The sequence below is a fragment of the Actinophytocola glycyrrhizae genome (assembly GCF_042653545.1).
Lineage (GTDB): Bacteria > Actinomycetota > Actinomycetes > Mycobacteriales > Pseudonocardiaceae > Actinophytocola > Actinophytocola glycyrrhizae.
In genome coordinates, this window is record NZ_JBHSIS010000002.1 from 628,947 (window position 1) to 740,106 (window position 111,160).

Below are 111,160 nucleotides of genomic sequence, written 5' to 3' on the forward strand. Positions count from 1 at the left end.
AACGACAAGATCGGCAGGAACAAGCGGATCGAGTCGACGGAGAAGCAGGCCGCGAAGGCACGCCAGACCGACCGCATGATCGAGCGCCTCGACGTGGTCGAGGAGCCGCGCAAGGAGTGGGAGCTGCGGATGGAGATCGCCGCCGCACCCCGGTCCGGCACGGTCGTCGCCGCGCTGCGCGACGCGGTGGTGCGGCGCGGTTCATTCACCCTCGGCCCGGTGCACCTGCAGATCGACTGGGCGGACAAGGTCGCGATCACCGGCGCCAACGGCGCGGGCAAGTCGACACTGCTCGCTGCGCTGCTGGGCCGCGTCCCGCTGGACGAGGGTACGGCGGCGCTCGGTTCCGGGGTGCGGATCGGCGAGGTCGACCAGGCCCGCGCCCTGTTCACCGACGACCGGACGCTGCTGTCCGCGTTCGAGGCGCAGCTGCCGGACACCACACCGCAGGAACTGCGCACACTGCTCGCGAAGTTCGGCCTCACCGCCGCGCACGTGATGCGACCGGCGGACAGCCTGTCACCGGGTGAGCGGACCCGTGCCGCGCTGGCGCTGCTGCAGGCCCGCGGCGTGAACCTGCTGGTGCTGGACGAACCGACGAACCACCTGGACCTGCCCGCGATCGAACAGCTGGAGTCGGCGCTGGCGAACTACCCGGGCACGCTGCTGCTGGTGACCCACGACCGCCGGATGCTGGAAGCCGTCCACACGAACCGTCACATTCACGTCGCGGAAGGGCTCGTGACCGAGGAGTGACCCCCGGCGCGCGCCCGGGACCCGCTCCACCGCCGCCCGACCCACTCCTCCCCGCGCGCACCGGCATTGCCCCGTTCGGCGGCTCCCTTGGCAAGATATTTTCCGCTTAACCTAGGGGTTGGAAAACTATTCATGTCGGGGAGATGCCAATGCGTCGTGTAGTGATATCCGCCCTCGTACTCACGCTGGCCGGGACCTTCGGGCTGGTCGGCGGGGCCGCCGCCGCACCCAGCGGAACACCACCGGTACCGGCGAGCGCGCCGTCGGCACAGGGTGTCGAGAAGATCCTGCCGTTCCAGCACCAGTGGCAGCAGACCGGCTACTGGTGTGGACCGGCGGCCACCCGGGTCGCCATCTCGGCACGCACCAGCAACCCGCCGAGCCAGGCCGCCCTGGCCGCCCAGCTCGGCACCCACACCGGCGGCACGGACCACATCAGCCAGGTGTCCTCCGTGCTGCGGGCCAACCTCGGCGTACCGTACGAATACCGCGAGATGCCGAACGATCCGCCCACCCAGTGGCAGCGCGATCAGCTCTGGCGCGACATCATCGCCGACATCGACGCCGGGTTCGCGGTCGTCGCGAACATCGTCGCGCCGCCGGGGAACCAGCCGCCCGGCTACCCGTCCAACCAGACCGTCTACCACTACATCGCCGTGGTCGGCTACGACACGAACTACAACACGGTGCTGATCGCCGACTCGGCGCAGTTCTCGCTTGGCGTCTACTGGTTGAACTTCAGCCAGCTCGCCACCCTCATCCCACCGAAGGGCTACGCCTTCTGACCCGGTCGACACCGGCCGAGAGACAGGATGCCCCCGCCGGCCGGCGGGGGCATCCTGGTTCGCGGGCGCTGCCCGGTCAGCACATGGTCGTGGCCATCACGTCCGTCGGGCTCGCCCAGGAGGCGCAACCGTCGTAGGAATGGCCGTACCAGTTGTGGCCGAATTCGTGTGCGGCGAGCAGTGCGGCGTCGTTCACCGCGCCGGGGAACAGTTTGATCAACTGTCCCGCGCCGTAGTTGCAGCCGACCACGATCAGATTCCCGTGCACATCGGTGACCTCGATTCCCTCCGCGAGGAAACCGCAGTCGGTGATCGCGGAGTTCTGGCACCGCACCGGGGTGCCGCCGCCCTCCGTCACGTCACCCCAGTAGTTCGCGCCCTGGCGGATGGATCCTTCCCAGCCCGCACACGACGGATCGATGGTGTAGGACCAGGCCTGTGCGCCCACGTCCGCGGACCGCGCCTCGTCGGCCGGTGCCGCTCCGGCCGCGAGCGGCACACCGAAGAACACGAACCCGATGACGGCAGCCGCCACCGTCAACATTTTCCCAGCAAACCTCGACATCGCGTATTCCTTTGCATAGCAGGGGACAAGAAACACAATGCGATGGAAATTGATCCGAGGTCGAATACCCCGACCTGGATTTGAACGTACGACCAGTCGAAATGCCCCACAACCCTACGAAGGTAGGGTCGGTGCTGCGGGCCGGCTTCCCGGCCCGCATGCACCGACCCGCCGACGACGCTGGGAGCTCGCACGATGACCGGTCACCCCGAGGTAAGCCAGGTGGACGCCGTTGCCGCCGAACTGCTCGCGGAAGCACGCAAGCACGACGCCCACCGCGCGGCCCGCACCCTCGTCGGCGGTCCCGCCCAGCGCGCGACCCTCATCGCCATGGCCGAGGGCGCGAAGCTGGCCGAACACGACGCACCAGCCGCGGGCACCCTCCTCGTCGTCACCGGCCGGGTCCGGCTGCACACCCGCGACCGCGACTGGGTACTGGAAAGCAACCAGCTCGCCGCGGTCCCCCACCTGCGACACGGCCTCACGGCCCTGACCGACGCCGTGGTCCTGCTGACGGTCGCACTCCGCTGAGCTGATGGCGAGCAGGCGCGCTGACAGCGTTGGCGATGCCCTGAAAGGCGCGTTCAGGGCGCCCAGCGCCCTGAACGGTGCCATTCACGGCACCGGCCCACCCTGCTGGCGCCCGAGGAAGCTGCCGCCGGGCGCACCCCGTATGTCAGCGGAACCGCTTCACCGCCGCCAGAAACGCCTTGCCCTCGGACTCATCGAGCGCCAGAACGGGACCGGCTGCGTTCTTGGAGTCCCGGATGCCGAACACGGCCTTCCCATGCGCGACCTCCACACAGTTGTTCGCCCCGCTGACGCTCGCTTTCCGGAACCCCGTCCCCTGCCACATGGCGAGAGAGTCGATCATCACCTGACCTCCTTCATGGCTCTCTCGATGATCCCACGTGAGGCCTTCTGGTCAGCCGCCAACGCGTGCAACCGTGTCAGCACACGCGAATACGCCGCGATCTCGTCCGGCTTCTCGAAATACTGGCCGCCAGTCACCAACTCCAGGTAGACGAGTCCAGGATCGTTCTCCATCTCAGGCGGGAACTTCATCACGATGAACGAACCGCCGTCCTGTGCGGGACTCGCGCCGGCATCGAAGGGAAGTACCTGGATGTCGACGCGCGGCCGCTCCGACATTGCCAGCAGGTGCTTCAACTGATCCCGCATCGTCACCGCGTCGCCGCGCCGCCGATAGAGCACCGATTCATCGAGCACGGTCCAGAGGCGAACCGGTTCATGCGCGCGATCGAGAATCTGTTGCCGCCCAAGGCGAAGCTCCACCCCATGCCCAACCTGCTCGTCGCTCAGGTCCGGGTCGCCGTGCAGCACTGCCGTGGCGTATTCGCGCGTCTGGAGCAGCCCTGGCACGACAACCGCGTCGAAGCTGTGCAACTCCGCGGCGCCGGACTCAAGGCCGAGGAACAAGTCGAACCACTTCGGGGTCACCCCGGACAGGGCCGTCCACCAGTTCTTTGCCTTCCGGGCGGCGGAAAGCAGCTCACGCATGAAGGGAATCCGGTCGGCCTTGTCGTAGAGCCCGAGCAGCAACTCCAGGTCGGCGGCGGTGGGCAACTGCCCGGCTTCGAGGTTGCTGATGTGTTGGATGGTCCGGTCGAGCCGCTTCGCCGCGTCCTTCTGCGGAAGCTTCGCCTCGAGGCGCCACTTCTTCAGTGACAGCGCGATCGTCCGCTTGAACAACGCCGGGCTTCCGTTGCGGAGGGCTGGCGGGAGACCTGACTCGTTCACGCTGTTCACCCCATCAGGCTACGGTTGAGATTGACCTACTTGATTCAAGCACCCTTAATTGTAGGCGGACTTGGTCAACGCCGCCGCCGAATCCAACCCGGCTCGATCCGGCACCGATACCAGGTCCGGCACCCGGCTCCACCAGACCTGAACTGCGCGAACATCGCGGAAGCGAGGCTCGTCCTGATCGACTCGGCGCACCCGTCGGCGCACGGTTCATCCGATCGGGCGGACCTTGCCGCGGCCCTGCTCGCCACGCTGCCGGGTCCGGCATGGCGGATGTCGGTCCGCCCCGACGGTGAGGCGTGCTGCCAGCGGGCGTTCGAGTACTTCGTGGAGACCGTGCACATCGCCGACGACCTGCACGTCGGCGCCAACCGCAGGCCGATCGCCGGACGTGGCGGGCCCGCGATCGAACCGGAGAGCGTCGCGGGCACGTTGCGTGCCGCGATCAGGTTCCTCGCACGACCACCGAGGTGGGCGGGCGAGGCATGAGGAGAAAGCGGGAGAAACCCATGCTGGGCACGAGTCTTGTCGTGAGCTCGTAGGTGATCATCAGGGACGGCTGCCCGATCGCGATCTCGGTCGACGGGGCGGACCAGGCGCAGATCACGTGCGGGTGGGTGCCGTCGGCTGCGTTCGAGTTCGTCGTGCAGCGCGAGGCGTTGCGCGCGCTGGTCGAGGTGGGCACCGACGCGCTGGCGGAGATGGAACGGCGCGACCGGCGCGCGTAGTTCCTGGGAGTTTCCTGGGAACCCGGCGCCGTTCGCCGAGGACGGCGTCCCGGCTCCCAGGAACCCGTCACCTCGCGTCGGCAGCCTGGCGGCATGGGTGACCCGATCGAGGCACGTGGCCTCACCAAACGCTACGGCGACAAGATCGCCGTCGATGACCTCACGTTCACCGTCGAACCGGGCCGGGTGACCGGGTTCCTCGGCCCCAACGGCGCGGGCAAGTCGACCACGATGCGGCTCGTGCTCGGGCTGGACTCCCCCACCGCGGGCACCGTCACCGTCGACGGCAGGCGGTACGCGGAGCTGCCGAGCCCGGCGCACGCGGTCGGCGCGCTGCTCGACGCGCGTGCCGTCCACCCCGGCCGCACCGCGGCGAACCACCTGCTCGCGCTCGCGCGGACCGCGGGCATCGGCAGGAAGCGGGTCGACGAGGTGCTGGGCATGGTCGGCTTGGCGGACGTGGCGGGACGCCGGGCAGGCACGTTCTCGCTTGGCATGTCGCAGCGGCTGGGCATCGCGGCGGCGTTGCTCGGCGACCCGCCGGTGCTGATGTTCGACGAGCCGGTCAACGGCCTCGACCCCGAGGGCATCCGGTGGATCCGCACCCTCATGCGGGACCTCGCCACGCAGGGCCGCACGGTGCTGGTGTCGAGCCACCTCATGAGCGAGATGGCGTTGACCGCGCAGCACCTGCTGGTCATCGGCCGGGGCAGGCTCATCGCCGACACCGGCATCGAGGACTTCCTGCGCACCCACGGCTCCGAGTCGGTCCTGGTGCGCAGCGAGGAACCGGACCGGCTGGCCCGCGTGCTGCGCAGGGCGGGCGCGGCACTGGAGTCCGAACTGGACGCACTGGTGGTCTCGGATCTGACCGCACGGGAGGTCGGGAAACTGGCGTTCGCGGAAGGGATCGCGCTGTCCGAGCTGACCCCGCGGCGGGGGTCGCTGGAAGAGGTGTTCATGGCACTGACGAACGACGTCGTGGAGTACGGGGTGCCGGCATGAACCTGGTGCGTTCCGAGTGGACGAAGTTCCGCAGCCTCCGGTCGACGTGGCTGACCGCGGCCGTGACGATGGTGCTGGGTGTCGGCGTCGGCACGCTGGCGTCGAGCGCGCAGTCCCGTGCCGGGGTCGGCGCCGACTGGGACCCGACGGCGGTGAGCCTGACAAGCATCATCGTGGCGCAGCTGGCGATCGGGGTGCTCGGGGTGCTGGTGATGACGGCCGAGTACGCGACGGGCACGATCCAGCCGTCGGTGATCGCCGCGCCCCGCCGCGGCAGGCTCCTGTCGGCGAAGGCGGGGGTGCTGTCGGGCGCGGCGGTGCTGCTGGGACAGCTGATCGGCTTCGCGTCGTTCTTCGCGGGCCAGGCGATGATCGCCGCCGCCGGCGCGCCGCACGCGACGCTGGCCCAGCCCGGTGTGCTGCGCGCGGTGATCGGCAGCGGCCTGTACCTGGCCGCGATCGGCCTGCTGGGCCTGGGGCTTGGCGCGGTGCTGCGGTCGACGGCAGGTGCGATCGGCACGCTCGTGTCGGTGACGCTGGTGATCCGGCTGGTGGCGCAGATGCTCCCGGAGTCGTGGCGGGACTGGATGGCCCGCTACTGGCCGACGGCGGCGGGCGAGCAGATCGTGGCGGTGGTGCCGGTGCCCGGCACGCTCGGCCCCTGGGAGGGCTTCGCGATCCTGTGCGGCTTCGTGGCGGTGGTGTGCGCGGCCGGGTACACGGTCTTCCGCACCAGGGACACGTGATGCCCGAGCCGCGTGCGGTGGCCGTCGGGGCGGTCGCGGGTGTCGTCGCGCTGACGGGCATGGCGGGGTGGGCGCTGCTCGGCGTCACACTCCTCGGGCTGGGCGCCGCCACCGCCCCGGCGGCCGTCGCGCTCGCCGTCGGCGGATCGGCGGGTATCACGCAGGACCTCGTGTCCGGCTCGGTTTCCGTGTTGCCGCTGGGGGTTTCGCTGGTCGGCGCGTTGCTGTTCGCGACCGTGCTGACGTCCTGGCCGCGGGTCGCCGGGGCGGTGGGCGTGTTCGTCGCGGGACTGTTCGCGCTGCCGTTCCTGCCCGCCGGTCAGCTCGACGTGCGGTTCTGGCCGACCCTGTTCGGCGGCATCGGGTGGCTGGTCGTGGTCGTCGGCGTCCGGGTCGCGATCTGGTGGTTTCCCCGGGTGCGGCGGGTGGTCGCGGTGCTCATGGGTGCCGCCGGGTTCTCGGTCGTGGTCGGCGTGGTCGCGTCGGCCTGGGGTGGCGCGCGGATGCTGGGCACGATGGTGCTCGCCGCGCCCAACCTCCTGTGCGTGGCGCTCACCCGCGGGTTCGGCGTGCCGTGGCAGGTGCACGGGACCGAGCTGCCGCTGCCGACCATCGAGACCGGTGCCGTCGGTCCGCTCGCGCTGCCGGAGTGGCCGCTGGCGATGCTCGCCGCGGTGGTCGTCGTGCTGGTGGCCGTGGCCGCGGGGTGGCACACACCGTGGGTGGCGGCCGTGTGCTTCGCGGCGATGGCGGCTTTCGGTGGTGCGGCGCTGGACATCGGCGCCGGACTGTTCCGCATCGAACTCGGGGTGAGCGGCGACGTGCTCGTCGCCGCCGCTGCCGGGCTCGCGGCCGGGACCCTGGCGTGCCTGCTCGTCGCGGCGGGGCGGTCCTGGCATCGTCGACGGACATGACGCCCAACCTGCTCGTGGTGGAGGACGACCCGACGCTGCGTGAGCTGCTCGCGGCGAGCCTGCGGTTCGCCGGGTTCGCGGTGTCCACCACCGCGAGCGGCGCCGACGCGGTGCGGATCGCCGCGCACCGGCCACCCGACCTGGTGGTGCTGGACGTGTTGCTCCCGGACGTCGACGGGTTCGAGGTGCTGCGCCGCCTGCGGGACGGCGCGGCACCCGGCCGGCAGGTGCCGGTGCTGTTCCTCACCGCCCGCGACGCGGGCGAGGACAAGGTGGCCGGCCTGACGGCGGGGGGCGACGACTACGTGACGAAGCCGTTCCGGCTGGAGGAGCTCATCGCCCGCATCCGCGCGATCCTGCGCCGCGCCGGCGGTGTCGCCCGCGACATGCTCACCGTCGGTGACCTGGAGCTGGACCCGGCGGCCCGGCTCGTCACCAGGGGCGGTGAGCCGGTGTCCCTGTCCCCCACCGAGTTCACGCTCCTGCGGTTCCTGATGGAGAACGCGGACCGGGTGCTGTCCCGCGAGCAGATCCTGCACCACGTGTGGCGCTACGACTTCGGCGGCGACGCGAGCATCGTCGAGTCCTACATCAGCTACCTGCGGCGCAAGGCCGACAACCGCGAGCCGCGGCTGATCCACACCGTCCGCGGGGTCGGGTACGTGCTGCGCAGGCCGCGATGAGGCGGCTGTCGCTGCGGGCGCGGGTCCTGCTGATCGCGATGACACTGCTGGTGGCCGGCATGGTGGTGAGCGACGCGGTGGTGCTGGTCGCGCTGCGGAAACCGCTGGTGGACCGGGTGGACCTGCAGGTGACGCTCGCGGCCCGGGTCTTGTCGGCGATGCCGGAGCCCCTGCTCCGCGACCTGACCTCGGACGCGCGGGAGCTGCCGGAGACCGAGCTGGCCGGCACCCTGTACCTGGCCTACCTGGACGCCGACGGTGCGCCGACGCTGTCGCTGCGCGGCCCTTCGGTCCCGGAGCTGCCCACCTTGGACCGGGCGGCGGTGCTGGCGCGGCACGGGCAACCGTTCGAGGTGCCGGGCTGGCGCGTGCTGGCGCTCCCGGCGCGCAGCGGCGGCGGCAGCGTGGTCGTCGCGGGCGCACTGTCCCAGGTGGACGCCACGATGGACCGCGTGCGGCTGGTGTGCCTGCTGGTGGGCGCCGGTTTGCTGGTGGTGCTGGCGGCGGTCGGCTGGTTCTGGGTGCGGGCCGGTCTGCGCCCACTGCGCCGTATCGAGGAGACCGCTGCGGCGATCGCGGGCGGCGACCTGTCCCGCCGGGTCCCGCCGACGACCGCCGACACGACGGAGGTGGGCAGGCTGACCACGTCGCTGAACGGCATGCTGGCGCAGATCGAGTCGGCGGTGGCGGCGAGGGCGCGGTCGGAGGAACGCCTGCGCAGGTTCGTGGCCGACGCGAGCCACGAGCTGCGCACCCCGCTGGCGGGCATCAGCGGCTTCGCGCAGCTGTACCGCATGGGCGGCGCGGAGATAGGCGCGACGATGGACCGCATCGAACGCGAGTCGCTGCGCCTGACCGGTCTGGTGGACGATCTGCTGCTGCTGGCCCAGCTCGACGAACGCGGCCTGGAGCTGCGACGGGCCCCGATGGATCTGCGCACGCTTGCGGCGGACGCGCTGCACGACCTGCGTGCCCTCGACCCGGCCCGCACGGTCACGCTCACCGGCCTTGGCGCCGACGACGACCCCGCCCCCGCGCCGGTACTCGGCGACGAGGCCCGCCTGCGGCAAGTGGTGAGCAACCTGGTGGGCAACGCGATCGCCCACACCCCACCGGGCTCGGCGGTCCGGGTGGGCGTCGGCACGGCGAACGGCGAGTCGGTGCTGGAACTCGCCGACACGGGCCCTGGCCTGTCCCCGGAGGCGGCAGCCAGGGTGTTCGACCGCTTCTACCGCGCCGACACGTCCCGCACCCGCGACCAGGGCGGCGGTGCGGGCCTGGGCCTGGCGATCGTGTGGTCACTGGTGACCGCGCACGAGGGCCGGGTGACGGTCGAGTCGAGCGTCGGCGACGGCGCGACGTTCCGCATCACCCTGCCGTGGGGCTAACCGTTGCGCATGGAGCGGCGGATCTCCTCCAGCTTGTCGCGCCCGGCCTTCTTCCGCGCCTCGAACTGGTCCTCGACGGCCTTGCCCTCCGGGGTGGCGTCGGCCAGTTCTGCGGCGCCGATCCCGGTGCCGACCTTGTTCTCGATCCGGTCCCGCACGTAGTCGAACGTGGGCACCCCCGCCTCGGTGTAGTCACCGGGAGGCACGACGGGCAACGGCGAGTCGGGTGCCCTGCCCTCCTCGACGATCTCCGCGTCGACGGGTTCCTGGTCCGCACTCATCGTCTACTCCGTTCGCCGTAACGGTGCCGAGCCTACCCGCGAATCCCCACCGCGGTCCGCGTCAAGGCGGACCTGGTGACCGCATGTCATGGCCAGTGTCCCGCGGGACACTAGGCGATTGATTCCGTGAAGATCATGTGAAGTGGCTTGGCGTACGAACCCCGTCATCAGGCACGACCCCCACACCGATGCGGTCGCCCGAGACGGGGCTGGGCCCATTCACGGCAACAACAAGCGCCGTGAATGGGCCGTTCAGGGCACCTCAGCGCCCTGAACGCGCCTTTCAGGGCACCGCCGCCGACTTCACGGAATCAGTCATCTAGTTGGGGACCGTGATGGGTGCCGGAGCCAGTACCAGCACGTCGCCGCTGGTGCCGTCCACGCGGACCAGTGTGCCCGGCGCGAGCCGCGCGGACGCGTCCCGCGCGCCGGTCACGCACGGGATGCCCAGCTCGCGGGCCACGACAGCGGCTCGCGACAGCGGCCCACCGAGGTCGGTGACGATCGCGGCGGCCGGGCCGAACAGCGCGGCGCGCCCCGCGTCCGCGACCCGTACGACGGCGACCTCGCCCGGTTCGACGTCCGCCTTGTCGTCGGTCAGCACGCGGACCAGGCCCTCGACGACGCCAGGTGACACGCCGAAACCGTGCAGCTGCTTGCCTTCCGGCACCGGGTCGACCGCGGCCTCCGGGCGCCACGAACCGCTGACCACGGCCGGCATCCGCACCTGCCGCAGCCGTTCGCGGTCGGCGCGGCGGTGTTCGATCCGGCGCAGCGCGTCGGCCGGCGGGCTGAGCAGCTCGTCCAGTGTCAGGTAGAACGCGTCGTCGACGTCGACGAGACGGCCGGCGTGCACCTGCCGCCTGCCCCACTCGCGCACGAGCCCGCGCAGTTCGTCGGTGTAGCGGACGGTGGCGTCGATGGCCGTGTCGCGCTGCCTGCGGCCCGCGATCGCCAGCTTCTCCACCACAGTGCGCTTCGCGCGCACCGGAGTGTCCGTTGTGGACTCCGCTGCGAGCTCGGGGGTGTCCTCTTCGGACTTCTCGGCGGCTTGCGGCGTGGACGGCTGCTCCGGTTCCGGCTTCGGCTCGGCCGGAGTCGGCTCCGGTTCCGGCTTCGGGCGCCGCGCCGCGCTCAGTGCCGCCGCGAACACCAGCTCAGGACGCTGTCCGAACGGCGAACCGGCCAACTCGGTCTCGCACGGGCCCCGGTGCCCGATCCTGGCCAGCACCTCGTCGAACAACGCGCCGAACTCCGGCGACTTCTGCCGCACCGCGTCGACGTCGCCCCACTCGGCCAGCGCACGCAGGTCGTCGTCGGCACCCAGCAGCTCCGCGAGCCCGGCGACCGCCGCGTAGACCGGCTCGTTCTCGACGTCCACGCCGCGGCCGAGCACGGCGATGTCGGCCTTCGCCCGCTTCCGCAGCGGCGCGCCGGTGAAGTACGCGACGTACTGCCCGAGCTGCGTGAGCGTCCAGCCCTCCGCCAGCCGGTCCCTCAGCAGCAGCGCGCGCACCGCCAGCGCGCCGTCCGACAGCGCCGACACGTCGGCGCTGTGCTCCTGTTCCGCCGCGGCCGCGAAGTCCCGCACCGAAACCCGGTAGCGCCGGGCGACGCCCGCGAACCGGACCCACGCACCCATCCGCGCGACGACCCCGCGCCGGGCGGGCCGTTCGAGCGGGAACAGGTCGGCATCGGCGCGTGGACCGATCAGCTGGTCGGTGACCGTGCGCTCGGACCAGCCGGGCGGCGGGGCCGCCGCCAGCGCGGAGACCCCGGCGTACAGGTGGTGACCGAACACGGCGTGGCCGCGGCTCGCCCACTCCTCGGCGACCGTCGTCGGCAGACCGAGGAGGCCGGCGAGGGTACGGCCTGCCGCACGCAGACCCGAGGTGTGCACGTCGATCGACAGCGGGGTGAGTGGCCCGGGGAACAGCTCCGCGGTCTGCTGCGCCGCGAACACCGGGTAGCGCGGGTCGATCCGGTCGTCCATCTCGACCGCCATGCTCGGCAGCGCGACGGACGCGAGCGTGGTGCCGTCCTCGGGCCTGCGGCGGCGGGGCGGCACGGTCGCCGGGATCGGCAGCCGGGCCGGGTCCGGCTGGGCGCCGTCCTTGGTGAGCTTGCGACCGCGGGCGCCGCGCGCCAGGTCGGCGACCACCTCCGCCGAGGTCCAGCCGCACTCGAAACCCCAGTCCCGGGCGCTGCCCTTGCGGTCGGACGTGGACATCGCGGGGTGGACCGGGATCCCGCGGGCCGACACGCCGCGCAGCGAATCCCGCGCGGCGGCGGCCAGCAGCACGTCCGGTGCCGAGAGCGTGACCACCCCGACGCGGTCGGACGTGATGGCGTGCAACAGGAAGCGCACCAGGTCGTCGTGGTGCAGCAGCCGCCACTGGGTGTCCCTCGGCGCGGTCAGCAGCGTCGCGACGGTGCGGCACGCCTGCCAGTCGAGCAGCCGCCCGCCGAGCGGCGCGGTGCGGACCACCACGTGCTGCGCGCCGCTGTCCCGCACGACCTTGTCGGCGTCGGCCGCGTCCGGGCCGTGCGCGATCGGCACCACGAACCGGATCCCGTGCCGCGCCGCGGCGTTCGCCAGCCTGCGCAGTGCGGGAATGCCGCCGGACTCGGGCACCTCGCGGTCGACCGGCGACAGGTGCACGACCACGTCGGTGCCCGCCACCAGCGACTCGGCGGTCGCCGCGTCACCCGCTGTGAACGCCACGTCGGGCGGCAGGTCACGGTGGGCCTCGGTGCCGACCCCGAGCACGTCGTGCCCGGCACCCAGCGCGGCTCTCGCGAACGCACGACCGAGGTCCGCCGTGACACCGCTGATGAGAACGCGCATCATGGCCCCTTCCCGACGGCCGCCGTACCCCCGAACCGCCCACGCGCAAGTGAACGGTTACCGGCGGCACGGTACACGCGCAGTGACGGGGCCTCACACCGACCTCACCTCCGAAATGGTCCTGTGACCTCGTAGGTGATCCCGCCGGACGACGAGCCGGTCGTGCCGCGCTGTGACGAGAAGTAGAGGCGGTCACCCGAGGGGGTGAAGGCGGGCCCGGTGATCTCCGACCCGCTCTGCCCGGAGATCCGCAGGAACGGCGCCACGATGTCGTCCGGCGTGATGATGCAGATCTCCATGTTGGCGCCGTCCTCGGCCACGAACAGGTCGCCCGACGCGGTGCCGGTGACGTTGTCGACGCCGGTCAGCGGGGCGGAGCCGTTGGTGACGAGCGAGTCGTCGTAGGCCAGCTCGTAGGTGCCGGCCGCTAGGTTGACCTGCCAGACCCGGTTGTCACCCTTCGTGGTGAACCAGGCCGTGTCGTTGGCGTAGTGCAGGCCCTCGCCGCCGTTGAAGCGTTTCGCGCCGGAGACCTGGTCGCGGGTGCGGGTCGGCGAGCCGTCCGGGTCGGGCACGGTGGCCCACGTGAAGCTGCCGGACGTGGCCGACCCGGCGACCAGCACCTGCAGCGTGCCTGCCGACAGGTTGCCCCACGTGGTGGGGACGAACCGGTAGAAGCAGCCGTTGGACACGTCCTCGGTCAGGTAGATCGCACGGCGCACCGGGTCGGCGGCGGCCGCCTCGTGGGTGAACCGGCCCATCGCCGGGCGCTGCGTCGGCGTGCCACCCCACGGGTCGGTCTCGTAGACGAAGCCGCGGTCCACCTCCTCGCAGGAAAGCCAGGTCTGCCACGGGGTCGCACCGCCGGCGCAGTTCTGCCGGGTGCCGGACAGCACGCGGTAGGCGTCGGTGACGGTGCCGTTCGCATCGAACCGCAGTGCACTCGCGCCGCCGGCGGGGTTGACCTCGGAGTTGGAGACGTAGATCCAGCCGGTGCTGTCGGCGAACACCGCGCCGCCGTCCGGCGCCGGGTGCCAGGTGTAACCGGCGACCCGCTGCCCGGACCGCGCCACGACCCGGCTGGCGAATCCGGCGGGCAGCCGGATCCCGTTGGCGTCGGCGGCCTGTAGCGGCCCGTAGGGGCTCGGGCCGTTCTGGGCCGGCGCCGCCATCGCGGCCGGAGTGAGGGTGTTGCCGAACGCGGTGACGCCCGCGCCGACCACAGCGGCACGCAGGAAGTTCCGTCGTTTCACCGATGCCTCCGAGGAGTGGTTGCCCGCCTACGGCGGGTCATCACCAGCGTATGCGGGCAACCCTTCCCGGAGAAGTGAACTTTCGCTGACTACTCGGCTGTTTGTCCACTGTGGACTGACGCCGGGCCGAAGTCGCCGGTGGCCGGGTCGTGCAGGTAGACCCGGGCGGCGGCCACGTCGAAGTACATGCCGATCAGCCGGAGCCTGCCCTGCCCGACTGCCGCCGCCACCAAGGGGTGCGCGCACAGCCGGTCAAGCTGCGCGAGCACGTTGTGCAGAGCCAGGCGGTCCCACTCCGCGACGGGCACGCGCCCGCCGATCTTGGGCGGCGGCTGGGTGTGGAGCCGCTCTAGGCTCGGCTCCGCGTGCCGCAGCCACGAGGTGAGCGCGGGCGCGCCCGCGGGCGGTCCACTCACCAGCGCCTTCATCGCGCCGCACGACGAGTGCCCGCACACGACGATCTCCCGCACGCCCAGGGTGCCGACGGCGAACTCGACCGCGGCGGCCACGGAGCCGTCCGTGCCGACGAGGTTGCCGATGTTCCGCACGGTGAACAGGTCCCCCGGCCCGCTCGAGGTGATCACGTTCGGCACGATCCGCGCGTCGCCGCACGTGAGGAACATGGTCGACGGGGCGTGCACGTCCGCGAGCCGCCGCAGGGTGGGCTGCATCAGCCGGGCCACGTTGCGCTCGTACTCCGCGGTGCCGCGCAGCACCGACGGCGGCGCGGTCCGCTGCGCGGGCACCACCGGTTCCGCCGCCACCCGCTGCCACTCCGACCACGGCGCGAACCACCTGGGCACGGCCCGGCGCGCCGCGCCCTTGTGCACGGTCGGGTTGCCCGCCTTGCCGCGGGCGAACCACGGGTGCCCCAACTCCTCCACGATCACCGTTCCGCCGCCGCGTTCGTGCGCCTGCTGCCAACTCGACAGCGTCTCGAACGCGGCGTGGTCGAGGTAGTCGACGACCAGTTCCAGGGTCACCGTGCTGCCCGCCGGTATCGAGCCGAGCACCGACGACAGACGCGGGATCGACAGTGCCGCCAGCGCGCCCTCGACCACGATCCGCCAGCCGTCGCCGTCGCGTTCCGCGCGGATCCCCGACCACAGCAGGCGCCGCAACGTCAGCACCGCGGCGACGCCCATGCCCAGCAGCACCCCGTACATGAGGTCGATGCCGACGACGCCGAGCAGCGTCGTGAGGTAGACGAGCAGGTCGCCGTGCTGGCGGACCTCCTTGATCCGGCCGAGGTCGATGAGCTTCGCGCCGATGTAGATCAGCAGGCCGGCGAGCGCGGCGAGCGGGATCTCGCGCAGCAGGCCGGCGAGGAACACCACGAAGAGGAACACCCACAGGCCGTGCAGGACCGCGGACACACGGGTGCGGGCACCGCTCGTGACGTTGGTGGTGCTGCGGACGATCACGCCGGTCACCGGCAGCCCGCCGAGTGCACCGGAGGTGATGTTCGCCGCGCCCTGGCCGATCAGCTCGCGGTCGAGGTTGGCGCGCGGTCCGGTGTGGAGCTTGTCGACGGCGACGGCCGACAGGAGGCTTTCGACGCTCGCGACGAGCGCGATCGTGATGACGGCGACGGCGAACGCGGCCCAGTCACCGTCGGGGAAGGCCGGCACGAACGACAGGTGCAGCACGTCGGCGGGCACGTCGACGCGGTCCAGCGACAGGCCGGTGACGACGGCCAGCACGGTCGCGCACAGCACGGCGACCAGCGGCCCCGGGATCGCGCGCACCCTGACGGGCAACCTGCCCCACAGCAGGAGGATCGCGAGTGTCAGCAGCCCGACCGTGGCGGCCGCCCCTTCTGCGCTGACGAGCTGGCCCGGCAGCTCGATGAGGTTGTCGACGGGTGCGGTCTGGGTGTCACCGCCGAGGACGACGTGCACCTGCGCGAGGACGATCGTGACACCGATCCCCGCGAGCATCCCGTGCACGATGGCCGGGGAGACGGCGAGCGCGGCCCGCGCGACGCGGCTCGCCCCGAGAAGCAGCTGCACGACACCGGCGAGCACGGTGATCGCACAGGTGGTGGCCCAGCCGAACCGGTCGATGGTCTCGGCCACGATCACGGTGAGCCCGGCGGCAGGCCCACTCACCTGGAGCGGCGCCCCACCGAGCAGCCCGGCGACGACACCGCCGACGACGGCGGCGACGAGCCCGGCGACGATCGGCGCCCCGGACGCGAACGCGATACCGAGCGAAAGCGGGACGGCGACGAGGAAGACGACGAGCGAGGCAGGGACGTCGTGCTTGAGGTTCGCGGTGGCGCAGGACAGCAGCTTTCTCGGTGGCGGCGGCAGGTCCTGGCCTGAGGGCTCGATCATTCGCGACTCCGTGATCTGTCGAGATACGCGGGGAGGGATCCGTCGAGGCCCGATCGGCCTGTCGTCCGTCAGGAAACCCGAAGAGCCGGTGTGTTGTCCGCTACATGAAAGATGTCCAAATTCGCATCAGTGGCGGCTGACCTGTGCGTTCCTGCGTGCCGTCACCGGTGCGTGTGAACGGAACTCCACCCGGTCCAGTGATCGAGTCACGAACCGTCGAGGTCATCCACGACGGTCGCGTTGCCCGGGGCGGCGGGGTCGTAGGCGATGGTCGCGGCGGTGCCGACGGGCAGGTGGACGAAGGCCCGCGCCTCGGCACGGAGGACGCGGCCGGCCGCGTGCGCTTCGAAGGTGTGCGCCTGGAGGACGCGGTTCCTGATGCGAATGGCGGTGGCGCGGGAGGAGACCAGCCGCGCGGGCACCATGGTGCCCGCGGTGAGGAGGTGCTGCCTGCGAGCGTCGTCCCGCTGCCACCGGAGGAGCACGACGAGAAGCGCGACGACCGCGAGCAGTGCGACGACAAGCGGCACGACCGAGCGGAGTACCAGGGCCAGCAGGAGGAAAAGCACGACCTGCCCAGCGAACACCCCGATCACAACCCGCCGCCCGGCCCGCATGAGCAGACGGTGGCCGAGCCGGGGTGGGGAGTCAACGCCCTGCCCGAAGGTCCGCCCCGACGGCCGCACCCCAGCGCGATGGGCGCTCAACGAAGCCGCGGCGGGCGCCCCGAAGCGAGCCGCGGTCGAGCCGAGCGGCTTGCGCGTCGGCTGCCGGGCCCGCGAACGAGAACGCCCCGGGTGCCGTCCGACAACGGCACCCGGGGCGTTCCGCTATTTCAGCTGACTCAGCGGGTCACCGCGTCCAGAGCGTCCACGACACCGAAGCCGTAGAAGCCCTTGCCGGACTGTCCGCCCTGGCAGGTCGCGAGGAACTGTCCCGACCCGTCCGGGTCGTAGACACCCGCCGGGCACGGCAACCGGTCGGCACGCAGGCCGAGCGACGCCGTCACCAGCGGAGCGGGCCAGTTGCCGTGGGTGCTGCGGATCAGCGCCACGACCCCGGCCGCGTGCGGGGAGGCCATCGAGGTGCCCTGGGAGTAACCCCAGCCCCCGCCGGGGATCGTCGACAGGATCCGGCCGTTGCCGGCCGGGGTGTCGGCGACCTGACGCGAGTCACCGCCGGGGGCGGTAACGTCGGCCTCGATGACACCGTAGTTGGAGTAGAACGACTTGCGGATCTCCGGGCCGATCGCCGAGACACCGACGACACCGTTCAGTTCCGCCGGGATGTCCATGCACTCGTTGCCGACGGTCCGCTCGACCGGCGTCCCGTTGTTGGGGCTGCCGCTGTCGGTGATCCGGTGGGACAGGTCCCAGTTGCTGTTGCCGAGCGCGGCCACGTTGACCACGTTCCTGCGCACCGAGTAGTCCACGGCCCGCTGCACGGCCTGGATCACCGCCGCCTGGTCCCTGTCGGTCTTGCACCACAGGTACCACGGGTCGATGAAGTACGAGTTGTTCGTGACGTCGATGCCCTTTTCGGCCGCCCACACGAACCCGCAGATCGCGTACTCCGGGTAGATGAAGCCGTCGTCGTCGACGACCTTCACCGAGGCCAGCCGCACGTTCGGTGCCACACCGGCGACACCGACCCCGTTGCGTGCCGCGGCGATGGTGCCCGCGACGTGCGTGCCGTGTGAGCTGGTCGTCGGGGCCCACGCCGCCGGGGACGTGTCGGGCACGCCCTCGTTGGTGCAGCCCACCGACGTCGACGCGTCCACGTTCGGCGCGAGATCGGGGTGCGCAGCGTCGATGCCGGAGTCCAGCACACCGACGACCACGTCGCGGCTGCCACCGGAGATCGCGTTGGCCTGGTCCGACTTGACCGCCCGCACGCCCCACTGGTTGGCCTCGAGCGGTTCCGGCGTGACGGCACCGGCCACTGGCGCCGACTTCGCGGCGGTGGTCGCCACGGCGTCGATCTTCGCGAGCATGCCCTGCTTCTCCGCAGCACCGGCCGCACGCGCACCAGCCGCCGCCTGACCAAGCTCAGCGAGGTTCCTGGAAGCACCCGCGCCGGCGACGCCCGGCTTGCGCCGGACCTCCGACGCGAAGTCCGCGCTGGTCGACGTCGCGATCACGACCCCGATCTGCGGCCAGCTCTGCAGTACCTCGCCGCCGGCCGCACGGATCGACGCCTCGGTCCGGCCCAGCGACCCGTGCTGCGGTCCGAGCACGACGAAGTGCGCCTCGGCCGCGTCCTGCGCGACGGCTGGGGTGGCGGTCACCGCGGTGACGCCGGCAGCGGACACCGCAACCGCCGCCGCGACGAACGCTCGGAAGGTGGTTCTTCGCACTTGGGATACCTCCATCTGCGCGTCCCACCCGGTCGCCGCCGGTCTGGCGGGCCGTGGGTCGGCCGGATGCACGCAACCACCCGAAACGCCGCGGATCAAGGGCCCGTTCGGAGGTTCTTTGCCAGAACCATCAGCTTTCACCCAACTCAGTGTCCGAGGGGCACCGAGTGATCACTCAACGTCCCGAAACACCCTTCGGGTCACTCCCTTGGACGCGGTTGCATGGCCGCGGGCCCGCTTCGCGGGCCAAGCCGGGGCGCTGCACCCCCGGCTTGGCGCCCTGAAAGGGGTGTCAGCGTAATGCGTATGCGCGTGTGATGGTCTCCGTCACCTTGTTGCCTGCCTGGTCGGTTGCGGTGGCTCGCAGTGAGGCGTAGCTGTCCGGGGTGCCGCCGCCTGGGATGTGGACCACGAAGCGGTTGGCGCGTTTGCCGACCGTTGCCTTCTGCCAGGTTCGGCCTTCGTTGTACGACACCTCCACCGTCACCGACCTGATCCGGGACGGCTTCGCGCCTGGCTGGGTCGCTACCGTCAGGCCGCCCCGGATGGCGCCTGTCCTGGCGTGGTTGTGGGCGTCCAGTGGCAGGGACCAGCGGATGTCCAGAAGCGGTAACGCCACCCGCTCCTGCGTGCCAGGACCCGTTCGGAACGTCCACTCCGCCCGGGTGTGTGTCGACAGCGGTGGGGCCAGGGTCTCGGACGCCGGGCGGTGGGCGTTCGCGATCACTGTGAACGTGCCCGGGCCAGTGGGTAGGTCGAACGTGCCCAGGCCAGCCAGGTCGTCTCTTCCGGCGATCTCCTCACCGTTCGCGAAGACGACCGTGGTGCCGCTGTTGGTGGGGTCGAACATGCCTGCGTTGGCCGGGTCGTTGTCGGCGAACATCGGGACCGACATCGTCAGCTTGTCGCCCTTCCGGTACGCGTAGGGCACCGGTTTGCCGTCCTGACGGCTCACCGGCGCGGTCGTCAGCTCCGGGCCGAACGGTGCGCCGAACATGCGCACGTGCTCGCGTTCGCCCCGCTTCAGTGTCATCGGGATCGCCACCTCGTTGCCGAAGCCGACGCCGTCCTCGGTGAAGCCCGCCGAGCTGAACATGGTGAGCGCCGCGCCCGGCGAGACGTAGTCCGTGCCTCGGCGCGGCCAGTCGACCTCCACGTCGGCGCCTGCCGTGAAGCCGGCGAACGACCAGTTGGCAGGCAGGAAGCGGTACTTCTTCGCGGGCAGCGTGTCCACCAGCTCGCGATCGATGGCGCCGAGATCCTTGCGGGCGAACCGGAACGCGTGCCCGCCGGGGACACGGCCGGCGACCTCGCCCGCGAGGAAGTAGGACGCCGCCGCGTTCTTCCTGCCGGTCACCGTGACCGGCACCGGGCCGTCCGCCAGGCGCGCCACCACGTCCTGCAGGTCGGCGAAGTTGAACACCATCACGACCGGCAGCGCAAGATCCGGCGGGTTCGGGTCGCTGTACTGCGGGTTGTAGTTCGACAGCACCAGCTTCGCACCCCGCTCCGCGAGCAGCGCGATACCGTCCTGCAGTTGCTGCTCCGGCGGGTACACCGGATCGTCCGGGCCCGTCGCGGCGATCACCGCGATCTTGCCGCGCACGTCACCCGCCGCGTCGATGGCCTCGCGTTCACCGTGGCCGACGTGGACGACCTCGCCGGTGACCCTGCCGTTCAGGCGTGGGTAGGTCGAGACGTAGGTGTCCTCGACCTCGAACCCGTCGGGCCCGTCGACCGTGACCGTCGCGAACGGCTGGGTCCAGTACCCGAAGTGCACCAGGCTGACGCCGTCCATGCGCGGGCTGCCGATCGAGTACAGCTTCGCGCGCCGGGACACATTGTTGCCGCGTGCGACGCTCGCGCCGGTGCCGCCCACCTCGGACAGGAGGGCGGTGCCACCACCGTGCTGCCACCGCGCTTCCGGATCGTCGACCGCGGCCGTGATCTCCTTGCCGCGCTTGGTGTCCACGACCACGTCCGTGTCACCGGCGATCCCGGCCTGCTCCACGAACAGGGTGTCGGTGCCCGCCGTGAAGTCCATTGCGCGGCCGAGCACCCGGTAGTCGCCCGTCGGCACGGTGAACGTGGCGGTCTCGCCATCGAAGAACACCCCGCCCTGGGACCTGCCGGACCGCGTGTCCTGCACGACCAGCAACGACGTGACCGGGTTCTCGCCGCGGGGCAGCACGTCCACCGTCAGCGTGTGCGCGGTGCCGGGCAGGTGGGCGGTGAGCGGGGTGGTCAGCGTGACACCGGCCGCGGTGGCGACGAGCGCACCACTCGGCTCCCCCGCCTGCTCGGCCGGCACGCGGAGGGTCACGGTCACTGCCGCACTCCCGTGCGCAGGCACCGTCACGCGCTGAGTGTCCACACTGAACAGGTCGCTGCCGGTGCCGAGCGTGAGGTCCAGCGTCACCGGGGTGTCGCCGTCGTTGACGTAGCCGACCTTGCGGTCCACGGTGTCCGCGTCGCCCGCCCACACGGTGCCGAAGCCGAGCAGACCCTCGGCCCGCACCGGCTGGGTGACACCGCGGGCGAGGTCGAGCCGCCCGGCGCCCTGCGCGTAGGTGTCGATGCCCGGCAGGCGTTGCGCGCTGCCGACGAGCGCGTCCTTGACCTGCGCGCCGGTCCAGTCCGGGTGCTGCGCGGCGAGGACGGCGGCGGCGCCCGCCACGTGCGGGGTCGCCATGGAGGTGCCGGACATCCGCGTGTGGTGCTCGTCGACGGAGGTCCCGGGGTTCGTGCCGGTGGCACGGGCCGCGACGATGTCCGACCCCGGCGCGGCGATCTCCGGCTTCAGGCCGTGGTCACCGACCCGAGGGCCCCGGCTGGAGAACTCGGACAGCCGGTCGTCCTTGGTGACGCTGCCGACGGTGAGCGCACGGTCGGCGGCGCCGGGCGAGCCGACGGTCCCGCGGGCACCGTTGTTGCCCGCGGCCACGACGAACAGGGTGCCACTGGTGTCCGACAGCTCGTTCAGCGTCTGCGACATGAGGTCGGTCCCGTCGGTCGGGGCGCCGCCGAGGCTCATGTTGACGACGTCCGCACCCTGGTCCACGGCCCACTGCATGCCTGCGATGATGTCCGCCTCGGTGCCGCCGTACTCGCCGAGCACCTTGCCGACCAGCAGCCGCGCACCGGGCGCGACGCCCTTGCGGCGCCCGTCCGACGCGGCGCCCGACCCGGCGATCGTGCTCGCCACGTGCGTCCCGTGCCCGACGGTGTCGGTGATGCCCTCACCGGTGAAGTCCTGTGCCGCGTCGACGATCCCCGCGAGGTCGGGGTGGTCCACGTCGTAGCCGGTGTCGAGGACCGCGACCTTCGCGCCGGTGCCGGTGAACCCGGCTGCCCACGCCTGCGGGGCGCCGACCTGCGGCACGCTCTCCTCGAGCGTCGGCAGCACCCGGCCGTTGAGCCAGACCTTGCCCGCGGACCTGGCCGTGCGCATGCCGCGCCACGCCGCGCCGTCCTTGGGCGCCTCGACGACGGTCAGTCCGCGTGCGGGCAGGGTCGCGGTGCGTTCGGTGGCACCCGGCGCGGCACCCTCGACGATCAGCGGCACGGTGCGGGTCGCCGCGTCGTCGAGCCCTTGGCGAACCAGTTCCGTCACGTCGAAGAGCCGCCGGTCCAGCCGGTCCTGCGCCACGAGCGGGGCGGCGTCGGCGGGCAGCACGTACTGGTGGCCGTTCATCTCGTACTGCCAGACGGGTTGGGTCTCCCGGCCGATCGCCATGCGGATGCCCGCGACCTTCCCGTCCACGACGCGGACCTGGTCGCCGGTGAGCAGGGTGACGGTCGTCAGGTGCTCCGGCCCGGCCGCTGCGGGCGGCGGGTCCTCGGCGCCTGCCGGGCTCGCGGACACGACCGCGGCCACGACGGCGAGTCCGGCGATGGCGCCGGAGGTTCTGCGCAGGTTCATGATCTGTAACACGCGAATGGCGGCTCACGGGTTGCATCGCCCCCCGACAGGGGTACACCGCGTTCCGAGGACGTCGCCCGAAGGAGAAGCCATGCGTACCGAGACACCCGCCGACCTGCCCAAGCACGCGTGGTGGGGTGCGCTGAAACGGACGTTCCGCGAGTTCATGGACGACGGCCTGCTCGACTGGGCGGCCGCACTGACCTACTACACCGTGCTGTCGCTGTTTCCCGCGGTCGTGGTGCTCGCCAGTCTGATCGGGCTCGTCGGCAACCCCGACACCATCGTCCAGAACCTGCGGGAGTTCGCGCCGGAGCAGGCGCAGGGCGTGCTCGTGGACGTGGTGCGGCAACTGACGGCGAACTCCTCGGTCGCGGGACCGCTCGCGATCATCGGTCTGCTGAGCGCGTTGTGGGCCGCGTCGGGCTACCTGGGCGGCTTCATCCGCGCGTCGAACGCGATCTACGAGATCGAGGAGGGCAGGCCCATCTGGAAGACCGTGCCGCTGCGCATCGCGCTGACGATCACGGTGATGATCCTGCTCGCGATCACGGCGCTGGGCGTCGTGCTGACCGGCGGCATCGCGGAACGGGTCGGGCAGGCGCTCGGCCTCGGCTCGACGGGCATCGTGGTGTGGGACATCGCGAAGTGGCCGGTGCTGGCGCTGCTGGTGACCCTGGTGATCGCGCTGCTGTACTGGGCGGCGCCGAACGTGCGGCAGCCAGGGTTCCGCTGGATCACGCCGGGCAGTGCGCTGGCGGTCCTGGTGTGGGTGGCCGCGTCGGCCGGGTTCGCCCTGTACGTCGCGAACTTCGCCTCGTACAACAAGGTCTACGGTTCGCTCGCCGGTGTCGTGGTGTTCCTGGTGTGGCTGTGGCTGTCGAACCTGGCGATCCTGTTCGGCGCCGAGTTCGACGCGGAACTGACGCGCGGCAAGGAGATCGCGCAGGGCCACCCGGAGTCCGTCGAGCCGTTCCTGCCGCCACGCGACACCCAGGCCATGGACGACTAGACGACTGATTCTGGTCGGCTGTGCGGGGCGGGCGCGTTGACGGCGTGGCAATGCCCTGAAAGGCGCGTTCAGGGCGCTCAGCGCCCTGAACGGCCCATTCACGGCAGTTCGGGTGTTGTGGTGGGGTTTGCCCTCACCGGACGGCAGGTTCTCGAGGGTGGCGGAGGGGTGGGTCGGCTGCCAGGGGATGCCAGGTAGCCCCTGGGGGCGGGCTTGCACCACCCTCGGGGTTGCGTGGGGTCGAGGCCCCCGCTGCGCGGGCCGAGGCGCGTAGTGCCCGGGTTTCACAGCACCAGCCCGCCCTGCGACCGCTGCACGGGCACGGGTGACGTGCCCTGAACGACCGTCTGTGAGTAGGGGCAGGTCGTGCCGCCGCTCGGGACGCTCCCCGAGCGCTAAAATCGGACATCTATATAGTTAATTGTTGTTTGTTCTCGCCGGATTTCCGTCCATGATCGCCACGATGTGGGTGCGGGACAGCCGTTCGTACGGGGCGGGTTCGTCGCCGAAGAACACCGCCAGCGGGGTCCAGGCGCCGACCACGAACGCCGACACCAGCGCGCCGAGCGGGATCAGGAGCTGGTGCGGCGCACCGAGAAGGTCCCACCGGTCCACCGAGAGCGCGAGCCACGCCAGCCACAGCGGGGACAGCAGCACCCCGTTGCGCACCAACCACGCCAGCGGACCTGCCCTGCGGCCGTCGGTGCGCTCGACCCGCAGCAGCATGGCGCGTTTGCCCAGCGTGGTGTCGGTCAGCACCGGCGCCGCCCAGAAGTAACCCACCGCCAGCACCAGCACGACCAGGCCGCGGGACACGGTCAGGCCGAACAGCTTCACCAGGCCAAGCACGAGCACCAGCAGCACCCCGAACGCCACGATGTCGGTCAGCGACGCCAGCAGGCGGCGGCTCGCGGTCACCCTGGTGGCGTAGCGGCGGCGGTCGCGTTCCGGGTCGAGGTCGGGCAGCAGGCGGATCAGCGGGCCGGCGAGCAGCCAGCCCACTGCCGCGCCCGACGTGTTGAGGATCAGGTCGTCCACGCTGAACAGGCGGTACGCGCACGGGTAGATGAACCACAGCCCGGTCAGCTGTGTCAGTTCGAAGAACAGTGACGTGCCGAACCCGAGCGCCGTCGCCGCGAGGAACCGGGTGCCGGACAGGTACCGCAGGAAGAAGCTGAGCGGCGCCAGCAGCACCACGTTCAGCGCGGTGCTCCACAGCGCCGGGGTGAGCCACGTGCCAGCCACCCGGGCCCGGGTCTGCACGACGTCGACGAAGTACAGCGGGCGCAGCTGCGGTGTCGAGGCGTAGGTCTGCTCAGCGCAGTACTCCGCCGGGTTCGCGGGCAGCGGGACGACCGTCTGCATCAACGCGGCCAGCAGGTAGAACAGGAAGCAGTAGAAGACGAGCACCGTCCACCCGCCGGCCCGGCCGCGGCGCCGGTAGGAGACCACCGCGACCGGGAGCATCACGATCAGGGCGAGCAGCGGGAAGACCGTCAGCGCCGTGGTGACCGGCAGCAGATAGGTCTCGAACACCCGGTAGTAATACCTCACCACTCCGAGGGCGCAGGGGGCGGCACCACCGGCGGCCGGTCTTCGCAGGTGATGGTGTTCGGCAGCATCCATGGCGCGAGCCAGCCGCCGTCGTTGCCGCCCGCGTCGGTCACCGTGAACTCCGAGCCCGTCGCCGGGAAGTTGAACGAGCCGCAGTTGTTCACGCCCACCGCGCCGACGTTGCGCGCGTCGGTGTTCTCGAACGTCGCGCCGCCCATCACACGGGCGCTGAGCACCGACGTGCCCGTGCCGTCGATCCTCGTGTCGCGGAAGTGCACGCCGCGGATCGAGTACAGGTCCTTCACCGGCCAGTCGCTCACGAACATGATCGCGTTGTGGGTGTTGTCCAGGAAGTGGTTGCCGGTCACCCGGATGTCCGCGGCGATGTCGCGGTCCAGCGCGTAGAACCAGATCGCGCCGAGGCCGATGTTCCAGTTCAGCTCGTAGGTGCCGGCCCGGACGGTGGTGTTGCCGGTGACCCACACGTGCCCGGTGAACGGCTCCGCGCCGAACCGCGAGCCGACGTGGATGCCGCTGCCCTCCCGGACCGGGTCGGCGACCAGGTTGTGCGACACGGTGTTGTCGGTGCCGCCGTACAGTGCGATCCCGTTGGCCAGCACCGGGGACTGCACGGTGTTGTGGTCGAAGGTGTTGCGTGCGTTCTGCTCGTGTTCCGCCCACATGGCAAGCCCGTCGTCACCGGTGTTGCGCACGAAGTTGTCGCGCACCACCGAGTCCGTGACACCGGTGTGGAAGTTCAGCGCGTCCGCGATCTGGTCGGTGATCACGTTGTCCTCGACCACCGTGCCGGACATCGGCCCGTCGAACCACAGCCCCACCTTGGTGTGGTGGAGGTACATGCCGCGGATCGTGGAGTCGCTCATCGCGCCGCCGATGGCGTTGACCTGGTCGGTGTCGATGCGTTCGCGGACGTCACCCTCGATGGCGAACCCGGACAGGTGCACGTCGCGCGAGCCGCCGTCCGCCGCGTCCCGGCCGTAGAACCCGACGCCGGTGTGCACGGAGCCGTCGGGGGCCGGCGGGTCGAGCGCGACCTCGCGACCCTTGACGACCGTGTGCCAGTTCCCGGCGCCGACGATCGTGACGTCGTCGACGACGATGTGCCGGTTCACCTGGAACGTGCCCGGCGGCAGGTACACCGGCACGTTCAGGAACCCGGCCAGCGCGATGGCCCGCTCGATCGCGGGCGCCGCGTCGCGGCGGCCCGTCGGGTCGGCACCGAACAGCCGGACGTCGAGCGCTCCTCTCTCGACCTGCGGCCGTCCGACCAGCTCGGAGTCGAGCAGGTCGATGACCGTCCACGCGGCCCCGTCCGACGCCGTGAGCCGGATCGTGTCACCCGCTCGGTAGGTGCGGTCGAGCCGGAGGCGCTGTTCGTCGTAGAAGTGCGTGGGGCGGAACGGTTTCCTGATCACCGGCGGCGGGTCAGTCTGGGACGGCACGCAGGCGCACTCGGTGATCCACCAGTCGGGGTGCAACAGGTCGGCGCCGGGGTCGTTGGTGAACGGGTACTGGTTGTAGAGCCACGAGTACCGCGACGTCAGCGTCATCGTCGCGCGGCGCTTGCCGTTCACCGACACCGCGAGCGGTGCGGTGATGCCACCGCCACCCGGCGCGTCCGGAATGCTGTAGCGGACGGTGATCGCGTTGGCCGCGGCCGGCAGCGTGAACTCGACGTGCCGGCCGGGGGTGAGCCGGACCGCGGCGCGGCCGGACGCCTCGGCGGGCAGCGTGTAGGCGGTCCGGTCGGGCCCGATGACCGTGCCGTTCGTGGCCGCGTTCTCGGCCTCCTGTTCGAGGAACGCGACGTCCGCTCCCCTGCCCTCGACCAGGTGTGGCGCGAGCCCGGCCCGTGTGACGACCGGCTGGGCCGGTGTCACCTGTGGTGCCGCCATCGCTACCGCGTCACCCACGCCCAGCGCGACGACTGCCCCGACCACCAACCACGTCCGTGTCCATGTCACGGCGGGACCGTAACCCAGATCACATCGATCTGCTAGATAGTTGCGCGAATTCGTCGAAAAATTGCACTAGCCAGCCCAGTCGCGGTTTCGCTGGAGGTCCAGGTCCCGTGACTACGGTGCTGGGATGCTGCCCTTCTTCGATCACGACGCGGTCATGGCGCTCACCTACGCCGGTGCCGTCCACGCGTTGCGCGGCGCACTGCTGGCCGGCCTCGACGTGGACGCCGACCCGGTACGGACGGTCGTGCCGGTGCCCGCCGGTCAACTGTTGCTGATGCCCTCCTCCGGCGCCCGGTACACCGGTGTCAAGCTGGCGACGGTCGCCGCGGACAGCACCCCGCGGATCAAGGGCGTGTACGTGCTGATGGACGCCGCCACCCTCGCACCGCTCGCGCTGCTCGACGGGCCCGCGCTCACCACGCTCCGCACCCCGGCGGTGTCGGCACTGGCCGTCGACCACCTCGCGCCCGACTCACCCGCGCGGCTGGTGGTCTTCGGCAGGGGGCCGCAGGCGCACGGCCACGTGGCCGCGGTCGAGGCCGTCCGCGAGGTCACCGGCACCACACTGCTCGGTCGCGGCGACGACCCGTCCCCGGTCGGGGAAGCCGACATCGTCTGCTGCACGACAACGGCCCGCACTCCCCTGTTCGACGCCGCACTGGTCCGTCCGCACACGACGGTCGTAGCGGTCGGCTCGCACGAACCTGACGCACGCGAACTCCCCGCCGAGCTGATGACGACGGTCGTCGTCGAGTCGATCGCCACCGCCCGCCGCGAGGCCGGCGACGTCATCCTCGCCGGGACGACCGACCTCGTCCCGCTGGCGGCGGTCGTCCGGCAGGAGGCCACCGTGCCCGACGACCGGCCGCGCGTGTTCAAGAGCGTCGGGATGGCATGGGAGGACCTGACCGTGGCCGCCGCCGTCTACGAGGCCCGTGCTTCCTAGCGCTGTGCCGATGGCGGCGCGCGTCGCTGTCCGATCGTCCGGCCGGGTCCGCGCGGCCCAGCTTGAACGTGCCGAAACAGGTTCGGGCCGTCCGCGCCGAACGCGAACAGTGCCCTTGTCCACGGCGTCGTGGATCTGTTCGCGTTCGGCGTCGGTGACATCGTCGATCACACCGGCAACGCTGGTGTGACGCGCCGGAATCCGGCACCTGATTCGACGGCCCACTCACGCACCGCATTCCCGGCGCGGGACACTCATCAGAACTGCAGGCTCCACGCGTTGATCGTCCCGGTGTCCCTGGCCGCGGCGTCGCGGACGCGCAGGCGCCACGTGCCGTTCGCGACCTCGCTCGACGCGTTGACCGTGTACGTGGTCGCGAGGTTGTCGGTACTGCCACCAGACCGGTTGTGCACGTTGTACACGCTGCCATCCGGCGCCAGGACGTCCACGACCAGGTCGCCGATGTAGGTGTGCCTGATGTCGACGGCCACCCGCAGGCCCGCAGGCGCGTTGCCGGCGACACCGGTCACCGTGATCGGGCTCTCCACAGTGGACAGGTCAGGGATCGCGAAGTCCGTGGTGTTCTCGAAACGCGGACCGGGCGGCGGCGTGGTGCCCGCCGACAACGTCCACACCGCGTGTGCGATCGCGTCGGTGTTGCGGTCCAGCGCGGTCACGTTGATGTTGCTCGTCGTGTCGCACGACGCGTGGTAGCAGCGGTCGAACGCCTGTCCCGCGGTGCCGCCCCACTTCTGTGCCTGCGCCGAGGTCTTCGACACCTCCGCGCCGGTGAACAGCCCGCCGATCGGAATGCCCGCGTTCGCGAACGCGGCGTGGTCGGACCGGCCACCGACCGACGTCAACTCGGTGGGCACCCCCATCGCGGCGAACGGCTCCTGCAGGACCTGCTGCAATGCAAGGGATCCCGAGGGCTGCCCGCTCGCCGAGTACACGAAGTAGCCCGCGTTGGGCGAACCGATCATGTCGAAGTTGACGTAGGCCTTGATGCGCGAGCGTTCGGCGGAGGGCAGGTTGTTCACGTAGTAGGTCGACCCGACGAGGCCGCGCTCCTCCGCGCCCCACCAGCCGAACCGGATCCGCTTGCCCGGGTCGAGGTTCTGGCTGGCGACGGTCAGCGCCACCTCCAGCAGCGCGGCGGACCCCGACGCGTTGTCGTTGATCCCCGGCCCGGAGGTGACGCTGTCCAGGTGGCCACCGGCCATGATCACGTTGTTGGCGTCGCCGCGCGGCCACTCGGCGATCAGGTTCCACCCGGTCGCACCGCCGGACGTGAACGACTGCAGTGATGTCGTGTAGCCGGCCGCGTTGAGCCGGGACTGGACGTAGTCGATCGACGCGCGGTAGCCGGGTCTGCCGTGCGCACGGTTTCCGCCGTTGGCGGTCGCGATCGACTGGAACTGGTTCAGGTGCGCCTGCACGTTCGCGACCGGGATGTTCGGCGCGGCGAGCACGGCAGGCGGCGCGGCGGCCGCCGGGGTGGCGAACGCGACGAGCGCGCCCACGGTCAGTGAGACGAGGAATGCACGCATGACTCGCTGCCTCCAGCAGGGGTAGAAGGACAACGCCCAAAAGCGTGCGCCACGAACCGGCCGGGACACCACAGCCGAACGAGTCCGGAATTTCCCGTACTTCCCATTACCGTACGCATATCGTGATCACCGGGTGCCGGCCGAACAGGCTGATCGGGTGGCGGCCGACCACCTGCCAGCCGCGCGGCGGGTCGTGCGGGCCGAGGTAGGTGAGCCTGCCGCCGGGACGGAGCACGCGGCGCCACTCGCGCACGAACTCCGCGAACGTGCCGTGGGCCGTGACCTGCCGGTCCCACGGGGGGTTGGTCAGGACGTGGTCCACGGACCCGGTCGGATATGGGAGCCCGCGCGCGTCCGAGGTGAACCACGACAGGTGCGGGGCGTTGGTCCGCGCCGCCACCACTCCCGCGCGGTCACTGCCGGCGCGGAAGGCCCCGTCGGGCGCCTCGGCCAGCAGCGTGCCCGCGCCGCAGCACGGGTCCACCACCACGTCGCCTGGCCGGATCCCGGCCAGCCTGGCCATGGCGGCGGCCACCGGCGGGTGCAGGGTGCCCGGCACCGACGCGGTCTTCCACGGCCTTCTGTGCAGCGGTGGACGGGCTCCGCGTGGTCCGATGTGGACACCGGAGGCATCTACGGTGACGCGCCAGTCGACGGCACCGGACGGCGGTTTCCCGCCGTCCCGGCGGGACGCGTAGACCGCGCCGAGCCGCGCCGCGAGGACGGCACCGACCGCGTCCTCGACGTCGTACCTGCTGTAGCCGCGACGGCCGGCGGTCGACGCGGAGACGCTGAGCACCGGCGCCGGCGCCACCCCCAGCGGCGCCGAAGCCAGTGCCCGCGTCACCGCGACCAGATCCGGTTTGGTGGCACCGGGATCCGGGATGACGAGCACGAGGTGGAACAGGTCGTCGACCGTCCTCGGGGTGGGAAGGGCGGCCGGTGCGGTCAGAACGAGTTGGCGTGGGGTCACGGTGTGCACCGTGCAGCCCTGATCGCGGAGTTCTCCTGCGGCGACGTGCTCGAGGCCGTGGATGGTGCGTGCGAACAGGCGGGTACCCACCGCCGGGCGGCGGTGCGCGGGCATGACGACACTCCCGAAGTGCGACCTGGGGCGACGGGCAGTCACCCCACCTCGCCAGCCGCGGGGGGGTCCTCGATCCGGCTAGCGGCTGCTAGCCGAGTCGGAAGAACGTTGTCGTCATGCCGTAGACATTACCGGCCGTGATCAACCGATTTCTCGCACTCACCGCCCACCAAGGGTCGGGGCCGGTGCCGAACAGGTGGTCGGTACTCATGGCGCCAGTGTCACCCCGGGCACTTTCACCGCGCTTTCATGTCCACACCGGACGGTCCACTTCGGTCACCCGGCCGTCCTGGCCGAAGTACAGGTGGCGGTCCAGCTCCCCGGCGAACCAACGGTCGTGGGTGATCGCCACGACCGTGCCGGTGAACCCGGCCAGGCCCGCCTGTAGCGCCTCAGCGCTCGCGAGGTCGAGGTTGTCGGTCGGCTCGTCGAGCAGCAGCAGGGTCGCCCCGGCCAGCTCCAGCAACAGGATCTGCAGCCGCGCCTGCTGCCCGCCGGACAGCGTCTCGTAGGTCTGCTGCCCCTCGGCGGCGATCTCGTACCGCGCGAGCGCTGCCATCGCGTCGTTGCGCACCAGCGCGGCGTCGGTCATCACGATGTCGGCCACCCGGCGGCCGTGCAGGTCCGGCCGCACGTGGGTCTGCGCGAACAGGCCTGGCGCGACCCGCGCACCCAGCCCGAACGTGCCGGTGTGCGGCACGTGCTGGCCGGCGAGCAGGTGCAGGAACCGGGACTTGCCGGAGCCGTTGCCGCCGAGCACCCCGATCCGCTCGCCGAACCACACGTGCAGGTCGAACGGCCGGGTCAGCCCGGTCAGCGCGACCTGCTCACAGGTCAGCGCCCGTTTCCCGGTCCGCCCGCCGGACAGGCGCATCCGGACGTTCTGCTCGCGCGGCGGGCGCCTCGGCGGGCCCGCCTCCTCGAACCGGTCGAGCCGGGTGCGGGCCGCCCTGTACGCCGAGGACACGGCGTCGTTGCGCGCCGCGGTCTGCCGCAGCGTGTTGACCATGACGCGCAGCCGCCGGTGCTCGTCCTCCCAGCGCTTGCGCTTGTCGTCCATCTCCGCGACGCGCCGGTTCCGCGCGGCGGGGAAGGTGGCGTAGCCGTCGCCGTGGACCCACACGTCCCGGTTCTCGACCGCCAGGATCCGGTCGGAGGCGGCGGCGAGCAACTGCCGGTCGTGGGACACGAGCAGGATCGTCTTCGTGCTGGCGGCCAGCCGCTCCTCCAGCCACTGTTTCGCTGGCACGTCGAGGTAGTTGTCCGGCTCGTCGAGCAGCAGCAGCTCGTCCGGTCCGCGCAGCAGCGCCGCCAGCGCCAGCCGCTTCTGCTCGCCGCCGGACAGCGTGTCCAGCGGCCGGTCCGCCGCCCGGTCGTAGGGCAGCCCGAGCGCGGTGGTGGTGCAGGTGTCCCACACGACCTCGATGTCGTACGCGCCCGCGTCGACGTGCTCGGCGAGCGCGGTCGCGTACGCCAGCTGGGACGCCTCGTCGTCGGCGAGCGCGGCCTCGGCCGTGGCGAGTGCCGAGGTGGTGGCGCGGATCCGGGCGGGGGCGACGCCCAACAGCAGGTCACGAACGCGGCCGGGACCGGTGAACTGCCGCATCACGCCGATGCCACCGGAGGTCGCGACGGTGCCAGCCGATGGCCGCAGCTCGCCGGCGATCAGCCGCAACAGGGTCGTCTTCCCCGCGCCGTTGGGCCCGACGAGCCCCGCGGTGACGCCCTCGCCGACGCGGAAGGAGACGTCGTCGAACAGGACCCGGCCGTCGGTGAGGCGGTGGGTGAGGCCGGTGACGTCCACGTGTGCCAAGAAGGCCTCCTCGAACGTTGGTCGAGTACCCGACCAACGTACTAGAGTGCGGTGCGTGGACGCGAAGGGTTTGCGAGCGGGTGGACGTGGTGGCCAGTCGGGCGGCGTGGCGGGCGAGGTGTGGCTGCGGGAGGAGAGACCCCGCCGCGACACGCTGACCCGGGACCGCATCACGGCCGCGGCGGTCGAACTGCTCGACGAGTACGGCACGGCGCACCTCACGATGCGCAAGCTCGCCGAGCGCCTCGAGGTGGCGGCGCCGACGCTGTACTGGCACGTGAGGACCAAGGACGACGTGCTGGACCTGGCCGTCGACGCGATCTTCGCCGAGGTGGCGATCCCCGCCAGGACCGGGGACTGGACGGCCGACGCGCGCACGCTGGTCCTACGGTGGCGGGCCACGATGTTGCGCCACCCGTGGTCACCGACGTTGATCGGCCGCCCGATGCTGGGCCCGAACGTCCTGGCCCGCACGGAGTTCCTGCAGTCCACGCTCGCACGGAGCGGGCGCACCGGCGCGGCCCTCGCGGCCGCCACCCACGGCCTCGCCAACCTGACGGTCGGCGCCGCGCTCACCGAGTCCACCTGGCACGGGCAGCTGCCGAGGACATCGGCGTACGAGCTGATCCGCGCCAACGCCGACCGCTACCCCACGCTCGCGGCCAACCACCACCTGGACGCCCCGGACCAGGACGCGCTGTTCGACCAGGCGGTCCGCACCTTCCTCGCCGGGCTCGACCAAGACGTATGAACGTTCGACACCACGAGCAGTAGCCAGTTGATCACCCGCAGGCTCTTAACCGGGAAAAACCCGTCGTCCCACTTGTGAAACACGCGCAACCTCCGAACCGAGAAACCGGGGTACGGGGGCATGTACAACCGTGCCCGCTCGTGGGCACCCCCACGGCGGGCGCGCACATCGAAAGGGTTTACATGCGACGACGCCGATTAGTCTCGGTCGCGGCCGCTCTGCTCGTGGTTCCACTTCTGCAGGTACTGCCCGCTCCTGCGGCGGCGGGGGCGCCCACGGCACCCATCGCCGACGACACCCGCGAGCTGACCCGCAAGGACTTCACGCTCAACGGCAAGCCGGTGGACGTGCCGGCCAGCTACCAGCCGAGCGCCGACAAGCGCGTCGCGGCCACCGCTGTGACGCCGCCGGTCGGCACGGTCCGGCCGTGGCTCGCGCTGGACGACACCCAGGGCCAGCTGTACCTCAAGGAGTACACGCTGCGCGGAGTCGGCGACAAGATCGAGGTCTGGGTCGCGAACGACACGTCGTTCCCCGCGGACGACTGCCGCAACCAGATCGCGGGTACCACGGACGTCACCGACGCCCAGGTCGCCGAGCTCGTCAGCGAGTTCGACAACAACATGTACCCGAAGGAGACCGAGGTCTTCTCGACGCCGCCGGACCGCGACGGCAGCAACGCCGACCCCGCGCTGGAAGGTTTCGACTTCACCGGCGAGGGCGACAACACGGTCGCGCTGATCGACAACGTGCGCGACGACAACTACTACACGTTCCCGGAGGCGCCGACCTACATCGCCGGCTTCTTCTCCGGCCAGTTCAACGAGCTGGTCGACCGGAACGTGATGACCGTCGACGCGTTCGACTGGGCGCACCGCACCGGTGCGGAGCCCGCCGACGAGCCGACGAACGACCTGTGCACCAGCCGCCCGGCACGCCCGCGCCTGTACGAGGGCACGTTCGCGCACGAGTGGCAGCACCTGCTCATGTACTACACCGACCCCTTCGAGGGGAACTGGATCAACGAGGGCCTCTCGGACTACGCCCAGACGCTCGTCGGCTACGTCGACCCGCGCCTGACCGTGTTCGACAAGGGCGGCGACAGCCACATCTACTGCTACCAGGGTTTCGGCACCGTCCAGACGCCGTACAACACGAACCCGAGGGACTGCGGTGGTGCGGAGAACTCGCTGAACCTGTGGGGTGAGGGCAACAACCCGAGTGCGGTGCTCGCGGACTACGGCAACGCGTACGCGGTCATGCAGTTCCTCGTCGACCGGTACGGCACCGACTTCATGACCCGGCTGCACACCGACGGCGAACGCCAGGGGCTGGCCAGCCTCGACGCGGCGCTCGAAGCCGAAGGCGTGTCGGACATGTACGGCGTGCTGCACGACTACCAGTCGATGACGTTGCTGGACAAGATCGTCGGCGACTCGCGGCGGGGTGTCGTGCTCGGTGTGCCGAAGAGCAGGGTGACCACGCCGAGCCTGCGCTCGACGGTGAACCTGGCCAACCCGGCGTCCTACGCCACCCCGGGCGCGGCACCGAACGGCGCCGACTTCGTGCCGCTGCAGAGGGCGGACGGAACCGTGCTGAAGGGCAGGGACCTGAGGTCGCTGTCGTTCGACGGTGCGGCATCGCTGCCCTCGCTCCCGCTGGAGTGGACGGTCGTGTCGGACGACCCGGACAGCGCGGGTGACCCCGTGCTGTGGTCGGGCAACGGCAACAACATCAACGCCACCGCGGTGACGTCGGTGGCCGTGCCCACGGCCGACCCGACGCTGCGCTTCGAGGCGAAGTACGGCGCCGAGCTCGGCTACGACTACGGCTACGTGGTCGTCTCCACCGACGGCGGCGCGACCTACACGGCGATCCCCGGTGACAAGACGGTCCCCGGTCCCCAGGGCCCGTCGCTCAACGGCACGACGGACGGGTTCGAACCGCACTCGTTCGACCTGTCCGCGTACGCGGGGCAGACGGTGCTGGTGGGCTTCCAGTACATCAGTGACGGCGGCGTCAACGAGGGCGGCGTCCTCATCGACGACGTCACCGTCGGCGGCACCACCGTCAGCGACGGCTCCTCGGTCGACCCGTTCGACTCGCCGACCGAGATCCGGCCGTTCCCGGTGCACAACTGGAACCTGAAGCTCATCGCCTACAACGAGCGGAACCAGATCGCGCTGCAGGTCGAGTTCGACGGCAGGAACAAGGTCAAGCTCGGCTGGCTGCAGCTGCTGTTCCTGACCGCGTTCCCGAAGGTCGTCGCGGTGGTCGCGTACGACGAGCCGACCGAGCTCGTCAACCAGTACGCGCCGTACACCCTGACGGTCAACGGCGTCGTCCAGCCGGGCGGCGCGAGCTGACCAGCTGAGTGACGAACACGGCCCCCGGCGCTTCCCGCGCCGGGGGCCGTGTCGTGTGCACCGCCGCTCACGCCCCCGTTCGCCGTGTTCGCGAGCGCCCTGCCGCGGGCCAAGGCCGCGCTGATCACGGGGCCAGGCCACCGCGCGCACGCCCGGTATCGGAGCTGCTCGGCAGGCACCTCACCGACGCCGTGCGCTGACCTTCCGGTAGCTCCATCCGAGCAGCGCGAACAGCACGAGCCCGGACACGATCAGACTCGACCCGGTGCTCCAACCCGCCCACGGCAACCACGGGAACACCCGCAGCCCCCAGACGATCCCGGCCGCGACGAGCCCGAGCCCGACGAGCACGGACCCTGCCATCCGCAGCGGCGAGGACACGCTGTCCTCAGCCGCCTTCATCGCGCGGTCCCGCACCGGGTCGACATGCCGCTCCAGCGCGGGGAACTCGGTCGCGAGGATCACGAGACCGGCGAGCACCAGCAGCAGGCCGGGCCCCGGCAGGACCAGCAGCGCGACCCCGACGACGAGCACGAGCGCACCCACCACCGCGATCGTCGCGCGCTTCACCTGTTTCCCGGCAGCCATGATGGTGCCATCGTGCCTCGTCCACGCATTTTCCGCTCGCTCGTCATGCAGGCGACCGGTCCGTGGGGCACCGTGGACAGGGTGCGGATGACAGTCCTGCTATCGGTTCTGGCGGTGGTTTCGACGACGACGGCAGCGGTACCGGGCGGTGAAGCACCCGGCGCGCCCGGCGCACGGGCGGTCTACCAGCCCGCCGACAAACACGGCTTCGGCACGGCGCACAGCGGCGCGGCGAGCCCGGTGTGGTTCACCCTCGGCGGCGGCCGCGTGACCGAGGTGTTCTACCCCGACCTCAGCACCCCGGCGGCGCGAGAGCTGCAGTTCGTGGTCACCGACGGTCGCACGTTCACCGAGCCGGTGCGCGGCAACACCGAGCAGGTGGGCGACCTGACGTTCCGCCAGACCGCCGACGGCACCGGCTGGAGGGCCGTGCTCACGTACGTCACCGATCCCCGGCGCGCGACCGTGCTGGTCGACCTGGACTTCCGCGCCCGCGAGCCGCTGCGGGTGTACGCCGTGTACGACCCGGCGCTGTCCCGCGAGGGCGGCGACGACACGGGCGCGGGCGGCGACGCCCTGGTCGCGTCGGACGACGCGGCGGCGTCGGCACTGATGGCCGGCCGCGGGTTCGCGGCCACCTCGACGGGCTACCTGGGAACGAGCGACGGCTGGACCGACCTGGCCGACCACCGCATGGACTGGCGGTATCCGAAGGCGGGCCCCGGCAACGTCGTGCAGACCGGCGAGCTGCGCGTGGATGGCAAGCGGCACCGGCACGACACGCTCGCCCTGGGGTTCGGCCCGACGCGGCGGTCCGCCGTGACCACGGCCCGCGCGTCCCTGTCGACGGGCTTCGCGAAGGCGGCGGCCGAGTACGCGAAGGGGTGGCAGGACTACGTTTCCGGTCTGCGGACCCCGCCGTCGCTGTCCCGCCACGAGCGCGCGGTGTACCGCAGCTCGCTGCTGGTGCTGGCGGCGTCGGAGGACAAGCAGAACCCCGGCGCGTACATCGCGGCACCGGGTTTCCCGTGGGCGTTCGGTTTCGACCGCGAGCTGGCACCGGAGTTCGGGTCGTACGCGCTGGTGTGGCCGCGCGACCTCTACCAGATCGCGACCGGCCTGCTGGCCGCTGGTGACGAGGACGGCGCCAACCGGGCACTGGACTACATGCTGAACGTGCAGCAACAGCCGGACGGTCACCTGCCGCAGAACACGAGGGTGACGGGCGAACCGTACTGGACGAGCGTGCAGCTGGACGAGACCGCGTCGCCGATGTTGCTCGCCTGGCTGCTGAACCGCACCGACGAGTCCACACTGGACGGTCTGCGCCGGGCGGCCGAGTTCATGGTGAACTACCCCGACGCCCCGTTCACCGAGCAGGAGCGCTGGGAGAACCAGAGCGGCTACTCCCCCGCGACCATCGCGTCGGGGATCGCGGGCCTGGTGTGCCTCGCGGACCTGCTGACCCGGGCGGGGCGACGTAACCACCGCCAAGCGTTACCTGGCCATCGCCGACGAGTGGGCGTCGAAGGTCGAGGAGTGGACGCTCACGAGCACCGGCCCGCTGTCACCCGACCCGTACTACCTGCGCCTGACCAAGGACGGGAACCCGGACGCGGGCACCACCTACAACCTGGGCGACAACAACATCGGCGAGGTCGACCAGCGCACGGTGGTCGACCTGAGCTTCCTGGAACTGGTCCGCCTCGGCATCCGCCCGGCCGACGACCCCGCGGTCCGGAACACGATCAGCGTGGTGGACCGGGAACTGGGCGAACGCACCCCGGTCGGCCAACTGTGGCACCGCTTCACCGGCGACGGCTACGGCGAGCAGGCGAACGGTGGCCCGTGGAACGTGAACTGGCCGACCCCGACCCGCACCTACGGCCGTCTGTGGCCGATCCTCGCGGGCGAACGCGGCGAGTACGAACTCCTGGCGGGCGACCCCCACACCGCCCGCACCCGCCTGTCGACGATCGCCGGCACCGCGAACGCCGCCCTCATGCTCCCGGAACAGGTGTGGGACAACGCGGCCCCACTCGGCGCCCGGCCCGGCACCGGCACGACGTCGGCGACCCCACTCGTCTGGACCCACGCGCAGTACGTCCGGCTCGCGTGGTCCCTGGCGCAGGGCCACCCGGTGGAACGACCCTCGGTGGTGGCCTGCCGTTACACGAAGTCCTGCTGACTGGAGAGCATCTCCAGCAGCCGGGACATGACCTCGCCGTTGCTCACGCGCAGACCGTCGTGCTGGTGGTCGGCGGTGTGCCACACACGGGCGCCGCCGATCAGTGCCGCGGTCCGCAGTGACAGGTCGCGGTGCACGTACATGTCCGTGTCGTACACGGCGGCCACGAGCGGCACCTCGTTGGCGCGCAACCGGTCCACGTCATAAAGGCTGGTCCAGTGCGGACGTGCGGCCAGCTCGTCAGCGACTCCGCGCAGCGGGGCCATCAACGGGTCGTCGTCGAACATCCACGGGTAGACCATCTCGCCGGTGAAGTACACCGGGTCGTCGGCGTCGAACTCCGGGAACTCCGCGCGCACCCGCTGTGCCGCCCACCCGGTCGCACCGCTGCCCTGCGCGTACGTCGCCTCGTGCAGCAGGTGGTACAGCGGGTTCGCCACCGGCGACCACGACAGTTCGGTCGCCGCCAGCAGGAACGCGTCCGACAGCCCGGCACCGGCGAACGGGGCCTCCAGCAGGTAGTGCAGCCGCGCGCTGCCGTCCCCGGCTCCGAGCAGGTTCCCCAGCGACTGGAACGCCGCCGCGGTGAACCGCCGCCCGGTCGGCAGCCGGACGTCGTTCGCGCTCAGGTGCGACGCCACCCGGCGCGCCTGGGCGGCATCCGCCGGGTACGCCGCGTAGTGCGCCTGGTTCTTCGCGGCCACCACCGGGTACAGCGCCCGGTACGTGTCCGCCGCGTCCGTGCCGACGCCCGGCAGGCCACCCGTCACCAGCGCCGCGCGAAGCCCTTCCGGCGCGAACGACAGGTAGGACACCGTGCAGAACCCGCCGAAGCTCTGACCGAGCACGGTCCACGGCTCGCCGCCCGTCAACCGCACGCGGATGGCCTCGGCGTCGCGGACGATCGAGTCCGCCCGGAAACACGTCAGGTACTCCGCGCCCCGTTCCAGCGCCACCCGCCTGGTCACCGGTGTCGACCGGCCCGTGCCGCGCTGGTCGAGCAACAGCACGCGGTAGTCCCGCAGCGCGCGCAGCAGCCAGCCCTCGTCGCCCAGCGGACGCGGCGCCGGGAACCCGGGGCCGCCGCCGAGGAACAGCAGCCACGGCAGGCCGGGATCGGCCGTCACCTCCCGCGCGTACACGGTGATCCGTTCGCCGCCTGGCCGGTCGTGGTCCAGTGGCAGGTCGAACGTGTGGTCCGCGAACCTCATGGCGCGGTCCTCCGCAACGCGTCCGACGCCACCGCCGCCACGGCGTCGGCCACCGCGGACAGGGCAGGTGAGTCGAGCTTCCACTGCTGCCAGTACAGCGGCACGTCCACCGGCCGGTCGGCGAGCGTCACCAGCGTGCCCGCCAGCAGCCGGGGCTCGGCCTGCACCGACGGCACCATCCCCCACCCCAGCCCCGCCGTGACCGCCGCCGCGAACGACTCCGAGGCCGGGACGTAGTGCCGCAGCGCGCTCGCGTCCCGGCCGCTCACGGTGCGCACGAACGCGTCCTGGAGGTCATCACGCCGGTCATACACCACCACGGGCGCCCGCGCCAGGTCCTCGGCGAAGGACCCGGTGAACCACCGCGCCGCGAACTCGGGCGTCGCGGCGGGCAGGTACCGCAGACCGCCGAGCGGGCGCACCGAACAACCCTGCACGGGCGTCGCCGACGACGTCACCGCGGCCATCACCGTCCCGTCCCGCAGCAACGTCGTCGTGTGGTCCTGGTCCTCGCGGTGCAATTCGAAGCACACCGGCGGGTCGGCCACCACCCGCGTGAGCGCGGGCAGGAACCACGTCGCGAGCGAGTCGGCGTTCACCGCGATCGGCAGCCGGACCGGCTCCCCCGCCCCACTCATGCCCAGCTCGGCGCGCGCGTCCCGTTCCAGGGCGGCGAGCCGCCGCGCGAACCGCACGACGACCTGCCCGGAGTCGGTGAGCCGCACCGGCTTGGTCCGTGTCACCAGCACGCCGCCGGTGCGCTGTTCGAGCGCCTTCACCCGCTGGCTCACCGCTGAGGGTGTCACGTGCAGCACGGCGGCCGCCGCGTCGAACGTCCCCTCGTCGGCGACGGCCAGCAGTGTGCGGACCTGGTCGAGCGGCAGATCGGTCATCACGAGCGCTAATGTTACATTAGAATCTTTAGCTGTACTGTCGGGTTTCGCGCACCTAATCTCCCGTTCATGAGAGACGCGCTGCTCGCGGCGGCCGCCGGGTTCGGCACCGGCCTGTCCCTGATCGTGGCCATCGGCGCGCAGAACGCGTTCGTGCTCCGGCAGGGCATCCGCCGGGCCGGGGTGCCGGCCGTGGTCGCGATCTGCGCGCTGTCGGACGCGGCGCTGATCATGCTCGGGGTCGGCGGCGTCGGCGCGGCGGTGGCGGCGTTCCCGCAGGCGCTGACGGTGGTCGGGCTCGTCGGCGGTGCCTTCCTGCTGTGCTACGGCTTCCTGGCCGCACGCAGGGCGTTCCACCCGTCGGCGATGACCGTCGAGAGCGCACCCACGACGTCCGCGCGCCGGGTCGTGCTCACCTGCCTGGCGCTGACGTGGCTCAACCCGCACGTGTACCTGGACACCGTGCTGCTGCTGGGCAGCGTGGCCGCCCACCGGGGCGACCTGCGGTGGGCCTTCGGCATCGGCGCCACCCTCGGAAGCCTGTGCTGGTTCACGGCACTGGGTTTCGGCGCCCGCCTGCTGACCGGTTTCTTCGCGCGGCCCTCCTCATGGCGCGTACTGGACGGCCTGGTCGCCGCCACGATGCTCACCCTCGGCCTGTCGCTGGTCGTCGGCGCGAGCTGACCGGTGCGGTGTTCAGCCCTCGACGCGGCCGGAGACGCGTTCGCCGAAGTCGCTCACCTGGTCGGCGAGCCAGCCGCACGCCTGCCAGGCGTACCGGCCGGCGGCCTCGCCTGCCTGGCCGCTCACCCGCGCCGCGGTCATGGCCGCGGCGTCCGACACGTCGGAGAGCACCGCGGCGGTGTCGTCGAGCAGACCGGCGGTGCGGCCGGTGAGCCACGCGACGCCGTCACCGGCCTCGTCGCGTGCCCGGTCGATCAGCTGGGAGAACGGGAAGACGGTCATTCGGCACCTTTCGCCGTACGCGGCTGACGTCGCGGGGGTACCCGCATGCCACGGGCCCCATACTGCCGAACGAGTCCGGGATAGGGTCACCAGCCGTGGAGCCCATGCCGCCTCAGCTCAGTGACCCGACCGACGCGCTCTCCTCGGTGCCCGCCGCCGGGTCACGGCGGGCCGTGCCCGTGGTGGGGCACCTGCGGTTCTACTACGGGCCGATGGACTGCGGGAAGTCGACCCTCGCGTTGCAGGTCGACCACAACCAGGCGAGACAAGGCCGCAGGGGGCTCCTGCTCGTCCACCACGACCGCTCCGGCAAGCCGCAGATCTCCAGCCGCATCGGGATCACCCGGCAGGCGATCGAGGTGCACGGCGCGGTCGACCTTCGCGAGCTGGTCCGCGCCCGCTGGGCCGATGGCCACCGGGTGGACTACGTGATCGTCGACGAGGCCCAGTTCCTCACCCCCGACCAGGTGGACCAGCTGGCCGAGCTGGCCGACGACGTGCAGGTCGACGTGTACTGTTTCGGCATCGCCACCGACTTCCGCAGCCGCCTGTTCCCCGGCTCGCGGCGACTGTTCGAGCTCGCCGACGAGCTGGAGCCGGTCCAGGTCGACGTGCTCTGCTGGTGCGGGCTCCCCGCGCGGTTCAACGCCAGGGTCGCCGACGGCACGGTCATCCGGGCCGGAGACACAGTGCTCGTGGCCGATACGGACCGTGAATTACCGGATTCCACTCCAACAGCTACGGTGCGTTACCAAGTGCTGTGCCGCCGACACTTCCGCGTCGGCGATCTCGGCCCCGCGGTGGCGGGCCGAGGGCAGCTCAGCCTGACCTGACCGGCCATCCTGGCCAACTCGTACCCCCAAGTGGGCGACATCATTCGACTATCCGACGAGTGTCGCGTCACGAACACGTTTAAGGTCCATCTCTACGGTGGAAGCTATAGAAGCAGGGGTTGCCGAAGGTCACCCAGAGCAACTGGTAAAGGCGAGCGGGAACGTTTCGCCCCACCTGGACGTTGCTCATGGTGAGCACCACCCTGGCTGCAGCTGGGAGCTGCGAGCCGAACGAAAGGACGTCGCCATGGCCGACCGTGTACTCCGTGGAAGCCGACTTGGCGCGGTCAGCTACGAGACAGATCGTAACCACGACCTCGCACCCCGGCGGACGATCCGCTACGCATGCCCGAAGGACCACGAGTTCGAGGTGCCCTTCTCCGACGACGCCGAGGTCCCGGCGATGTGGGAGTGCCGTCTGCACGGCACCACGTCGAAGCTCATCGACGGCAACGAGCCGGAGGCGAAGAAGGTCAAGCCCCCGCGCACCCACTGGGACATGCTCCTCGAGCGCAGGACCATTCCCGAGCTCGAGGACCTGCTGACGGAGCGACTGCAGGAACTGAAGGTCCGCCGCAGCCGTTCTGCCTGAGCCCTCCCGCGGCTCCCACACCGAATGCCACATCGGCGGCCAACCCGGCGCCACGATGTGGCATTCGGCGTGTCTTAGCTGCGCACAGCGCCGTCGTAGTTCCTGACGGGCACCGAGTCGTGCGACCGCAGCCCGTTGGCGTCGGGCCGCACCGGCACCAGCCGCCCGCCCGACGTGAGCCGTGACGACGGGATCAGCCCCTTCGCCGCGCCCGTCACGAACGCCCTGCTGCGCGCCACGACGTCGGTCGACTCAAGCGGCCACGCACTTGACTGGTCTGGACCAATACGCGATGGTGGTGACACTCCGAAGTTTCCCTGCATCGAGGAGTGACCATGAAGCGGCTACTGGCGACCCTGTTCGCCGTCGGGGTGGCCCTCACCACGGCGTCGTCCCCGGCGACGGCCACCCCCGGATCGGACACCGTCACCGCGAAACGTGCGTTCGTCGTGTCCGAGGCCCAGTTCAACCAGATGTTCCCGAACAAGAACCCCTTCTACACCTACGGCGGCCTGACCTCGGCGATGGACGCGTTCCCCGCGTTCTCGTCCGCGGGCGGCGACACGATCGCAAGGCAGGAGGCGGCGGCCTTCCTCGCGAACGTGTCCCACGAGACCGGCGGCCTCGTGCACATCGTCGAGCAGAACGAGGCCAACTACCCGCACTACTGCGACTGGAGCCAGCCCTACGGCTGCCCCGCCGGACAGGCCGCGTACTACGGCCGCGGTCCGATCCAGCTGAGCTGGAACTTCAACTACAAGGCGGCCGGTGACCACCTGGGCATCAACCTGCTCGGCAACCCGTGGCTGGTCCAGAACGACGCGGCCGTCGCCTGGAAGACCGCGCTCTGGTACTGGATGACCCAGCGGGGCCCCGGCACGATGACCCCGCACGACGCCATGGTGAACCAGCGCGGCTTCGGCGAGACGATCCGCAGCATCAACGGCTCACTGGAATGCAACGGCGGCAACCCCGGCCAGGTCCAGAGCCGCGTCGACAACTACAACCGGTTCGTCGGCATCCTGGGCGTACCGGCAGGCGGCAACCTGTACTGCTGAGCGTCCGCACTCGCTCGTTCTCGAACACCTCGCGGTGCGAGTTGGGCGCGGTGACCACCGCGTCCAACTCGTCGCCCCGGCGCCAGTCCCCGCCGAGGCCGCGTGCGTCACTTCGAGAACAGCGCCTTCAGCTGGTTTCCCCGGCGGCGCAGGCCCCACTTGGTGACGCGGATCAGCGCCTCGCGGATCACGTCGCTGCTCATCTTCGACACGCCGTGCTCGCGCTCGGTGAAGGTGATCGGCACCTCTACGACGGTGAAGCCCGCCTCGATGGTGCGCCAGCCGAGGTCGATCTGGAAGCAGTAGCCGCGGGACGCGACGTTGTCGATGCGGATCTTCTGCAGCGCCTCGCGGCGGTAGGCGCGGAAGCCCGCCGTCATGTCCTTGACCCGCGCGCCGAGCGCGACGCGGGCGTAGGTGTTGGCACCCCACGACAGCATGTACCGGTGCTTCGGCCAGTTCACGACCTTGCCGCCCGGCACGTACCGGGACCCGATCGCGAGGTCGGCGTCCGTCAGCGCGTCGAGCATGCGCGGCAGGTCCTCCGGCGAGTGCGAGCCGTCGGCGTCCATCTCCACCAGCACGGCGTAGTCGCGCTCCAGGCCCCACGTGAACCCGGCGACGTAGGCGGCGCCGAGACCGTTCTTCTCGGTGCGGTGCATGACGTGCACCTGCCCGCCGGACTCGGCGGCCAGGCGGTCCGCGATCTCACCCGTGCCGTCCGGGCTGCCGTCGTCCACGATGAGGGCGTGCGCCTTCGGCAGTGCGGCACGCAGCCGGCTCACGATCCGCTCGATGTTGTCCCGCTCGTTGTACGTCGGGATCACCACGAGCACCGGCTCGAGCTGCTCCGCCATACGTCACCCTCCTCGCCGGCACGACCCGCGTGCCGGTCACTCACGTCGATTCTTCGGTCAGTTGCTTGTCCTGCCACGCCGCCGGACCACGACCGCGGCGCCGAACGCGCCGAGTCCCGCGAGCACCATGACCCACTCCGGGGCCGGGCCCAGTTGGTCAGACAGCGTAGTCGTCGACCGTAGCGGCACCGTCTCGACCAGCGCCGCTGGCGTGAACATGCCGGTCGACTGGCTCACCGACCCGTCCGGCCGGACGAACGCGCTGACCCCGCTCGTCGCCGCGACCGCCACCGCGCGGCCGTGCTCGACGGCACGCACGCGGTCCATGGCGAGCTGCTGGTAGGTCATCTCGGTGTAGCCGAACGTGGCGTTGTTCGTCGGCACGGCGAGCAGGTTCGCCCCTTCGACCGACTCCCGCACCACGCCGTCGAAAGCGACCTCGTAGCAGGTGGCGAGCCCCACCCTGGCGTCCGCCATGGCGAACACGGTCGCCTTGTCGCCCGGCACGAACTGCCCGGCGCGGTCCACCGCCGAGGTGAACAGCCGGAAGAACGACCGCCACGGCATGGTCTCGCCGAACGGCTGCAGCTTGCGCTTCGTGTACTGCTCGACCGGCCCGCGCTCGGGATCCCACAGCAGCATGGTGTTGCGTGGCAGCCCGTCGTCCCCGAGGAGCACCGAGCCGACCGCGATGGGCGCGTCGATCGCGCGGGCCGCGCGGTCGATGGCCGCCCACGCGTCCGGGTTGCGGTAGGGGTCGATGTCGGAGGAGTTCTCCGGCCAGATCACCAGGTCGGGCTGCTCGACCTTGCCGGAGCTCACCTCGTCGGCGAGCTGCTCGGTACGCGCCACGTGGTTGTCGAGCACGGCGCGGCGCTGGGCGTTGAAGTCCAGCCCCGCACGCGGCACGTTGCCCTGGATGACCGCGACCGTCGCCTCCCCGTCGGTGGCGTCGGTGCCGACCAGCGGCACCGCGCCCAACGCGGCCATGACGGGCACCAGGAACGCCAGCGCAGGCGCGACGAGCCTGCGCACCTGGCGGTCGACGAGCAGCGTGCGCACCAGCATGGTGAGCCCGAACCCGGTCATGGCGACCGCGAGCCCCATCAGCGGTGTGCCCGCCACGGAGGCGAGCGGGAGAAAGATGCCCTCCGGCTGCGTGAACGCGATCCGCGCCCACGGGAACCCGCCGAACGGGAAGACCGAGCGCAGGTACTCCCCCGTGACCCAGACCAGCGCCGCCCACACCGGCCAGGCCGGAAGGACGCTCACCGCGGCGATGCCCGCGCCCGCGAGCCCCATCAGCGCCGCCTCGACGAGGGCCAGCGGCAGCCAGGCGACCACGCCGACGAACTCGCCGGTCCACGCGAGCAGCGGAACGGTGAAGCCAAGGCCCGCACACAGCGTGTAGCCGAACCCTGCCCGCGCACGGCGGCCGTAGATGACCGCACCAAGGACCGCGAACCCGATCGGTGCCAGCCACCACAGCGTGCGCGGCGGCCCGCTGAAGTAGATCAGCAACCCCGCGCCGGTCGAGATCAGGACACGCAGGAGCACGTTTCGCCAGGCAGGCGTGCGTTCGTCCGATTTGTCGGACACTACCGGCTCTTCCGGCGATACCGCGGGTGCGACCACTCGGCAAGGGTACGGCGTCCGTTGTTCACTCCGTGTTCCAGCCGACCCGCCGCCACATCGAAGGGTGACCGGGCGAACAGGTCGTGGCGAACCACGCCGGGCATCAGCCAGGGTCAGGCCTGCTCTTCGGACCGGTACTGCGCCGCGTAGCGTTTCCGTGCCTGTTCTTCGGCCTCCTCGTTGCGGGCGTCGCGGGTGGCGCGGGCGATGCCGTGCTCGAAACCGTGCTTCGCTGCCCGCAGCTCACAGCTCTCGTCCACGTACGACAGGGAGAAGTAGACCCCGACGATGGCCACCAGCAGCACCATCGCCAACCGGAGTCCGAGCGGGCCGGGGAGCAGAAGGCATCCGACCGCGATCGGCGTCAGCACCACCGCGCCGCGGGCCGCGTGGCGCAATACCCACGTCCTGGCCGTCACGTCGTGCAGCACCCACGGCGCCAGCCGCTCCGGCAGTCGACCCCCCACCGCGTACCAGAGCCACTGGAACGGGTTTGGTCGTTGCATGCTTAGTACTCTAACATTTAGCACACTAACTACGAGGGACCATGAGTCATGCCACCGATCGATCTCGGCCCTGACCCGCTGGCCCTGGACCGGCAGGTCTGCTTCGCGTTGTCACTGGCCTCGCGGAGCGTCATCGCGATCTACCGGCCGCTGCTGGAGCCGCACGGGCTGACACATCCGCAGTACCTGGTGCTGCTCGCGCTGTGGGACCGGTCGCCCCGCACCGTCCGGGACATCGGCGAGACGCTTCGCCACGAACCCGCGACCCTCTCCCCCATGCTCAAACGGCTGGAGGCGCTCGGCTACCTCAGCCGCGCCCGCAGCGAACGGGACGAACGGGCACTGGCCGTCGACCTCACCGACAAGGGCCGGGCGCTCCGGGCGGAGGCCGAGAAGATCCCGTACAAGGTGGTGGAGGCCCTCGGCATGGAGCTGTCCGAGCTGGAGGAACTACACGCCGCCCTGTCCCGCGTCCTGACCGCGACTCAGAAGACGACTCAGAAGACACCGGGCGACACCAACCCCGTCTCGTAGGCGACCATCACGGCCTGCGCCCGGTCCCGGATGCCGAGCTTGATGAAGATGCGGCTGACGTGCGTCTTCACCGTCTGCTCGGCCAGGACCAGCCGCGCCGCGATCTCCGCGTTCGACTCACCACGCGCCACCCGCACCAGCACCTCCCGTTCCCGCGGCGTCAGCTCCGCCAGCGACGGCGGTGTGCTCACCAGCGTGGGCTGGCGCGCGAAGTGCGCGATCAGCCTGCTCGTCACCGCGGGCGCGAGCAGCGACTCCCCCGCCGCCACCACCCGCACCGCCGCCACCAGCTCGTCCGGCGTCGCGTCCTTCAGCAGGAACCCGGACGCCCCCGCGCGTAGCGCCGCGTAGACGTAGTCGTCGATGTCGAACGTCGTCAGCATGAGCACCCGGCAAGGGCTGTCCGCGAGCCGCCTGGTCGCCTCGACCCCGTCCAGCACCGGCATGCGGACATCCATCAGGACCACATCGGGTGTGGTCGCGGCACAGAGATCCAGTGCCTCCTGACCGTCCGCCGCCTGCCCGACGACCGTGATGTCGCTCTGCGCGCCCAGCAACGCCGCGAACCCGGCCCGCACCATGTCCTGGTCGTCGACCACCACGACGGTGATCGGTGCCGATGCCTCCGCCGATGCCTTCTCTGTCCCGGTCACAGCGGCAGCTCCGCCCGCAGCCGCCAGCCACCGCCCGGCTGGTCCACCTCGAACCGCCCGCCCAGCGCCACCACGCGTTCTCGCACGCCCACCAGCCCGTGCCCACCTTCCTTGTCCGATAGTGGGCCACCGCCCATCACTTGCTCGTTGGTCACCTCCACCTTCAGCGTCTCCTTCGTACGCACGACGTCGACCCACGTCCGCGCCCCGGACGCGTGCCGGACCACGTTGCTCAGTCCCTCCTGCACGATGCGGAACACCGCCAGCTGCAGAACCTGCGGCAGGTCCTCGGTGTCGGGCGCGACGGTCATGGTCACCGGTGTGCCGGCGGTCTCGATCCGTGCCACCAGCGCGGGCAGTTCCCCGAGGGTCGGCTGCGGCGTGCGGTTCGGGTCCGCGCCGTCGTCCCGCAGGGCCGACAGCAGGCCACGTAACTCGGACAGGGAGCTGCGGGCCAGCCGTGCGATCTCGCTGAACTCCGTTGCCACCGCCTCGGGCAGGTCGTCGAGCCGGTAGCGCGCCGTCTCCGCCTGCACGGTGATCATCGACATGTGGTGCGCGACCACGTCGTGCAGCTCGCGAGCGATCCTGGCACGTTCCTCCACGACCGACCGCAGCTGCCGTTCCGCGGCACTGACCTGTTTCTCCTCCGCCAAAGCCACCGCGATCCGGCGGCGGGCGTACACCACGTCGCCGACCCCGACCGCCACCGCGAGCACGATCGTCGTCACGACGGCTGACAGCCAGTCACCACGGCCGGGCCAGATCGTCAGCAGCAGACCGAGACCGGTCACCACGGTCAGCATGACGATCGAGGTGTACTTGCCGCCGAGCGTCGCCACGAGGTAGCCGACCGCCGCGAGTGTCATGGTGCTCGACACCGCCCACGGCCACGGCTCGCCGGGCGAGACCGGCACGGTCACGGTCGCGGTGACGAGCACCGCCGACAGCTCGACCACCCACATCTCGATCGGCCGCGTCCGGCAGAACAGCACCGGCACCGCGCGGGCAGCGCTGAGCAAGAACGCGGCGGTGGGTTCGACGTGGTAGTGCTGGACGAGGTCGAGCGAGCCGAGGAAGAACAACAGCGCGGTCGTCACCCAGAGGCCGATCCGGCCGAACCTGCTCGTCACGGCGGCCATTAGACCGCGTCCGCGCGCACCCGGCCGGACAGGCGGCGGAGCACGGCCACGCAGCCGGCCTGCATGCCGAGCGCGATCATCGCGTGCACGAACCAGGCGCCGGCGAGCGTCGGGCCGCCCCACGCCCCCGACAGGAGCGGGTCGGCCGTGAACGGATGACCGAGCGCACCGACCGTGTCCGGGCGCAGCGGATAGAGCCAGCCACTCCACACGAGGAACACGGCGAGCACCGCGAACGGGAACGCGACGATCGCGACGAGCGGCGACCGGCGCGGGATGCCGAACCGGGCGGCAAGGCGCGGGCTCGGGAACAGTGCGTAGGCGAGGTGGTTCATGGCAGCAACGCTATGAGCGGCGCAGGGTTGAGGCGTCACACCGCGGAGCCAACCTGCGAGTAGTACCGGAGTACTACGAGAATCACGGCATGCTGCGAATCGGGTCGACCGTACTGGGTGCCGCCGACGTGCGGCGCGCCGCCGAGTTCTGGAGCCGCGCACTGGGTTACGTGCCACGCGACGAGATCGAGGAGACCTGGGCGGTCCTGACGCCGCCCGACGGCAACGGCCAGAACGTCTCGCTCATGCTCAGCCGGACACCGGTCCAGGAGGAACTCGGCGCCGGCAGGGTGGACTGGCAGGACTACCGGCCCGGTTTCGGTCGGGTGCGTTGCCTGGTTCCGGTTCGCGTTGTGGGTTCGTCCTCGCCGGACGGGCAGGTCTCCGGGGTGGCGGAGGGGCAGGTCGGCGGCGGCTTGGGCGGGTGGGCTTACGCACCGTCAGGGTTGCGCGGGGCTGGGCCCCGCTTCGCGGGCCCGGGGCGCGTGGACGGCGTGGCGATGCCCTGAAAGGCGCGTTCAGGGCGCTGAGCGCCCTGAACGGCCCATGCACGGCACCGGTTGAGCCGTAAACGCGCCTTTCACGGCATCCGCCCGCCCCGTCGGGCGACCGCAGGGGTGTGGGGGTCGTGCCTGATGACGGGGTCGTACGCCAAAAGCCACTGCACATGATCTTCACGAAAGACGTCGTCTAGCTGTCCATGAGCAGCCGCCGCCGGACCACCTTCCCGGTCGCGTTCCTCGGCAGCGCGTTCACGAAGATCACGTCCCTCGGCACCGCGAACCGCGGCAGGTGCGCGTGCACGTACTCGCGCACCGCCGTCGGGCTGATCGCAGCACCCGGCCTCGGCACCACGTACGCAGCGAACCGCTGCCCGAACTCCCGGTCCGGCACCCCGACCACCGCCGCCTCCATGACCTGCGGCAACGTCATCAGCAGTTCCTCGACCGGCCGGGGGAAGACGTTCTCACCACCGGAGACGATCATGTCGTCGTCCCGGCCGGACACGAACAGCCGCCCGTCCGCGTCGAGGTAGCCGCGGTCGCCGGTGACCATCATGTCGTCGTAGACCGCGTTGCTCCCGCCGCCGGTGTAGCCCTCGAACAGCATGTCGTTGCCGACGCAGATCTGGCCGACGACACCGGGCGGCACCGGGCGCCCGTTCGCGTCGAGGATGCCGACCCGCGTGCCGACCGGGCAGCGGCCCGCGGTGGTCGGTGCGGCCTTCAGGTCCTCGGGGTCCGCGATGCTCGCCCACGACACCTCGGTCGACCCGTACAGGTTGTAGAGCACGTCGCCGAACTCGGCCATGAAGTCGGTGACCAGCGACGCGGGCATCGCCGACCCGCTGGACGCGACGATCCGCAGCGAGGACAGGTCGTAGTTGCGGATCACCTGGCGCGGCAGGTCGAGGATGCGCTGCAGCATGATCGGCACCGCGATCAGCGTGGTGCAGCGGTGTTCCTCGATCGCCTGCAGCGTCGCCTCCGGGTCGAACCTGCGGTGCAGCACGAGCTTCGCGTGCAGCGGCATGCCGAGCTGGACCGCCGCGAGCCCCCACGTGTGGAACAGCGGCGCCGCCACCATCATCCGTTCGCCCGCCTGGAACGGGATCCTGGACAGCACGGCCGCCGCGGTGCGGATGCCGTGCGGGTTGCGGCGGCGCGCGCCCTTGGGGTTGCTGGTGGTGCCGGAGGTCAACACGATGATCTTGCCGGGCGACGACGGCGCCTTGATCCGCTCCGGCGTCGCCTTCTCGATCAGCCCGTCGATCGTGATGTCGCCGGGCTTGTCACCCTTTCCCCACGTCAGGATGCGCGGCAGCGACGTGGGCAGGTAGTGCACGAGCGGCATGAACTCCTCGTCGACGAGGACGGCGGCAGGCCGGTGGGTCATCACCGTGTCCCGGACCTGGTTCGCCGACAGGCTCGTGTTCAGCAGCAGCACGCTCGCACCGAGCTTCCCGCACGCCACGATCGACTCGACCAGGCCGGCGTGGTTGCGGCACATCACCGCGACCCGCCGCCCCTGCCGCACCCCGTGCTTCATCAGCCCGTTCGCCAGGCGCGTGGTGCGCTGGTCCACCTCGGTGAACGTGAGCGTGCCGAGCTCGTCGGCGATCGCGTGCTCGTTCGGGAACCGCACACACGTCGCGCGGTAGCCGCCCGCGACGGTGGCACCCCACTTCGCCAGCACGTTCAGCTGCCGCAGCAACCGGTCCGGCCGTCCGGGCGTCAGCACCCCGGCCTTCGTGAGGATCCGCGCGGCGGTCAGCTGCGACTGGCTCTTCGCGGCCTGGTCGATGCCCTTGCGGGAGGCGGTGATCGGGATGCCCGCGAGGTGGTGGTGGATGAGGGTGAACGCGCGCCGCACCCGTTTCCGCAGCCAGGAACCGGTGACCGAGGTGTCGACGTTCGGCAGCGAGACCGTCAGCTGCACCTCCGTGCGCGCACGGTCGGGTGCCGCGAACCTCAGCGACACGTGCCCGCCGGGCCACCGGTCGCTGACGATCACCAGGTGCTCGCGCGGCCGGTTGACCAGGATCTCGACCTCGTGCTGGACAACCGGTCCCTGGTCGACGCTGAACCGCACCTCGTACCGGCCGCCGGCGGCGTCGCCGAGGTGCTCGCACCAGGCCACCTCCGCGACGAACTTCGGGTAGCTGTCGAGATCGGTGAGCAACGCCCACACTCGGTCGATCGGGTGGTCGAGGACTTCCGTCACCTCGACGAGATCGGTCGCCATGCTCCTCCGTCCGCGGGGCGAACGCCCAGAGCTAGTGTTACTAGCAGCGTGCTCCACTCGGAGCTAGACCCGGTTCCGTGATGTGGACGTTATACAACACGGGCCAGCAGTTCCGTGCCAACCCCGGGGTCACTCGCGAGCGGTTCGCGCTCCCCGGTCGGCTCAAACCCGTGGCGGAGGAACAACTTGCGCGCCGCGTCGTTGCCGTCCGCGACCCGCAGCACAACCCGGGACCAGCGGTTTTCGGCTGCCCACCGCAACACGTCCGTGATCAACAGGTTGCCGATCCCGAGCCCACGGGCGCCGGGACGAACCCACATCGACACGAGCATCGGCGTGTCCGGTTCCCGCACGTACGCGCCGACGAGCCCGGCGGGTACGCCGTCGGGCGACACCACCGTCCACAGCCCGCCCGCGAGACGGCGCCGCCAGTCGGCCTCGCCGAGACCTTCCTCGCCGGCCAGGGAGGAGCCGAACGCGTGCGGGGCATCGGCGAGCGCGGCCAGCCGGAGGTCGCGCAGCAACCGCCAGTCGTCGCCGGTCAGCCGGATGGTTCCCATGTCGCGACGGTAGGCCAGCCGACCGGCGGACCGCCTCCTATTTCGGCGGCACCACGATCGTCGCGGTCGCCTTCGTCGCCACCACCGGCGGGTCGAGCACGTCGGCTGCGGAGGGACCACGTTCCGGCGCCGCGCGGCAGAGCACGCGTGCCTCGAACTCGAGGTCACGGGAGCGGGTGCCGACACGGGTCAGCGTCGCGGTCACCTCGACCACGTCCCCGGCCTGGATCGGCGCGCGGAACTCGACGTCGGTGTACCCCGCGAGCAGGCTCTCGTCGCCGTCGGTGTGGATGGCGAGATCGGTCGCCACGTCACCGAACATGGCCAGCCCGTACGCGCCGTCCACCAGGTTGCCGCCGTAGTGCGCGTGCGCGTACGGCACGTACCGCCGGTGCGTCACAGAGAACCCGACCTCGACGTTCACGCTGCCACTCCCTTGCTCTCCTTCATCGCGTGCACCAGGTAGCTCGCCACCTCACCAGGCGTGGTGCCGCGGCCGAAGACCCGGTCCACGCCAAGCTGTCCGGCCATCATCGGGTCGAACCGGGGCCCGCCCGCGATCAGCACCGGCCGCCGGTCGCCCATGGCCTCGCGGAACGCCGCCGACATCTCCTGCGTGTTGAGAACGTGCGCGTCGCGCTGGGTGACGACCTGCGACACCAGCACCGCGTCCGCCTTCTCCGCGCGGGCGCGTTTCACCAGCTCCGGCACGGTCACCTGCGCGCCGAGGTTGATCACACGCAGTTCACGGTAGTACTCGAGGCCCTTCTCGCCCGCGAAGCCCTTGATGTTGAGGATCGCGTCGATGCCGACCGTGTGCGCGTCGGTGCCGATGCAGCCGCCGACCACGACCAGCTTGCGCCGCAACATCTTCCTGACCTCGCCGTTGACCTCCGAGGGCGACAGCAGCGGGTACTCGCGCTCGACCACGGTGACCGCGTCGAGGTCGATGATGTGCTTGGCCGAGCCGTAGACGACGAAGAACGTGAACTCCGCGCCGATGCCGTGCGAGTGCACGACCATCGCCGGTTCGATGCCCATCTTGCTCGCCAGCTGCATCGCGGCGCCCTCGGCCTTGGGACCGGGCGGGATGGGCAGCGTGAACGACGTCTGCACCATGCCGTCGCCCGTGGTGTCCCCGTACGGACGAATGTGCCGCTTGGTCACAGCTCCGCCTTCCCCGGATTCCGACCTTGCTCCGCTCACTTAGTCTCCCCCGTCTCCAGCAGGTCGGCTGCGGGGTTGCGGTAGCCGTCCGCCTTCTCGACCACGCCGTCGGCGCCCTTCCCCTTGTCCGGCGGGCGTTTCATCAGTCCGAAGGTGCCGTCGGCGATCGCGTCGAGCAGCCCGTCGCGGACGATCCGGTCGAGCAGGTCGACGGCCTCGCCGAGCACCTGGTGGGCCCGTTTGACGATGAGACCGCCCGGCGCGGGCCGGAAGTCCTCGCGCAGCCCGGCCGCGGCGTTCAGCACGTACCTGACGTTCTGCAGTGCCAGGTCGCGGTCGGACAGGAACGGTGTCACCACGGCCTCGGTCATCATGCCGACCAGCAGGATCGACTGGCCGGTCAGGACACCGGCGAGGTTGAAGAACCCGTCGAGCAGATAGCCGTTGAAGACGTCACCCGTCATGTGCTTGGTGGGCGGCATCCACTTGAGCGGCGCGTCGGGGAACAGCTCACGCGCCAGCAGCGCGTGCGCCAGCTCGAGGCGGAACGAGTCGGGGACCTTCGGATTGATCTCGAACGCGTGGCCGAGGCCGAGCAGCTCGTCCGGCAGGCCCGCCTCGTGCGCGAAGTGCTCGTTGAGCAGCTGCGACACGGTGACGGTGTGCGCGGCGTCGACCGCGTCCGCGGTGGTGAGGTAGTTGTCCTCGCCGGTGTTGATGACGATGCCGGCGCGGGCGTGGACCTGGCGGGAGAACCGCTGGTCGACGAAGGTACGGATCGGGTTGATGTCGCGGAACAGGATGCCGTACATCGAGTCGTTGAGCATCATGTCGAGGCGCTGGAGGCCACCGAGCACGGCGATCTCGGGCATGCACAGGCCGGACGCGTAGTTCGTGACGCGGATGTAGCGGCCGACCTCCTTGGACACGTCGTCCATCGCGGCACGCATGATCCGGAAGTTCTCCTGCGTGGCGTAGGTGCCCGCGAACCCGTGGTGCGTCGCGCCCTCCGGCACGTAGTCCAGGAGCGACTGCCCGGTGGAGCGGATCACCGCGATGATGTCCGCTCCCGCCCTGGCGGCGTTGGCGGCCTGCACGACGTCCTCGTCGATGTCGCCGGTCGCGACGATCAGGTAGATCCACGGCCGCTGCGGCGGGTTGCCGAACCTGGCGACGAGCCGGTCGCGCTGGGCGCGGTTGCGGTCGACCGTGCGCATGCCCCTGGCGACCGCGACCCGGCCCGTCTTGGCCGCCCGGTCGGCGTCGCGGCCCGCCGGGACGCGGTACTGGATCTGGCCGGCCGCGGTCGCCTCGGCCAGCTCGGTCAGCGAGCCGAGGTCGTGTTCGCGCAGTGCGTGGAAGGCGGGCAGCACGACGCCGTGTTCCAGGCCGCAGTGCTCGCGGACGGTGTCGACGACGCGGTTGACCCACGGCACGTCACCCGCTCTGTGGGTGGTGTCCGCGCCCGTGATGCCCGCGAGCCGCAGGGTCGCCCGTTCGACCGCGACCGTCGTGTGCGCCTTCGCGATACGTACGACTGGTTCCGCCGCCCGCGCGGCCAGCTTGCGCGCCGTCGCGACGACGTCGGGATCAAGGTCGAGCAAGGGCATCATCGAACCTCGTGAATCGTCGTTCCATTGTGGACAGTACGGAGGCAGTGTGGTGACGTGCGCGGGTCGCCGTCCCACACGGCGAAGGTCGCGGGTGCCCCGGCTTCGAGGCGCCCGCCCGTCATGCCGGCCGCGTGCCAGCCGCCCTCGGTGTGCGCGGTGAACGCCTGCTCCCACGTCAGGCCGGCGCCAGGGGTGCGGTGGTCGACGGCCGCACGGACCGTGGCCCACGGGTCGACCGCGGTGACCGGCGCGTCGGAGCCGAACGCCAGCCGGACACCACGCGCGGCCATCGTCGCGAACGGGTTGAGCGCCGCGGCGCGGTCGCCGAGCCGTTGGGCGTACATGCCCTCCGGCCCGCCCCAGTACGCGTCGAACAGCGGCTGCACCGACGCGATCACGCCGAACCGCGCCAGCTCGTCGATCTGCTCGCCGGTCACCATCTCCAGGTGCTCGAGCCGGTGGCGGGCCGCGGCGAGTGCCCGCTCCCCCACCACCTTCTCGGCGAGCTGGAAACCGGCGACCACCTCGGCCGCCGCCGCGTCGCCGATCACGTGGAAACCGGCCTGTCTACCTGCTGCCGTGCAGGCCACGACGTGGTCGGCGATCTGCTGGGCGCTCAGGTAGCGGGCGCCGCTCGTGTGCGGGGCGTCGGTGTAGGGCGCGCGCAGCGCCGCGGTGCGGGAGCCGAACGCGCCGTCGACGAACAGGTCGCCGGCCAGCCCCCGCACACCCGGCACAGGTTCGCCGAGCGCACCCCAGTAGCCCACCACCTGTGGTAGGTCACCTGACCTGGCAAGGAGGTCGGCGAGGTCGTCGGCACCCGAGATGTCCGGGCCGCCGCACTCGTGCACGCAGGCGATGCCCATCGAGGCGGCGTGCCGGAGGAACGCGAACTGCGCGGCCTCGCGTTGTGCCGGGGTGATCGACTCGCGGGCTGCCCGGCGCGCGTGGTGGTGCGCGTCCTGGGTCAGGGGGCCCTCGCCGGACCAGCCCGGCGCCGTGCGTGTGTCCGGCACGAGTTCGACGAGCGCGGTCGACGCCAGCGCCGAGTGCGCGTCGACCCGCGACAGGTACACGGGTGTACCGCCCGCGACCGCGTCCAGCTCGGCGCGGGTGGGTGGGCGGTTCTCCGGCCAGCGGGTCTCGTCCCAGCCGTGACCCCAGAGCAACACGTCCGTGTCGGCTCGGTCGCGCACCGCGTCGAGCAGGTCGGACAGCGACGCGGTGCCCGTCAGGTCGAGTCCCGTGTGCAGCAGGCCTGCCGAGGTGGCGTGCACGTGGGCGTCCACGAACGCCGGTGTGACGAACGCACCGCCCAGGTCGACCGTATGGGCGACCTGGCCCGGGTAGTCCGTGCCGAGCCAGGTCAGGCGACCGGCCTCGACGGCCATGGCGGTCGCACCGCCGGGCACCCGCGCGTTCGTGTACAGGGTCGTCATGTCGGTGAAGTGTGCCGTTCACGGCGCTCGAACAGCTCGCGGACGCCTGGCGTTTCGCGGAACAGATCGAGCGCGAAGGTCGCGTGGCCGGGCACGAACCCGTTGCCGATGAGCATGCGGACGTCCGCGGCCAGCCCTTCCGCGCCGAGTGCGGCCGCCGAGAACGACGTGGCCATGGAGAAGAAGACGATCGTGCCGCCGTCCGAGGTGGCCAGCACCGCGCCGTGTTCGGTACCGGGGACGTCGACGCAGACGATCGTCGTGTCGACCTGCTCGCCGACGGCCTCGGCCACGGCAAGGGGGTTCCGCGCGTCGGCGACGACGATCTCGTCGGCGAGGCCTGCCGCGCGCACCGCGTCGGCCTCGGCGTCGGTCGGCACGAGCGCCACCAGCCGCCCGGCCCCCGCCTTGCGGGCCGCGGCCAGCGACAGGCTGCCCGACTTGCCACCGCCGCCCAGGACCAATACCGATGACTTGGGACCAGCCGCACGCACGACGCGGTCGGTCAACGCGGGCGCGCCGCACACGTCGAGGACCGACAGGGCCAGCTCGTCCGGCAGATCCGGCGGCAGCACCGCCGCGATGGACCGCCCGAACAGCACCGCCGTGCCCCGGCACGGCACCTGTTCGCTCTCGCCCGACCAGTCGGCGAGACCGTCGTCGATCCGCAGCGGCGTGAGCGTCAGTGACACGAGTGTCGCGATCCGGTCACCTTTCCTGAGCCCCAGCGGCGACTCGGGACCGACCTCGCGGACGGTGCCGAGCAGCATCCCGCCGGAACCGGTCACGGGATTGTGCATCTTCCCGCGCTGCTCGATGATCCCCGCCACCGCGCGGCGCACGGCGTCGGGCGACCCGTGCGCTTCGCGCAGCTGCCGGTAGGAGGCGGCGTCCAGGTTCAGGCGCTCGACGTCGACCAGGACTTCATCCGGCCACGAGCCAGGTTCAGTGGACAGCCGCCACGCTTGCTGCGGCAGCACCCCGGCGGGCTCGAGTACCCGGTGCAGCCCATACGGAGACGACATACACGACCTCCTTCCGTAGGATTTGCGTCTGAACTACGTTATGGCAGCATATCTTTACGTCAACCTAGCGACCAGGAGGACGGATGACGGCAGTGCACGACGCGGTCAGCGCCGCCACAACGGTCTCCGACGCAGTGGACGAGACCGCGCGGCAACCGTACGAGTACGTCAGGCAAGAACTGGTGGAGCCGGACTGGCGCCGGTTCCCGGGATGGCGCCATGTCACGGAGGCACAGTGGCGCGACGCGCAGTGGCAGCGAGTGCACTGCGTGAAGAACATCAAGCAGTTACGTGCGGTGATGGGCGATCTGCTGGCGGAGTCCTTCTACGAGGACCTGGCAGCCGACCAGGAACGGCTCGCGACGATGTCGATGCTGCTCCCACCGCAGATGCTGAACACGATGGCACCGGCGACGACCAGTGCCGACATCACCAAGGACTTCCTCGCCGATCCGGTGCGCCGGTACATGATGCCGGTCGCGAGCGACCGTGACCCGATGTGGCCGAACCACCCGCACTCGTCGCGCGACTCGCTGCACGAGGCGGAGATGTGGGTCGTCGAGGGACTGACGCACCGCTACCCGACGAAGGTGCTGGCGGAGCTGTTGTCGACGTGCCCGCAGTACTGCGGGCACTGCACGCGGATGGACCTGGTCGGCAACTCGACCCCGTCGGTGGACAAGCACAAGCTGGCGCTCAAACCGGTCGACCGCCAGGACCAGATGATCGACTACCTGAAGCGCACCCCGGGCGTCCGCGACGTGGTGGTCTCCGGCGGCGACGTGGCGAACGTCCCGTGGCACCAGCTCGAGTCGTTCCTCATGCGGCTGCTGGACATCGAGACCGTCCGGGACATCCGGCTCGCGACCAAGGCACTGGCAGGCATGCCACAGCACTGGTTGCAGCCGAAGGTCGTCGAGGGCCTGGAGCGAGTCGCCCGCACCGCACACCGGCGCGGTGTCAACCTCGCGATACACACGCACGTCAACCACGCTCAGTCGGTGACCCCGCTGGTCGCGGAGGCCGCCCGCACCGCGCTCGAGGTCGGCGTGCGCGACGTCCGCAACCAGGGCGTGCTGATGCGCGGCGTCAACGCGACCCCTGACGACCTGCTGGACCTGTGCTTCGCGCTGCAGGGCGAGGCGAACATCCTGCCGTACTACTTCTACATGTGCGACATGATCCCGAACGCCGAACACTGGCGGGTCGCCGTGTGGGAGGCGCAGGCGCTGCAGCACGCGATCATGGGTTACCTGCCGGGCTACGCGACCCCACGCATCATCTGCGACGTGCCCTACGTCGGGAAGCGGTGGGTGCACCAACTGGCGGAGTACGACCGCGAACACGGCATCTCGTACTGGACGAAGAACTACCGCACGGGCATCGAACGCACCGACGACGACGCCCTGTCGCGGCGCTACCCGTACTACGACCCGATCGCCACCCTGCCGGAATCGGGTCAGAAGTGGTGGCGCGACCACGAAGGCTCGGCAGACTCGGCCGGCTCGGAGGCCTGACGTGCTGCGCCCGGCGTGCGCAGGGGCGACGCCGGGCGCACTCACGACAACACACGTCGCCGACGGCCACCGAACACGTCAGTCGAGCTGGTCGGGATCCGGCCCGGTGCGCAGCCCACGCTCCAGGGAGGACAGCGCGGCCACATCGTCGTCCGCCAGCTCGAACCCGAACACGTCGAGGTTCTCGGCGATCCGGGACGGGGTCACGGACTTGGGGATCACGACGTTCCCCAGCTGGAGATGCCAGCGCAGCACGATCTGCGCGGCGGTCCGGTCGTACTTCGCCGCCAGCGACGTCACCGTGTCCTCGGCCAGCAGGTCACCGCCCTTGGCGAGCGGGCTCCACGCCTCGGTGACCACTCCGTGAGCAGCGTCAGCCGCCCGAACGGCCTCGTTCGTCAGGTACGGGTGCAGCTCGACCTGGTTCACCGCTGGCACGGTCCCCGTCTCGTCCACGAGCCGCCGCAGGTGCGCGGGCTGGAAGTTGGACACCCCGATGGCACGGACCCGGCCATCGGCCAGCAGCTTCTCGAACGCACGCCAGGTGTCGACGTACCTGTCACGCCGCGGTGTCGGCCAGTGGATCAGGTACAGGTCCAGGTAGTCCAGGCCCAGCCGGGACAGCGACGCGTCGAATGCACGCAGCGCGGAGTCGTAACCCTGGTCGTCGTTCCACAGTTTGGTGGTGACGAACAACTCCTCCCGCGCGATGCCCGACTTGGCGAGCGCGGCGGCGACACCCTCCTCGTTGCCGTAGATCCTCGCGGTGTCGATACTGCGGTACCCGGCGTCGAGCGCGGCGGTCACGGCCGCCTCGGTCTCGTCGTTCGGCACCTGGAACACGCCGAAGCCCAGCTGGGGCATCTCGACACCGTTGTTCAGCTTCACGTTGGGAACGGTCATGGCTCTCCTTGTCAGGGAATGATCGTGGGGGCGACGCCGCCGTCGGCCCTGAGCGCGGCGCCGGTGGTCGAGGACGCGAGTTCGGAGGCCACATAGGTGATCAGGTTCGCGATCTCCTGCGGCCGGATGAGCCGGCCGAGCAGGGACGTCGGCCGCTCCTCCGCCATGAACCGGCGTTCGGCCTCCTCGAACGGCACGTCGGCGCCGACGCGGTCGCGGACGAACTCCTCGACGCCGGGGGTGAGCGTGGGGCCGGGCAGGACCGTGTTCACGGTGACGCCGGTGCCGGTCACCTCCTGCGCCATGCCGCGCGCGACCGAGATCTGCGCGGTCTTCGTCATGCCGTAGTGCACCATCTCGGTCGGGACGAACACCGCCGACTCGGAGCTCACGAAGATCACCCGGCCCCAGCGGCGGGCCGTCATCCGGGGCGCGTAGTGCCGGGCCAGGCGGACCCCGGACAGGACGTTGACCTCGAAGAACCGCTGCCACTCCGCGTCCGGGATCTCGAAGACCGGCGTGGCGGAGAAGATGCCCGCGTTGTTGACCAGGATGTCGACGTCGGGTACCTCGGCGATCAGGGCGTTCGCCCCCTCGGCCGTGCCGACGTCCGCCGCGACGCCGCTGACCTGGTCCGACCCCGTCTCCGCGCGCAGTGCCTCGACCGTCGCGTCGACCCGGTCCCTGCCGCGGCCGTTGACCACCACCGCCGCACCCGCCCGTGCGAGGGACGCCGCGGTGGCCTGTCCTATGCCCGAGGTCGAGCCCGTGACCAGGGCCCGCTTCCCGGCGAGGTCGATGTTCATGTTCCTCCAGTACTATGCAACTACCAGCGTCGACAATAGTTGCAGACGCGGGTTATTGCAGGGCGAGGAGTGTGAGTCGTTTGTCACTCGATGATGACGCCGCGCAGGCGCGCGCGCAGGGCTGGCGGACCCTCGCGGCCCTGCACGCCCGGATCGAGGACTCCCTCGAACGCGCGCTGCGCCGCGAGCACAGCCTGTCCGTGAGCGAGTACGGCGTGCTGGACGTGCTGGCCAGGCAGGACGGTTGGCACATGCGCATGACCCAGCTTTCCGATGCGGTCGTGTTGAGTCAGTCCGCGACCACGCGGCTCGTCACGCGGCTCGAGGACCGGGGCCTTCTGCAGCGGTACCTGTGCCCGACGGACCGCCGCGGCATCTACACCGAAGTGACACCCGCGGGCCACGAACTGCTGGCCGCCGCCCGCCCCACCCACGACTCGACGGTGTCGTCGGCCCTCGACGAGGCCGGGCAGGTGCCGGAACTGGCACCGCTCGTGCAGGCACTGGACCGCCTCGGCGTCGGTTGACCCGGACGTGGCGTCACGGTTCGTACCGGGATGAGCTGGAGGTGACAGCCGCGACCCGCGGGCGGCCCTGGTGACACTGACCTCGCGGGGGGGGAACGGCACCTGCGTGCCCGCCGAGCGCGGCCGGCCCGCGGCGGTTCCCCGGGGCAACAGCCGTCTTTTGGCGGCTGTGCCCGGCACGGGTGCTCGGGAACAATCCCCGCGAGGTTGACCCCGCACACCCCGAGGAGTCCCCGCGTGCAACACCGAAGAAAGACGTTCGCGGCGATGGCGGCCACGCTGCTCGCCACCACCGCGATCGGCCTCACCACGGCCGCGCCCGCCCAGGCGGCGCCTGCCGACCTCGCCGACCAGCTGGCCGCGATCCCGGGCATGACCGTCGCGGAGCAACCACCGCCCGCCGCGGGCTACCGGTTCTTCTTCCTCACCTACCGGCAGCCGGTCGACCACACCAACCCGTCCGGGCAGACGTTCGGCCAGCGGCTCCAGCTGCTGCACCGGGACGTGAGCCGCCCGATGATCCTGCACACGACCGGCTACAACATGCCCGAGTACGCGTTCCGCGCCGAGCCGACACAGCTCGTCGACGGCAACCAGATCTCGGTGGAGCAGCGCTTCTTCTCGCCGTCGCGGCCCGACCCCGCGAACTGGGACAAGCTGAACATCTGGCAGGCCGCCACCGACCACCACCGGATCACGCAGGCGCTGAAGACGATCTACTCCGCGAAGTGGCTGTCCACCGGCGCCAGCAAGGGCGGCATGACGTCGGTCTACCACCGCCGCTTCTACCCGAGGGACGTCGACGGCGTGGTCGCGTACGTGGCGCCGAACGACCGGGACAACCGCCAGGACCGCGCGTACGACGAGTTCTTCGCCTCGGTCGGCAGCACCCCGGCCTGCCGCACCGCGCTGAAGGCACTGCAGGACGAGGCGTTGTCGCGGCGCACCGACATGGTGAACCGGTACGACGCGCTCGCCGCCGAGCAGGGCCTGCACTTCGACCAGGTCTTCGGGTCGACGGACAAGGCGTTCGAGATGGCCGTGCTCGACACCGAGTGGGCGTTCTGGCAGTACGGCACCGAGGCGAACTGCGACGTGCCCGGGCGGGACGCCACCAGCGACGAGATCTTCGCGTTCATCGACGCGACCGCGGGTTTCTCGTTCTACTCGGACGAGGGCATCCTGCCGTACGCGCCGTACTTCTACCAGGCGGCGACCCAGCTCGGCTGGCCACAGCCGAAGTTCCGCCACCTCTCCGACGGCCTGCGTTACCCGGCGCTGTACCAGGCGAACTCCAGCCTTCCCGCCGACCTGAAGTCGCGGCACGACGCGTGGCCGATGGTCGACGTCGACCACTGGGTCACGAAGAAGGCGAGCCAGATGCTGTTCGTGTACGGCTCGAACGACCCGTGGGGCGCGGAACCGTTCCACCCCAGCGACAAGGACTCCCACACCTACACCGCACCGGGCGCCAACCACGGCGCGAACATCGCCCGCCTGACCCCGGCTGACGCGGCCGCGGCACGGGCGACGGTGCTGCGGTGGGCCGGGGCGGCCCCGCAGGCGGCGGGGCGGTCCTCGGCGACCGCGGTGCTCGACGCCCGCAACCCCGACCTGGAGCGACGCCCCATCTAGCCGGCCACGACGGCGGCCGGCCCCGGGTGACCAGGGGTCGGCCGCCGTCGCGCTGACCGACGCCGCCTCGGTGGACCGCGCGCCCAACACTTTGATCACGGGGAGGCGGACCAGTCCGGTCGTCGTCGTGTCGTTGCCTAGACTGTGGCTCGATGCGACCCTCGGGATGGCTTGTTCTCTTCCTCGTCCTCGTCATGGCCACCTTCGGGTTGACCGGTGACCACCGGTTCCCCGCTCCGGAACGGACGCCGGGACCACCGGAGGACGCGCCGAGCGTGATCGTCGCCATGGGGGACAGCACCATTTCCGGCGAGGGCGCGGGCGACTACGAGCGCGGCACCGACGGGGAGAAGGGCAACTGGTGCCACCGCTCCCCCCACGCCTCGATCTTCCAGGTGCGGGTGCCCGGCGTGGACAAGGCGTACAACCTCGCGTGTTCCGGTGCGCCGTCCGCGCAGGTCGGGCTCGGCGACGTCGAGCAGTACACGGAGATCTCACAGTCAAGGCAGCTCGCGCGGATCGCCACCCTCAACCAGGTCACGGCGGTGGTGGTCGCGTCCGGCGCCAACGACGACCCGTCGTTCTCACACGTGCTCGACTCGTGCGTACGGGCATGGGCCGTCCAGGGCCGGCCATGCAGCGAGGTGGTCGGCCCGGAGTGGGAACAGCGGGTCGACCGGATGGTCCCCAAGCTGACGAAAGCGTTGCGGGACATCAGGGTCGTGATGCACAACTCCGGTTACGCGAGTACCGACTACGAGCTGGTCGTCCAGTCGTACGCGGCGCCGGTCAGCCCGGACATCGACCGCGACCTGCAGGACCTGTCCGGTTGTCCGCTCCTGTCGCAGGACCTGCGGTGGGTGGAGGAGAGGGCCGTGCCCGCGCTCACCGCGGGGATACGCACGGCGGCGCGCAACGCGGACGCCCGGTTCCTCGACCTGTCACGGGCCGGGGTCGGCCGGGAGGCGTGCACGTCCGAACGCGACCCGGACCGCGAGTGGTTCCGCCGCCTCGCCGTCGACTGGTACAAGCTCGATCACGACGAGCGCGCCAACCACGCGCTGCAGGAGTCCTTCCACCCCAACGCGAACGGGCACCGGCAGTTCGGTCAGTGCCTCGCCGAGTTCCTCACCTCGACGGACCGGGCGGCAGCGTGCCTGCCCGATAAAGACGGCGAACTGCACGCGGCGACCAGCCCCGACTAGATGATTGATTCCGTGAAGTTGGTGTGAGTGGGCGCCCGGTTCGGTTTCGGTCGGGTGGGGGTTTGTCCTCGCCGGACGGGCAGGTCTCGGGGGTGGCGGAGGGGTTGTCGGGCTGCGGTTTGGGCGGGTCTGCCTGCCATCCCGTCGACCTCCCTACGGGCTATCACACCGCGCCAAGGGGGGCCGATTTCAGCGTGTTGTGATTCGGCCGTTTTGGCCCCCCTTGACACGGTGTGATCGGGCGTTGCCAGGTCGACGGGATGGCAGGGAGCCCCTATGGGGTGGGCTTACGCCACCGTCAGGGTGCGTGGGCTGGGCCCCGCTTCGCGGGTCCGTTGTGCCGGGCTTGCTGCGCGGGGGCCCGCTTCGCGGGCCCGGGACGCGTAGCGCCCTGGCTTTGGTGCCGTGAAAGGCGCGTTCACGGCATTCGGGATGCCGTCAATGGGCCGTTCACGGCGCTCAACGCCGTCAATGTGCCATTGACGGCACCGGTTGTGCCGTGAACGCGCCTTTCACGGCATCGGCCCCGCCCCGTCTCGCGCGGCCGCGTGGGTGTGGGGTCGTGCCTGATGACGGGGCCGTACGCCAAGCCACTTCACAGTGCGTGCGTGCCCGCCCGCGACCTGGAGTACCTGCCCGGTGATCCACCTGGCCTGGTGCGAGGCCAGGAACACCACCGCGTCGGCGATGTCCGACGGCTCGCCCGGCCTGCCGAGCGGTACGGCCAGCCGGACCTGTTCGACCAGCTCGCCGGTCATCCACCCGGTCTGCACCGGTCCCCGGAGCGACGGCGTTGACGCGGTCGAGGCTTTCGTGGGTGAGGGTGTCGACGCTGTTCGGGCTCTCGCAGGACGCCGCGTTGTTGACCAGCACGTCCACCGGGCCGGCCGCGTCGAACAGGCGGCTGGCGGCATCCGGTGCGGACAGGTCCGCGCTGACGGCGACGCCACCCAGCTCAGCCGCGAGTGTCTCGGCGCCACGGGGCAGCGTGTGCTCCCAGGTGACGCCCTCGGGCGCGGCGGGCGCCCCGGCGAGGTGATGGATGACGACGCGCGCGCCCTCGGCGGCGAACGCGCGGCTGATGGCCGCGCCGATCCCGCCCGCTCCCCCGGTCACCAGGACGGTGCGCCCGGTCAGTTGTGTGTCGGCCATGGTCCCGATCATGCCGGGCGACGATCATCGGTGGTTCACCCGTGGTTCGCCGCGGTGCCCTACCGTGGCGGCCACCTGAGACCTCTGGAGGTTGTCCCGTGCGGCGTCCCCTGCTCCTCCTGCTGGCCGTTCTCGGCCTCGTCGCCGGCGCGGTGCCCGCGACCGCGACTCCCACCCACGACCGGGTCCGCCCGCTCGCGCAGGCCCACGCGCACAACGACTACGAGCACGACCGGCCCCTGCTCGACGCGCTCGGCGAGGGCTTCACGAGCGTCGAGGCCGACATCTACCTCGTCGGCGGCGAGCTGCTCGTCGCGCACGACCCGGAGGACCTCGACCCGGCGCGGACGCTGGCCGCGCTGTACCTGGAACCGTTGCGGGAGCGGGTGATCCGCAACCACGGCGGCGTCTACCGGGGTCACCGCGACTTCCAGCTGCTGATCGACATCAAGACCGAGGGCGAGTCGACCTACGCCGCGCTCGACGCGTTGCTGCGCGAGCCGCGCTACGCGTTCCTGTGGACCGCCTACCGGTACGGCCATGTCCGGACCCGCGCGGTCACGGCGGTGGTGTCCGGCAACCGGCCGCGCGCCACGATGGAAGCGCAGCGGACCCGCGTCGCGTTCTACGACGGTCGTATCGCCAACCAGGCAGACCTCGGCCCCGGCGACGACGCGCGCCTGACGCCGCTGGTGTCGGACAACTGGACGAACCTGTTCTCGTGGACCGGCGCGGGTCCGATGCCCGCCGACGAGAAGGCGGAGCTGCGCGAGATCGTGCGGACCGCGCACCGCGCGGGGCAGCGGGTGCGGTTCTGGGCCACCCCGGACGTGGCAGGCCCGGAGCGGGACGCCATCTGGCGCGAGCTGGTGGCGGCGGACGTCGACCACATCAATACGGATGACTTGAAGGGCCTGGCGGACTTCCTGCGCGCTGTCCGGTGAGGAACGCCCGCTCGGCATCGTTGCCCGCCAACGCGACGGCCTCCTCGTAGGCGGCGTCGGCGGGCAGGCCCAGCCTGCGGAGCAGGTCGGCCTTCACCGCGGGCAGATAGCGGTACCCGGTGAGCAGGCCGCCCTGGTCGAGTGACTCCACCTCGGCCAGGGCGGCCGATGGCCCGTCGACCTCGGCAACCGCGACGGCGCGGTTGAGCGCCACCACAGGTGAGGGCCACACCCGCAGTAGTTCGTCGTACAGGACGAGGATCTGCGGCCAGTCGGTGTCGGCATAGGACGGTGCGGTCGCGTGCAGTGCCGCGATGGCGGCCTGCAGCGCGAACCGCCCCGGCCTCCCGCCCCGCAGGGCGCCGACCACGAGTGCGTCGGCCTCCTCGATCGCGTCCCGGTCCCACCGCGTGCGGTCCTGTTCGGACAGCCGGAGCAGCCGCCCGTCCCGGCTCTGCCTGGTCGCGCGGCGTGCGTGGTTGGCGAGCAGCAACGCGAGCAGGCCACGCACCTCACGCTCACCGGGCATCAGCGCACGCAGCATGCGAGCCAGGCGCACCGCGTGCCGCGCCAGGTCGTCCCTGGTCAGCGCCGGGCCCGCGGGCGCGGTGTGGCCGGTGGTGAACAGCAGGTGCAGCACGGTCAGCACCGCGTCGAGCCGGTCGGGCAGCGCGGTCGCGGCGGGCAGCCGGAACGGGATCCCCGCCGCGGCGATCTTCTTCTTGGCGCGGGTGATCCTGGCCGCCATCGTGGGTTCGGGGACCAGGAACGCGGCCGCGACGTCCGGTGTCGCCACCCCACACGCGAGCCGCAGCGTCAGCGCGACTTGCGACTCGACCGCGAGCGCCGGGTGGCAGCACAGGAACACCAGCCGCAGTGAGTCGTCCGGTGCCGGTTCGGCGGTTTGCTCGACGAGGAGGTGGAGCTTCGACCGCAGGGTCCGCTCCCTGCGCAGCGCGTCGAGCGCGTTGTGCCGGGCGGCGGTGGTGAGCCAGGCACCCGGCCGTGCCGGTACCCCGTCCCGTGCCCACTCCCGCACGGCGGCGGCGTACGCGTCCTGCACGCACTCCTCCGCCAGGTCGAGGTCACGGGTGACGCGCACCGTCGCGGCGAGCACCGCCGTCCACTCGCGACGGTGCGCCGCCACCAGCGCTGCCCGGACGTCGGTCACCGGTACCGCGTCACTGGACCAGCGGCCGCACCTCGACCGCACCGTCCATGACCGGCAGCAGCCTGCCGACGGCGAGTGCCTGGTCCAGGTCCGCCGCCTCGATCACGAAGAACCCGGCGATGACTTCCTTGGTCTCCAGGAACGGGCCATCGGTGACCATCCCTCCCTTGTGGATGGTGCGCGCGGTCGCGGCGGGTGCGCAGCCGTGCTCGTGCAGCACCCGCACGCCCATCGCGGCGATCTTCTCCCCCGCCGCGATGTTCGCCGCCATCACGTCCGGCGGGATGTCGGCCACCCCGCCGGGCAGTTCCTTCTCGTAGATCAGGATCGCATACTGCGGCATCGTCCTCACCAGTTCCCTGTTTCCGGCCCCATGGCGCCGTATTCGAGCTTGCCGTCCCGCGCGTACGTGCCTGCGACGACCCCGCCCCCGAAGCTCGTGACGCCGGTCAGCCGGAGCCTGCCGGGTCCGGTGCCCTCGCCGAACAGCCGGGTGCCGGAGCCGACCAGCACGGGGAACGTGAACACGCGGAACTCGTCGACGAGGTCGTGCGCGAGCAGCGTCTGGAGCAGTCCGGGGCTGCCGTGGACCTGGATCTCGTCTCCTTCCGCGCGCTTGAGCTCGCGGACCGCCTCGGGCACGTCGCCGGTCAGCAGCGTCGAGTTCGGCCACGTCACGGCGTCGAGTGTGCGGGAGGCCACGTACTTCGGCATGCCGTTGAGTTTCGCGCCGATCGGGTCGTCCGCCTCGGCCAGCGGCCAGGTCGCGGCGAAGATCTCGTAGGTGCGGCGGCCGAGCAGCAGTGCGCCGCCCCGACTGGTCAGCGCCGAGATCAGGTCGAGCGTGTCCTGGTCGAAGTGCGGCACGGCCCAGCCGCCGTGCTCGAAGCCCTGCGTGCGGTCCTCGTCGGGACCGCCCGGGCCCTGCATCACGCCGTCGAGGGACACGAACGACATCGCCGTCAGCTTCCGCATGTCTTCTCCTCCTCCGGGTGTCCCCACGACACCCACACCTGCCCGGCGATCGGGCGGAGGAGAAATCGACAACTACGTCGTCGCGGCCTTCCGGGCGCGGAAGGCGGCCGCCTTGACCCGGTTCTGGCACGCGGTGGAACAGAACCGGCGGGTGCCGTTACGCGAGACGTCGACGTAGACCCGGTCGCAGGCAGGCGCGTTGCACAGCCCGAGCCGGTCGACGGCCGCGTTGCCGAGCACGATCGCGAGTGCGGTCGCCATGGAGGCCGCCCAGCTCACCGCCCACGCCGCGGCCACGCTGTGGAAGTGCAGGTGCCACGGCTCGCCGTCGTGCCGGGCCAGCGTGGGGACCGCGTTCGCGGCCCGCATGATCGCGTTCAGCTCCGTGCACGCGGCGTCGATGTCGCCGCGGTCGACCAACTCCACCACGTGCCGCAGCCTGTCTGCCCACGCGGCCAGCTCCGCCGCGTCCGACGGGGTCGGCAAGTCAGGGGTACGGGCGGGTGGGAGCGCGTCCCGCACCCCCGCCGTGAGCGCCGTGCCCTCCGGTGCGTGGAACGGACGGCCGTGCCGCTCACCGGGAGTCACGTTGTTGATCAACGTGACCGCGTACTCGACCACGTCGCTTGTGTGACTGTCGAATTCCACTTGACCAGTTACTCCCGTCCGATTAGCGTCACTGTCGTCTAGCTTAATGCCAGTTATGGAGGCTCGAGATGCAGAAGACGACCGCGACCCGGTGGCTCCAGCGGTGGGACGCGCAGCAGGAACGCTACGTCCCGGACCGCGAGGAGCGCTTCCGAGTCGTGATCGACGTGGTCAGAACCGCGGCGGGCGACGGGCAGGCCACGGTGGTGGACCTCGGTTGCGGACCCGGCTCGCTGTCGCAGCGGCTCGCCGACGCGCTGCCGCGGGTCCAGGTGGTCGGGGTGGACGCCGACCCGTTGCTGCTGGGTCTCGGCCGGGCGAACACGAACCCGCGCGTGCGGCTGGTCGAGGCCGACCTCGCGGACCCCGGCTGGACCGACGCGACCGGCCTGCCCGGGCCGTGGGACGCGGCGGTGTCGAGCACGGCGCTGCACTGGCTCTCGCCCGGGGACCTGGGTCAGCTGTACCGCGTCCTCGCGCGGAACCTGCGGCCCGGTGGCGTGTTCGTCAACGCCGACAACATGGGGCTCGGCCAGGCCGCGCTGAACGGCATCGCCGACGCGGTCCGCGACGCGCGCGCCCGCCGGGCCGGCACACACGACAACGAGGACTGGGGAACGTGGTGGCAGGCACTGCGCACCGACGACGAACTGGCCCCGCTGGTCGACGCCCGGTCGAACGCCTCGATCGCGCACAGCGGCGAGAACGGGCTCACCGTGTGGCAGCACGCCGAGCTGCTGCGGCAGGCCGGGTTCGCCGAGGCAGGCCCGGTGTGGCAGTTCGGCGACGACCATGTCCTGGTGGCGGTGCGCTGACCTAGAGGGCGGGCGAGCGGCCCTCGTACGGGGTCGACAGCACGACCGTGGTCCGGGTGGACACCTTCGCGGCCTCGCGGATCTGCCGCAGCAGGTCCTCGAGCGCGGCAGGGGAAGCTACCCGGACCAGCAGGATGTACGACTCGTCGCCGGCCACCGAGTAGCAGGCCTCGATCTCGCGGATGTGCTCGAGCCGGGAGGGGTAGTCGTCCGGCGCGGCCGGGTCGATCGGGGTCAGCGAGATGAACGCGGTCAGCGACAGTCCGATGACCTCGGAGTTGAGCTGTGCGTGGTACCCGCGGATCACGCCGCGTTGCTCGAGCCGCCGCACCCGCTGGTGCACGGCGGACACCGACAGCCCGACCCGCTCGGCCAGGTCGGTGAAGCTGCACCGGCCGTCCTCGGCCAGCTCGCGCGCGATCGCCTGGTCGATCGGCTCCATCTCCGACGCGGTCATCGGGTGGGCAGCGACACGAGGTCGTGCGGACGGGTGTTGAGCGGCTCGACGCCGCCCTCGGTGACCACCACGATGTCCTCGATGCGCGCGCCCCACCGCCCCGGCTGGTAGATGCCGGGCTCGACGGAGAACGCCATGCCCGGCTCGAGCAGCATGTCGTTGCCGCCCACGATGTACGGGTGCTCGTGCACGTCGAGGCCGATGCCGTGACCGGTGCGGTGGATGAAGAACTCGCCGAACCCGGCGGCCGCGATCACGTCACGGGCGGCCGCGTCGACGTCCGCTGCCCGGATGCCGGGGCGGACCGCGTCGACCGCGGTCTGCTGCGCCTCCTGAAGCACCGCGTAGGTCGCCGGTACGTCCGGATCGCGTGGCTCGCCCATCACGTAGGTGCGGGTGCTGTCCGAGCAGTAGCCCTCCGGCAGCGGGCCGCCGATGTCGATCACCACCACGTCGCCCGCCTCGATCACGCGCTCGGACAGGCTGTGGTGTGGGCTCGCGCCGTTCGGGCCGGAGCCAACGATCACGAACTCGGCGACCGCGTGCCCCTCCTCGACGACCGCGGCCGCGATGTCCGCGCCGACCGCCGACTCGGTTCGGCCGACTCGCAGGAACTCGCCCATGCGGGCGTGCACCCGGTCGATCGCGGCACCGGCCGCCCGCAACGCGGCGATCTCCTCGGCGTCCTTGCGCATCCGCAGCTCACGCACGATCGGCCCGGCCAGCACCTGCTCCACGGCCGGCAGCGCGGCCCGCAGCCCCAGCACGTGCAGCGCGACCATCACGTCACCCACCGCGACCTTCGCCGGCTTGCCGAGCACCGACGCGACGAGCCCGTACGGGTCCTCGCCGTCGACCCAGGTCGCCAGGTCGATCCCCAGCTCACCGATCGGCGCCTTGGCGTAGCCGGGTGCCTCCAGCTTCGGCACCACGAGCGTCGGCGAGCCCTCGGCGGGGACCACGAGACAGGTGAGGCGCTCGAACGAGCCGCCCCCCGCGCCGAGGAGGTACCGCAGGTCCGAGCCGGGCGCCATGAGCAGGGCGTCCACCCCTGCGCTCGCGGCCGCGGCGGCCGCCCGGTCGAGCCGCTTCGACAAAGCCGTTGGGTTGATCGCGGAGACGGTGGTCGACATGGCGGAAAGCCTAGTCCTCGGGCGGTGAAACGGGCTGGCGCACCGGGTGTCCGGCGTATCGCGGCGCGGGTCGGGCAGATCTCAGCCCGTGTCAGGGACCGCGCGCATCGTCGGGGACAACGGCGCTCGCGGCGTCGACCTCGCGGCACGCACCGGCAGCGTGCTCGGCATCCCGGGCCCGACGGCGCGGGCAGGACGACCCGCACACCGAGCGGACCGAGCATCGCGACACGCACGCACGTGGTTCTGCCTCCTGGCACGGACATGGCAGGCTGGCACCGTGACTGGCCCACTCGTACTGCTGGACTCGGCAAGCCTGTACTTCCGGTCCTACTACGCGCTGCCCGACTCGATGACCGCGCCGGACGGCACGGTCGTGAACGCCGTGCGCGGCTTCACCGACACGATCGCGCGCATCCTGACCGAGCGGAAGCCGTCGCGGCTCGTCGCCTGCATGGACGCGGACTGGCGCCCGGCCTTCCGGGTGAACGCGCTGCCGACGTACAAAACCCACCGCGTCGCGGATCCGGCGAACAACGTCGAGGAGGTGCCGGACACGCTGACGCCGCAGGTGCCGATCATCCTCGACGTGCTGGACGCGTTCGGTTTCGCCGTCGCGGAGGCCGACGGGTACGAGGCCGACGACGTGATCGGCACCCTGGCCCACCGCGAGACGGCCGACCCGGTCGAGGTGATCACCGGCGACCGCGACCTGTTCCAGGTCGTCCGCCACGAACCGACCCCCGCCAGCGTCGTGTACGTCGGCCGCGGCTGGGCGAAGGCGGAGGTCATCGGCCCTCGGGAGCTGGCGGAGAAGTACGGCCTGCCGGCGGAGAACACCGGCATCGCGTACGCGGACATGGCTCTGCTGCGCGGGGATCCCTCGGACGGGCTGCCCGGTGTGGCGGGCATCGGTGAGAAGACCGCGGCGAAGCTGATGGTCAAGTACGGGTCGCTGGAGGGTCTGCTGGCGGCCGCCGCCGCGGAGCCCAGTGACGTGGCGCTGCGCGTGCGGTCGGCCTTGACGGACGCGGCGGACTACGTGGCCGCGGCACCGCTGGTGGTGCGGGTGGCGCTGGACGCGGACGTGGTGCAGGACCGGGACGACCGGGTGCCAGCCGTGCCGCGCGACCTCCACCGGGTACGTGAGCTGCAGGAGAAGTGGGACCTGGGCGCCGCTATCGACCGGCTGCTTGCCGCCCTGCCGGGCTGACGGCGGCGAAGCGCGAAAGGTCCGGCTCGTCCTCGCGCGGGCCGCACGCTGTCGCGAGCGCGGCCACGAAGACGGCGACGAGCACACGCTTGACCACGCGGCCACGGTACACGGGGGCAGGCCTCCGGCCCCCGTGTACCACGCTACCGGCAAACCGCGTTCAGCCCAGCCGAAGGCGGGCCTGGCACAGGGCCGCCAGCAGTGCCACCATCAGCACCGGGGTGCCGAGCAAGCGCCCCAGCGCCCGCCGGGCCCGTGCCGGTGCGGTGGTGTCGCGCCGCAGCTGGAGCGCGTTGTTCAGGCCGAGCATCACGCTCGACACCTCGAACACCAACTGGTCTGCGTCGGTGTCGGCGGGCAGGTCGCCGTCGGCCGTCGCGGTGCGGACCTGGCGGTACAGGTCGCGGTCCCACACCGAGACGAGGCCAGCGATGGTGTCGCGCACGCGGCCGGGACGGTCGTCGAACTCGGCCGCCGCGGCCGTGAAGAAGCAGCCGCCGGGGAACACGCGGCGTTCCAGGTAGGAGACCCACGCCGCGCACAACGCGGTCAGCTTCCGCAGGCCGGGCACCGCGGTGCCGGCGGGCTCCGCCACCTCCCGGGCGAAGACCTCCGCCGCCGCGTCGATCACCGCGAGCTGCAGCTCCTCCTTGGCACCGAAGTGTCCCAACACACCTGACTTGCTCATCCCCAGCTCGGCCGCGAGGCGGCCGATCGTCAGACCTTCAAGCCCTTCCACAGATGCCAGGCGCATCCCGCAAGCCAGGATGTCAGCCCTCGTCTGGCGCGCCTCGGCCACTGACCGTCGCGGACTCATGGCCGACACAGTAGCATTTGGCGACCGAACGTTCGGACGCTAAAGGAGCACCTGTGCTGGGATCCCGCATCGCCGCGATGGGCCACCACCAGCCCGACCACGTCGTCACCAACGACGACCTCGCCAGGAACGTCGACACCAGCGACGAGTGGATCCGCAGGCGGACCGGGATCGCGGCCCGCCACGTCGCGCGCGAGGAGTCGGTCGCCGACCTCGCCACCGCGGCGGCTGGCAAGGCGCTGGCCGCGGCCGGCGTGGCCCCCGAGGACATCGGGCTGGTGCAGGTCGCCACCTGCACGGCGATCGACCGGTGCCCGAGCACCGCGGCGCAGGTCGCAGGACGGCTCGGCATCCCGGCCGCCGCGGCGTTCGACGTGAACAACGCGTGCGCCGGGTTCAGCACCGTCCTCGCCACCGCCGACCACGCCATCCGTGCGGGCGCCGCCAGGCACGCCCTGGTGATCGGCGCGGAGAAGATGAGCGACATCACCGACTGGACCGACCGGTCGACGTGCGTGCTGCTCGGCGACGGCGCCGGTGCCGCGGTCCTGTCTGCCGACGAGCGGGAGCACGTCGGCCCGGTCGTCTGGGGCTCGGACCCAGCGCTTCGCGACGCGGTCCGCATCCTCGGTGACTGGCACCCGAGGTTCGCGCAGGACGGTCAGACCGTTTTCCGCTGGGCCACAACGGCTCTGGCCCCGCTGGCGCGGCAGACCTGTGAGCGGGCGGGCGTCGCGCCGCGCGAGCTCGGCGCGATCGTCACCCACCAGGCGAACCTGCGGATCATCGAGTCGATCGCCGCGGCGCTCGACGTGCCGGACGTGCTGGTGGCCACCGACGTCGTCGAGTCCGGCAACACCTCCGCCGCGTCGATCCCGATCGCACTGTCGAAGCTGTTGGCACGCAGCGAGATCGAGCCCGGCGCGAAGGCACTGCTGTTCGGGTTCGGCGGTGGCCTCTCCTGGGCGGGGCAGGTCGTGACATGCCCCTGATCCGGACCCAGGGCCGCGAGCACCTGCCGGGGACCGGCGCGGTCATCCTTGCCAGCAACCACCTGTCGTTCATCGACAGCGTCGTCATCCGGCTCGCCGCGCCGCGCCGGGTCACGTTCCTCGCCAAGAACGAGTACTTCACCGGCCGGGGGCTGCGCGGGCGGCTCGTGCGCTGGTTCTTCACCGCCGCCGGGTCGGTGCCGGTCAGCCGCGGCAGCCACCGCGCCGCACAGGCCGCGCTCGACACCGCCCGCGGGGTTCTCGACGGCGGCAACGTGTTCGGCATCTACCCGGAGGGCACGCGGTCGCTGGACGGCAAGCTGTACCGCGGCCGCACCGGCGTCGCGTGGCTCGCGCTCACGACCGGCGCGCCCGTGGTACCGGTCGCTCTCGAAGGCACCGAACGCCTGCAGCCGGTCGGCAAACGGCTGCCCCGCCCGCACCGGGTGACCGTCCGGTTCGGGTCGCCGCTGACGTTCACCGGCGACCCGAAGTCGGCCCGTGCCCGCCGCGCGGTCACCGACGAGGTCATGCTCGCGATCGGCGAGCTGTCCGGGCAGGAACGGGCCGACCGGTTCGCCGCCTAGATGATTGATTCCGTGAAGTCGGTGTGAGTGGGTGGTCGTCGTGTGCTGGTCGCGTCGGACCGGCTCGGTTTCGGTTCGCGTTGTGGGTTTGTCCTCGCCGGACGGGCAGGTCTCGGGGTGGCGGAGGGTGGGTTGGCTGCGGTTGGGTTCGGGTCTGCCTGCCAGGTCGACGGGATGGCAGGGAGCCCCTTTCGGGTGGGCTTACGCCACCGTCAGGGCTGCGCAGGCAGAGGCCCCGCTTCGCGGGCCCGGGGCGCGTAGCACCCGGGCTGGTGCTGTGAAAGGCGCGTTGACGGGCGTGGCAATGCCCTGAAAGGCGCGTTCAGGGCGCTGAGCGCCCTGAAAGGCCCATTCACGGCACTCGTTGTGCCGTCAACGCGGCCCGCGCTCGAAACGCGGTGCGCAACCGGCAAGGCGCAGGCCCTCCCTCGTACCGGGTTGTACCCGGGTGGATCGGCAACGCGGCCGACGGGAAGCTGGGCGGAACCATGTGCCGGATCTCCGGCGCGGGGCGCTAGAAGAGCGAACCGTTCCACGCGGGCTGGTCGACCGCGAACAGGCGGTCGGCAGCGGGCAGCGCGGCCGGGTCGGCGACGGCGATCCGGCCGGTGGCCGCCAGCACGCTGGGCCGCCACGTGCCGAGGTACACCATGGCGAGCGCGTCGGCGGCCATGGTGAGCGCGGGCTGGTCCGTCGTCCGCTCCATCCCCTGTGGGCTGACGCGGTACCGGCCGGAGTTGCCGGGCAGCAACGAGTCGACGACCTCGACGACCACCGGCTCGGCGATGCCGTAGGTGCGGGCGGCGAGCGCGGCGGGCACGTCCACGACGCGCAACCACAGCTCACCCTCGGACTCGCTGCGGACCGCGTAGGCGTCGACGAGCATCGCCTCGATCGGGTCGTCAAGCGGCCGGAAGTAGGCCATGACGTCCTCGATCAGGTCGACACCGACGAGGTGGCGCCACAGGTCGTTGGCGACCCCCTGGTCGGCGGCCTGGAAGTCGAGGACGTAGAGGGTCGCGTTGGCGCGCACGTCGCCGGAGGTGGCCTGCGCGGGCTTGTAGGAGACCCAGCCGTCGATGTCCCCCGCCGCCGAGAAGTGCGCGGCCACCAGCAGGTGGTCGGTCTTGATGCGGCGGTGGTAGCTCAGCGCCCACCACTGTTCCGAGCGGCCCATGAGGCCGGCGCGGGTGCGTTGCAGCGCCGGATAGGCGGCGCTGCACGCAGGCACCACCTCGTCGCCGTCGAGCAGCCGCACGGTGCCGGCGACCGGCACGTCGTCCCGCAGCCGCGCACGCTTCGAGTTCACCTTGATGTCACGCGCGATGGTGGCGACGCCGTAGCCGAAGCGGCCGTAGATCACCGGTTCCGACGCGTGCAGCGCGGCGAACACCTCGCCGCGCTCCTCGGCGTCCTCGAGCTGGGCACGCATCATCCCGGTGAGCGCACCCCGGCGGCGGTAGTCGGTGCGCACGCCGACATAGGTGACACCGGCCATCGGCAGCATCTCGCCGCCGGGCACGGTGAGGTCGGCGGGGAACGAGACCGCCGTGCCGACCTGGCGATCGCCGTCGAAGGCGCCGAACGTCCGGTCGGCCACGTAGGCCTGCCGCATCACGTCCCACGACTCGTCGGAACCGGGCTTCTCGTGCAGCGCGGCGAGGAACAGGTCGTGAGCGCCGCGCAGCCGGTCCTCCGGCACGGTGCGGAAGGCGAGCCCGGTGGGCGACAGAGTCTGGGTCACGGCCCGATGATGCCTACCGGACGCCCGGAACGCGACCGGATTTGCGGTCCGGCTACCTCGGCTCGCTGACCTGGATGCCGCCCTCCGCGTTGAGGACGCTCACCTCGACCGTGCGCTCCTCGCCCGCGATGACGACCGTGCAGTCGAATGTCGCGCCCTTCTCGAAGCTCAGTGACACGTTCGGCGGGCAGTCGACGCTGCCGACATCGGTCAGGTGGTACTGCTCCTCGAGCACCTTCGCGACGCCGTCCGCGCCCTCCAGCGCACCCTCGCTGAGGCTCTCCAGCGTCGGGACGTCGGGCACATCGACCACGTCGACCTCGGGCAGTTCGGCACAGCCGGCCAGGACGAGCACGGGGACCACCGCAAGGGTGAGGCGAAGGCGCACGAAGTTCCTCATCTGTACAAGGGGGTGCCGGATTTGTCCCCTTGAGTGTACGGAGAAGCCCCGGCCCGGGTGACAGCAACCTGCCACCCGGCCGGGGCTTCCGCGAAGTCCTACTCGGGGAGGGACACCTGGTACTCGGCGTTCTCCTCGTTGGTGATCGTGATGGTGACCTTGACCTCCTTGGCCTCGTCACCGCCGATCTGCACCGTGCACTCGAACTTGTTGCCCTGCTTGACCTCCTGGTCAGCCGGACAGCTCACCGACTCCACGTTCTCGACCTTGTACTCGTCGACGAGTACCTTCTTGACGCCGTCGTCACCCTCCAGCGCGGCCTGGTCGAGCACCTTGGTGTTCAGGAAGCCCGGCGTGACCAGGCCGAGCACCAGGAACGCCGCGGCCGCCAGCACCACGACCACCATGGTGATCCAGATCCAGGCGCCGCCGCCCTTCTTGGGCGGTTGCTGCTGGTACGGGTTCTGGTACGGGTTCTGGAACTCCCCGGACGGCTGCTGGCCGTACTGGGGCTGCTGCCCGTACTGCGGCTGACCGTACTGCTGCGTCGGCTGGGGCTGTTGCGGCTGCTGGCCGTAACCCCCGTACGGCTGCTGCTGACCAGGCTGCTGGGGGTAACCACCCTGCGCGGGCATCCCACCGGACGGTGTGCCGGGCGTGGGACCACCGCCGTAGGGTTGCTGTCCCCACTGCTGCTGCGGGTCGTTCCCACCGGGCGGCCCGTAAGGGCTGGTCATTGTTCGCCTCCGCGAAATCGAGGTCGTGCCAGGGCGCGATCAAACCATAGCGGGACGTGGGCGGGGCGTGTGGTCCGCCACGCGAAATCGAACACTCGTGGACCAGTCACGGCCCGCGATCCGCTCCGAAAGCCCCACTCATGCCGTCCCGAGCGCCACGACACCGCGCCGCATCGCCTTCACGGCCTCCTTCGCGGCGGCACCGACGGGGGCGTCCGAGCCGACCACGTCCCGCAACTGATCCAGCAGGTCGATCACCTGGCGGCACCACCGCACGAAGTCGCCCGCGGAGAACTCGCTGCCCGCCGACTCCGCCGCGGTCATCACACGTTCGAGGGTCTCGCCGCGCGCCCACCGGTACACCGTCCACGCGAAGCCCGCGTCCGGCTGGCGGGTGCGGTCCAGCTTGTGCCGCCGCTCGTCGGCCTCCAGCGACGCCCACAGCCGCGCGGTCTCCGCCAACGCGTCCGTGACGAGGCCCTCCGGGACGCGGGCCTCGCTCGGCCCGTCCCTGCGCGCCTCGTACACCAGCGACGACACGACCGCCGCCAGCTCCGGTGGCGGCAGCCGGTCCCACACGCCGTGCCGCAGGCATTCCGCGGCCAGCAGGTCCGACTCGCTGTACAGCCGCGCGAGCCGCCTGCCGTCGTCGGTGACCGTGTCCTCCCCCGCCAGGTAGCCGCGTTCGGTCAGCAGCCTGCGAATGCGGTCGAACGAGCGGGCCAGCGAGTGGGTCTGCGCGGCCACTTTCTGTTCCAGCGCCTGCGTTTCCGCGGTGAGTCGCCGGTGCCGCTCCGCCCACCGCGCGTGTGCCTCGCGGTCGCCACAGCCGTGGCACGGGTGGTTGCGCAGCGCTCTGCGCAGTGCCGCGAGCTCACCGTCGTCGTCGGTGCCGCCACCGCGGCGCTTGCTCCGGCCGGGCGCCTCGATGCCCGTGTTGCGCAGCGTGGACGCGAGGTCCCTGCGCGACCGGGGCGAACGCAGGTCGACCTGCTTGGGCAGCTTCACGCGGCCGAGCGCCTCGACCGGTGTCGGGAAGTCGGCCACGGACAACCGGCCAGCCCAGCGGTCCTCGGTGAGCACCAGAGGGCGGGCGTCGCCGGTCGGGTCCAGCCCCGGGTCGACGACGATCGCGAGCCCGGCGCGACGGCCGGAGGGCACCGCGATCACGTCGCCCTTGCGCAGCGACTCCAGCGACCGGGCCGCCTCAGCACGCCGGGCAGCGGAGTTCTTGCGGGACAACGCCTTCTCGCGCTCGTTCAGCCGCGCACGCAGTTCCGCGTACTCGGTGAAGTCACCGAGGTGGCAGGTCATCGACTCCTGGTAGCCGGCGAGCGCCTCGCGGTTGCGTTCGATCCGCTTGGCGAGCCCGACGACGCCGCGGTCGGCCTGGAACTGCGCGAACGACTGCTCGAGCATCTCGCGTGCCGCCGTGGCGCCGAGCCGGTCGACGAGGTTGACCGCCATGTTGTACGCGGGCCGGAACGACGAGCGCAGCGGGTAGGTGCGGGTGGAGGCGAGCCCGCCGACCTGCCGCGGGTCGACGCCGGGCTGCCAGATGACCACCGCGTGGCCCTCCACGTCGATGCCCCGGCGGCCCGCACGTCCGGTGAGCTGCGTGTACTCCCCCGGCGTCAGCTCGACGTGTGCCTCACCGTTGTACTTGACGAGCCGTTCCAGCACGACCGTGCGGGCAGGCATGTTGATGCCGAGCGCGAGGGTCTCGGTCGCGAACACCACCTTCACCAGGCCGCGGACGAACAGCTCCTCGACGGTCTCCTTGAACGCGGGCAGCAGCCCGGCGTGGTGGCTCGCGAACCCGCGTTCGAGCGCCTCGCGCCACTCCCAGTAACCGAGGACGCGCAGGTCGGCGTCGTTGAGGTCCTTGGTGCGGGCGTCGACGATCCGCCGGATCTCCGCGACCTCCGCCTCGGTGTTCATCCGCAGACCGGAACGCGCGCACTGGGAGACGGCGGCCTCGCAGCCGATCCGGCTGAACACGAACACGATCGCGGGCAGCAGGCCGGCCGCGTCGAGGCGGGTGATCACGTCGACCCTGGACGGTGGCCGGAAGCGGGGGCCGCGTGGCGCACCGGAGCGACGGCCGCGGCCGTTGCGCGGGCCCCAGGCGACCTGGTGGCGGCTCTCGTTCTCGGTGCGGCGCAGCAGTTCGGGGTTGATGCGCGGCTCGCCGTCCGGGCCCTCGCCGGTGAACAGGTCGAGCATGCGGTTGTTCACCATCATGTGCTGCCACAGCGGCACGGGCCGGTGCTCGTCGACGACGACCGTCGTGTCGCCGCGGACCTCGACGAGCCAGTCGCCGAACTCCTCCGCGTTGCTGACGGTGGCGGAAAGGCTGATCAGCCGCACCGACTCGGACAGGTGCAGGATGACCTCCTCCCACACCGCGCCGCGGAACCGGTCGGCGAGGTAGTGCACCTCGTCCATGACCACGTAGCCGAGCCCGTCGAGTGTCGACGAGCCCGCGTACAGCATGTTGCGGAGGACCTCGGTCGTCATGACGACGATCGGCGCGCTGCCGTTGACCGACGTGTCGCCGGTGAGCAGCCCGACCGACTTGGCGCCGTGGCGTTCGACCAGGTCGGCGTACTTCTGGTTCGACAGCGCCTTGATGGGGGTCGTGTAGAAGCACTTCTGGCCCTCGGCCAGCGCGAGGTGCACGGCGAACTCGCCGACCACGGTCTTGCCCGCGCCGGTCGGCGCGCACACGAGCACCCCGTGCCCGTCCTCGAGCGCCGCGCACGCCTGTTCCTGGAACGGGTCGAGCGTGAACGACAGCGCCGAGGTGAACTCGGTCAGCCTGGGATAGCTGGCCCGCCTGCGGGCGGCCGTGTAGGAGTCGGCGGGCGATGGCCCGGAAGCGGGCTCGGATGCTGGAGAAGGGCTGGCAGCCACGTTCTCCAGGTTGTCACATGCGCTGTCGGTCACGCGGTCCGGCCGACCACCTTCAACGCGTTCGGGACACAGGTCACCTCGACCGGAAGCGGTCCGATGCGTTCCCCGTCGGCGTAGGCGACCCAGCCGTTGGCCTCGCCGATGCGGATCTTCGCGGTCCGCGACGTGGTGACCATCGGGTGGTGGACGTGCTTGCCGGTGCGCAGGCCGGGCAGCATTCTCACCAGGTCGAGGCGACCGGCCGCGCGGACGAGTGTGACGTCGAACAGCCCGTCGGCCGGGTCGGCGGCCGGGCAGATGGGGATGCCGCCGCCGTAGAACGGGATGTTGCCGACGGCGATCTGGGTGGCGTCCAGCTCGGTGCGCTCGCCGTCCACCTCGACGGTGAGCGCGGCGGCCCGCAACCTCGCCAGCTCGGCGAGGATCGCCAGGTCGTAACGACGAGGGCCGGACGGCCAGCGCATCCGGTTGGCGCGTTCGTTGACCGCCGAGTCGAACCCTGCGCACAGGACACCGGCGAACCAGGGCCCGCCGTCGACCCGCCCGAGGTCGATGGCGGTCTGTTCGCCGTCCTTGATGGCCCTGACCAGGTTGTCCGTCGCCTTCAGCGGGTCCTCTGGCGCGCCTGCGAGGGTGCGGGCGAGGTCGTTGCCGGTGCCCGCCGGGACGATGGCCAGCGCGGTGCCGGTGTCGGCGCAGAACTGGACGCCCTGGTGGGCCGACCCGTCACCGCCGACCACGACCAGCAGGTCGAGGCCGGCGTCCCGGGCCTGGTGCATGAGGCGGTGCGAGTCGGCGACCGTGTTGGCCTCGACCGTGACCAGCTCGTCGACGACGGTCCGCAGCCGGTCGGCGACCTTACCGGCGATGCGTCCCGCCCGGCCGAGCCCGGACGCGGGGTGCACGACCATGGCGGCCCGCATGTCAGGTCACGTCGTCGGTGCCGACCTTGTCGGCCTTGGTGGGCGGCAGGTCGTAGTCCTCGGGGTCGCCCCAGCCCTGCTCGACGGCCTCACGGTCCTTCTTGCGGTCGTGGACCCTGGCGATCTGCACGGCGAGCTCGAACAGGATCGTCATGGCGCAGGCGAGTGCGAGCATGCCGATCGGGTCGGTGCCGGGCGTCGCGATCGCCGCGAACACGAACAGCGTGAAGATGATGCCGCGTCGCCAGGTCTTGAGGTTGCGGTACGGCAGCACGCCGATCCGGTTCAGCATGGTGACCACCAGCGGCAGCTCGAAGCTGACGCCGAAGATCATCAGCATCACCAGGACGAACGAGATGTACTCGTTGGCCACCAGTGTCGTCGCGAACTGGTCACCACCGAAGCTGACCAGCACCTGGAGGCCCTTGGGGACCACGTAGTAGGCCAGGAGCGCGCCGCAGAGGAACAGGAACGAGGCAAGCACCACGAAGATGCGGGTGAACCTGCGCTCGTTGTCGTACAGGCCGGGAGTGATGAACGCCCAGATCTGGTAGAGCCAGAGCGGGCTGGTGAAGACCGCACCAGCGGCCAGACCCACCTTGAACTGGACGAGGAACGCCTCGAACGGCTGGGTCTGGAGCAGCTGGCACTTGCCCGGCTCCAGCTCCACGCGGGGTGGGGACGGCAGCTCGCAGTAGGGACCCGTCATGAGGCTGCCGAGTGAAGGGATCGGGCCGACCCGCCACTGGAACCACAGGAACCCGAGGATGCAGCCGACGAGAAGGGCGAGCAACGCCAGGCCCAACCGGTGCTTCAGTTCGTACAGGTGATCCCGAAGGGTCATAGTGCCGTCGGGATTGTGCCGTCGGCTACGAAGCTTCTTCTTCTCGCGACGACCGTCGTCCCGGCGGTGCGATTTGCGCGCCACCGTCTAGGACCTGTTCTCTCAGCTGGCGTTCTTGTTCTGCTGCTCCACCGACTGGGGCGTGACGCCGTTCGTGTGCGGCGTCTGCGGCGTCGGCGGCTGCGTAGGAGGCAGCTGCTGCTGCTGAACCGGCTGCTGTGGCTCCTGGGCGGCGGGCTTCTCGTCGCCGTCCTCGCCACGCAGGCCCTTGGTCTCTTCCTTGAAGGCCTTGGCCGACTTGCCGAGCGATCGCGCCATCTCAGGCAGCTTCCGCGCTCCGAAGAGCAGGATGATCACACCCGCGATGATCAGCAGCTCGGGCACACCCAGGTTACCCACGGTCTTCCTCCTGTCTTCCCCGACTGTCCGATGGTACGTCAGCCGGAGCGCGTCTCACCCGTGCCCGGGTCTCTCTCATCGCCACCCGCAACGCGGCGGACCGCGCCCTGATGGTGCCGGTCTCGTGGGTGAACCGGGCCCCCGTGGCGGCCACGATCCGGTTGAACCGCCGCACGTGGCGGAGCAGCCGGACCAACACCCAGCAAAGCAACAACAACCCCACGACGACCACTGTCCAGGCCGGCAGGTACGACATCACGGTTTCTACCGTAGTGGGCGTGTGGTGAAAGTACGATGACCGCCTCGGTACTTAACACAGATCACACATCCGCTGGTGGCTGCGCTGCGTGCCCGGGCGGCCTGGCGGACATAGCGCCGCGAATGTGGTGAGGGGCGTCGTGGGCCGCCGCGAAAGGCGCGTCCACGCCGTGAAAGCGGCATCAGGGGCGTCGAGTGCCCCGAAAGCGGCCTTCAGGCATTGCGGTCCGCGCCAACGGACCGCGCCGACAGCCACGAGACCACGTCACCGATACCGGGACAAAGCCTCCACGGCGCGCGACCTCAACGCGGCCACCAGGTCTCCGGGCGCCTCCACGACGGCGTCACCGCCAAGGCCGAGCAGCAGCCGCACCATCCACGACAGGTCGGCGTACCGCATCCACACCCGCAGGTGGCCGCCTTCCAGTTCGGCCGCCTCCTCCACCGGGTAGTACTCCGACACCCAGCGCGCGTCCGGGGACAGGACGAACTGTGCCACCGGCTGCTCGGGTTGGGGGTGGAAGAGGCCTGCTGTCGTGTCGGTCTGTTCCGCGTACGGGGGCGGGGCGGCCGGCTCGTCCAGCTCTGTCACGTCGTCTATGCGGTCCATGCGGAACAGGCGGACGCCCTCCGCCCGCCGGCACCACGCTTCCAGGTAGCCACGACCCTCGACGATCAGCATGCGCATCGGGTCGACCGTGCGTTCCGTTATCTCGTCCTTCGACGCCGTGTAGTACGTCATGCGCAGGGCTTTGTTGCCGCGCAGTGCTTTCTGCACCACCTCGCGGGCTTTCGCCGTGGTCGCGCCTTCCCGGACGCCGAGGCCAACCGCCACGCCCGCCGGTTGCGCCTGGCCTGCCGCGGCCTCCACCTTCGCGACCGCTCTGCGGACCGCGTCCGCGTCCGCGACGCCCGGGGCGTCCAGCAGCGTGCGCAGTGCGACCAGGAGCGCTGTCGCTTCCGAGCCGGTCAGGCGTAGCGGGCGGCTCATGCCAGCGTCGAAGTTGACCGAGATCGTGTCGCCTTCGAACGACAGGTCGATGAGGTCGCCGGGGCCGTAGCCCGGGAGACCGCACATCCACAACAGCTCGAGGTCCTTGCGCAGTTGCTTCGCGCTGACCCCGAAGTCGCTCGCCGCCTCGGCGACGGCGATGCCGGGGCGGGCGATGAGGTACGGCACGAGCGCGAGCAACCGGGGCAGGCGTTCGGTCGACGCGTTCACCTCGCCTCCGCCACCGCGAGCAGCCGTTCGTGCACTGCCTTGCGCAGCACGTCCGGCTCCAGCACCACCGCGTCCGGGCCGTAGCCCGCGATCCAGCTCGCCGCCGAGTCGGTGTGCAGCACCTCCAGCTCGACCAGGTCGCCCGGCTCGCCGTCCAGTTCGCGCTCACCCACCACGGTCGCGCGCCTGCGCAGGCCCGCCGCGCGGTGCTTCGCCAGCCACAGCCGCACGGTCGACGTCTCCGGCGGCTCGTTCGTGGAACTGGCCACGAACTTCAGCAGGTCCACGTCCTCCGGCCTGCGAACCGTGCCCGCCCTGCCGAGCAACCGCACGTCACCGACGATGCGGGACAGCCGGAAGCAGCGGGGTGCGCCCCGGTCGCGGTCATGCCCGACGACGTACCAGCGGCCGCGCCACGACACCACGCCCCACGGCTCCAGCGAGCGGCTGCGCAGTTCGGCGGGCGACGGTCTGCGATAGTCGAAACCGACGGCCTGACGGGCCTGCACCGCGGCGAGCAGCGGACCGAACGCGGGCTCGGTCGTGCGCACCTTCGGCTCGACCACCGCAGGCACCCCCTGGTCGACGTCGACACCCGCGGCACGCAGCTTCAGCAGCGCGCCGTGCGCGGCGCCGGTCAGTTCCGGGGAGTCCCACAGGCGGACGGCCAGCGCGACCGCGGCCGCCTCGTCGGGTTCCAGTTCGATGTCGCCGAGCTCGTAGTCACGGCGTGCGATGCGATAGCCGTCGACCTTGTCGAACGACCAGTTGCGCCCGACCTCGAGCGGGATGCCCAGCTCACGCAACTCGGTCTTGTCGCGCTCGAACATGCGGAAGAACGCGTCGTCACTGGGCGCGTCACTGTAGCCGGCAACAATCTTGCGAATGCTCTCGGCAGGCAGGTACTGGCGTGTGGACAACAGGCACAGCACCAGGTTCACGAGTCTTTCTGCGCGGACGACGGACACGTTTCGAACTCTAGCCCGACTGGACGAGGGTAGTCCCGTTGGCGCGCCAGGGTGTTCGTGCGAACGGTCCATTGGCTCGCTCCAGCTACGACCAACACTGGTATGACCAATTGACCTGTAGGTCGTGACCAGGTACTTCTTGTGCATGGCGTTGCAACCCGTCGCCCGGCGCTCGGTGCCGGACGAAGTCTTCGACCAGATCCTCGACGACGTGGTCAGTGGTGAGTTCGCGCCCGGCGAGGCCCTGCCGAGCGAACGCAAACTCGCCGAGGTGCTCGGTGTCTCGCGACCGGCCGTCCGGGAGGCGCTGCAACGGGTCGCCCAGGCCGGGCTCGTCGAGGTGCGCCAGGGCGACGCGACGACCGTGCGGGACTACCGCAGGCACGCGAGCCTCGACCTGCTCCCCCGCCTGCTGCTCCCCCGCGGCGAACTCGACCCGGCGGTCGCGCGCAGCGTCCTCGAGGCACGTCTGCTGATCGGCCCGCAGGTCGCCAGGCTCGCGGCCGGGCGGGCGGGCGCGCGGATCGAAGCACCGCTGGCGGCGGCCGTCGCCGCGATCGAGGCCGACCCCGACCCGGTCGCGCGGCAGCGGCACGCGCTCGTGTTCTGGGACCACCTCGTCGACGGCGCCGACTCGATCGTGTTCCGGCTGATGTTCAACAGCCTCCGCGCCGCCTACGAGCCCGCGCTCGGCGCGCTCGCGAACCTCATGGCCGCCGAGGTCGACCAGGTCGACGTGTACCGCGCGCTGACGGACCGGATCACCGACGGCGACGGTGAGGGCTCCCACCGCGCCGCGTACGACCTGCTCGCCCCCGCCACCGACGCCCTGCTCACCGCGATCCGACAACTGGAGGAGCTGCCATGACACGTCCTCGCGCCAACGTCGAAGGAGGCCGAGACCGGACAGGCCGGCTCGCGAAGCAACGCGTCGCGGCGGACGAGGCCGCGCTCACCGGCGACAAGCGCCGTCCGATCGGCATCGGCGGCGCGGCGAAGGCCTTCTGGCGCCATCCCTCCCCCTGGCTGATCGGCGCGCTGCTGGTGTGCGCCGCCACCACGCGCGGCCTGGTCGGCGACTGGCGGCTGTCCGACCTGTTGACACCACTGGTCATGCTCGCCGTCTTCCCGTTCTTCGAGTGGGCAGTGCACGTCTGCGTCCTGCACTGGCGGCCACGGCGGGTCGGGCGGGTCACCATCGACCCGCTGCTGTCCCGCAAGCACCGCGCCCACCACGTCGATCCGCGCGACGTGCCGCTCGTGTTCATCCCGTGGCAGGTGCACCTGTGGCTCGTGCCGCTGGTCGTGGCGGTCGGCCTGCTCGCCTTCCCGCGCACGGGGCTCGGCCTCACGTTCATGACCGTCGTCGGACTGCTGGGCCTGGGCTACGAGTGGACCCACTACCTGATCCACAGCGACTACCGGCCCCGGTCGCGCGCCTACCGCGCGATCTGGCGCAACCACCGCCTGCACCACTACAAGAACGAGCACTACTGGTTCACCGTCACCAGCAGCGGCACGGCGGACCGCGTGCTCGGCACCCACCCCGACCCGGCCGGCGTGCGAACCTCCCCCACCGTGCGTGACCTGCACGCACGGGAGGCCAACGCCTAAACGATCGATTCCGTGAAGGTCATGTGAAGTGGCTTGGCGTACGAACCCGTCATCAGGCACGACACCCACACCCACGCGGGCGCCCGACGGGGCTGGGCCGGTGCCGTGAAAGGGCGTGTTCACGGCACCACCGGAACGAGCGCGGCGCCCGGAGTCCGCGGACTCCGGGCGCCGCGTGTCATCCCGAGCTGTTCGAGGACAGGCCAGGCACCGTCGTCGACGGTGACCGCGCGGTGCGGGTCGCGGTTGAGCCACCCGACCTGCTGCGCACGACGCAGGATCGCGGCGGGCAACGCACCCGCGAGGTGCTCACGACGCTCGGTCCAGTCGAGGCAGTCGCGGAGCAGCGGCCGTCGTGTTCTCCCGACGTCGATGCCCAGCGAGGCGAACGTGGCCCACCCGAGGTCGGTGACCGCGAGGCCGTCCCGGTCGTCGACCAGGCCACGGCCGATCATGCCCTCCCGCAACGCGACACCGAGCTGACCGGCGAGGTGGTCGTAGCAGGTGCGGGCGTAGGCCAGCCGCCGTGCCCGCACGCTCTGCCCGAGGGTGCGGGGTGGTTCGGGAACCGTGAGGTTGGCCAGCCGTTCGATGACCTCCGCGACCTGCGGACCGGACAGGCGGACGTAGCGGTGGCGCCCTTGTTTGAGGGTGCGGACGAACCCGGCGTCGTGGAGGACCCGGACGTGCTCGCTCGCGGTGGAGGTGGCGACACGGGCGGCACGGGCGAGTTCGCTGACGGTCCACGCCCGCCCGTCGATGAGCGCCAGACACATCGACGCACGGCTCTCGTCAGCGAGAACGGCGGCCACCGAGGCGACTGACATGCTGCCGATGGTAGGTCGCCGAAACGTCGGCGACGACCGAAGGAAAGCCGGACCAAGTCAAGACCGGCAACGCACTCGGTCACGCACGACAGTCCCAGCAGGCCACGGAACGTTCGACCGTCACCGGGGAAGGCAACGAACCTCCCCCGGAGCCCGGAGCCGCCTCACAGAGAAGCGATCAGCCGCTCCACCCGCTCGTCCACTGCCCGGAACGGGTCCTTGCACAACACGGTCCGCTGTGCCTGGTCGTTCAGCTTCAGGTGCACCCAGTCCACCGTGAAGTCCCGGCCCGCCTGCTGCGCGGCGGCGATGAAGTCGCCACGCAACTTCGCGCGGGTGGTCTGCGGCGGGGTGTCCTTGGCGGCCTCGATCTCGCCGTCCTCGGTCACCCTGGCAACCAGGTCCTTGCGCTGCAACAGGTCGAAGATGCCGCGGCCGCGGCGGATGTCGTGGTAGGCCAGGTCGAGCTGGGCGATGCGGGGTGACGACAGCTCCAGACCGTGCTTCGCCTGGTAGCGCTCGACCAGGCGGTGCTTGATGGCCCAGTCGATCTCGCGGTCGATGCGGCTCATGTCCTGGGCCTCCACGGCGTCCAGGGTGCGGCCCCACAGTTCGATCACGCGGTCGGCCACCGGGTCCGGGCCGCGCTTCTCCACGTGCTCCTTCGCACGGGAGAAGTACTCGCGCTGGATGTCCAGTGCCGACGCTTCACGGCCGCCGGCGAGGCGGACCAGCCTGCGGCCGGTCAGGTCGTGGCTGATCTCGCGGATCGCGCGGATCGGGTTGTCCAGGCTGAAGTCCCGGAACTGGACACCGTCCTCGATCATCTCCAGGACCAGGTTCGCGCTGCCGACCTTCAGCAGCGTGGTGGCCTCGGCCATGTTCGAGTCGCCGACGATGACGTGGAGCCTGCGGTAGCGCTCGGCGTCCGCGTGCGGCTCGTCGCGGGTGTTGATGATCGGACGGGACCTGGTCGTCGCCGACGAGACCCCTTCCCAGATGTGTTCCGCACGCTGCGACAGGCAGTAAACGGCACCACGCGGGGTCTGCAGGACCTTGCCTGCGCCGCAGATCAGCTGCCGCGTGACCAGGAACGGCAGGAGCACGTCCGCGATCCGCGAGAACTCACCGGCCCTGGTGACCAGGTAGTTCTCGTGGCAGCCGTACGAGTTGCCCGCCGAGTCGGTGTTGTTCTTGAACAGGAAGATGTCCCCGCCGATGCCCTCGTCCGCCAGCCGCCGCTCGGCGTCGACGAGCAGGTCCTCCAGGATCCGCTCACCCGCCTTGTCGTGCGTGACCAGCTGCACCAGGTCGTCGCACTCCGCCGTCGCGTACTCGGGGTGCGAGCCGACATCGAGGTAGAGACGCGAGCCGTTGCGCAGGAACACGTTCGAGGAACGTCCCCAGGACACCACTCGCCGAAACAGGTACCGCGCGACCTCGTCCGGGCTCAGCCTGCGCTGTCCGTGGAACGTACAGGTCACGCCGAACTCGGTTTCGATGCCGAAGATCCGCCGCTGCATCCCTTCAGCCTAGGCGCTTCCCGGCCGGAGATCTCCTGGCCGCTCCGAGGTGAGATGAACGCGTCATCGAAGAACTCCTCATCAGGCCTCGTCGGATCCGGTCGGCCCGGACTCGGGGGCTTCCTCCGCCTGCTCCGCGGATTCGGACGAATCGGACGGCAGCAGTGCGGTGAGCGCGGCGCCCTCGATGCGGCGGAACGCACGCTTGGGCCGGGAACGCTCGAGCACCGCGACCTCGAGCTTGCCGATGCCGTTGTCGCCGTTGGTGCTGCTGGTGGTGACCCCGGCGGTCAGCGCGGCGACCGCGAACCCGAGCGCGGCCTCCAGCGACATGTCCTCCTCGTAGGTGTCCTTCATCTTGGTCGAGATCGGCTCGGTCTGACCGCCCATGACCAGGTACGACGGCTCGTCGACGATCGAGCCGTCGTAGGTCAGGCGGTACAGCTGGTCGCGGGTCGCCGTGGTCCCGACCTCGGCCACGCACAGCTCCACCTCGAACGGCTTGAGCTGGTCGGAGAACTGCGCGGCCAGGGTCTGGGCGTACACGTTGGCGAGCTGGCGAGCCGAGACGTCCCTCGGGTCGTTGGCGAGGCCCCACAGGTCGACGTGGCGGATGCCACCCCTGCGCAGGCCGTCGTACTCGCTGTAGCGGCCGGTGGCCGCGAAGCCGATCCGGTCGTAGATCTCGGAGACCTTGTGCAGCGTCGCCGACGGGTTCTCGGCGACGAACAGCACGCCGCCCGAGTACTTGAGCGCCACCACACTGCGGCCCCGGGCGATGCCCTTGCGGGCATACTCCGAGCGGTCCCGCATCAACTGCTCGGGTGAGGCGTACAGCGGCATCGTCACGGTGGGGGCTCCTCGTCTCTCTTGTCTCGGGGGCTGGTCAGCCGCGTGGCTGGCTGGTTCGGTCGGTCACCACTGCCTCGGCGACCGCGGCCGCCTCCTCGTCCGGGAGAGGGACGGCGCCCTCGGCGGCGGTGATGGTCACGATGCTGGGATAGATCTTGCGGGCGAGGTCCGGGCCGCCGGTCGCGGAGTCGTCGTCCGCGGCGTCGTACAGCGCCTCGACCGCGTTGCGGATGGCGGTGTCCTTGTCGCTGCCCGGGTCCCACAGCTTCTTGAGGGCCGACCGCGCGAACAGCGAGCCGGAACCCACACCGTGGAAGCCCGCGCGCTCCTCGTACCGGCCGCCGACCACGTCGAACGACACGATCCGGCCGGCAGTCGCCGGATCCGGCGCGTCGACGTCGAAGCCGACGAACAGCGGCAGCACGGCGAGGCCGGCCATGGCGCCGTCGAGGTTGCCGCGGACCAGCGCGGCGAGCTTGTTCGTCTTGCCGTCCAGGGACAGCGGGACGCCCTCGATCTTCTCGTAGTGCGACAGCTCGACCTGGTAGATGCGGACCATCTCCAGCGCGAGCCCCGCCGTGCCCGCGATGCCCACCGCGGAGTAGGCGTCGGTCACGACCACCTTGTCCATGTTCCGGTGGGAGATGAGGTTGCCCGAGGTCGCGCGCCGGTCACCGGCGATGAGCACGCCGCCGTCGAACGTGATGGCAACGATCGTGGTGCCGTGCGGTGGCTGTTGTGCCAGGTCGGCCGCCTGCCGCATGCGCACCGGGTCCTCGATGCCGAGGCCGGTGGCACCCGGCAGCAGGTGCGGTGCCTGCACACGCAGGAAGTCGATGAACGAGGACGTCTCGGCTGTCGTGTAGGCAGCCGGGAGCGCGGCGCCCGGCACGGCGCGGAATGGGGTGTTTTCCATGCCTCTTTCTGTCCTGTCGGCGGGGAAGAACGGTGATGGGAGGACCTAGCCTCGCCTACTCGCCGCCCTTTTGCACGTACGCACGGACGAAGTCCTCGGCGTTCTCCTCGAGCACGTCGTCGATCTCGTCCAGGATGGTGTCGACGTCCTCGCCGAGCTTCTCCCTGCGTTCCTGACCGGCAGGGGCCGCACCGTCGACATCGTCGTCGCCGTCACCGCCGCCTTGCCGCTGAGTCTGTTCCTGAGCCATCTCGCCTCCCGGTATCGGGACTGGTTGCCGTCAAGATTACCGACCGGCACTGACATTTTCGCGGACCATCCGGCTGATGATCAGCTTTCGTTGTGCGCGAACTGTGCTCGACGGTCGCTCCGCAAGCTCCGCTCCGCCTACTTCTTCGGCGTCCCGGTGAGCGCGTCGACCAGTTCCTCGGCCGTCGCGGACGCCTCAAGAAGCTCGCCGACGTGTGACTTGGTGCCCCTGAGCGGCTCCAGCGTCGGGATCCGCACCAGCGACTCGCGGCCGAGGTCGAAGATGACCGAGTCCCACGACGCCGCGGCGATCGCGTTCGGGTAGCGCTCGAGGCAGCGGCCGCGGAAGTACGCCCTGGTGTCCAGCGGCGGCGTGGTGATGGCGGCCTGAACCTCCTCCTCGGTGATCATGCGCTTCATCGACCCCCTGGTGACCAGGCGGTTGTACAGGCCCTTCGCCAGCCGGACGTCGGAATACTGCAGGTCGACGAGGTGCAGGCGGGGCGAGTTCCAGTTGAGGCCATCGCGCGCGCGGAAGCCCTCCAGCAGCCGCAGCTTGGCGGGCCAGTCGAGCCGGTCCGCGCACTCCATCGGGTCGCGGGCGAGCGCGTCGAGGATGTCGCCCCACGTCTGCAGGACGTTCATCGAGACCTCGTCCTGCTCGGTGCGCTCGATGTTCGTGGTGATCAGCTCGTGGTAGGCGAACTGGAGGTCGAGACCGGAGAACTTGCGGCCATTGGCGAGCTCCACGGTCGCCTTCAACGAGGGGTCGTGACTGATCGTGTGCACGGCCCGGACCGGGTCGGCGAGCTTCAGCGCGTCGAACCGGACGCCCGCCTCGATCAAGTCGAGCACCAGCGCCGTTGTACCGACCTTCAAGTACGTGGACGTCTCGGCGAGGTTCGCGTCACCGATGATGACGTGCAGACGGCGGTACTTGTCGGCGTCCGCGTGCGGCTCGTCGCGGGTGTTGATGATGCCGCGCTTCAGCGTGGTCTCGAGGCCGACCTCGACCTCGATGTAGTCGGCGCGCTGGGACAGCTGGAAGCCGGCGTCCTCCCCCGCGGCGCCGACACCGACGCGGCCGGAGCCGACCACGACCTGCCGCGAGACGAAGAACGGCGTCAGACCGGCGATGACGGCCGTGAACGGGGTGTTGCGGGCCATCAGGTAGTTCTCGTGGGTGCCGTAGCTCGCGCCCTTGCCGTCCACGTTGTTCTTGTAGAGCTGCAGGCGCGGCTGGCCGGGCACGGTGGCGGCCCGCATGGCCGCCTCCTCCATGACCCGTTCGCCCGCCTTGTCCCAGATGACCGCGTCGCGGGCGTTGGTGACCTCGGGCGCGGAGTACTCGGGGTGCGCGTGGTCGACGTAGAGGCGGGCCCCGTTGGTGAGGATGACGTTGGCGGCCCCCAGGTCCTCGACCTCGGGATCGGACGGCGGCACACCGGGCGCGCCGAGGTCGAAACCCCGCGCGTCGCGCAGTGGGGACTCGACCTCGTAGTCCCAGCGGGCCCTGCGTGCGCGGGGGATGTCCGCGGCGGCCGCGTAGGCGAGCACGACCTGGGTGGAGGTCAGTACCGGGTTGGCAGTGGCGTCCCCTGGCACAGCGATGCCGTATTCCACCTCGGTACCCATGATCCGGCGCATGTCACCAGCCTACGGGGACACACTCACTCCGCGTCGGCAGCCACGCGTGTCGTGCGCCCGCCGGTTACGTGGAGTAGCACCCGTCCTGGCATCTGAGATGCGCGGAAGCCGATGCCGAAGGTCGGTGTCACTCGACCGTCCTTCGACCACAGCTCCAGTTCGACGGCCGCGATGACCCCTGCCGTCGACGTCCTCCTCGCGTCTGAGGACCATCCGCCCCGACGAACCGATTACGCCCAGGCGAGGTCGGAGCGGTGTTTCCAGTACTCGGCAGGCGGCTCTGCGAGGTCGGGCAGCGCCACGTGCGGCACGGACACCGCGGCGAGGTTGCTCGCGAGCTGGCGGGTGCTCGCGGCGCCGGACAGCACCGTGCGTGCCCACGGTTGTGCCAGCGCGGCCGCCAGCGCGACCGCGTCCGGGCCCACGTCAAGGGACTTCGCCAGCGCGGCCACTGGTTCCGGCGGGTCCACCGCGAGCCTGCCGTTGGCCAGGGCCTCCTTGACGAGCACGTACGCACCCGCAGCGTGCGCCTCGGCAAGCGCGGGGCCGACAGAGGGCTCCAGGAGGTTCCACGTCGACTGCACAGCGGTGAAGACGGGCTGTCCGTGGCGCTCCAGGGCCATGGCCCTGCGCACGACCGACGCCTGCTCCGGCCCCGAGGTCGAGAAGCCGGTCCGCACCGGCAGCGCCGCCAGCGCGTCCTGCAGTGCCAGGTCGCCGAACAGCGGACTGTCCGGCGTCAGCGAGTGCACCTGGTACAGCGCCAGCCGGTCACCGAGCAGACCAGCGCTTTCCACCCACTGCGTGCGGAACCGTGCCAGGTCATGGGACTTCTCCTCGTGGACGGCCGCGTCGAGCCGCCAGGCACCCACGTAGGTGTAGCCCCACTTGCTGGACACCGTCACGTCCGACGGTGCCCGCGCGGCCAGCCAGCCGGCGAGGAACTCCTCCGCCAGCCCGTAGGAGCGGGCCACGTCCACCCAGCGGACACCCGCGTCGTACGCGGCGTCCAGCACCGCCCACGACGCGTCCCGCATGGCGTCAACAGAACGCGAAGGCGGCAGCTCGGACCGGCCGACGTTGATGTACGCCGGCCGGCCGAGTGCCGCCAATCCCAGCCCGAGCCGCACCTACAGGTACTGCCCGGTGTTGGTCGCCGTGTCTATCGCCCGGCCGGACTCCTGGTTCTTGCCGGTGACGAGGGTGCGGATGTACACGATCCGCTCCCCCTTCTTGCCGGAGATGCGTGCCCAGTCGTCCGGGTTGGTGGTGTTCGGCAGATCCTCGTTCTCCGCGAACTCGTCGACGATCGCGTCCAGCAGGTGCTGCACGCGCAGGCCGGGCTGCTTGGTCTCCAGCACCGACTTGATCGCCGCCTTCTTCGCCCGGTCCACGATGTTCTGGATCATCGCGCCCGAGTTGAAGTCACGGAAGTACAGGACCTCCTTGTCCCCGTTGGCGTAGGTGACCTCGAGGAACCGGTTGTCCTCCGTCTCCTCGTACATCCGCTCGACGGTGTGCTGGATCATCGCGTCGATCGTCGCCTTGCGTTCCCCGCCGAACTCGGCGAGGTCCTCGGCGTGGATCGGCAGGTTCGCCGTCAGGTACTTCGAGAAGATGTCCCGCGCCGCCTCCGCGTCCGGCCGCTCGATCTTGATCTTGACGTCGAGCCGTCCCGGCCGCAGGATCGCCGGGTCGATCATGTCCTCGCGGTTGGAGGCACCGATCACGATGACGTTCTCGAGGCCCTCGACACCGTCGATCTCACTGAGCAGCTGCGGCACGATGGTGGTCTCGACGTCCGAGGAGACCCCGCTGCCCCGGGTACGGAAGATCGAGTCCATCTCGTCGAAGAACACGATGACCGGAGTGCCCTCCGACGCCTTCTCCCGCGCCCGCTGGAAGATCAGGCGGATGTGCCGCTCGGTCTCCCCGACGAACTTGTTGAGCAGCTCGGGACCCTTGATGTTCAGGAAGTACGACTTGGCCTGGGAGGCCGAGCCGTCACCCCGCGCCGCCGCCACCTTCTTGGCCAGGGAGTTGGCCACGGCCTTGGCGATGAGGGTCTTGCCACAGCCGGGCGGACCGTAGAGCAGGACGCCCTTCGGCGGCCGCAACTCGTACTCGGTGTACAGGTCGGCGTGCAGGAACGGCAGCTCCACCGCGTCGCGGATCTGCTCGATCTGCCGGAACAGACCACCGATGTCCTCGTACTGGACGTCCGGCACCTCCTCCAGCACCAGGTCCTCGACCTCGGCCTTCGGCACCCGCTCGTAGGCGTAGCCCGACTTGGAGTCGACCAGCAGCGAGTCCCCCGGCTTGAGGGGCGAATCGCGCAGCGGGTCGGCGAGCCAGACCACGCGCTCCTCGTCCGCGTGCCCGACCACGAGCGCGCGCATCGGCGGCGAGTCGTCCACCTCCGCGAGCAGTTCCCGCAGCGTGGACACCTCGCCGATGCGTTCGAACGAGCCGGCCTCGACGATGGTCAGCGCCTCGTTCAGCCGCACGGACTGCCCTCGGCGCAGGTCACCCACCTCGACCGCGGGTGAACAGGCCACCCGCATCTTGCGGCCTGCCGTGAACACGTCCACGGTGCCGTCCTCGTGTCCCTGGAGGAACACGCCGTAGCCGCTCGGCGGTTGCGCGAGCCGATCGACCTCCTCCCGGAGCGCGAGGAGCTGGCTCCTCGCCTCCCGCAGGGTCTCGACCAGCTTGGCATTACGCTCAGTCAACTGGCTGACCCGCTCGGACGCCTCGGCGAGCCGCTGCTCAAGCAGGCGGGCATGCCGAGGCGAGTCCGTCAGTTTCCGGCGCAGCAGCGCTACTTCCTCCTCGAGGAACCGGATCTGGGCAGCTTCTGACGGTTCGTGCCCAGAAGCCGCCTCCGGTCCAGCGCCGTGCTCGTCGGCCTCCTCTGGCCGACCACCGGGATGACTGTGCTGCATGTCGGCACCTCCTCCCGAAACTCTTCCTGCCCCCACGGTACCGGTGTAGACCGACAAAGTAAGACCATCCACATCTCGGAACCGTCGCGTGGCGCCACCGAAACCAGGACCGTCGGAAGTGGATTAGGCCATCTCGGCGCATTCCGGAACCACCCACCCGCTACGGTGCGTCAGGTAGTCGACCGATGGTGGAGCCGTCGGCGGCAACTCAGAGACTTGGCGATGGGGTCGCCACGGAAAAGGGAGATACGAACGATGTCGCAACCGCCGCAGCAGCCGGGGCAATGGGGCGGGCAGCCCGGGTGGGGACAGCAGCCCGGCCCAGGTCAGCAGCCTGGCGGCTACCCGCAGCAGGGTGGCTACCCACAGCAAGGCGGTTACCCCCAGCAGGGCGGCTACCCCCAGAGCGGGCCCCAGCCACAGCAGCAGAACCCGTACGGGCAACAGCCGCAATACGGACAGCAGCAGCCCTACGGCCAGCAGGGCGGCTACGGTTACCCACCGCAGAAGAAGAGCCCCATGCCGTGGATCCTCGCAGGCGGTGGCGTGGTCGTCGTGGCCATCGTCGTGGTCCTCATCATCGTGCTGACCAGCGGTGCGGACACCAGCAGTCCTGAAGGCGTCGCCGAGGCGGCCGTGTCCGCGGCCAACGACCGGGACACCGACGCCCTCGCCGAGCTGTCGTGCAACGCCGACAAGGAAGACGTCAAGGAAGCCGTCGACCCGGCCTCCATGGACGAGTCGTTGAAGGACGTCACGGTGAACTTCGAGCTCGGCGAGGTGAAGACCGAGGGCGAGACGGCGACCGCCGACATCACGATGTCGTTCGAGAACGTGCCGGAGGAGTACCGGGAGATGATGCCGGCGAGCTTCCCGGCCAGGCTGAACCTCAAGCAGGAGAGCGGCGACTGGTGCATCTCCGGCTTCGTGCCCCAGGCCGGGTAGCCGACGTAACGAATTGATCAAGCGGCCGTCGCCCGGGCGTGTCCCGGCGGCGGCCGCTGTCGTGGGGCTTGCATACGATGACACCCGTCGACGGGATTTGTCGGGAACGGACGGCGCACCGGCTCCGTCTGCATTGCAGGAGCGTGATGTGAGGAGTTCGGGGCCAAGATGACATATCCACCGCAGCAGCCACCGGGTCCGCCGGTTCCCCCGGGGCAACCAGGCCAGCCGGGCCCGTCAGGGCAACCCGGCCCGTTCGGCCAGTCGTCGTACCAGGGGCTCGGCAGCTACTCCGGCGGCGGTCATGGCGGTCCCGGCGGCGGGAACAAGGGCAAGATCATCGCCATCGTCGTGATCGCCGTCCTGGTGCTGGGCGGCGGCGGTGTCGCCACCTACTTCCTCACCAAGGACAGCGGCGACAGCGTGTCCTCCGAACGGACCAACCGCGACGACTCGAAGGACACGCGCAGCAACGAGACATCGTCCGACGACGCGTCATCGGATCGTGACCCGGATCAAGGGTCCGACGACCCGGATGCGAGCAACTCTCCTGACGACGTGCGCGACGACTACATGGCCGCGTACGAGAACAAGAACTTCGCCGACGTGGTCGACAACGCCTGCCGGGCGTACAAGACCAAGTTCGGCACCGACACCTCCGAGCTGGAGACCAAGCTCGAGGGCTACGACATCTCCGCTGCCCCGGACGGGGAGGCGGAGATCGACAGCAAGCACCCGGACACGGCCACCGCGAAGATCGACCTGACGCTCGTCGGCGACGGGCAGACGCAGGAGCCGAAGATCCTGATCAAGATCGTGCAGGAGAGCGGCCAATGGCGATTCTGCGGCGAAGGCACCGCCTGACCACCCGTCCCCGACCAATCGGAGCCAAGTCATGACGTACCCGCCGCAGCCGGGGCAGCCGGGGCAGCCTGACCCGTACGGGCAGCAGAACCCGTACGGCCAGCAGGGCCAACCCGGCCAGCCGGGACAGTACGGCCAGCCGCAGGGACAACCAGGTCAGCCCGGCCAGTACGGGCAGCAGCCGCAGTACGGGCAGCAGCCACCGCAGGGCGGTCCGTACGGGCAGCCACAACAGGGCGGCCCGTACGGGCAGACCAGCCAGTTCGGCACCGACCCGTACGGCCAGCCGCAGTACGGCGGTCAGCCCGGGCAGCCGGGTGGCGAGCCGCCGAAGAGCAAGCGGGGCATGATCATCGCGATCGTCGTGGCCGCCGTGCTGGTGATCGGCGGTGGCATCACCGCGTTCCTCCTGCTGAACGACGACGACGGCGGGGAGAACGCGGGTGGGGACCCGGGGACGAGTCAGTCGTCCGAGCCGACGTCCGAGGACGAGCCGACGTCGGCGGAGGACCCGACGACAGAGGACCCCACCATCACGGACGAGGCCCCGGCAGGCGGCGGCAGCGAGGAGGACCTCACCGCGACGGCCCAGGAGTACGCCGACGCCGTCAACAACTCCGACGAGGCCGCGGCGACCGAGCTGACCTGCGCGAAGACCGGTGGCGGCACGATGTACGACACCCTCGCGGGCCAGGCGACCGCCGAGGTCGGCGAGGTCAACATGGTCGCTGAGGGCGTCGCCACCGTGGACATGACCGTCCAGGGCGCCAACGGGCAGGCGATCCCGCTGCCCTTCGAGTACAAGGACGGAGCCTGGTGTGTCTCGATCTGACGACGACGCGCAGCCGTCCGAAGCTGAGAAGACCGAAGCGGAGACGACCGAGGAGAGCGGGACCACCGGGCAGACCGGCAGGCCGAACAAGGGCGTGATCGCCGGCGTGGCCGCGGTGGTCGTGCTCGTCGTCGCCGGCGTGGTCGTGTACCTGCTGACCAGCGGTGACGACACCACGGACGACGCGACGCAGGGCGGGGACGTCCCGTCCATCACCGGTTCGCCCGCGCCGACCACGCCCGACCCGAGCGAGCCGGGCGGCTCCGTGGCACCACCGGCGACCGCGACCGGGGCGGCGACCGGTGCTCCTGAGGACACCGACGAGGCGGCGACGCTGGCCGAGCAGGCCGCCGAGGCGATCAGCGGTACGGACGTCGTCGCGCTCAACGAGCTGGCGTGCGACCAGTCGAACCCCGCGACCGAGGAGACGTTCCCCGCCGACGCGAAGGCCAGGGTCGTCGGCGAACCCAAGATCACGGGTGACACGGCGACCGTCGACCTCGAGCTGACCATCGGGGACAGCGAGCCCGCGGTCGTGCCCATGCCGCTGACCAAGCAGGACGGCCGCTGGTGCATCCCGTCGTGACGCCGTGACCTGACGCCGCCGGTCCTGTCCCCTCCCGGTCAGGGCTGGCGGCCCCGGCGCTGCGGTCTCGGCGTCACCACACCGTCGGCGAGCCTGCGGGCCGTCAGCAGGAACGCGGTGTGCCCCTGCATCCGGTGCTCCGGCCGCACCGCGAGCCCGACCACGTGCCACGGCCGCATCAGCGTCTCCCACGCCTCCGGCTCGGTCCAGCACTGCTGCTCACGCAGCGCCTCGGTGACCCGCGACAGCTGCGTCGTCGTCGCCACGTACACCACGAGCACACCGCCCGGGACGAGGTTCGCCGCGACCGTCGGCAGCACCTCCTCCGGCGACAACATGTCCAGGATGACGCGGTCGACCTCACCCTCGTGGGTGGCGAGGTCACGGACCCGCAGGTCCCAGTTCTTGGGCTCCTCACCGAAGAAAGACCGCACGTTGCGCACCGCGTGCACGGCGTGGTCGTCGCGCACCTCGTACGAGGTCACGTGCCCGTCCGGCCCGACGGCACGCAGCAGCGAGCACGTGAGCGCACCGGACCCCGCACCCGCCTCCAGCACGCGCGCGCCGGGGAAGATGTCGCCCCACATCACGATCTGCCCGGAGTCCTTCGGGTAGATCACCTGGGCGCCGCGGGGCATGGAGAGCACGTAGTCGGCCAGGCGTGGCCGCAGGGCGAGGTAACCGGTGCCACCGACGGAGGTGATCACCGAACCCTCCGGCCTGCCGATGAGGTCGTCGTGGGCCACCGCGCCACGGTGGGTGTGGTACTGCTCGCCCTCCGCGAGCACGAGCGTGTAGTGCCGCCCTTTGGGATCGGTGAGCTGTACCCGGTCGCCCACCCGAAACGGCCCGCTCGCCCTGACCTCCGTCACCCGAATCCCGCTCCATCTCTCGCTACGCAGTTTGCCGACCGCGAGATGGTCGCAGAGACCCGCGACCGCTCGATGCCGGGGACCGCTACTACCCTGGCGTCCACTCACGCAGCAGGTGATCACCAGGGGAGATCATGACGTACCCACCGCAGCAGCCCGGCCCGTACGGTCCCCAGGACCCCTACGGTCAGCAGAACCCGTACGGCCAGCAACCGCAGTACGGCCAGCAGCCGCAGTACGGGCAGCAGCCGCAGTACGGGCAGCAGCCGCCGCAGTGGGGTCAGCAGCCCGGCTTCCCTGCCGGCCCGCCGCCGAAGAAGTCACGGACCGGCCTGATCGTCACGCTGGTGATCGTGGGCGTACTGGTGCTCGGCGGTGGCGGCGTCGCCGCGTTCCTGCTCATGAAGGACGACGGCGGGGGCGGCGGCACGGGCGGTGACGACGGCCCGCGCGCCACCGCGGACGCGTTCGTCAAGGAGCTGGGCGCCGCGGTCAACTCGTCGCCCCAGGACGCGACCCTGGACAAGGTCAAGCCGCTGATGTGCGCGAGCGACTACGCCGAGCTGAACAGCGAGTTGCAGGAGGCGAAGTCGGAGGACGACGCGAACGAGAAGCCGGAGAAGACGACGACGTTGACCGTCACCAACTTCAAGGAGGAGGGCGACGGCGCCACCTTCGACATGACGCAGAAGCGGGGCGACGACGAGCGCGACCCGATGCCCATGGACGTCGAGAAGGAAGACGGCAACTGGGTCGTGTGCGGCCTCTACCGCGACGAACCCCAGCAGGAGACCCCCACCGCCACATCCGGCGAAAGCGCCGATGACGGACCCGCCACGGGCGGCTCGATCCCGAACCCGATCCCCAAGCCCAGCAACTAGATTCCGTGAAGTCGGTGTGAGTGGGCGGCCGGTCGTCGTGTGCTGGTCGCGTCGGATCGGTGCGGTTCGGTCGGGTTGGTGTAGTGGGTTTGTCCTCGCCGGACGGGCAGGTCTCGGGGGTGGCGGGGGATGCTGTTTGGTTGCGGTTGGGTTCGGGTCTGCCTGCCATCCCGTCGACCTCCCAGGGGCTATCACACCGCGCCAAGGGGAGCCGGTCAGGGATGCGCGGCCAGGGCCCGGCTTCGCGGGCCCTGGGCGCGTGGACGGCGTGGTAATGCCCTGAAAGGCGCGTTCAGGGCGCTGGGCGCCCTGAACGGCCCATTCACGGCATCGGCCCGCCCCCTGCGGGCGCCCCGTCGGGCGCGCCTTGCCAGCAGAGACCTGGATCCGGCGACTTACGCACCGCGTTTCCGGCGCGGACACTCTAGTGCTGTCGCGGGGTGAGGCTGGCTCGTAGGTCGTCCCGGTGAAGGACGCCCGCGGGCCTGCCCTCCTCGTCGACCACCAGGAACTGCCACGCGGCGGTGTCCTGTACGCGCTCGGCGATGTCCTCGCCCGCCTCGGAGTCCAGGAGCACCGACTCCGGCCGGATCGGCTCCGCCGCCTGTTCCGCGGGCGCCATCGGGGATCGCTCGGCGAGGCGTTCCGCGGCGACCGGGTCCAGCAGGCCCGCCGCGACCCCGTCGGCACGCACCAGCACCACGCCCCGGCCCGCCGCGGCGCTGAGCGCGTCGGCCACCGGGCTCTCGGCCGGCAGCTGCAGGATGGGGCGGACGAGGTCGGCGAGCGCCAGCCCGTCCGGCCACGCCCTGCGCTGGTCGGCGGCCAGCTCGCCGCGTGCGCCGGACACCACGAACCAGGCTGTGAGCGCGCACACGCCGAGCCGAAGCCAGCGGTCCGGGCTCTCGTTGGCGAGTCCCCACAGCGCCCACAGCATCAGCAGCCCGGCGACGAGCCAGCCGCCGACGACCGCGGCACGGGTGCCGATCCCCCGCTGCCCCGACACGGCCCACACACCGGCGCGGAGCAGGCGGCCACCGTCCAGCGGGAGACCGGGGAGAATGTTGAACACGGCGACGGCCACGTTGGCGACCGCGCACTCGAGCACGAGCAGCCAGACCGGCCCTTCCGCCGGCATGAACAGCAGCACCAGGCCGAACAGCCCGGCGAGGCCCGCGGACACGGCGGGCCCGGCGGCCGCGATCAGCCCTTCCTGGGACGGTTTGCGCGGGGTCCTGCTGATCTCGGCGAGACCGCCGAGCAGGAACAGCCGCAGCCTGCGTACCGGGATGCCCAGTTGCAGCGCGACCACGCAGTGCCCCAGCTCGTGCGCGAGCACGGAAGCGCCGAGCAGCACGGCGAACGCCGCCGCCAGCGAGATCGAGACGACCGCGTCCGCACGCGGCAGGAAACGCTCCACCAGCGGCGCGTAGAGCACGATGATGGCGACGGAACCGATCCACCACGACGGGGACAGGAGCACCGGCACCCCACGGAACCGGAAGAGCAGGAGGCCTGGATCGCGCTCTGCCCAGCCGGGTCCGTTGGTCATGCGAAGCAGCGTATGCGGAAACATGTGGGAAGGCCGTGTGAGGGACATACCGGGCACACCTGTCCCGGTAATGTCGGTGGTACGGCCTAGGGTCTTGCGCATGACGGAAACCCCTGCCGTGCTCGTCGAGGAGGTCGCACCGCCACCGCGGCGGCCCGCGTTGTCGCCGTCGCGGGCCGGCGACTTCAAGCAGTGCCCCCTGCTCTACCGGTTCCGTGCGGTGGACCGGTTGCCGGAGACGCCGTCGGTCGCGCAGGTGCGCGGCATCGTCGTGCACGCGGTGCTCGAGGAGCTGTTCGCGTTACCGGCGGCCGAGCGGGTCCCCGACCGGGCACACGCACTGCTCGGCCCGGTGTGGGAGCGGCTGCGTGCCGAGCGGCAGGAGTTCGCCGACCTGTTCGCCACCGACGACGGCCAGGAGCACTGGCTCGAGTCGGCCGCGAGGTTGATCGACGGGTACTTCACGTTGGAGGACCCGCGCCGTCTCGACCCGGAGGCACGTGAGCTGCTGGTCGAGACTGAGCTGGCCTCCGGTGTGCTGCTGCGCGGCTACATCGACCGGCTGGACGTCGCGCCGACCGGCGAGATCCGGGTCGTCGACTACAAGACCGGCACCGCGCCCCGCGAGATCGGCGAGGCGAAGGCGCTGTTCCAGATGAAGTTCTACGCGCTGGTGCTGTGGCGGCTGCGCGGCGAGGTGCCGCGACAGCTGCGCCTGATGTACCTCGCCGACCGCCAGTCCCTCACCTACACACCGGACGAGGCGGAGCTGCGGCGGTTCGAACGAACCCTCGACGCGGTCTGGCAGGCGATCCTGCGTGCGGGCAGGTCGGGTGACTTCCGGCCGAACAAGAGCAGGCTGTGCGACTGGTGCTCACACCAGGCCCTGTGCCCGGAGTTCGGTGGCACACCGCCGGAGTACCCGGGCTGGCCGGACCCCGACGCCGGCGACGAAACCGTGCTGGACAGGGCGGACTGATGTTCTACGAACCACTCGGCGGCGGCCGCTACCAGTCCACTGTGCACACGACCGGTCCGTGGTCGCCGCTGACGCAGCACCTCGGCCCGCCATCGGCGCTGCTGGTGCGTGCGCTGGAGCGGCTGCCGTCCGCGGCGCCGATGATGATCGCCCGCGTGACCGTCGAGATCCTCGGCCCGGTGCCGGTCGCGGAGCTGACGGTGACGGCCGAGGTGGACCGGCCAGGCAGGGCGGTGGAGCTGCTCAGCGGCGAGCTGTCCGTCGACGGCCGCGTCGCTGTTCGTGCCAGGGCGTGGCGGATCGTGCGGTCCGACACCAGCGCCGTGGCCGCCGGGATCGACGAGCCGCTGCCGCCGCCGTCGGAGGGACGCGTGATGACCCGGCCAGAGGGCTGGGGTGCGGGTTACCTCGACGTCATGGACTGGCGGACGCTGACCGGTTCCCTCGGCGAGTCCGGGCCGGCGACGGTGTGGGCGCGGCAGCAGGTCCCGCTGGTCGGGGACGAGGAACCGTCCGGGCTGCAGCGGGTGCTGACCGTGGCGGACTCGGGGAACGGGGTGTCCAGCCTGCTCGACCCGCGGAAGTGGTTGTTCATCAACTCGGAGCTGACGGTGCACGTGTACCGCGAGCCGGTCGGTGAGTGGATCGCGCTCGACGCGGCCACCGCCATCGGACCTGAGGGGATCGGGACGGCTGTGTCGGTGTTGCACGACCTGAGCGGGGCTGTCGGACGGGGTGCTCAAGCCTTGCTGATCCGGCCTCAGTAAGTGGTGCGGCCGCTGATCTCCCGAAGGCGTCGTTCAGGGCATGGCACGCGCGCCTGGTGGTCGGCGGGCTGGTGCTCAGAGGCGGCAGGAGCGGATGTCTGACGCCAGCACTGCTCGTGCGCCGAGGGCTGCCAGGCGGTCCATGACCGCGTTGGCTTCCTTGCGCGAGACCATTGCCCGGACAGCTACCCATTCGGGGGATGCCAGCGGTGCCACCGTCGGGGACTCCAGGCCGGGGGTGACCGTGATGGCCTCGTCCAGGAGTGTCTTCGGGCAGTCGTAGTCGAGCATCATGTACTGCTGCGCGAACACCACGCCCTGCAGGCGGCCCGCGAGCTGTTCCTTCGCCGCCGAGTCGGGTGCGTTCGTGCCGTGGACCAGCACCCCCTCGGATTCGCAGATCGGGTCACCGAACACCGTCAGGTTGTGCTGGCGGAGGGTGCGGCCCGAGTCGACCACGTCGGCCACCGCGTCCGCGACGCCCAGCTGGACCGAGATCTCGACCGCACCGTCCAGGCGGATGACCGTGGCCTTGATGCCGCGGGCCGCGAGGTCCCGCTTGACCAGGTTCGGGTACGACGTGGCGAGGCGCTTGCCCTCCAGGTCACCGACCTTCCAGTCGGTGCCCGCCGGGGCGGCGTACCGGAACGTCGAGGCGCCGAAACCCAGCTTGAGGCGCTCGGCGACCGGGGCACCGGACTCCAGTGCCTGGTCACGGCCGGTGATGCCGAGGTCCAGCTCGCCGGAACCCACGTAGATGGGGATGTCCTTCGGGCGCAGGAAGAAGAACTCGACGTCGTTCGCCGGGTCGAGCACGGTCAGGTCGCGCTGGTCGTGGCGCTTCCGGTAGCCCGCCTCCGACAGCATCTCGGCGGCGGGCGCGGCCAGCGCACCCTTGTTCGGCACGGCAACCCGCAGCATGGGCGTGCTCAACTCCTCAGCAGTGGTGTTCGCTCCGGCAAGGTTCCGCTCAGAGGTGCCGGTAGACGTCGTCGAGGGTGAGGCCGCGGCCCAGCATCAGCACCTGCACGCGGTACAGCAACTGGGACACCTCCTCGGCAAGGCGCTCGTCGGACTCGTGTTCGGCGGCGATCCACACCTCGCCTGCCTCTTCGAGCACCTTCTTGCCCTGCGCGTGCACCCCGGCGTCGAGCGCGGCGACGGTGCCGGAGCCCTCGGGACGGTTGACCGCCCGGTCGCGGAGTTCGGCGAACAGCTCGTCGAACGTTTTCACGATGATGATCCTGCCATCTCCGGCCAAGCCACTTTCGGGTCAGCCCACCAGCGCCGTGAGATCGGCCACGGTGAGGCCCTCCAGCGACGTCCTGAACACGCGGCGCTCCCCCTCGTCGACGGCCACCTCACAGGGCACCACCAGCACCGTCGCGCCCGCGGCCACCGCGGCGGACACACCGGTCGGCGAGTCCTCGACCGCGACGCAGCGGGCCGGGTCCACCGACAGCAGGCGGCACGCCTTCAGGTAGGGCTCCGGCAGCGGCTTGTTCCTGCCGTCGACCTCGTCGCCACAGACGGCCACGTCGAAGTTGTCCCTGCCGATCGTGTCGAGCGCGATCTCGACCAGGTCGCGTTCGGTCGAGGTGACCAGCGCGGTCGGCAGCCCCGCCGCGCGCACCATGGCCAGGGCAGCCGCCGCGCCTGGGCGCCACGGCAGGTCACCGCGGAACACCTCGGCCATCCTGCGGTCGATCCACGCCGCGCTGTCCGCCACCTGCTCCGGTGCCGGGTCGGCGATCCCGACCTCGGCGTACAGCAGGCGCACCGTCACCATCACGTTGGTGCCGACCATCGCCTGCCTGGTCGCCGAGGACAGCTGACCACCGAGTTTCTCGGTCAGCTCGTACAGCGGGACGTCCCAGAGCTTCTCCGAGTCGAGGATGGTCCCGTCCAGGTCCCACAGGACCGCGGCCGGGGGGTGCGGGGACCTCGGATCGGTCTTCGCTGGCATGTCGACCAGCCTACGATCTCCGGCTGACGCCCCTGGGTCGTAGGCTTGCCCGGTGACCGATCCGGACCAGCAGCCGACAGCACCCGACGTCCAAGCCGACGAGCCGCTCGTCGAGCCAGTGATGATCTGTGCCTTCGAAGGGTGGAACGACGCGGGGGACGCCGCGACGGCTGCCATCGAACACCTGCAGCTGACCTGGGAGGCCAACGCGCTTTCCGAGGTCGACCCGGACGACTACTACGACTTCCAGGTCACGCGCCCCACCGTCCGCATGGTCGACGGGGTGACGCGCCGGGTCGAGTGGCCGACCACGCGGCTGTCGGTGTGCAGGCCGCCGGGAGCGACCAGAGACGTCGTCCTCATGCACGGCATCGAGCCGAACATGCGCTGGCGCAAGTTCTGCTCCGAGCTGCTGGAGCAGATCGACGAGCTGGGCATCAGCACCGTGATCACGCTCGGCGCGCTGCTCGCCGACACGCCGCACACCCGGCCCGTCCCGGTGACCGGCACCGCCTACGACGCGGCGTCCGCCGCCCAGTTCGGCCTGGAACGCTCCCGCTACGAGGGGCCGACCGGCATCGTCGGCGTGCTCCAGGACGCGTGTGTGCAGGCGGGGGTCCCCGCGATCTCCATCTGGGCCGCGGTGCCGCACTACGTGTCGCAGCCGCCGTCGCCCAAGGCCACGCTCGCGTTGCTGCACCGCGTCGAGGAGGTCCTGGACATCGAGGTCCCGCTCGGTGACCTGCCGGACCAGGCCGAGGAGTGGCAGCGCACGGTCAGCGAGATGGCCGAGGAGGACGAGGACGTCCGCAACTACGTCCGCGCGCTCGAGGAGCGCGGCGACGCGGACCTGGCGCTGAACGAGACCAGCGGCGACGCCATCGCCGCCGAGTTCGAACGCTACCTGCGGCGCCGCAGGCCGGGCCCCGGCCGGGGCCAGTCCGGCGTCTGACCCGGTGACCGCTTGATCGAACGCGACCGGATCACGCGTGCGGGCCTGCACGCGGGCGGGTTCCTGGGACCGTTCGGCGGCGGCGTCACCGCCTCGATGCTGCCGGAGCTCGGCCACGACTTCGGCGTCTCCACGTCGGCGGCCTCGGCCACCATCACGGCCTACCTGGTGCCGTTCGCCGCGCTGATGCTGTTCTCCGGCACGCTCGGCGCACGGTGGGGCAGGCGCCGCAGCGTGCTGGGCGCGTACCTGGTGTCGTTCGTGGGCTCCGTGCTCTGCGTGGTGGCGACCGCGTACCCGTTGTTGCTGGTGGGCCGGGGCGTGCAGGGCATCGCGAACGCGTTCACCACTCCCCTGCTGCTGGCGACGCTCGCCGCGACCACACCGCGCGCCCGGCTGTCGCGGACGCTCGGGATGTTCGCGGCGCTGCAGGCTGCGGGCCAGACGAGCGGGCCGCTGGTCGGCGGGCTGGCCGCGGAGGCGACGTGGCGGCTGGCGTTCATCGTCGTCGGGGTGGCGGCGGTGGTGCTGGCGCTGATCGGGGTGCCGCACGAGGACCGGGGTGGCGCCGCCCCGGAGACGCCGCGGTTGCGCACGGCGTGGCGGCCGGAGGTGCTGCGGGCAGCGGCGGTGGCGCTGGTGGGCTGGGGCTGCCTCGGGGGGCTGACGTTCCTGGTCGCGTACCGCGCCGACGACGGTTTCGGTCTGACCTCGGGTCAGCGTGGGCTGCTGCTGACCGGTTTCGGCGTGGTCGGGATGCTCACGGCGGGGCTCGCCGGCCGGATCGTCGAACGCATCGGCGGCCGCAGGGGCGCGCTGATCGGGGCGATGGCGGGTGCGGTGCCGGTGGCGCTGATCGGCGTGGTGCCGTGGGTGGGCGTGGTGGGTGCGTTGTGGGCGCTGAGCGGCTTCTGCGCGCAGTTCGTCCAGGTCGGTCTCAATACGCTTGTACTGACTAGCGACGACAACCCCGCGGGGGCGGTGTCGGTCGTACAGGCGTTCCGGTTCATCGGCGCCGCGGCGGCACCACTCGCGTTCACCCCCGTCTACCACCAGTCGGTGCTGCTCGGCTTCGGGATCCCGGCGGTGCTGCTGCTGGTGACGGCACCGGCGGCACTGCTGAGGCGCGGTCGTGCGCCGGTCCGACGGTGATCGGAACGCTCGATCCGATGATCGCCGCCATCGCTTCGGCACGCGATCTGCCGCTGTACCCCCGGAACGCCGGTGACATGGTGACGGTCGTCGAGGTCTGAGACGGTGGCCCCGGGGACCGGGGCCACCGTCTGTGCTCAGAGCAGGACGCCGAGCAGGGCGTCCACCGCGGCACGCACCTGCGCTCCGCTGTCCGCGGAACCGCCGGACGAGAGGGCCTCGTCCGCCCACGCGTCGACCGCGGCCAGTGCGGCCGGGGTGTCCAGGTCGTTCGACAGGTGGTTGCGCAGCCGCGCCACCAGGTCCTCCGCGGGCGGTGCGGCGGGTAGCGACACCGCGGTACGCCACCGCGCGAGCCGCGTCTGTGCCGTCGCCAGCACCTCGTCGGTCCACGCCCGGTCCGCGCGGTAGTGCCCGGAGAGCAGGCCGAGCCGGATCGCCATCGGGTCGACCCGGTCCGCGCGCAGTCGCGACACGAACACGAGGTTCCCGCGCGACTTGGACATCTTCTCGCCGTCGAGGCCGATCATGCCGGCGTGCGCGTAGTGCCGGGCGAACGGCGGCTCACCGGTCAGCGCCTCGGCGTGGGCCGCGCTGAACTCGTGGTGCGGGAAGATCAGGTCCGAGCCGCCGCCCTGCAGGTCGAAGCCCATGCCGAGCCGGTTCAGGGCGATGACGCTGCATTCGACGTGCCAACCGGGGCGGCCCGCACCCAGCTCGCTCTCCCAGCTCGGTTCACCCGGCCGGGCGGCACGCCACAACAGCGCGTCGAGCGGGTGCCGCTTGCCGGGACGGTCGGGGTCACCACCGCGCTCGGCGAAGAACGTGGCCATCTCGTCCGCCGAGTAGTGCGAAACGGCGCCGAACCGGCCGGAAGCCAGGTGCGAGTAGTAGATGTCCGGGTACTCCTGGTCGTCGACGCGGTAGGCGATGCCGTCGGCCAGCAGCTTCGCGACGGCCTCCACGATCTCCGGGATCGACTCGACCGCGCCGGGGAAGTCCCTCGGCGGCAGCACCCGCAGCGCCGTCATGTCCTCGCGGAACAGTGCCGTCTCCCGCATTGCCAGCACGACCCAGTCGTCCTGGTCCCGCTCGGCGCGCTCCAGCAGCGGGTCGTCCACGTCGGTGACGTTCTGCACGTAGTGCACCTCGTGCCCGTTGTCGAGCCACAGCCGGTGCACCAGGTCGAACGCGAGGTAGGTCGCCGCGTGCCCGAGGTGGGTGGCGTCGTACGGGGTGATGCCGCAGACGTACATGGTCGCGGTCGGACCGGGTGCCGTCGGGCGGATCTCGCGCGCCGCGGTGTCGTACAGCCGCAGCGGGCGGGCGGTGCCGGGAACGCGGGGCACCGGGGTGGATGGCCAGCTCTGCATACGTCCGACCCTAAACGTCCGGTGCGGGGAGCCCGGCACGGACGGATCATGTGACGCCCGTTACACCGCGTCAGCGGGTTGCGACGTACCAGGTACGCGAGCCGAGCGAAACGAGAAGAAGGTGGCGGCCATGACAGCGGCTGCAGACGGGACAACGGGACGGTATCTCGTCCTGCTCGAAGACGACTGGACCGACGCGACGAACGAGCTGAACCGGGTGGCGGGCATCCGCACCGCGGACACGGCCGACGGCGAGGCCGCCGCGCTGTGGGAGGCGGACGGCCTGCTGATGCACGAACTGGGCGTCGCGCTGGTCAGCGCCGACGAGAACCAGGTGACGGCACTCGCACAGGCCGTGGACGCGCCGGGCCCGATCGCGCTGATCGAACCGGAGCGCTACGTCGAGGCCATCGAACCGACCGCACCGGTGACCGACAGCGAGCCCCAAGCGGTCGACGAGACGGTGTTCACATGGGGCCTGCAGGTCACGGGCGCCCCGAACAGCACGGCGACCGGCGAAGGCGTCCGGGTGGCCGTGCTGGACACCGGGTTCGACCTGGAGCACCCGGACTTCGCGGACCGGACCGTGATGTCCGAGTCGTTCGTCCAGGGCGAGGAGGCGCAGGACGGCCATGGGCACGGCACGCACTGTGTCGGCACGTCCTGCGGGCCGCGCGAGCCGGGGAACGGTCCCGGCTACGGCGTGGCGTACAAGTCGGAGATCTATGTGGGCAAGGTGCTGAGCAACCAAGGTTCCGGCGCGGACGGCGGCATCCTGTCCGGCATCGACTGGGCGATGAAGAACGGCTGCGCGGTGGTTTCCATGTCGCTCGGTGCGCCGACCCAGCCGGGGCAGGCCTACTCCCGCACGTTCGAACGGGTCGCGACCAGGGCGCTGGAGAAGGGCACGTTGATCATCGCGGCCGCGGGCAACGAGAGCGACCGGCGGAGCGACCGGATCAACCCGGTCGGCCACCCCGCGAACTGCCCGTCGATCATGGCGGTCAGCGCGATCGAC

The 111,160-nt window shown here is 70.9% G+C and carries 110 protein-coding genes and 2 pseudogenes (2 of these 112 only partly in view); 44 read left to right on the forward strand and 68 right to left on the reverse strand.

All coding sequences use genetic code 11. The features are described 5' to 3' along the window. Together ACFPCV_RS02825 and ACFPCV_RS02830 are read left to right on the forward strand one after the other, a co-directional pair. Positions 1-756, forward strand: the end of a protein-coding gene (locus ACFPCV_RS02825; protein WP_378054119.1) for an ABC-F family ATP-binding cassette domain-containing protein. It extends 882 nt beyond the left edge of the window; only the last 756 of its 1,638 coding nucleotides appear in the window; its start codon lies beyond the left edge, outside the window; its stop codon occupies positions 754-756. 143 nt (positions 757-899) lie between these two features. Continuing rightward, a complete protein-coding gene (locus tag ACFPCV_RS02830) occupies positions 900-1,541 on the forward strand; it encodes a C39 family peptidase (protein WP_378054121.1) in 642 nt (213 codons plus the stop codon). A 76-nt stretch (positions 1,542-1,617) separates the two neighbouring features. Here the strand turns inward: ACFPCV_RS02830 and ACFPCV_RS02835 are convergent, their stop codons facing one another. After that, positions 1,618-2,085: a hypothetical protein gene (locus ACFPCV_RS02835; protein ID WP_378054123.1), complete on the reverse strand. Its 468-nt coding sequence runs from the start codon at positions 2,083-2,085 to the stop codon at positions 1,618-1,620. Between the two features lie 243 nt (positions 2,086-2,328). Between ACFPCV_RS02835 and ACFPCV_RS02840 the strand changes: the two genes are divergently transcribed. After that, positions 2,329-2,637, forward strand: coding sequence for a cupin domain-containing protein (locus ACFPCV_RS02840; protein WP_378054125.1), 309 nt, complete (start codon positions 2,329-2,331; stop codon positions 2,635-2,637). A 145-nt stretch (positions 2,638-2,782) separates the two neighbouring features. Here the strand turns inward: ACFPCV_RS02840 and ACFPCV_RS02845 are convergent, their stop codons facing one another. Together ACFPCV_RS02845 and ACFPCV_RS02850 are read right to left on the reverse strand one after the other, a co-directional pair. Then, entirely contained in the window at positions 2,783-2,980 is a 198-nt protein-coding gene (locus ACFPCV_RS02845; RefSeq protein WP_378054127.1) for a DUF397 domain-containing protein, read from the reverse strand. Next, the gene (locus tag ACFPCV_RS02850; protein ID WP_378054129.1) at positions 2,980-3,876 is read right to left on the reverse strand and encodes a helix-turn-helix domain-containing protein; all 897 of its coding nucleotides are present in this window, start codon (positions 3,874-3,876) and stop codon (positions 2,980-2,982) included. The genes ACFPCV_RS02845 and ACFPCV_RS02850 overlap by 1 nt, the downstream gene beginning before the upstream one ends. Before the next feature lie 270 nt (positions 3,877-4,146). On the opposite strand from ACFPCV_RS02850, the gene ACFPCV_RS02855 reads away from it, so the two are divergent. From ACFPCV_RS02855 to ACFPCV_RS02885, 7 genes are all read left to right on the forward strand, one after another. After that, positions 4,147-4,362 carry a hypothetical protein gene (locus ACFPCV_RS02855; RefSeq protein WP_378054130.1) on the forward strand — a complete coding sequence of 72 codons (216 nt, stop codon included), beginning with the start codon at positions 4,147-4,149 and terminating at the stop codon, positions 4,360-4,362. 53 nt (positions 4,363-4,415) lie between these two features. After that, a complete protein-coding gene (locus ACFPCV_RS02860) occupies positions 4,416-4,601 on the forward strand; it encodes a hypothetical protein (RefSeq protein WP_378054132.1) in 186 nt (61 codons plus the stop codon). Between the two features lie 93 nt (positions 4,602-4,694). Then, positions 4,695-5,606, forward strand: a complete 912-nt coding sequence (locus tag ACFPCV_RS02865; RefSeq protein ID WP_378054134.1) for an ABC transporter ATP-binding protein — start codon at positions 4,695-4,697, stop codon at positions 5,604-5,606. Then, entirely contained in the window at positions 5,603-6,352 is a 750-nt protein-coding gene (locus ACFPCV_RS02870) for an ABC transporter permease (protein WP_378054136.1), read from the forward strand. Before ACFPCV_RS02865 ends, ACFPCV_RS02870 begins: the two co-directional genes overlap by 4 nt. After that, a complete protein-coding gene (locus ACFPCV_RS02875) occupies positions 6,352-7,266 on the forward strand; it encodes a hypothetical protein (protein ID WP_378054138.1) in 915 nt (304 codons plus the stop codon). Before ACFPCV_RS02870 ends, ACFPCV_RS02875 begins: the two co-directional genes overlap by 1 nt. Continuing rightward, positions 7,263-7,949: a response regulator transcription factor gene (locus tag ACFPCV_RS02880; RefSeq protein ID WP_378054140.1), complete on the forward strand. Its 687-nt coding sequence runs from the start codon at positions 7,263-7,265 to the stop codon at positions 7,947-7,949. Before ACFPCV_RS02875 ends, ACFPCV_RS02880 begins: the two co-directional genes overlap by 4 nt. Continuing rightward, positions 7,946-9,337 (forward strand): sensor histidine kinase, encoded by a 1,392-nt coding sequence (locus tag ACFPCV_RS02885; protein ID WP_378054142.1) that lies wholly within the window; start codon positions 7,946-7,948, stop codon positions 9,335-9,337. The genes ACFPCV_RS02880 and ACFPCV_RS02885 overlap by 4 nt, the downstream gene beginning before the upstream one ends. Here ACFPCV_RS02885 and ACFPCV_RS02890 read toward each other — a convergent pair. The 7 genes from ACFPCV_RS02890 to ACFPCV_RS02920 form a co-directional block, all read right to left on the reverse strand. Beyond that, positions 9,334-9,618 (reverse strand): hypothetical protein, encoded by a 285-nt coding sequence (locus ACFPCV_RS02890; protein WP_378054144.1) that lies wholly within the window; start codon positions 9,616-9,618, stop codon positions 9,334-9,336. The genes ACFPCV_RS02885 and ACFPCV_RS02890 overlap by 4 nt on opposite strands. A 319-nt stretch (positions 9,619-9,937) precedes the next feature. Further along, positions 9,938-12,469 (reverse strand): PEP-utilizing enzyme, encoded by a 2,532-nt coding sequence (locus tag ACFPCV_RS02895; protein WP_378054146.1) that lies wholly within the window; start codon positions 12,467-12,469, stop codon positions 9,938-9,940. 101 nt (positions 12,470-12,570) lie between these two features. Then, positions 12,571-13,719 carry an alkaline phosphatase PhoX gene (locus ACFPCV_RS02900; protein WP_378054148.1) on the reverse strand — a complete coding sequence of 383 codons (1,149 nt, stop codon included), beginning with the start codon at positions 13,717-13,719 and terminating at the stop codon, positions 12,571-12,573. A gap of 89 nt (positions 13,720-13,808) precedes the next feature. Further along, positions 13,809-16,058, reverse strand: a complete 2,250-nt coding sequence (locus tag ACFPCV_RS02905; RefSeq protein WP_378054150.1) for a SulP family inorganic anion transporter — start codon at positions 16,056-16,058, stop codon at positions 13,809-13,811. Positions 16,059-16,264: 206 nt separating this feature from the next. Then, positions 16,265-16,675: a hypothetical protein gene (locus tag ACFPCV_RS02910; protein WP_378054152.1), complete on the reverse strand. Its 411-nt coding sequence runs from the start codon at positions 16,673-16,675 to the stop codon at positions 16,265-16,267. Between the two features lie 227 nt (positions 16,676-16,902). Then, positions 16,903-18,414 (reverse strand): S8 family peptidase, encoded by a 1,512-nt coding sequence (locus ACFPCV_RS02915; protein ID WP_378054154.1) that lies wholly within the window; start codon positions 18,412-18,414, stop codon positions 16,903-16,905. 292 nt (positions 18,415-18,706) lie between these two features. Continuing rightward, positions 18,707-22,336 carry a S8 family serine peptidase gene (locus ACFPCV_RS02920; protein WP_378054156.1) on the reverse strand — a complete coding sequence of 1,210 codons (3,630 nt, stop codon included), beginning with the start codon at positions 22,334-22,336 and terminating at the stop codon, positions 18,707-18,709. A gap of 91 nt (positions 22,337-22,427) precedes the next feature. Between ACFPCV_RS02920 and ACFPCV_RS02925 the strand changes: the two genes are divergently transcribed. Next, a complete protein-coding gene (locus tag ACFPCV_RS02925; RefSeq protein WP_378054158.1) occupies positions 22,428-23,348 on the forward strand; it encodes a YihY/virulence factor BrkB family protein in 921 nt (306 codons plus the stop codon). A 417-nt stretch (positions 23,349-23,765) separates the two neighbouring features. Here ACFPCV_RS02925 and ACFPCV_RS02930 read toward each other — a convergent pair whose 3' ends face one another. Further along, positions 23,766-24,884, reverse strand: coding sequence for a VanZ family protein (locus ACFPCV_RS02930; RefSeq protein ID WP_378054160.1), 1,119 nt, complete (start codon positions 24,882-24,884; stop codon positions 23,766-23,768). A 14-nt stretch (positions 24,885-24,898) separates the two neighbouring features. Beyond that, a complete protein-coding gene (locus ACFPCV_RS02935) occupies positions 24,899-26,887 on the reverse strand; it encodes a glycosyl hydrolase family 28-related protein (RefSeq protein ID WP_378054162.1) in 1,989 nt (662 codons plus the stop codon). 124 nt (positions 26,888-27,011) lie between these two features. Between ACFPCV_RS02935 and ACFPCV_RS02940 the strand changes: the two genes are divergently transcribed. Continuing rightward, positions 27,012-27,833, forward strand: coding sequence for an ornithine cyclodeaminase family protein (locus tag ACFPCV_RS02940; protein ID WP_378054164.1), 822 nt, complete (start codon positions 27,012-27,014; stop codon positions 27,831-27,833). Between the two features lie 257 nt (positions 27,834-28,090). On the opposite strand, the gene ACFPCV_RS02945 is transcribed toward ACFPCV_RS02940, so the two are convergent. The 3 genes from ACFPCV_RS02945 to ACFPCV_RS02955 form a co-directional block, all read right to left on the reverse strand. Next, on the reverse strand, positions 28,091-29,383 hold the full coding sequence (locus ACFPCV_RS02945; RefSeq protein WP_378054166.1) for a M28 family peptidase: 1,293 nt from the start codon (positions 29,381-29,383) through the stop codon (positions 28,091-28,093). 106 nt (positions 29,384-29,489) lie between these two features. Beyond that, positions 29,490-30,470: a TRM11 family SAM-dependent methyltransferase gene (locus tag ACFPCV_RS02950; protein ID WP_378054168.1), complete on the reverse strand. Its 981-nt coding sequence runs from the start codon at positions 30,468-30,470 to the stop codon at positions 29,490-29,492. Positions 30,471-30,717: 247 nt separating this feature from the next. Further along, a complete protein-coding gene (locus tag ACFPCV_RS02955; protein ID WP_378054171.1) occupies positions 30,718-32,283 on the reverse strand; it encodes an ABC-F family ATP-binding cassette domain-containing protein in 1,566 nt (521 codons plus the stop codon). A gap of 55 nt (positions 32,284-32,338) precedes the next feature. Between ACFPCV_RS02955 and ACFPCV_RS02960 the strand changes: the two genes are divergently transcribed. Beyond that, entirely contained in the window at positions 32,339-33,034 is a 696-nt protein-coding gene (locus ACFPCV_RS02960; protein ID WP_378054173.1) for a TetR/AcrR family transcriptional regulator, read from the forward strand. Between the two features lie 224 nt (positions 33,035-33,258). After that, positions 33,259-35,400, forward strand: coding sequence for a choice-of-anchor J domain-containing protein (locus ACFPCV_RS02965; protein WP_378054175.1), 2,142 nt, complete (start codon positions 33,259-33,261; stop codon positions 35,398-35,400). 180 nt (positions 35,401-35,580) lie between these two features. Here the strand turns inward: ACFPCV_RS02965 and ACFPCV_RS02970 are convergent, their stop codons facing one another. Then, positions 35,581-35,988: a PGPGW domain-containing protein gene (locus ACFPCV_RS02970; RefSeq protein WP_378054177.1), complete on the reverse strand. Its 408-nt coding sequence runs from the start codon at positions 35,986-35,988 to the stop codon at positions 35,581-35,583. 87 nt (positions 35,989-36,075) lie between these two features. Between ACFPCV_RS02970 and ACFPCV_RS02975 the strand changes: the two are divergent. Continuing rightward, positions 36,076-37,401 (forward strand): annotated as a pseudogene (locus tag ACFPCV_RS02975) (glycoside hydrolase family 15 protein); the annotation flags it as partial. Between the two features lie 94 nt (positions 37,402-37,495). Then, positions 37,496-38,176 (forward strand): glycoside hydrolase family 15 protein, encoded by a 681-nt coding sequence (locus ACFPCV_RS02980; RefSeq protein ID WP_378055015.1) that lies wholly within the window; start codon positions 37,496-37,498, stop codon positions 38,174-38,176. Here the strand turns inward: ACFPCV_RS02980 and ACFPCV_RS02985 are convergent. Both ACFPCV_RS02985 and ACFPCV_RS02990 read right to left on the reverse strand, forming a co-directional pair. Then, complete coding sequence (locus tag ACFPCV_RS02985) at positions 38,158-39,387, reverse strand: alpha/beta fold hydrolase (RefSeq protein ID WP_378054179.1); 1,230 nt, start codon at positions 39,385-39,387, stop codon at positions 38,158-38,160. The two genes, ACFPCV_RS02980 and ACFPCV_RS02985, sit on opposite strands and share 19 nt — an antisense overlap. After that, on the reverse strand, positions 39,384-40,280 hold the full coding sequence (locus tag ACFPCV_RS02990) for a LysR family transcriptional regulator ArgP (RefSeq protein WP_378055016.1): 897 nt from the start codon (positions 40,278-40,280) through the stop codon (positions 39,384-39,386). Before ACFPCV_RS02990 ends, ACFPCV_RS02985 begins: the two co-directional genes overlap by 4 nt. Before the next feature lie 69 nt (positions 40,281-40,349). Here ACFPCV_RS02990 and ACFPCV_RS02995 point away from each other — a divergent pair, with 69 nt between their 5' ends. Continuing rightward, complete coding sequence (locus tag ACFPCV_RS02995; protein ID WP_378054181.1) at positions 40,350-40,964, forward strand: LysE/ArgO family amino acid transporter; 615 nt, start codon at positions 40,350-40,352, stop codon at positions 40,962-40,964. A 12-nt stretch (positions 40,965-40,976) separates the two neighbouring features. On the opposite strand, the gene ACFPCV_RS03000 is transcribed toward ACFPCV_RS02995, so the two are convergent. Then, positions 40,977-41,246 carry a hypothetical protein gene (locus ACFPCV_RS03000; protein ID WP_378054183.1) on the reverse strand — a complete coding sequence of 90 codons (270 nt, stop codon included), beginning with the start codon at positions 41,244-41,246 and terminating at the stop codon, positions 40,977-40,979. Between the two features lie 104 nt (positions 41,247-41,350). Between ACFPCV_RS03000 and ACFPCV_RS03005 the strand changes: the two genes are divergently transcribed. Further along, a complete protein-coding gene (locus tag ACFPCV_RS03005; protein ID WP_378054185.1) occupies positions 41,351-42,079 on the forward strand; it encodes a thymidine kinase in 729 nt (242 codons plus the stop codon). Positions 42,080-42,326: 247 nt separating this feature from the next. Further along, positions 42,327-42,671, forward strand: a complete 345-nt coding sequence (locus ACFPCV_RS03010) for an RNA polymerase-binding protein RbpA (protein WP_378054187.1) — start codon at positions 42,327-42,329, stop codon at positions 42,669-42,671. A 74-nt stretch (positions 42,672-42,745) separates the two neighbouring features. On the opposite strand, the gene ACFPCV_RS03015 is transcribed toward ACFPCV_RS03010, so the two are convergent. Beyond that, entirely contained in the window at positions 42,746-42,910 is a 165-nt protein-coding gene (locus tag ACFPCV_RS03015; protein WP_378054189.1) for a hypothetical protein, read from the reverse strand. Between the two features lie 96 nt (positions 42,911-43,006). Here ACFPCV_RS03015 and ACFPCV_RS03020 point away from each other — a divergent pair, with 96 nt between their 5' ends. Beyond that, complete coding sequence (locus ACFPCV_RS03020; protein ID WP_378054191.1) at positions 43,007-43,729, forward strand: chitinase; 723 nt, start codon at positions 43,007-43,009, stop codon at positions 43,727-43,729. Positions 43,730-43,836: 107 nt separating this feature from the next. Here ACFPCV_RS03020 and ACFPCV_RS03025 read toward each other — a convergent pair whose 3' ends face one another. The 3 genes from ACFPCV_RS03025 to ACFPCV_RS03035 form a co-directional block, all read right to left on the reverse strand. Then, the gene (locus tag ACFPCV_RS03025; RefSeq protein ID WP_378054193.1) at positions 43,837-44,586 is read right to left on the reverse strand and encodes a polyprenol monophosphomannose synthase; all 750 of its coding nucleotides are present in this window, start codon (positions 44,584-44,586) and stop codon (positions 43,837-43,839) included. A 57-nt stretch (positions 44,587-44,643) separates the two neighbouring features. Next, positions 44,644-46,185 (reverse strand): apolipoprotein N-acyltransferase, encoded by a 1,542-nt coding sequence (gene lnt / locus ACFPCV_RS03030; protein ID WP_378054195.1) that lies wholly within the window; start codon positions 46,183-46,185, stop codon positions 44,644-44,646. Between the two features lie 149 nt (positions 46,186-46,334). Further along, positions 46,335-46,727: a DUF5313 family protein gene (locus ACFPCV_RS03035; protein WP_378054197.1), complete on the reverse strand. Its 393-nt coding sequence runs from the start codon at positions 46,725-46,727 to the stop codon at positions 46,335-46,337. Positions 46,728-46,775: 48 nt separating this feature from the next. Here ACFPCV_RS03035 and ACFPCV_RS03040 point away from each other — a divergent pair, with 48 nt between their 5' ends. After that, positions 46,776-47,261, forward strand: a complete 486-nt coding sequence (locus tag ACFPCV_RS03040; protein WP_378054200.1) for a MarR family winged helix-turn-helix transcriptional regulator — start codon at positions 46,776-46,778, stop codon at positions 47,259-47,261. On the opposite strand, the gene ACFPCV_RS03045 is transcribed toward ACFPCV_RS03040, so the two are convergent. Genes ACFPCV_RS03045 through ACFPCV_RS03055 form a run of 3 tightly spaced genes read right to left on the reverse strand, consistent with a single transcriptional unit; the run spans position 47,225 to position 49,391 of the window. Further along, the gene (locus ACFPCV_RS03045; RefSeq protein WP_378054202.1) at positions 47,225-47,914 is read right to left on the reverse strand and encodes a response regulator; all 690 of its coding nucleotides are present in this window, start codon (positions 47,912-47,914) and stop codon (positions 47,225-47,227) included. The genes ACFPCV_RS03040 and ACFPCV_RS03045 overlap by 37 nt on opposite strands. Then, positions 47,911-49,047, reverse strand: a complete 1,137-nt coding sequence (locus tag ACFPCV_RS03050) for a sensor histidine kinase (RefSeq protein WP_378054204.1) — start codon at positions 49,045-49,047, stop codon at positions 47,911-47,913. The genes ACFPCV_RS03045 and ACFPCV_RS03050 overlap by 4 nt, the downstream gene beginning before the upstream one ends. Positions 49,048-49,055: 8 nt before the next feature. After that, entirely contained in the window at positions 49,056-49,391 is a 336-nt protein-coding gene (locus ACFPCV_RS03055) for a hypothetical protein (RefSeq protein WP_378054206.1), read from the reverse strand. A gap of 89 nt (positions 49,392-49,480) precedes the next feature. On the opposite strand from ACFPCV_RS03055, the gene ACFPCV_RS03060 reads away from it, so the two are divergent. Further along, the gene (locus tag ACFPCV_RS03060; RefSeq protein ID WP_378054208.1) at positions 49,481-49,900 is read left to right on the forward strand and encodes a VOC family protein; all 420 of its coding nucleotides are present in this window, start codon (positions 49,481-49,483) and stop codon (positions 49,898-49,900) included. 181 nt (positions 49,901-50,081) lie between these two features. Here the strand turns inward: ACFPCV_RS03060 and ACFPCV_RS03065 are convergent, their stop codons facing one another. From ACFPCV_RS03065 to kdd, 7 genes are all read right to left on the reverse strand, one after another. Continuing rightward, positions 50,082-52,136 carry an AMP-binding protein gene (locus ACFPCV_RS03065; RefSeq protein ID WP_378054210.1) on the reverse strand — a complete coding sequence of 685 codons (2,055 nt, stop codon included), beginning with the start codon at positions 52,134-52,136 and terminating at the stop codon, positions 50,082-50,084. An 89-nt stretch (positions 52,137-52,225) separates the two neighbouring features. Further along, complete coding sequence (locus ACFPCV_RS03070; protein ID WP_378054212.1) at positions 52,226-52,696, reverse strand: GNAT family N-acetyltransferase; 471 nt, start codon at positions 52,694-52,696, stop codon at positions 52,226-52,228. Between the two features lie 37 nt (positions 52,697-52,733). Then, positions 52,734-53,120, reverse strand: coding sequence for a 3-aminobutyryl-CoA ammonia lyase (kal, locus tag ACFPCV_RS03075; protein WP_378054214.1), 387 nt, complete (start codon positions 53,118-53,120; stop codon positions 52,734-52,736). Then, complete coding sequence (gene kamE, locus ACFPCV_RS03080; protein WP_378054216.1) at positions 53,117-53,863, reverse strand: lysine 5,6-aminomutase subunit beta; 747 nt, start codon at positions 53,861-53,863, stop codon at positions 53,117-53,119. The genes kal and kamE overlap by 4 nt, the downstream gene beginning before the upstream one ends. A gap of 35 nt (positions 53,864-53,898) precedes the next feature. After that, the gene (kamD, locus tag ACFPCV_RS03085) at positions 53,899-55,473 is read right to left on the reverse strand and encodes a lysine 5,6-aminomutase subunit alpha (RefSeq protein WP_378054218.1); all 1,575 of its coding nucleotides are present in this window, start codon (positions 55,471-55,473) and stop codon (positions 53,899-53,901) included. Beyond that, entirely contained in the window at positions 55,473-56,915 is a 1,443-nt protein-coding gene (locus ACFPCV_RS03090) for an amidohydrolase (protein ID WP_378054220.1), read from the reverse strand. The genes kamD and ACFPCV_RS03090 overlap by 1 nt, the downstream gene beginning before the upstream one ends. Next, positions 56,912-57,940: an L-erythro-3,5-diaminohexanoate dehydrogenase gene (gene kdd, locus ACFPCV_RS03095; protein WP_378054222.1), complete on the reverse strand. Its 1,029-nt coding sequence runs from the start codon at positions 57,938-57,940 to the stop codon at positions 56,912-56,914. Before kdd ends, ACFPCV_RS03090 begins: the two co-directional genes overlap by 4 nt. Before the next feature lie 83 nt (positions 57,941-58,023). Between kdd and ACFPCV_RS03100 the strand changes: the two genes are divergently transcribed. Beyond that, positions 58,024-59,457, forward strand: coding sequence for a KamA family radical SAM protein (locus tag ACFPCV_RS03100; RefSeq protein WP_378054224.1), 1,434 nt, complete (start codon positions 58,024-58,026; stop codon positions 59,455-59,457). Between the two features lie 78 nt (positions 59,458-59,535). Here ACFPCV_RS03100 and ACFPCV_RS03105 read toward each other — a convergent pair whose 3' ends face one another. Both ACFPCV_RS03105 and ACFPCV_RS03110 read right to left on the reverse strand, forming a co-directional pair. Then, positions 59,536-60,360 carry an aldo/keto reductase gene (locus tag ACFPCV_RS03105; RefSeq protein WP_378054226.1) on the reverse strand — a complete coding sequence of 275 codons (825 nt, stop codon included), beginning with the start codon at positions 60,358-60,360 and terminating at the stop codon, positions 59,536-59,538. A gap of 11 nt (positions 60,361-60,371) precedes the next feature. Then, entirely contained in the window at positions 60,372-61,166 is a 795-nt protein-coding gene (locus tag ACFPCV_RS03110; protein WP_378054228.1) for an SDR family NAD(P)-dependent oxidoreductase, read from the reverse strand. Positions 61,167-61,246: 80 nt separating this feature from the next. Between ACFPCV_RS03110 and ACFPCV_RS03115 the strand changes: the two genes are divergently transcribed. The 3 genes from ACFPCV_RS03115 (at position 61,247) to ACFPCV_RS03125 (ending at position 64,533) form a co-directional block, all read left to right on the forward strand. Beyond that, positions 61,247-61,693 (forward strand): MarR family winged helix-turn-helix transcriptional regulator, encoded by a 447-nt coding sequence (locus tag ACFPCV_RS03115; protein WP_378054230.1) that lies wholly within the window; start codon positions 61,247-61,249, stop codon positions 61,691-61,693. Between the two features lie 237 nt (positions 61,694-61,930). Continuing rightward, on the forward strand, positions 61,931-63,328 hold the full coding sequence (locus ACFPCV_RS03120) for a S28 family serine protease (RefSeq protein WP_378054232.1): 1,398 nt from the start codon (positions 61,931-61,933) through the stop codon (positions 63,326-63,328). Positions 63,329-63,480: 152 nt separating this feature from the next. Then, the gene (locus tag ACFPCV_RS03125; RefSeq protein ID WP_378054234.1) at positions 63,481-64,533 is read left to right on the forward strand and encodes a GDSL-type esterase/lipase family protein; all 1,053 of its coding nucleotides are present in this window, start codon (positions 63,481-63,483) and stop codon (positions 64,531-64,533) included. A 512-nt stretch (positions 64,534-65,045) separates the two neighbouring features. Here the strand turns inward: ACFPCV_RS03125 and ACFPCV_RS03130 are convergent. Together ACFPCV_RS03130 and ACFPCV_RS03135 are read right to left on the reverse strand one after the other, a co-directional pair. Then, positions 65,046-65,291, reverse strand: a complete 246-nt coding sequence (locus ACFPCV_RS03130) for an SDR family oxidoreductase (RefSeq protein ID WP_378054236.1) — start codon at positions 65,289-65,291, stop codon at positions 65,046-65,048. A gap of 88 nt (positions 65,292-65,379) precedes the next feature. After that, positions 65,380-65,649: pseudogene (locus ACFPCV_RS03135) on the reverse strand (SDR family NAD(P)-dependent oxidoreductase); the annotation flags it as partial. On the opposite strand from ACFPCV_RS03135, the gene ACFPCV_RS03140 reads away from it, so the two are divergent. Beyond that, on the forward strand, positions 65,576-65,764 hold the full coding sequence (locus ACFPCV_RS03140) for a hypothetical protein (RefSeq protein ID WP_378054238.1): 189 nt from the start codon (positions 65,576-65,578) through the stop codon (positions 65,762-65,764). The pseudogene ACFPCV_RS03135 and the gene ACFPCV_RS03140 overlap by 74 nt on opposite strands. Positions 65,765-65,783: 19 nt before the next feature. Then, the gene (locus ACFPCV_RS03145) at positions 65,784-66,629 is read left to right on the forward strand and encodes a phosphatidylinositol-specific phospholipase C/glycerophosphodiester phosphodiesterase family protein (RefSeq protein WP_378054240.1); all 846 of its coding nucleotides are present in this window, start codon (positions 65,784-65,786) and stop codon (positions 66,627-66,629) included. Here the strand turns inward: ACFPCV_RS03145 and ACFPCV_RS03150 are convergent. The 4 genes from ACFPCV_RS03150 to ACFPCV_RS03165 form a co-directional block, all read right to left on the reverse strand. Beyond that, on the reverse strand, positions 66,577-67,800 hold the full coding sequence (locus tag ACFPCV_RS03150; RefSeq protein ID WP_378054242.1) for an RNA polymerase sigma factor: 1,224 nt from the start codon (positions 67,798-67,800) through the stop codon (positions 66,577-66,579). The genes ACFPCV_RS03145 and ACFPCV_RS03150 overlap by 53 nt on opposite strands. A 10-nt stretch (positions 67,801-67,810) precedes the next feature. Further along, the gene (locus ACFPCV_RS03155; RefSeq protein WP_378054244.1) at positions 67,811-68,143 is read right to left on the reverse strand and encodes a YciI family protein; all 333 of its coding nucleotides are present in this window, start codon (positions 68,141-68,143) and stop codon (positions 67,811-67,813) included. A gap of 5 nt (positions 68,144-68,148) precedes the next feature. Then, positions 68,149-68,775 carry a dihydrofolate reductase family protein gene (locus tag ACFPCV_RS03160; protein WP_378054246.1) on the reverse strand — a complete coding sequence of 209 codons (627 nt, stop codon included), beginning with the start codon at positions 68,773-68,775 and terminating at the stop codon, positions 68,149-68,151. A gap of 72 nt (positions 68,776-68,847) precedes the next feature. Continuing rightward, positions 68,848-69,396, reverse strand: coding sequence for a CGNR zinc finger domain-containing protein (locus ACFPCV_RS03165; RefSeq protein ID WP_378054248.1), 549 nt, complete (start codon positions 69,394-69,396; stop codon positions 68,848-68,850). Positions 69,397-69,491: 95 nt separating this feature from the next. Between ACFPCV_RS03165 and ACFPCV_RS03170 the strand changes: the two genes are divergently transcribed. Continuing rightward, positions 69,492-70,238 (forward strand): methyltransferase domain-containing protein, encoded by a 747-nt coding sequence (locus ACFPCV_RS03170; protein ID WP_378054250.1) that lies wholly within the window; start codon positions 69,492-69,494, stop codon positions 70,236-70,238. Between the two features lies 1 nt (position 70,239). Here the strand turns inward: ACFPCV_RS03170 and ACFPCV_RS03175 are convergent, their stop codons facing one another. Continuing rightward, entirely contained in the window at positions 70,240-70,695 is a 456-nt protein-coding gene (locus ACFPCV_RS03175) for an Lrp/AsnC family transcriptional regulator (RefSeq protein WP_378054252.1), read from the reverse strand. Continuing rightward, positions 70,692-71,828 (reverse strand): M24 family metallopeptidase, encoded by a 1,137-nt coding sequence (locus ACFPCV_RS03180; protein ID WP_378054254.1) that lies wholly within the window; start codon positions 71,826-71,828, stop codon positions 70,692-70,694. Before ACFPCV_RS03180 ends, ACFPCV_RS03175 begins: the two co-directional genes overlap by 4 nt. A gap of 280 nt (positions 71,829-72,108) precedes the next feature. Here ACFPCV_RS03180 and ACFPCV_RS03185 point away from each other — a divergent pair, with 280 nt between their 5' ends. After that, positions 72,109-73,041, forward strand: coding sequence for a 5'-3' exonuclease (locus ACFPCV_RS03185; RefSeq protein ID WP_378054256.1), 933 nt, complete (start codon positions 72,109-72,111; stop codon positions 73,039-73,041). A 160-nt stretch (positions 73,042-73,201) separates the two neighbouring features. Here the strand turns inward: ACFPCV_RS03185 and ACFPCV_RS03190 are convergent, their stop codons facing one another. Beyond that, the gene (locus ACFPCV_RS03190; RefSeq protein WP_378054258.1) at positions 73,202-73,858 is read right to left on the reverse strand and encodes a TetR/AcrR family transcriptional regulator; all 657 of its coding nucleotides are present in this window, start codon (positions 73,856-73,858) and stop codon (positions 73,202-73,204) included. Positions 73,859-73,911: 53 nt separating this feature from the next. Between ACFPCV_RS03190 and ACFPCV_RS03195 the strand changes: the two genes are divergently transcribed. Next, positions 73,912-74,850, forward strand: a complete 939-nt coding sequence (locus tag ACFPCV_RS03195) for a beta-ketoacyl-ACP synthase III (RefSeq protein ID WP_378054260.1) — start codon at positions 73,912-73,914, stop codon at positions 74,848-74,850. Then, positions 74,841-75,437 carry a lysophospholipid acyltransferase family protein gene (locus tag ACFPCV_RS03200; protein ID WP_378054262.1) on the forward strand — a complete coding sequence of 199 codons (597 nt, stop codon included), beginning with the start codon at positions 74,841-74,843 and terminating at the stop codon, positions 75,435-75,437. The genes ACFPCV_RS03195 and ACFPCV_RS03200 overlap by 10 nt, the downstream gene beginning before the upstream one ends. Positions 75,438-75,951: 514 nt before the next feature. Here ACFPCV_RS03200 and ACFPCV_RS03205 read toward each other — a convergent pair. The 10 genes from ACFPCV_RS03205 to ACFPCV_RS03250 all read right to left on the reverse strand — a co-directional run bounded on the left by ACFPCV_RS03205 (position 75,952) and on the right by ACFPCV_RS03250 (position 85,848). Beyond that, positions 75,952-77,181 carry a GNAT family N-acetyltransferase gene (locus tag ACFPCV_RS03205; RefSeq protein WP_378054264.1) on the reverse strand — a complete coding sequence of 410 codons (1,230 nt, stop codon included), beginning with the start codon at positions 77,179-77,181 and terminating at the stop codon, positions 75,952-75,954. A gap of 52 nt (positions 77,182-77,233) precedes the next feature. Further along, the gene (locus ACFPCV_RS03210) at positions 77,234-77,581 is read right to left on the reverse strand and encodes a DUF4333 domain-containing protein (protein ID WP_378054266.1); all 348 of its coding nucleotides are present in this window, start codon (positions 77,579-77,581) and stop codon (positions 77,234-77,236) included. A 98-nt stretch (positions 77,582-77,679) separates the two neighbouring features. Further along, positions 77,680-78,318: a DUF4333 domain-containing protein gene (locus ACFPCV_RS03215; protein WP_378054268.1), complete on the reverse strand. Its 639-nt coding sequence runs from the start codon at positions 78,316-78,318 to the stop codon at positions 77,680-77,682. A gap of 138 nt (positions 78,319-78,456) precedes the next feature. Beyond that, positions 78,457-81,234: a DEAD/DEAH box helicase gene (locus tag ACFPCV_RS03220; RefSeq protein WP_378055017.1), complete on the reverse strand. Its 2,778-nt coding sequence runs from the start codon at positions 81,232-81,234 to the stop codon at positions 78,457-78,459. 29 nt (positions 81,235-81,263) lie between these two features. Further along, positions 81,264-82,157, reverse strand: coding sequence for a diacylglycerol/lipid kinase family protein (locus tag ACFPCV_RS03225; RefSeq protein WP_378054270.1), 894 nt, complete (start codon positions 82,155-82,157; stop codon positions 81,264-81,266). A 1-nt stretch (position 82,158) separates the two neighbouring features. After that, positions 82,159-83,085, reverse strand: coding sequence for a twin-arginine translocase subunit TatC (gene tatC, locus ACFPCV_RS03230; protein WP_378054272.1), 927 nt, complete (start codon positions 83,083-83,085; stop codon positions 82,159-82,161). 18 nt (positions 83,086-83,103) lie between these two features. Then, the gene (gene tatA / locus ACFPCV_RS03235; protein ID WP_378054274.1) at positions 83,104-83,400 is read right to left on the reverse strand and encodes a Sec-independent protein translocase subunit TatA; all 297 of its coding nucleotides are present in this window, start codon (positions 83,398-83,400) and stop codon (positions 83,104-83,106) included. Next, complete coding sequence (locus tag ACFPCV_RS03240) at positions 83,393-83,656, reverse strand: bacteriophage holin (RefSeq protein WP_378055018.1); 264 nt, start codon at positions 83,654-83,656, stop codon at positions 83,393-83,395. The genes tatA and ACFPCV_RS03240 overlap by 8 nt, the downstream gene beginning before the upstream one ends. Before the next feature lie 267 nt (positions 83,657-83,923). Then, positions 83,924-84,880, reverse strand: a complete 957-nt coding sequence (locus ACFPCV_RS03245; protein ID WP_378054276.1) for a helix-turn-helix transcriptional regulator — start codon at positions 84,878-84,880, stop codon at positions 83,924-83,926. Next, the gene (locus ACFPCV_RS03250; RefSeq protein WP_378054278.1) at positions 84,877-85,848 is read right to left on the reverse strand and encodes a helix-turn-helix transcriptional regulator; all 972 of its coding nucleotides are present in this window, start codon (positions 85,846-85,848) and stop codon (positions 84,877-84,879) included. The genes ACFPCV_RS03245 and ACFPCV_RS03250 overlap by 4 nt, the downstream gene beginning before the upstream one ends. A 124-nt stretch (positions 85,849-85,972) precedes the next feature. On the opposite strand from ACFPCV_RS03250, the gene ACFPCV_RS03255 reads away from it, so the two are divergent. Together ACFPCV_RS03255 and ACFPCV_RS03260 are read left to right on the forward strand one after the other, a co-directional pair. Next, a complete protein-coding gene (locus ACFPCV_RS03255) occupies positions 85,973-86,716 on the forward strand; it encodes a FadR/GntR family transcriptional regulator (RefSeq protein WP_378054280.1) in 744 nt (247 codons plus the stop codon). Continuing rightward, positions 86,713-87,462 (forward strand): sterol desaturase family protein, encoded by a 750-nt coding sequence (locus ACFPCV_RS03260; protein WP_378054282.1) that lies wholly within the window; start codon positions 86,713-86,715, stop codon positions 87,460-87,462. Before ACFPCV_RS03255 ends, ACFPCV_RS03260 begins: the two co-directional genes overlap by 4 nt. A 119-nt stretch (positions 87,463-87,581) precedes the next feature. Here the strand turns inward: ACFPCV_RS03260 and ACFPCV_RS03265 are convergent, their stop codons facing one another. The 8 genes from ACFPCV_RS03265 to arc form a co-directional block, all read right to left on the reverse strand. Continuing rightward, the gene (locus ACFPCV_RS03265) at positions 87,582-88,298 is read right to left on the reverse strand and encodes an ArsR/SmtB family transcription factor (RefSeq protein ID WP_378055019.1); all 717 of its coding nucleotides are present in this window, start codon (positions 88,296-88,298) and stop codon (positions 87,582-87,584) included. Positions 88,299-88,453: 155 nt separating this feature from the next. Next, on the reverse strand, positions 88,454-89,812 hold the full coding sequence (pafA, locus tag ACFPCV_RS03270) for a Pup--protein ligase (protein WP_378054284.1): 1,359 nt from the start codon (positions 89,810-89,812) through the stop codon (positions 88,454-88,456). An 81-nt stretch (positions 89,813-89,893) separates the two neighbouring features. After that, positions 89,894-90,661, reverse strand: coding sequence for a proteasome subunit alpha (prcA, locus tag ACFPCV_RS03275; RefSeq protein ID WP_378054286.1), 768 nt, complete (start codon positions 90,659-90,661; stop codon positions 89,894-89,896). 37 nt (positions 90,662-90,698) lie between these two features. After that, positions 90,699-91,580 carry a proteasome subunit beta gene (gene prcB, locus ACFPCV_RS03280; protein WP_378054287.1) on the reverse strand — a complete coding sequence of 294 codons (882 nt, stop codon included), beginning with the start codon at positions 91,578-91,580 and terminating at the stop codon, positions 90,699-90,701. Positions 91,581-91,635: 55 nt separating this feature from the next. Then, on the reverse strand, positions 91,636-91,830 hold the full coding sequence (locus tag ACFPCV_RS03285; RefSeq protein ID WP_378054289.1) for a ubiquitin-like protein Pup: 195 nt from the start codon (positions 91,828-91,830) through the stop codon (positions 91,636-91,638). Between the two features lie 137 nt (positions 91,831-91,967). Next, the gene (gene dop, locus ACFPCV_RS03290) at positions 91,968-93,476 is read right to left on the reverse strand and encodes a depupylase/deamidase Dop (RefSeq protein ID WP_378054291.1); all 1,509 of its coding nucleotides are present in this window, start codon (positions 93,474-93,476) and stop codon (positions 91,968-91,970) included. Between the two features lie 230 nt (positions 93,477-93,706). Further along, a complete protein-coding gene (locus ACFPCV_RS03295) occupies positions 93,707-94,606 on the reverse strand; it encodes an aldo/keto reductase (protein ID WP_378054293.1) in 900 nt (299 codons plus the stop codon). After that, positions 94,607-96,421 carry a proteasome ATPase gene (gene arc / locus ACFPCV_RS03300; RefSeq protein ID WP_378054295.1) on the reverse strand — a complete coding sequence of 605 codons (1,815 nt, stop codon included), beginning with the start codon at positions 96,419-96,421 and terminating at the stop codon, positions 94,607-94,609. Positions 96,422-96,676: 255 nt separating this feature from the next. Here arc and ACFPCV_RS03305 point away from each other — a divergent pair, with 255 nt between their 5' ends. The 4 genes from ACFPCV_RS03305 to ACFPCV_RS03320 all read left to right on the forward strand — a co-directional run bounded on the left by ACFPCV_RS03305 (position 96,677) and on the right by ACFPCV_RS03320 (position 99,648). Then, on the forward strand, positions 96,677-97,366 hold the full coding sequence (locus tag ACFPCV_RS03305; protein ID WP_378054297.1) for an Rv0361 family membrane protein: 690 nt from the start codon (positions 96,677-96,679) through the stop codon (positions 97,364-97,366). A gap of 168 nt (positions 97,367-97,534) precedes the next feature. Then, on the forward strand, positions 97,535-98,230 hold the full coding sequence (locus ACFPCV_RS03310) for a hypothetical protein (protein ID WP_378054299.1): 696 nt from the start codon (positions 97,535-97,537) through the stop codon (positions 98,228-98,230). Positions 98,231-98,261: 31 nt separating this feature from the next. Then, positions 98,262-99,062 (forward strand): flagellar basal body-associated FliL family protein, encoded by an 801-nt coding sequence (locus ACFPCV_RS03315; protein WP_378054301.1) that lies wholly within the window; start codon positions 98,262-98,264, stop codon positions 99,060-99,062. Beyond that, positions 99,049-99,648, forward strand: a complete 600-nt coding sequence (locus ACFPCV_RS03320; protein WP_378054303.1) for a hypothetical protein — start codon at positions 99,049-99,051, stop codon at positions 99,646-99,648. The genes ACFPCV_RS03315 and ACFPCV_RS03320 overlap by 14 nt, the downstream gene beginning before the upstream one ends. 38 nt (positions 99,649-99,686) lie before the next feature. Here ACFPCV_RS03320 and ACFPCV_RS03325 read toward each other — a convergent pair whose 3' ends face one another. Next, entirely contained in the window at positions 99,687-100,520 is an 834-nt protein-coding gene (locus ACFPCV_RS03325) for a tRNA (adenine-N1)-methyltransferase (RefSeq protein WP_378054305.1), read from the reverse strand. Positions 100,521-100,654: 134 nt separating this feature from the next. On the opposite strand from ACFPCV_RS03325, the gene ACFPCV_RS03330 reads away from it, so the two are divergent. After that, positions 100,655-101,401: an Rv0361 family membrane protein gene (locus ACFPCV_RS03330; RefSeq protein ID WP_378054307.1), complete on the forward strand. Its 747-nt coding sequence runs from the start codon at positions 100,655-100,657 to the stop codon at positions 101,399-101,401. A 424-nt stretch (positions 101,402-101,825) separates the two neighbouring features. Here ACFPCV_RS03330 and ACFPCV_RS03335 read toward each other — a convergent pair whose 3' ends face one another. Then, positions 101,826-102,953, reverse strand: a complete 1,128-nt coding sequence (locus tag ACFPCV_RS03335; RefSeq protein WP_378054309.1) for a site-2 protease family protein — start codon at positions 102,951-102,953, stop codon at positions 101,826-101,828. A gap of 100 nt (positions 102,954-103,053) precedes the next feature. Here ACFPCV_RS03335 and ACFPCV_RS03340 point away from each other — a divergent pair, with 100 nt between their 5' ends. Together ACFPCV_RS03340 and ACFPCV_RS03345 are read left to right on the forward strand one after the other, a co-directional pair. Beyond that, positions 103,054-103,932: a RecB family exonuclease gene (locus ACFPCV_RS03340; protein ID WP_378054311.1), complete on the forward strand. Its 879-nt coding sequence runs from the start codon at positions 103,054-103,056 to the stop codon at positions 103,930-103,932. Beyond that, positions 103,932-104,699 (forward strand): thioesterase family protein, encoded by a 768-nt coding sequence (locus tag ACFPCV_RS03345; protein WP_378054313.1) that lies wholly within the window; start codon positions 103,932-103,934, stop codon positions 104,697-104,699. The genes ACFPCV_RS03340 and ACFPCV_RS03345 overlap by 1 nt, the downstream gene beginning before the upstream one ends. A 75-nt stretch (positions 104,700-104,774) precedes the next feature. On the opposite strand, the gene hisG is transcribed toward ACFPCV_RS03345, so the two are convergent. From hisG to ACFPCV_RS03360, 3 genes are read right to left on the reverse strand one after another with little or no spacing between them, the layout of a single operon-like run. Next, positions 104,775-105,620, reverse strand: coding sequence for an ATP phosphoribosyltransferase (hisG, locus tag ACFPCV_RS03350; RefSeq protein ID WP_378054315.1), 846 nt, complete (start codon positions 105,618-105,620; stop codon positions 104,775-104,777). 49 nt (positions 105,621-105,669) lie between these two features. Beyond that, complete coding sequence (locus ACFPCV_RS03355; RefSeq protein ID WP_184809902.1) at positions 105,670-105,933, reverse strand: phosphoribosyl-ATP diphosphatase; 264 nt, start codon at positions 105,931-105,933, stop codon at positions 105,670-105,672. Positions 105,934-105,972: 39 nt separating this feature from the next. After that, positions 105,973-106,665: an HAD family hydrolase gene (locus ACFPCV_RS03360; protein WP_378054318.1), complete on the reverse strand. Its 693-nt coding sequence runs from the start codon at positions 106,663-106,665 to the stop codon at positions 105,973-105,975. A gap of 52 nt (positions 106,666-106,717) precedes the next feature. On the opposite strand from ACFPCV_RS03360, the gene ACFPCV_RS03365 reads away from it, so the two are divergent. Beyond that, positions 106,718-107,617 (forward strand): PAC2 family protein, encoded by a 900-nt coding sequence (locus ACFPCV_RS03365; RefSeq protein ID WP_378054320.1) that lies wholly within the window; start codon positions 106,718-106,720, stop codon positions 107,615-107,617. A 12-nt stretch (positions 107,618-107,629) separates the two neighbouring features. Next, complete coding sequence (locus ACFPCV_RS03370; RefSeq protein ID WP_378054322.1) at positions 107,630-108,769, forward strand: MFS transporter; 1,140 nt, start codon at positions 107,630-107,632, stop codon at positions 108,767-108,769. 137 nt (positions 108,770-108,906) lie between these two features. On the opposite strand, the gene mshC is transcribed toward ACFPCV_RS03370, so the two are convergent. After that, the gene (gene mshC / locus ACFPCV_RS03375) at positions 108,907-110,142 is read right to left on the reverse strand and encodes a cysteine--1-D-myo-inosityl 2-amino-2-deoxy-alpha-D-glucopyranoside ligase (protein WP_378054324.1); all 1,236 of its coding nucleotides are present in this window, start codon (positions 110,140-110,142) and stop codon (positions 108,907-108,909) included. Positions 110,143-110,272: 130 nt separating this feature from the next. Here mshC and ACFPCV_RS03380 point away from each other — a divergent pair, with 130 nt between their 5' ends. Further along, positions 110,273-111,160, forward strand: the 5' portion of a protein-coding gene (locus ACFPCV_RS03380; protein ID WP_378054326.1) for a S8 family peptidase. Its footprint extends 288 nt past the window's final position; the window shows 888 of its 1,176 coding nt (coding positions 1-888); its start codon is at positions 110,273-110,275; its stop codon lies beyond the right edge, outside the window.

What these genes read in the sequence shown, in the direction of transcription:
- ACFPCV_RS03215 (WP_378054268.1), bottom strand. Translation starts at nt 78,318, where the DNA reads ATGACCAGCCCTTACGGGCCGCCCGGTGGGAACGACCCGCAGCAGCAG.
- ACFPCV_RS02880 (WP_378054140.1), top strand. Translation starts at nt 7,263, where the DNA reads ATGACGCCCAACCTGCTCGTGGTGGAGGACGACCCGACGCTGCGTGAG.
- ACFPCV_RS03335 (WP_378054309.1), bottom strand. Translation starts at nt 102,953, where the DNA reads ATGACCAACGGACCCGGCTGGGCAGAGCGCGATCCAGGCCTCCTGCTC.
- ACFPCV_RS03100 (WP_378054224.1), top strand. Translation starts at nt 58,024, where the DNA reads ATGACGGCAGTGCACGACGCGGTCAGCGCCGCCACAACGGTCTCCGAC.
- ACFPCV_RS03310 (WP_378054299.1), top strand. Translation starts at nt 97,535, where the DNA reads ATGACATATCCACCGCAGCAGCCACCGGGTCCGCCGGTTCCCCCGGGG.
- ACFPCV_RS03260 (WP_378054282.1), top strand. Translation starts at nt 86,713, where the DNA reads ATGACACGTCCTCGCGCCAACGTCGAAGGAGGCCGAGACCGGACAGGC.
- ACFPCV_RS03180 (WP_378054254.1), bottom strand. Translation starts at nt 71,828, where the DNA reads ATGTCGACCACCGTCTCCGCGATCAACCCAACGGCTTTGTCGAAGCGG.
- kdd (WP_378054222.1), bottom strand. Translation starts at nt 57,940, where the DNA reads ATGTCGTCTCCGTATGGGCTGCACCGGGTACTCGAGCCCGCCGGGGTG.
- ACFPCV_RS02845 (WP_378054127.1), bottom strand. Translation starts at nt 2,980, where the DNA reads ATGATCGACTCTCTCGCCATGTGGCAGGGGACGGGGTTCCGGAAAGCG.
- ACFPCV_RS03140 (WP_378054238.1), top strand. Translation starts at nt 65,576, where the DNA reads ATGACGACGCGCGCGCCCTCGGCGGCGAACGCGCGGCTGATGGCCGCG.
- ACFPCV_RS03340 (WP_378054311.1), top strand. Translation starts at nt 103,054, where the DNA reads ATGACGGAAACCCCTGCCGTGCTCGTCGAGGAGGTCGCACCGCCACCG.
- ACFPCV_RS03210 (WP_378054266.1), bottom strand. Translation starts at nt 77,581, where the DNA reads ATGAGGAACTTCGTGCGCCTTCGCCTCACCCTTGCGGTGGTCCCCGTG.
- ACFPCV_RS03240 (WP_378055018.1), bottom strand. Translation starts at nt 83,656, where the DNA reads ATGTCGTACCTGCCGGCCTGGACAGTGGTCGTCGTGGGGTTGTTGTTG.
- ACFPCV_RS03130 (WP_378054236.1), bottom strand. Translation starts at nt 65,291, where the DNA reads ATGACCGGCGAGCTGGTCGAACAGGTCCGGCTGGCCGTACCGCTCGGC.
- ACFPCV_RS02990 (WP_378055016.1), bottom strand. Translation starts at nt 40,280, where the DNA reads ATGACCGATCTGCCGCTCGACCAGGTCCGCACACTGCTGGCCGTCGCC.
- ACFPCV_RS02885 (WP_378054142.1), top strand. Translation starts at nt 7,946, where the DNA reads ATGAGGCGGCTGTCGCTGCGGGCGCGGGTCCTGCTGATCGCGATGACA.
- ACFPCV_RS02920 (WP_378054156.1), bottom strand. Translation starts at nt 22,336, where the DNA reads ATGAACCTGCGCAGAACCTCCGGCGCCATCGCCGGACTCGCCGTCGTG.
- ACFPCV_RS03285 (WP_378054289.1), bottom strand. Translation starts at nt 91,830, where the DNA reads ATGGCTCAGGAACAGACTCAGCGGCAAGGCGGCGGTGACGGCGACGAC.
- ACFPCV_RS03345 (WP_378054313.1), top strand. Translation starts at nt 103,932, where the DNA reads ATGTTCTACGAACCACTCGGCGGCGGCCGCTACCAGTCCACTGTGCAC.
- ACFPCV_RS02910 (WP_378054152.1), bottom strand. Translation starts at nt 16,675, where the DNA reads ATGCGGGCCGGGCGGCGGGTTGTGATCGGGGTGTTCGCTGGGCAGGTC.
- ACFPCV_RS03105 (WP_378054226.1), bottom strand. Translation starts at nt 60,360, where the DNA reads ATGACCGTTCCCAACGTGAAGCTGAACAACGGTGTCGAGATGCCCCAG.
- ACFPCV_RS03070 (WP_378054212.1), bottom strand. Translation starts at nt 52,696, where the DNA reads ATGGGAACCATCCGGCTGACCGGCGACGACTGGCGGTTGCTGCGCGAC.
- ACFPCV_RS02870 (WP_378054136.1), top strand. Translation starts at nt 5,603, where the DNA reads ATGAACCTGGTGCGTTCCGAGTGGACGAAGTTCCGCAGCCTCCGGTCG.
- ACFPCV_RS02835 (WP_378054123.1), bottom strand. Translation starts at nt 2,085, where the DNA reads ATGTTGACGGTGGCGGCTGCCGTCATCGGGTTCGTGTTCTTCGGTGTG.
- prcB (WP_378054287.1), bottom strand. Translation starts at nt 91,580, where the DNA reads ATGGAAAACACCCCATTCCGCGCCGTGCCGGGCGCCGCGCTCCCGGCT.
- ACFPCV_RS02940 (WP_378054164.1), top strand. Translation starts at nt 27,012, where the DNA reads ATGCTGCCCTTCTTCGATCACGACGCGGTCATGGCGCTCACCTACGCC.
- ACFPCV_RS03305 (WP_378054297.1), top strand. Translation starts at nt 96,677, where the DNA reads ATGTCGCAACCGCCGCAGCAGCCGGGGCAATGGGGCGGGCAGCCCGGG.
- ACFPCV_RS03155 (WP_378054244.1), bottom strand. Translation starts at nt 68,143, where the DNA reads ATGCCGCAGTATGCGATCCTGATCTACGAGAAGGAACTGCCCGGCGGG.
- ACFPCV_RS02950 (WP_378054168.1), bottom strand. Translation starts at nt 30,470, where the DNA reads ATGCCCGCGCACCGCCGCCCGGCGGTGGGTACCCGCCTGTTCGCACGC.
- ACFPCV_RS03060 (WP_378054208.1), top strand. Translation starts at nt 49,481, where the DNA reads ATGCTGCGAATCGGGTCGACCGTACTGGGTGCCGCCGACGTGCGGCGC.
- ACFPCV_RS03040 (WP_378054200.1), top strand. Translation starts at nt 46,776, where the DNA reads ATGCCACCGATCGATCTCGGCCCTGACCCGCTGGCCCTGGACCGGCAG.
- kamD (WP_378054218.1), bottom strand. Translation starts at nt 55,473, where the DNA reads ATGCCCTTGCTCGACCTTGATCCCGACGTCGTCGCGACGGCGCGCAAG.
- ACFPCV_RS02970 (WP_378054177.1), bottom strand. Translation starts at nt 35,988, where the DNA reads ATGGCTGCCGGGAAACAGGTGAAGCGCGCGACGATCGCGGTGGTGGGT.
- ACFPCV_RS02985 (WP_378054179.1), bottom strand. Translation starts at nt 39,387, where the DNA reads ATGAGGTTCGCGGACCACACGTTCGACCTGCCACTGGACCACGACCGG.
- ACFPCV_RS03110 (WP_378054228.1), bottom strand. Translation starts at nt 61,166, where the DNA reads ATGAACATCGACCTCGCCGGGAAGCGGGCCCTGGTCACGGGCTCGACC.
- ACFPCV_RS03055 (WP_378054206.1), bottom strand. Translation starts at nt 49,391, where the DNA reads ATGAACCACCTCGCCTACGCACTGTTCCCGAGCCCGCGCCTTGCCGCC.
- ACFPCV_RS03090 (WP_378054220.1), bottom strand. Translation starts at nt 56,915, where the DNA reads ATGACGACCCTGTACACGAACGCGCGGGTGCCCGGCGGTGCGACCGCC.
- ACFPCV_RS02905 (WP_378054150.1), bottom strand. Translation starts at nt 16,058, where the DNA reads ATGATCGAGCCCTCAGGCCAGGACCTGCCGCCGCCACCGAGAAAGCTG.
- ACFPCV_RS03125 (WP_378054234.1), top strand. Translation starts at nt 63,481, where the DNA reads ATGCGACCCTCGGGATGGCTTGTTCTCTTCCTCGTCCTCGTCATGGCC.
- ACFPCV_RS03330 (WP_378054307.1), top strand. Translation starts at nt 100,655, where the DNA reads ATGACGTACCCACCGCAGCAGCCCGGCCCGTACGGTCCCCAGGACCCC.
- ACFPCV_RS03225 (WP_378054270.1), bottom strand. Translation starts at nt 82,157, where the DNA reads ATGCGGGCCGCCATGGTCGTGCACCCCGCGTCCGGGCTCGGCCGGGCG.
- ACFPCV_RS03315 (WP_378054301.1), top strand. Translation starts at nt 98,262, where the DNA reads ATGACGTACCCGCCGCAGCCGGGGCAGCCGGGGCAGCCTGACCCGTAC.
- ACFPCV_RS02895 (WP_378054146.1), bottom strand. Translation starts at nt 12,469, where the DNA reads ATGATGCGCGTTCTCATCAGCGGTGTCACGGCGGACCTCGGTCGTGCG.
- ACFPCV_RS03160 (WP_378054246.1), bottom strand. Translation starts at nt 68,775, where the DNA reads ATGCGGAAGCTGACGGCGATGTCGTTCGTGTCCCTCGACGGCGTGATG.
- ACFPCV_RS03005 (WP_378054185.1), top strand. Translation starts at nt 41,351, where the DNA reads ATGCCGCCTCAGCTCAGTGACCCGACCGACGCGCTCTCCTCGGTGCCC.
- hisG (WP_378054315.1), bottom strand. Translation starts at nt 105,620, where the DNA reads ATGCTGCGGGTTGCCGTGCCGAACAAGGGTGCGCTGGCCGCGCCCGCC.
- arc (WP_378054295.1), bottom strand. Translation starts at nt 96,421, where the DNA reads ATGCAGCACAGTCATCCCGGTGGTCGGCCAGAGGAGGCCGACGAGCAC.
- ACFPCV_RS03025 (WP_378054193.1), bottom strand. Translation starts at nt 44,586, where the DNA reads ATGGCGGAGCAGCTCGAGCCGGTGCTCGTGGTGATCCCGACGTACAAC.
- mshC (WP_378054324.1), bottom strand. Translation starts at nt 110,142, where the DNA reads ATGCAGAGCTGGCCATCCACCCCGGTGCCCCGCGTTCCCGGCACCGCC.
- ACFPCV_RS03175 (WP_378054252.1), bottom strand. Translation starts at nt 70,695, where the DNA reads ATGACCGCGTCGGAGATGGAGCCGATCGACCAGGCGATCGCGCGCGAG.
- ACFPCV_RS03190 (WP_378054258.1), bottom strand. Translation starts at nt 73,858, where the DNA reads ATGAGTCCGCGACGGTCAGTGGCCGAGGCGCGCCAGACGAGGGCTGAC.
- ACFPCV_RS02995 (WP_378054181.1), top strand. Translation starts at nt 40,350, where the DNA reads ATGAGAGACGCGCTGCTCGCGGCGGCCGCCGGGTTCGGCACCGGCCTG.
- ACFPCV_RS02865 (WP_378054134.1), top strand. Translation starts at nt 4,695, where the DNA reads ATGGGTGACCCGATCGAGGCACGTGGCCTCACCAAACGCTACGGCGAC.
- pafA (WP_378054284.1), bottom strand. Translation starts at nt 89,812, where the DNA reads ATGCAGCGGCGGATCTTCGGCATCGAAACCGAGTTCGGCGTGACCTGT.
- ACFPCV_RS02890 (WP_378054144.1), bottom strand. Translation starts at nt 9,618, where the DNA reads ATGAGTGCGGACCAGGAACCCGTCGACGCGGAGATCGTCGAGGAGGGC.
- ACFPCV_RS03200 (WP_378054262.1), top strand. Translation starts at nt 74,841, where the DNA reads ATGCCCCTGATCCGGACCCAGGGCCGCGAGCACCTGCCGGGGACCGGC.
- ACFPCV_RS03010 (WP_378054187.1), top strand. Translation starts at nt 42,327, where the DNA reads ATGGCCGACCGTGTACTCCGTGGAAGCCGACTTGGCGCGGTCAGCTAC.
- ACFPCV_RS02875 (WP_378054138.1), top strand. Translation starts at nt 6,352, where the DNA reads ATGCCCGAGCCGCGTGCGGTGGCCGTCGGGGCGGTCGCGGGTGTCGTC.
- ACFPCV_RS02925 (WP_378054158.1), top strand. Translation starts at nt 22,428, where the DNA reads ATGCGTACCGAGACACCCGCCGACCTGCCCAAGCACGCGTGGTGGGGT.
- ACFPCV_RS03035 (WP_378054197.1), bottom strand. Translation starts at nt 46,727, where the DNA reads ATGCAACGACCAAACCCGTTCCAGTGGCTCTGGTACGCGGTGGGGGGT.
- ACFPCV_RS02855 (WP_378054130.1), top strand. Translation starts at nt 4,147, where the DNA reads ATGTCGGTCCGCCCCGACGGTGAGGCGTGCTGCCAGCGGGCGTTCGAG.
- ACFPCV_RS03360 (WP_378054318.1), bottom strand. Translation starts at nt 106,665, where the DNA reads ATGCCAGCGAAGACCGATCCGAGGTCCCCGCACCCCCCGGCCGCGGTC.
- ACFPCV_RS03000 (WP_378054183.1), bottom strand. Translation starts at nt 41,246, where the DNA reads ATGACCGTCTTCCCGTTCTCCCAGCTGATCGACCGGGCACGCGACGAG.
- dop (WP_378054291.1), bottom strand. Translation starts at nt 93,476, where the DNA reads ATGCGCCGGATCATGGGTACCGAGGTGGAATACGGCATCGCTGTGCCA.
- ACFPCV_RS03065 (WP_378054210.1), bottom strand. Translation starts at nt 52,136, where the DNA reads ATGGCGACCGATCTCGTCGAGGTGACGGAAGTCCTCGACCACCCGATC.
- ACFPCV_RS02830 (WP_378054121.1), top strand. Translation starts at nt 900, where the DNA reads ATGCCAATGCGTCGTGTAGTGATATCCGCCCTCGTACTCACGCTGGCC.
- ACFPCV_RS02945 (WP_378054166.1), bottom strand. Translation starts at nt 29,383, where the DNA reads ATGCGTGCATTCCTCGTCTCACTGACCGTGGGCGCGCTCGTCGCGTTC.
- ACFPCV_RS03020 (WP_378054191.1), top strand. Translation starts at nt 43,007, where the DNA reads ATGAAGCGGCTACTGGCGACCCTGTTCGCCGTCGGGGTGGCCCTCACC.
- ACFPCV_RS03170 (WP_378054250.1), top strand. Translation starts at nt 69,492, where the DNA reads ATGCAGAAGACGACCGCGACCCGGTGGCTCCAGCGGTGGGACGCGCAG.